This window comes from Achromobacter sp. 77 (assembly GCF_020541125.1).
Lineage (GTDB): Bacteria > Pseudomonadota > Gammaproteobacteria > Burkholderiales > Burkholderiaceae_B > Achromobacter > Achromobacter mucicolens.
Genome location: NZ_CP059848.1, coordinates 1,192,974 through 1,306,571 on the forward strand (window position 1 = coordinate 1,192,974; position 113,598 = coordinate 1,306,571).

Sequence of the window (113,598 nt, forward strand, 5' to 3'; positions counted from 1 at the left end):
CGTAAACGCTGCTACGTGTCACAGATGGTTGTAGGTGGCGCCGGCTGGCAAGTGGGCGGCGCACCGCTGCTGCGGATCAAAGCGGCGGGCGCGCCGCGCATTTCAGGTTGGCAACGGCGGTGGGCCCAGCGCCGATTATCGTCGCAAACTTGCGCGCAAGGCGCATTTTGCCGCGCATTTTCACGCGGCAAATGCCGCGTTGATGCGGCGATACCGGGCTAATTCAACCGTCTTGCGCAAACGCGCCCATGCCGTGCCGTCTAGCATTCCAGCAGCCGCATCAGCCGCGCCTTGTGCGGGCCGTCGGCCTTGCGCGCCAACGCGGCAAGTTTCTTGTCCGACCCGAAGAGCCGCTCGCGCACCGGGGCCCTGTCGTGCTCGGGCAGCCCGGCAAGCGCAGCGGCCAGCTGGTCCAGCGTCGCCGCGTCTTCCAGCGCAAATTTCGCGGGCAACTTGAAGGCATCGGTGCAGACGCGCAGGCAGGCGATGGCGGTGGCCAGGGTGTCCGGCGTCAGGCCATGCTGCTCGAGAAACACGGTGGTGTAGCGGTCCTGCACGGACTGGTGCTCGTCATCCACCAGGTCCATGTAGTGACGCAGCAGCGCAAAATGGCGGTGGCCAGCCAGGCCCAGGGCAAACGCCGCATACGTGCCGGACAGACACGCCTTTTCGGCCTCCGCGTCGGCGTACCACTCGTAGGGTTGGATGGCGGCGTGCGCATAGGCCGCCAACGCGTCGTGCGCCGCGGGGTGCTGCGCGGCGTTGGCAAAGAAGCGATGCGTATCTGACTTGGCCAGCCCCTTGACGGGCAGATAGTGACGCGCTTGACTCTTTAACGCGACACGGTAGCCGGCCGGGAAACCCGCGCGCAGCAGGGCCGCCAGGAAGTCCAGCGCCTGCACATAGGCGGCCGGCGATTCCTGCCGGATGGTGATGGTCACCGTGGCCAGCACGTCGTTGGCGGCGCCGTCCGCCAGGTCGGTCGACAGGCGCGTGAGCTCGGGCGCCAATGCGCCGCTGCCGCTGGCCAGCATCGCGCCGGCGCGCGCGCTGCCCAGGCCGCGGGCAAGTTCCAGAAACGTCAGGCCCGTGGGACGCGCATAGCCCGGCTCGTGACGCAGGATCAGCGTGGCGGCGTAGAGCAGCAGGTCGATGCCGCGGTCGCCGGGATCCAGCGCGGCGCCGGGTTTGGGCGAGTAGGTGTTCTGGCGGAAGACGTCTTGCGAAACGTCGAAGTAGCGCGGCAGATACTGCGCCTCGGCCCAGCCGCGCAGCGCGTGAATGATCGAGCCGCGTTGTTCTGCCAGCGATTCCTGGCCTGCGTTCAGCGCCAGCACGCGCGTGAAGACGGCGATCAGCCAGGAATGGTCCGGGTGCGGGAAAAGGCGCTCATCCAGCAGGTGGCGGCACAGCAGGCTGATGTGCAGGCGGTCGGTGGGATGGCTGCCGTTCAGCACCGCCTGGTCCACGTATTGCGTCGCGCGATCGCGCAGCGTCTGTTGCTTGACCGCGTCGGTGTGATCCACCAGCGTCAGGCGCAGCCGGCCCTCGGTGGTCGGGAACTGCGCGCGAAAACGGAAGTGGTGGTCAAGATGGGGCGTGCCGGCCAGCCGGGCGATGCGTTCGCGCATCGCCTCGCGCAGCACGGGCGCCAGCGACGTGTGCACTGCGTCGGGGCTGAGCGGCCCGTTGCGCCCTTCGGCATGCAGGCCGTCCTGGTCGTCGGGCTCCCAACTGGGCATGACGTCGAACACGATGCGCGAGGGCTCGTATTCCAGCAGGATCTCGCTGTGGATGCCGACCTGCAGCGGCGTGCGGGCCACGATGGCATCGATGTCGTCGCGCGCTTGCAGCGTGTCGAACCAGCGGTGGATGGCGGCCAGCGTTTCGTCCTGGATCGCTTGGGCGGTCTTGTGATGCAGGCCAATGGGGCGGGATACGTCGGACATCCTGAGGCGTGAAGATTGCGGCGATTGCGCCGAATGCTACACGATGCGGCGCCGCGCCCGTCTCAATGCCGGGACGCGAAATCTCCGATGGCGGCCGCGGGCGACAGCGCGAACGAGGCCTTCATGTCGCGCACTTCCTCGATGGGCGTGCGGCCGAAAAAGCGCTTGAATTCGCGGCTGAACTGCGAGGCGCTCTCATAACCCACGCGCGCCGAAGCGGACGCCGCCGTCAGCCCGTCGCGAATCATCATGAGTCGTGCGTGATGCAGGCGCGTAGACTTGATGTATTGGATCGGCGAGGTCTGCGTGACCGCCTTGAAATTGACGTGAAAGGCCGGCACGCTCATGCCGGCTTCCTGCGCCAGGTGCGTCACGTCCAGCGGCTGGGAAAAGTCCGTATGAATGCGCCGCAGCGCCCGGGCGACGCGGCCGAAGCGGCCCGGGTGCGCCAGCGCGGCGCGCAAGGCGCCGCCTTGTTCGCCGGTGAGGACGCGAAAGCAGATCTCGCGCACGAGGGCCGGGCCCAGGATCTCGGCATCGAGCGGGTTGCACAGCGCACGCAGCAGGCGCACGGTGGCGTCCGCCAGTTCCATCGACAACGGGGTGGAAGCAATGCCTAGCGGCGCGTCGCCGGACAGGGCATCGCCCGAGCGCGCGCCGGCAAGCGCGTCGATCGCCACCGCCAGGTCCGCCACGGTGGTCAGGTCCATCCGGATGGACACGGCCAGCAAGGGTTCTTCGCGGCTGGCTTGCGTTTCGGTGGAAAAGGGCAGCGGAACGGACAGCACCAGATAGTGCTGCGCGTCGTACACGTAGACCTCATCGCCCAGGAAGCCGAGCTTGCGGCCCTGGCAGACGATGACGATGCCGGGCTCGTACAGGACCGGCGTGCGGCCGAGCGGACGGTCCGATCGCATGAAGCGCACCCCGTCCAGCGCGGACAGGCTGTAGCCCTCGTTGGGCGCCAGGCGTTCGATGAGGGCAATCATTTCGCGCCACTGCGGACTGGACGGCAGCGTCATGGGGGGGGCATCCCGTGTTTCGGTTCCGGTGCGGCACATTCTACCGGCGTCTTCCCGGCGGGAACATGGCGGGCGATAGAAATAGGCAAAGGTGCGATAGACGCGGGTATTCGCGCGCGGCAGCCCGGTCCGTAGCATTTCAGTCACGGAAAACAACCTGGAGAACGACCATGACTTCGATGCAAGAACGGCAATCCAAAGTAGTGCTGATCACCGGCGCCAGCAGCGGGATCGGCGAGGCGGCAGCGCGGTTGCTGGCCGCCCAAGGCCACCGCGTATATGTGGGCGCGCGGCGCACGGACCGGCTGGAAACGCTGGTGCAAGAGATTCGGGCAAAGGGCGGCACGGCGGCGTTTCGCGCGCTGGACGTCACATCCGCCGAAGACATGCAGGCCTTCGTACGCGGTGCAGAGGCAGCTTTCGGGCCAGTGGACGTGATCGTCAACAACGCGGGGGTCATGCCGCTATCGCCCTTGTCCTCGTTGAAAGTGGACGAGTGGGACCGCATGATCGACGTGAACATCCGCGGCGTGCTGCACGGCATCGCCGCGGTGCTGCCGGGCATGGAACGCCAGGGGCACGGCCAGGTGATCAACGTGTCTTCCATCGGCGGCCTGAGCGTGTCGCCGACGGCGGCTGTGTACTGCGCGACCAAATTCGCGGTGCGCGCGATTTCGGACGGCCTGCGCCAGGAGACCAGCAAGATCCGCGTGACGGTGGTCTGCCCCGGCGTCGTCGAATCCGAACTGGCCGACACCATCACCGACGACACCGCGCGCGTGGCGATGCAGTCGTTCCGCCGCGTCGCGCTGCATCCGGACGCCATCGCCCGCGCCATTGCCTACGCCATCGAACAACCGGATGACGTGGACGTCAGCGAAGTGGTGGTGCGCCCGACGGCCAGCCCGCATTGAACCTGCGGCCGCCGCACCCCATCGAGCCCGGCATCAGCGCGGCGGGAAGATCGCCGCGCGCCACAGGTCAAGGAAGTGGCGTTTCTTGAGCGGGTCCAGGTACACCAGCAGGCCGACGCCCAACGCCACCGGCCGGACGCCGGCCGCGGGCACGACCGAGGCGCTGACCGGGCGCATGCCGGATTCCCTGGCCAGCGCGTCCTGGCCGCGCGCAGACAGCAGGTAGTCCAGGAACAGCGCGCCCAGGTCTGCGCGCGGCGCCTGCCGCGGAATGATGGCCGAGCGCGACAGCATCAGCGTGTAGTCCTGCGGGTAGATGATCGCAAGCGGCGCGCCGTTGTCGATGCGGTGCCGCGTATAGGATTCCAGCAGGTTGTAGGCCAGCGTGACCTCGCCGCTTTCCAGCTTGTCCAGCGCATGTTCGGTGGACTCGTGGATGGACACGCCATTGCGGCCAAAGGCGGCAAGCAGGGCGCCGGCCATGCTGTCGAGCCGCGTGTCCTGCGTGGCCGCCAGATAGCCGATGCCGCTGCCCTGCACGTCGTAGGTGGAGATGCGGCCGGCCAGCGGCTGGTCGGGCGCCTGCAGCAGCGACAGCAGTTCGCGGCGGGTGTGCGGCACGCGTGCGGCGTCAAGCTTTTGCGTGTTGTAGACCATGACGATGGGGTCGGTGCCGATGCTGAAGACCTCGTCGCGCCAGTTGGCCCAGCCGGGCAGGGCGCGCGTCTGCGGCGATAGGTGCACGCGCGCGTAGCCGTCGTTGACCAGCTTGGTCTGCAGGTCCATGGCGCTGCTGATGACGATGTCGGGCCCGGACGGAACGTCGGGCGACCTCGCCGCGCGGTCCACGGTCTCGCGGTAGAGTTCCTGCGTGGACAGCTCGGTGTACTCCAGCCGCACGGAGGGGTTGAGCCGGCTGAAGTCTTCCAGCACGCCGCGAAACACCTGCACGCTGTTGGACGCATGCACGACCAGCACGTTGCTGCTGTCTGCGGGGCCCAGGGTCAGGCCGATGCTGCTGACTTCGGCGGCGTGGCCGATCGCGGCCAGCGTCAGCGCGGCGCTTGCGGCCAGGCCGCGCAGGAAGGTCAGGGCGTCACGCATGGCCGGGGCCTCCAGGCAATGTGATGACGGCGTCCAGCCCGCCGCCCACGCGGTTGCTCAGGCTGAGCGTGCCGCCGTGGATGTCGACGACGCGCTTGATGATCGACAGGCCCAGGCCCGCGCCGGGCGCGCGCGGATTGGGACCGCGCGCAAAGCGTTCGAAGGCGGTGTTGGCCAGCGCCGGCGGGATTCCCGGCCCCTGATCGGACACCGTGATGCGCCAGCCGCCGTCATGCCGTTCCAGGCGAACGTCGATGTAGCCGTCCTCGTTGGCGCCGTGGCGCAAGGCGTTGTCGATCAGATTCTTGAACGCTTCGCGCAGCATCAGGCTGTCGCCCTGCACGCGGGGCGTTTCGTCGCCAGGGGACGGCAGGTGCAGCCGGACGTCGGGCTGGGGATCGGCCTGCGGAACCGTGTCGTAGACGGCCTGGCTCAGCAGCTCGGCCACGTCGACCGGCTGGAACTGCCTGACGTTGCTGCGATGGATGACGCTGGCGTCGCTGAGCAGCTGGTTGACCAGCCGCGACAGTTTTTCGGCGTTGCGCAGCACGGCCGCGAGGCTGCGCCGCTGCTCCATCGGGTCGTCCTCGTCCAGCGCGACTTCCATCTGCGCATGCAGCGCGGCCAGTGGCGTGCGCAGCTGGTGCGCGGCCTCGGCAATGAACAGGCGCAGCGTGTCCAGGTTTTCCGACAGCCGCGCCATGAAGCCGTCCAGCGACTGGACCAGCATGTCCAGCTCTTCGGGCACCGGCGCGGCGATGGGATGCAGATCCGACGCGGTGCGGCCGGCCAGTTCGCGTTCGACCCGCTGGATGGGCGAGAGCGACCGCTGCAATCCCCAATAGGCCAGCGCCAGCGCGGCCGCGGTAAAGCCGATCAGCGCCAGCGTGCCTTGCCACAGGATGCGTTCGGCCAGCGCGTTGCGCGCCTCGCGTGTCTGGGCGACCTGGATGATCGCGGTTTCGGTCTCTTGCGGGCCCGCCACCTTGCGTTCCATCCACGCGACGCGCACCGGTTCGCCTTGGTATTCGGCCGCGTAAAGCTGCGGCGTGCTGGCGTCGGCGTTGCCGCGCGCGGGCGGCGCGGGCAGGTCGCCGTAACCGGAAATCAGCGCGCCGCGCGCCGAGGCCACCCGGTAGAACACGCGATCGCGCGGCGCCTGCTCCAGTAGGGCAAGCGCCGCGTAGGGCATGTCCATCTGCCACTCGCCCTGCACGAGCTGCAGGCTGTCGGACATGGACAGCACGGACGCGCGCAGCAATTGATCGTAGGTGGTGTCGGCGGTCTGGTGCGCGTAGCCGCGCAGCAGCAGGTAGATCGCACCCAGCCCGGCCGCGAACAGCATCCCCAGCACGGTCAGCAGCCGGCGGCGGACGGAAATGCGGCGAGGCTGCTCGGGGCGCGGCCGGATCATGGTGGCGCGGGACCGCTACGGTGACGGCGGGGTAGGGGGCTCGTCCTGCGCGCCGCCGGCGGCCGTCAGCAGGTAGCCGGTGCCGCGCTGCGTTTCGATGCGCAATGGCGAGCCTTCCAGCTTGCGCCGCAGCCGCGCGATGTAGACCTCGATGGCGTTGGGCGCGGCGTCGTCATCGAAGGCGAACAGCTTGTTCGCGATTTCCGATTTGCTGACGGCGCGGTTCATGCCGGCCAGCAGGATTTCCAGCAGGCTGAATTCGCGCTTGGGCAGCTCGATGCGCCGGCCCGCCAGCGTCACCTGCCGCGCGGCGCTGTCGATGACCAGGTCGCCGAATCGCAGGACGCCCGTGGCCTGCGGACTGGGACGGCGCAGCAGCGCGCGGCAGCGCGCTTCCAGTTCGCGGAAATCGAAAGGCTTGGCAAGGTAATCGTCCGCGCCGGTATCCAGCGCATGAACGCGGTCCTCGATGTCGATGCGCGCGGTCAGCGCAAGCACGGGCGTCTTGCTGCCGCGGTCGCGCAGCCGGTGCAGGATGTCAAAGCCCGACATGCGAGGCAGGCCGATGTCCAGGATGACCAGATCGAAGGTCTCGTACTGCAGCACGCCATCGGCGCTCAGGCCGTCATTCTGGCTGTCGACCGCGTGGCCAAGACGGCGCAGCCGGCGCACGAGTGCGTCGGAAAGATCCTCGTCGTCTTCGATTACCAGAATGCGCATGGCGCGATTGTCGCATAGCAAAAAACGACAGGTTCCAGACAGCTTTTCTTCCTAGTCTTGCGATCCTGCTTCCCCAGCCGGAGGCAGCACATAACAACGACTAGCTGGAGATAACCCTCATGCTTCTGACCCTGCTTGGCTTCGGCATGGTGATCACGTTCATGACGCTGATCATGACCAAGCGCCTTTCGCCGCTGGTCGCCCTCATCCTTGTCCCCATTATCTTTGCGCTGCTGGGCGGCTTTGGCGGCGGCATCGACAAGATGATGCTGGACGGCATCCGCAAGATCGCGCCCACCGGCGTGATGCTGATGTTCGCCATCCTGTACTTCGGCGTGATGATCGACGCGGGCCTGTTCGACCCCATCGTCGGCCGCATCCTGCGCGCGGTGAAGGGCGATCCGCTCAAGATCGTGGTGGGCACGACCGTGCTGGCGCTGGTGATCTCTCTGGACGGGGACGGGTCGACCACCTACATGATCGTGGTGGCGTCGATGCTGCCGCTGTACCGGCGCCTGAAGATGAACGCGCTGTCCATGACCTGCCTGGCGATGCTGGCCAGCGGCGTCATGAACCTGACGCCGTGGGGCGGCCCGACGGCGCGGGCGGCCAGCGCCCTGCATGTGGACGCGGGCGACATCTTCGTGCCGCTGGTGCCGGTGATGGGCGTGGCGATCGTGGCGATCCTGATCCTGGCGTTCTTCCTGGGCCTGCGCGAGCGCCGCCGCCTTGGCGTGCTGTCGCTGCCCGCTGGCGCGTCCCTGCATGCCGGGTACGACGAGGACGGCCCCAAGAACCTGCCCGAGATCGAAGTGGATCACGACCTGCGCCGTCCGAAGCTGCTGTGGGTGAACGCGGGCCTGACGCTGGCGCTGATGGTGAGCCTGGTGCTGGGCGTGCTGCCGCTGCCCGTGCTGTTCATGATTGCGTTCGCGGTTGCGCTCATCATCAACTACCCGAACCTGGCCGAGCAGCGCCGCCGCGTGGCGCAGCATGCCGGCAATGTGCTGTCGGTGGTGTCGCTGATCTTCGCGGCGGGCATCTTCACCGGCATTCTGTCGGGCACCGGCATGGTCGAAGCCATGTCGCGCAGCCTGCTCGCCGTGATTCCCGACGCGCTGGGACCGTACCTGGCGGGCATCACCGCGCTGGTCAGCCTGCCGTTCACGTTCTTCATGTCCAACGACGCCTTCTACTTCGGCGTGCTGCCCATCCTGAGCGAAGCGGCGCAGGGCTACGGCATCTCGCCCGTGGAAATGGCGCGCGCCTCCCTGATCGGCCAGCCCGTCCATCTGCTCAGCCCGCTCGTGCCGTCGACCTACCTGCTCGTCGGCCTGGCCGGGGTGGAATTCGGCGATCACCAGCGCTATTCGCTGAAGTGGGCCACGATGGTCTGCCTGGTGATGCTGGCGGCCGCGCTGGCGTTCGGCCTGTTTCCGCTGGTCGGCGCCGCCGCCTGATTCCCGCGGCGCCTGCCGCACGACATTCAAAGGAAGCACCATGGCTTTGCGCATTGCGTACGTCACCAGCGGCATGGGCCATACCGGCACCGCGATCTGCCAGGCGCTGCACCGCGCCGGCCATCGCGTGGTGGCCGGCTGCGGTCCGCGCTCATCCCGCAAGGACCACTGGCTGAAGGAACAGAAGTCGCTGGGTTACGACTTCATCGCCTCGGAAGGCGACGCCACCGACTGGGCCTCGACCGAGGCCGCGTTCGCCAAGGTCCGCCGCGAGGCCGGCGAGATCGATGTGCTGGTCAACAACGCCGGGTCCATGCTGGACATGCGCTTTCGGCAGATGGGCCACGCCGACTGGTCGGCCGTCCTGCGCAGCAATCTGGACACGCTCTTTAACAGCACCAAGCAGGTCGTCGACAGCATGGCGGACCGAGGCTGGGGGCGGATCATCAACATCGGATCGGTGGCGGCCGAAAAAGGCCAGATCGGCCAGATCAACTACGCGACCGCCAAGGGCGCCGTCATCGGCTTCACCCGTTCGCTCGCGCAGGAAGTCGCGGCGCGCGGCGTGACGGTGAACCTGGTGTCGCCGGGTTTCATCGCCGACGACACCGTCCGCGCCTTCCCGCCCGCGCTGCTGGACCGCATCGTCGAAAGCGTGCCGGTCGGCAGGCTGGGCACCGCGCAGGATCTGGCCGGGCTGTGCGCGTGGCTGGCCTCGGACGAGGCGGCGTTCGTCACCGGCGCCAACTACGCCATCAATGGCGGCGTGTACATGAGCTGATGCACAGCCCCGCAGTTCACCAGCCCCTCAGTTCGCCAGTTTCACCGCGCCGCTGTCGATCAGGTCCTTCCACTTGGCGTTGTCCGCCTGGATGAACTTCAGCAGGTCTTCCCGCGAGCCGCCGCCGGCCAGCATGCCGGCGTTGTCGACCGCCGCCTTGAACGTGGGCGTGGCGACCGCGGCGCGCAGCGCGGCGTTGATGGGTTCAAGCTGTTCGCTCGTGATGGCATTGCTGGCCGCCACTGAAAACCATTGCGTCGCGGCGTAGCCCTTGAAGCCCGATTCCTCCACCGTGGGCACGTCGGGCAGGCTGTCCAGGCGGTAGGGCGTCGTCACGGCGTAAGCCTTCAGTGCGCCGGACTTGATCTGCGGCATGACCGGCGCGGATCCCAGGATGGCCAGCGGGATCTGTCCACCGGCAACGTCCGCCACCGCCTGACCGCCGCCCTTGTATGGCACATGCACGATGCGGGTGCCGGCGTATTGGTTCAGCAATTCGCCCGCCAGATTCTGCGAGGTGCCGTTGCCCGAGCTTCCATAGCTCCAGGCATCGGGCTGACGGCGGGCGTCGGCCAGCACGTCCTGCAGGCTGTTCTTGGCGTTGCGGGCGGGGCCGACGATGACCATGGGGCCTTGCGCCATCAGCATCACGGGGGCCAGCTCGTGGCCGATGTCGGGTTGTGGCGTCGGGTAGATGAGCGGGCCCGGCACGGTGATCAGATAGCCGTCGGCGGCCTTGCTGCGCGCAACCAGCTGAAGCGCGATCGCCCCCGAGGCGCCGGGACGGTTTTCCACGATGACATTCAGGCCGGTCTGGCGCGCCAGTTCCTGCGCCGCGATCCGGGTCAGCACGTCCGCCGTGCCGCCGGGCACGAAGCCCACCACCCACGTGATCTGTTTGGCAGGCCATTGAGAATTGCTGTCGGCCGCCGTGGCGGCCGCGGCGGGCAGGGCGATGCTCAGGAGCATCGCGCAGCATTGGATAGCGAATTTCATGTTTTCCCCTTGATTTCTGCTATCGGTGATTCGTCTTGCGCTCAGCCGGGATCCCGCTTGCCGGGCGGCGTGTTCGGATGTTCAGCGCACGACTGGTTGAACGCCTGCACCATTTTCAGGATGGGGCCGAGCACCCACGTATTGAAGATGAGAATGTCGCTTTCCTCCTTCGGGTCCTGAATCAGATTGAATAGATACGGGGATTCCAGCTTTCCCTTGCCCTCATTGACCTCGGGCTCCCAGTAGAAGTGCAGCTTCCAGTCGCGCCATTTCACGGCGCGCAGGTCGCCCTTGATGTAGAACAGGAATCCCTCGCGCAGCGATTTCGGGCTGGCGCCGGTAAAGAAGTCGGTCTGGTCGATGCCGTCGATGGGCCGGTCCTGCGGAATGCCGGCGCCGCCGATGCGGGACAGCGTGGTGTACAGATCGGTCACGTGGACCATCTCGTTGGACACCTGGCCCGGCTGCACGCGGCCGGGCCAGCGGATGATGAAGGGCACGCGCAGGCTGCCTTCCATGGCGGTATGGTAGGTGCCGCTCCAGGGCCCTGCGGTGCCGCGATAAGGCTTGCGGTATTCAGGGCCGTTGTCGCTGCAGAAGATGAACACGGTGTCCTCGCGCAGGTTCAGCGCGTCCACGGCCTGCACGATCTGGCCGACGCGGTGGTCCATTTCGACCATCGAGTCCGCAAAGTCGCCCGCGCCCGTGCGCCCGGCAAAGTCGGGGTGTGGCAAGGTAGGAAAGTGCAGATGCACCAGCGGCAGATACAGGAAGAACGGGCGCGCCGCCTCGGCGTGCTTGCGCATGAAACCGATGGACCGGTCCACGAGTTCGGCGTCGATGCCGCGCCGCGTATCCAGATCGTAGACCTTGACGTCCTCCGACGGCCCGCCGGCTTCGCCTTGCATGATGTGCGGAATGTCCGCCACCGAGGGATCGAAGCCGATCGACGACGTGAACTGGCTTTCGTCGGTGGTGCGAGGGATGCCGTACCACTCGTCAAAGCCGCGGTCGCTGGGATAGCGGCCGGGGATGTCGCCCAGATGCCATTTGCCGAAATGCGCGGTGGCGTAGCCCTGGCCCGACAGTTGTTGCGCCAGCGTGATCTCGTCGCGCGTAAGCCCTTGCGGCAGGCCGGGCGGCACGGATTGCAGGCAGCCCGTGCGGATGGGGTGACGGCCGCTCATCAGCGCCGAGCGCGTGGGCACGCAGTCGCTTTCCACGTTGAAGTTCTGCAGCAGCAGGCCCTCGGCGGCCAGGCGGTCGATGTTCGGGGTGGGTGCGCCGCGCAGGGCGCCGCCGCCGTAGCAGCCAAGTTCGCCCCATCCCAGGTTGTCGGCCACGATCAAGACGATGTTCGGCTTGTGTTCCATTGTGCTCTCGCCTCGGTGAATGCTCGGGTTGATCCCAGGATTCTAGGAGGGCAGGGTGGCCGTTATATTCCCGAAAGTACGTAAATGAATGAACTTTGGTTATGAATCTGTCGCTGCGGGATATCGAGTACTTCCTGGCCGCCGTCGAGTACGGCAACCTGGAACGCGCCGCGGCGTCGTTTGGCGTCAGCCAGCCGGCGCTGTCGAAGTCGCTGCAGCGGCTGGAAGCCGATACGGGTCTTGCGTTGCTGGACCGCAGTGGCCGTGGGCTGCGCCTGACGTCGGCCGGACTGGTGTTTCTGGAACATGCCAAGCGGCTCTGGGCCGAATACCTGGACGCCATGCGTCACGCGGCGGAATTGCGCGTGGGGCAGGCGGGATTGCTGCGCGTCGGGGTGACGGGCGCCACCATCGACAGCGTGGCGATGCCCGCGATGCGGCACCTGCTGCCGCGCCGACCGGCGTTGCGGGTGCAATTGACGCAGGGGTTATCCGATGACCTGAACGAGCAGGTCGCCAGCGGCAAGCTGGACCTGGCCGTGACGCCCATCTATGCGGACGTGCCTTCGACCCTGCACCATGAACCGATCATGGAAGACCGGCTGTGCGTGGCGGCCAGCCGCCACCATCCGCTGGCCGCGCGCCGCAAGCTGGCGTTGCGCGATCTGGCGGACCTGCGGTGGATTCTTCCCAAGCCTTCCTCGATTGCACGCAAGGCCCTGGATTCGCGGTACGCGGAAAGCAACTTGCCATTGCCCGCCGCGGCGCTGGAAGTCGAGCACTTTTCCAAGGGCACGCTGGCGTTGCTGGCGCAGACGGACCTGCTGGCGCTGCTGCCGCAAAGCGCGCTGGAGGCTGAGGCGGAGGTCGTCGCGCTGCCGGTGACGCTGGGTCGGCCGCTGCCGCGCGCCATTGCGCTGATTTCGCGGCAGGGGACCGCCTGGTCGCCGTTGATGCATGAATTCCGGCGCGCCATCCTGGATTGCGCAGCGGGCATGGGCTGAGCACGGCGGCTGGGGCGCAATGGCGGGTTTCGGCTATGCCACAATGGTCCGCTTTCAATTCATCAGGAGCGGGGCTCATGGCTGGAACGTCATTGCGGGTCGCGGCGGGCGTGGGGCTGATGTCGTTGGCGGCGCTTGCCGCGTGCGGCAAGAAAGAGGCCTATCCGCCCGAGGTCCAGCGCGAAACCTATAGTTCGTGCGTCGCGGGCTTCAAGTCCCGGGTCCAGGCCTCGCCGGAAGTGGACGCGAAGGCCGCCAGTTATTGCAATTGCATGGTCGACGGTTTGCAGAAATCCGTGCCGTACGAAGAATTCAAGCAGCTGGACCAGCTGCTGGCGACCAAAAGCGCCACGCCGGACAGCGAAAGGCTGAGCAAGAGCGTGACCGAGGTGGTCAATGCCTGCTTGAAGCGCGAGATGCCCAAGGGCTGATGGCCGCGGCGGCGGGCGGGCTCGATCCACCGCGACTGATGGATCCTATGGGCTTTCAGCCCGGTGCGGCATGCGCTCAGCGAAACACCGACCAGGCCAGTGTCGCGGAAAACACGCCCAGCACGATCGAGGCGCCGCGCTGCATTTTTGCCGGATCGATCCACTTCATCCGTTCGCCGCCCAGCGTCGCGCCAAACAGCACCCAGGCCAGGCCGATGGGCACCAGCAACAGCGCAAAGACGCCCATCGCCGTCAGATACGCGGGCAAGTTCTGGAAAGCCAGTGCGGGAAAGATCGCGCTGGCGAACAGAATGCCCTTCGGGTTGAGCAACGTGGCAACGAACAGCGTGCGCATGCCGATCACTTGCTGGGCCGCGCAAGGCACGGCGCTGGCCGCGCGCCACATGCGCCACGCGAGCCAGGCGATGTACAGGCTGCTGGTGGCCCGGACCACGCCCGGCAACCAGGGCAGCACCTGCGCCGCTTCACCGAGAAAGCGGCCCCACACCGTGATTGAAATCAGATAGCCCGCAAGCTCGGCCAGCGTCAGCGGCGCGGACTGGCGAAAGCCCTGGCGCAGGCCGGCGGCGGCAAGCAGCGTATTGGTCGGGCCCGGCATGGCGAGAATGACTGCGACGCCGGCGATAAACAGGCTGGCGGTCGAGGCTGTGAACATGATTCGGGCGAGGGATGACAGGGAAGGGCCGTCTTGTAGCACGGCCCTGTTACCGAATGCAATTTCCTTTCACGCGTCAGCGCGAGGGCGCGTCGAACCCCGTCACGTCGGCCTGCATCAGCGGACTGGCGAGCATGTCCGCCTAGCGTGCGAATTTCATCGACACATCCGTGTGCGTGCCCCGGTCCAGATCGGCGCCCAGCGGCCTGTCCCACGCGGGCAAAACCTGCAGTTCCTGGCTGACTTCCCCGGCCTCGATGCGCCGCGCAATGTCGTCAAGCAATTGCGTGCGCGTGGCGAACCCCCTGCCTTGCAGGTCCCGGGCAAAGAGCCGGTACCGGAGATTGGGTTCGGCGCCTTTCATCACGCCCAGATCCAGGATTTGGCCTTGTTCGTTGCGCAACAGCAGATGACCAGGGCGAGCGTAGATGCGGTAGATCCGCCAGGGCGATGAAATCGCGGCGTGGCGCGGATGCGGATCGCGTCCCAATTCGGCAGGGCCACGGGACGGGGCCGGCGCTGGGGGAAGGCGCTTCACGCACGCTTTGGCGAATCGGGCGATGGACCTGCCGATCAGGCTCACGTGGCGTCAGCGGTCAACGCGGTGACTTGGCCTGGGCGGGGGATGGGCGGGACGTTCTGGCGATGGTTGATCACGGCTTGCTCCTCATGGCGATACGGCGAGGCAACGCGCGTTTCAAGCACCACGCGGCCAGCATACGCGCTTTTCGCGGCCGTCCCGTGGATTGAGTTGATTGGTTACGCAATAAGCACAAAGCGCGTTGACTTCCCCCGGCCCGGCACCCATAGTGGTCCCGAAGCTTTTCGAGCATCGTGATTTTCGTCCGGTCTTGCACCCTTTGCGGGGCGCCTCATTGTTCGCGATCCTTTCCTTGACAGGCCTCGCTACGCGGCCTGTCCGCATTTAAAGGAAAGCGTCAATGGAAACCGGAATTGTGAAGTGGTTCAACGATGCCAAGGGATTTGGCTTCATCATGCCCGAGAACGGCGGCAAGGATTTGTTTGCGCACTTCTCGCAGATCGTCAGCGACGGACACAAAGTGCTCCTGGAAAACCAGCGGGTCAGCTATGTGACCGCGCAAGGCGCCAAGGGCCCTCACGCGACGCAGATCCGCGCGCTGTGAGTGGCGGGCCGCAAGGCCTGCCGCCAAACATTGGAGGTCCCATGTATCAGAACAATATGGTCTACAAGGGCTATCGGCTTACCGCCAGCGTCTCCCGGGTTTCCGTCGGGAACGCGCATCGGCCCGCGTTCACCGCCACCGTGGCAGTGGAACTGGCGGGTGATCAGGACCGGCTTGGCGAGCCCCATGCCGTGCCGCTTTTCGTTGCCGGCGGGTTTGTTGCCACGCCCGGAATGGCGGTCGACGCCGCAATCACCCACGGTCGTCTGGTGGTCGATTCGCACGCCCGGATTGCTTGATTTGCGCCCAACGCGGCGCCACGCTTCAGCCCTTTAACCCCAGCCGCCGCGCCAGCTTGTGCAGGTTGCTGGGGTCCACATCCAGCGCGCGCGCGGCGACGGCCCAATTGCCGTCGTGGGCGTCGAGCGCCCGGCGGATGACCTGCCGCTGACAGGCGTCCACCGCGTCGCGTAGCGACTGTGCCGGCGCATCCGGAGCAGGTGTGTCATCCGCATCGTCTTCCAGCGCGCCCGGCATGTCGCCGTCGGACAGGTCCAGCAGCTTGGCGCCCAGCGTGACGATTTCGTTGCGGCTGGCGCCGTGGCTGACCGCCTTGATGGCCGCCCGGCTGATGACGTGTTCAAGTTCGCGCACGTTGCCGGGCCAGCGGTAGCGGCGCATCATCTCCTCGGCCTCGGGCGACAACCGCAGGCTGCGCAGCCCGAGCCGCGCGCGGTTCAGTTCCAGGTAGCGGCCGGCCAGCAGCAGGATGTCGTTGCCGCGGTCGCGCAGGGGCGGGATGGGAATCGGATAGACCGACAGGCGGTGGTAGAGGTCGGCGCGGAAATCGCCCGCGCGCACCAGGTCGCGCAGGCTGCGGTTGGTGGCCGCCACGATGCGCACGTCCACCGTCCGCGGACGGTCGTCGCCCAGGCGCTGGATCTCGCCGTTCTGCAGGGTGCGCAGCAGCTTGGCCTGCACGAGCAGCGGCAGTTCGCCAACTTCATCCAGGAACAGCGTGCCGCCGTTGGCGGCTTCAAAGCGGCCGGGCCGGTCGGCCACCGCGCCGGAAAACGCGCCCTTTGCGTGGCCGAACAATTCGCTTTCGGCCAGGGACTCGGGCAGCGCGGCGCAGTTCACGTGCACCAGCGGCCGGTCGCGGCGGCGCGACAGCCCGTGCACCCGGCGCGCAAACAATTCCTTGCCCACGCCGGTTTCGCCCAGCAGCAGAATCGGCAATTCCGAATCGGCCACGACTTCGATCTCGTGCAGCAGGCGGGCAATGGACTCGCTCTGGCCCAGGATCTCGCTGGCGGCGGGTGCGGCGCTGTCCGCCGGCGCCTGCCCGCGCGCCACGCGCAGGGCGCGGATCTCGGCTTCCAGGCGGGTGGTGCGCAGCGCGGCTTCGAGCAGCACGATGTAGTCGCGCAGATCGGCCTGCGCCTCCATGTCGAACGTGCCGACCTCCAGCGCGTCCAGCGTCAGCACACCCCAGGTCTTGCCCTCGATGTGCAGGCTGGTGCCCATGCAGTCGTGCACGGGCAGCGGTTCGCCGGCCATGCCGTTGATGAGTCCGTCGTAGGGATCGGGCAGGGTGCTGTCGTGGTGAAAGCAGGTGACGCCGCGCCGCGCCAGGATGGCCGCCAGCCGCGGATGCTGCTGCACGGCGAAGCGGCGGCCCAGGGCGTCCTGTGTCAGACCGTCCACCGCGATGGGGCGCAGGTGATCTTCTTCGAGCTGCAGCAGCGCGACGGCGCCGCAGCGGAAATGCGTTCGAAGGCTGGAGACCAGACGCTGTAGACGAATGGCGGGCGGCAGGTCGGCGACCAGGTCGGCAAGCAGGAGATTTTGCATGGGTGAATTCTACCGTTGCAAGGTGAATTGAACCCTACCGCTAAAGGGTGATATCTACCCTTTAAAACGCAGGTGATTGATAATTCGCAAGTTTTTCCTGGCACGGATTTCGCATCTAGAGAAGCACCGTCATGATCTATGGAGAGACGCGATGAGCATGGTTGAGCAATCCCTGGGCCAGCTGGCCCGCAGCATTCCCGGCGCCACGCAGGTGTTTCACGAATTCGAACTGGACTTCTGCTGTGGCGGCAAGAAAAGCCTGGCTGAGGCGGCAGCCCAGCGTTCGCTGGATCCCGCGCAGATCGAGGCACGCCTGGTCGCCCTGGCGCAGAATCCCTCGCAGGAAACGGACTGGGGGCTGGCTTCGCCGGCCGAGCTGGTCGATCACATCCTGGCGCGTTACCACGAGGTCCACCGCCAGCAACTGCCCGAACTCATCCGCCTGGCCTTGAAAGTGGAACAGGTCCACGCCGACAGCCCGGACTGCCCGGCGGGCCTGGCCGATCACCTGCGCGCCATGCAGCAGGAACTGGAAAGCCACATGCAGAAAGAAGAACAGGTGCTGTTCCCGATGCTGGCGCGCGGCCACGGCGCCCTGGCCACCATGCCGATCATGGTCATGCGCACGGAACACGACGACCACGGCGTGGCGCTCGAACGCCTGATGGCGCTGACCAACAACGTGACCCTGCCGCGAGCCGCCTGCAATACCTGGCGCGCGCTTTACCTGGGCATTCGCCAGTTCAAGGAAGACCTGATGGCGCACATCCACCTGGAAAACAACATCCTCTTCGAGAACGCAGGAGCGCGCGCGCCGGCCTGACGGCGCGCGGCAAGGAAGGGCGGGGCCTGCCGGCCCCGCGGCATCAGCAGGGAAGGCCCGTATGAACATCGACAAATTCAAGCAGCAGCACGTGGATATCCTGGAAGGCATCGCGTCGCTGCGCAAGCTGGCCCTTGCCGGCGTGGCGCGCAACGCGGCCGAGATCGCCCAGGGCATCGTCGCCATGAGCGCCACCATCAAACTGCATCTGGCGGTCGAGGATCGCGCGCTGTATCCCGCAGTGGCGCGCAGCGCGGACGCCGACCTGGCGCGAAAGGGACGCGAATTCCAGGAAGAGATGGACGCCATCGCCGCAGCCTACGAAGGCTTCGCCAAGCGCTGGAACAATGCGCGCAGCCTGGAACTGGACGAGCGGGGTTTTCGCGACGACGCCAACACCGTGCTGCGCCGGGTGCACGAGCGCATGCAGCGCGAAAACCGCGATCTCTATCCCCGCATCGAGGCGATGTAGCGCCAGACCCGCCAGACGCTTCAGACGCGGCGGTGCGCACGGCGCGCAACCCGCCCCGATCCGGACACAAACGGAATGAAAACCGACAGCTCGGTTGCATGAATCCGCCGGCCGCCGCCTGTACACTCGGAGCACCTTATTAGGCGCCTGGGGATCTTGATGGCCGGAAGCAGCTTTTTCGCGTTGTTCGACGATATCGCCACCATCCTGGATGACGTTTCCGTCATGACGAAGGTGGCCGCCAAGAAGACGGCGGGCGTGCTGGGCGACGACCTGGCGCTCAACGCCCAGCAGGTCAGCGGCGTGCCCGTCAACCGCGAGCTTCCCGTCGTCTGGGCGGTGGCCAAGGGTTCCTTCATCAACAAGCTGATCCTGGTGCCTGCGGCGCTGCTCATCAGCGCCTTCGCACCCTGGGCGATCACGCCGCTCCTGATGTTGGGCGGCGCCTTTCTTTGCTACGAAGGCGTCGAGAAGCTGGCGCACAAGTTCCTGTCGCACGGCGAATCGCCCGAGGGACATCACGCCGCGCGCGCCGAGGCGCTGCAGAACCAGTCGGTCGACATGGTGGCGTTCGAGAAGACCAAGATCAAAGGCGCGGTGCGCACCGACTTCATCCTGTCGGCGGAAATCATCGTCATCAGCCTGGGCGCGGTGGCGGGCGCCGACTTCACACGGCAGGTCGCGGTGCTGTCCATCATTGCCATTGCGATGACGGTGGGCGTCTACGGCCTGGTCGCGGGCATCGTCAAGCTCGATGACCTGGGCTTGCACCTGAGCCAGAAATCGTCGCGCGCGGTGGCCTGGCTGGGCGAGCGGATCGTGGGCGCGGCGCCTTACCTGATGAAGACCCTGTCCGTGGTGGGCACGGCCGCCATGTTCATGGTCGGCGGCGCCATCCTGACCCACGGCATCCCGCCCGTGCATGCGGCCATCGAACACGCCGCCGCCGCGGTGGGCGGGGGCGGCGTCGTGCACGCGCTGGTGTCCACGTTGCTCAATGCCCTGTTCGGCATCGTCGCCGGCGCGGTCGTGCTGGGCGCGGTGAGTCTGGTCAAGCGCCTTTTCAAGAAAGGCTGATGCGCCAGCCCGTCCTGGCGCGCCACGAAGACCGGCGCGCGGGATCGCTACCTTTGCGGTGCGGCGGCGACCGGCGACCCCATTGCCTGGAACAGCGCCGCCGTTTCCGTCATGCGGCTGTTGGCGTATTCCAGTTCGCGCAGGCGCGCAGCGACGTAATGCTGTTCGGCGGCGTATTGGGTGTAAGGCGCCAGCGCGCCCAACTTGACCCGGCTGGCCGTGTTCCGATAGGACTGTTCGGCCGCGCGCCGCGAGGCTTCCGCCGACGCCAGCGCCTGTCCGCCCGCATCCAGGCGCGAGAGCGTGTCGGCCACATCACGAAACGCGGTCAGCACGGTCTGCTTGTATTGCAGGACGGCGGCCTCGTACCGTTCTTTCGCGGCGCTGCGTTCGGCCAGCAATTGCCCGCCATGGAAGATCGGCTGCGTCAGCGACGCGCCGATGGCCCAGATCGAACCGCCAGCTGACAAGGCGTCGGCCCAAGAAAACCCGCCCTTGCCCATGGACGCCGACAGCGACAGGCTGGGAAACATCTGCGCGGTGGCCAGGCCCACGTCGGCCGCGGCGGCCTCGAGCGCCGCCTCGGCGACCCGGATGTCCGGCCGCGAGGCCAGCAGTTCCGACGGCACCACCACGGGCACCGCCTCGGGCACGGCCAGCGTGTCGAAGGCCAGGTCGGGGGGCGCCTGGTCCGGACTGCGGCCCAGCAGCACGGCCAGCGCGTGACGCGTGGCATGCCACTGCGCGCGCAGGCCGGGCAACGACGCCTCCAGCGTGGCGGCGTCCTGGTCGGCGGCCAGCGCATCGTTCTGCGAGGCAGAGCCGTATTCATAGCGGCGTTGCGTGTCATGCGCCACCTGCCGCAGCAGCACCGCCTGCTTTTCCGTCAGCGCCACGCGTTCGGCCAGCGCGGCCGAGGTGATCGCACCGGTGACGATGTTGGCCGCGAGCGAGCGCCGGGCAGCTTCAAGCTGATAGGCCTGCTGCGCGACCTGCGCCGCCAGCGAGGTGTTGGCAAAGCGCGCCGCGCCAAAGAGGTCCAGGTTGTAGCTGGCCTGCACCTGTCCCGTGAAGACGTTAAAGAGCGCCGTGGGTTCGGGCAGTTCGGGCATCGTCAGCGCGCGGTTGCGCGTGGCGCTGGCGCCCGCGTCCACCGAAGGCAGCAGCGAGGAATTGACCTGCCCGCGCAATTGCTCGCGCGCGCCGGCCAGGTTGCGTTCGGCGGCGGCCAGGTCGGGGCTGTTGGCCAGGCCTTCCTCGACGAGTGCATTCAGCGCTTCGGAGCCGTAGCGCTTCCACCACTGCGGCACGGGGTGCGCGCCGCGTTCGAAGCGTTGCGCCACGCCCTGCGCGGTGGCGCCCGCGGGGGGCGCGGCCTCGACGCCATATTGCGCGGGTTGCGCCATGGCGGGCGGCTTGCTGTCCGGCGCGAAGGCGCAGCCGCCCAGTGCCAGCATCAGCGGCAGCGCCGCAAACCGAACGCGTTGGAAAGTGAAGGGGATGCGCATGGTCAGGCTCCTCGTTCCACCGTGTCGCCCGCGTTGGCGCCGGGCGGCACGCCTTCCGGCTCGTCGCGTTCGTCGTGCTTCACGCGGAACCACGCCGCATACAGGGCGGGCAGGAAGAACAGCGTCAGCACCGTGGCGATGGTGATGCCGCCCATCAGGGCTGTCGCCATCGGGCCGAAGAAATTGCTGCGCAGCAGCGGGATCAGCGCCAGCACGGCGGCGGCAGCGGTCAGCGTAATCGGCCGGAAACGCCGCACCGTGGCGCCGACAATGGCATCCACGCGCTTGTGGCCCGCGCGGATGTCCTGCTCGATCTGGTCCACCAGGATGACCGAGTTGCGCATGATGATGCCGAACATGGCGATCACGCCCAGCATCGCGACAAAGCCGAAAGGCTTGCCAAACAGCAGCAGGGCGGCCACGACGCCGATCAGTCCCAGCGGCGCGGTCAGCACCACCATCAGCACCCGGGAAAAGCTTTGCAACTGCACCATCAGCAGCGTCAGCACGGCCACCGCCATCAGGGGCATCTGCGCGTTGATGGACGTCTGGCCCTTGGCGCTTTCCTCCACGGGCCCGCCGACTTCGATGCGAAAGCCCACGGGCAGCTCGGCACGCAGGGCGTCCAGCTTCCTGTCGATGGCGTGCGTGACGTCAATGCCTTGCGCATCGCCCGTCACGTCGGCCTGGACAGTGATCGTGGGCTGGCGGTCGCGCTCCCAGATGACGCCGTACTCGAGGTCGTAGCGGACCTGGCCGATACTGCCCAGCGGCACGGGGCCGTTTGCCGTGGGCATGGACAGCGTGGCAAGGCGGGCCGGGTCGACCCGTTCTTCGCGCGGGGCGCGCAGGGTGACGTTGATGAGCTTGTCGCGCTCGCGGTACTGCGTCACGGTGTAGCCCGAGAGCGTCATCGCCAGGAAGCTGGAGATGTCGCTGGAAGTGATGCCCAATTCACGCGCCTTCTGCTGGTTGACCTCGAAGCGCACCGATCTTTCCGAAGGCTCGTCCCAGTCGAACTGGACGTTGGCCGACCGTTTGTCGGCCCGCACCTCGGCCGCCACCTTTTCGGCCACCGCCCGCACCTCGGGGATCTTGTCGCCACTGACGCGGAACTGCACCTGGTAGCCGACCGGCGGCCCGTTCTCAAGGCGCGACAGGCGGCTGCGGATCGCGGGGAATTCGCTGCGCAGCATCGGCGCCATCCACTGCGCGAGCTTTTCGCGGTCTTCCACCGAATGCGTGGTGATGACGAGCTGGGCGAAGTTGGGCGTGGCAAGCTGCTGGTCCAGCGGCAGGTAGAAGCGCGGCGCGCCGGTGCCCACGAAGCTGACCGAATGCGCGATCTCGGGCCGGCCCTCCAGCGCTTTTTCCAGACGCTCGACCTGGCGCAGCGTCGCGGCAAAGGACGCGCCTTCCTGCAAACGCACGTCCACCAGCAGTTCGCTGCGGTCGGAGCTGGGAAAGAACTGCTGCGGCACGAACCTGAAGCCCGCCATCGCCACGGCAAACACCAGTACGGTGCCGGCCAGCACCAGATAGCGCCGGTCCACGCACCACGCCACCCAGCCGCGCAGGCGCTGGTAGAAGCGGGTGTTGTAGATGTCGTGCTCGTGGTCGTGCGGCAGATGCGCTTCGCGCTTGCGCTCGGGCAGGAGGCGGTAGCCCAGCAGCGGAATCAGCACCACGGCCGCGAACCACGAGGTGATGAGCGCAATGGCCGACACCTGGAAGATCGAGCGCGTGTATTCGCCGGTGCTGGACTTGGCCAGCGCTATGGGCAGAAATCCCGCCACGGTGACCAGGGTGCCGGTCAGCATGGGAAAGGCGGTGCTGGTGTAGGCGAACGCGGCGGCGCGTGTCCGGTTCCAGCCTTGTTCCAGCTTCACCGCCATCATCTCGACCGCGATGATGGCGTCGTCCACCAGGAGGCCCAGCGCCAGCACCAGCGTGCCCAGCGACACCTTGTGCAGGCCGATGCCGAACATCTCCATGAACAGCGCCGTGATGGCCAGCACCACAGGGATGGAGATCACCACCACCATGCCCGTGCGCAACCCCAGGGACACCAGGCTCACCGCCAGCACGATCGCCACGGCTTCAGCCACGGAGCGCAGGAATTCGTCGACCGACTCCGACACCGCCGTCGGCATGCTGGACACTTCCGTCAGCGCGAGGCCCGCGGGCAGCTCGGCCTGCAGTTCCTTGAATTTGGCGTCCAGCGATTTGCCCAGGCGCACCACGTCGTGGCCCGGCTGCATGGTGATCCCGATGCCCAGCACGGTTTCGCCCTGGAACCGCACCTGCTGCGCCGGGGGATCGTCATAGCCGCGGTGCAGGGTGGCGATGTCGCCCAGCCGGACGGACTTGCCATTCACGCGGATCAGCGTGTCCGCCAGGGCGCGGCTGTTCGGGAACTGGCCGGTGGGCCGCACGAAGATGCGGTCGTCCGCCGTGGTCAGCGTGCCCGCGCCCAGCACGGCGTTCTGGCTGTTGATTGCCTCGGCGATCTCCTGCGGCGACACGCCCAGCCGGGTGAGCTGCGTGTTCGGGATCTCGAGGTAGATGTGTTCGGGCTGATCCCCGAAATAGTCCACCTTGGCCACGCCCGGCACGCGCAAAAGCACGGTGCGCAGCTTGTCGGCATAGTCGCGCAACTGCGCGGGCGAGAAGCCGTCGCCTTGCAGCGTGTAGATGTTGGTGTAGACGTCGCCGAACTCGTCATTGAAGAACGGACCCTGCACGCCTTGCGGCAGCGTGGCCCGCATGTCGCCCACCTTCTTGCGCACCTGATACCACTGGTCGGCCACGGTGCTGGCCGGCGCCGAATCCTTCATTGTGTAGAAGATCAGGGATTCGCCGGGCCGCGAGTAGCTGCGCAGGAAGTCGGTGTTGGCGGTCTCCTGGAGTTTCTTGGCGATGCGGTCGGTGACCTGCTCCTGGACCTGCTGCGCCGTGGCGCCCGGCCACAGGGTCTGGATGACCATGACGCGGAAGGTGAAGGGTGGGTCTTCGGACTGCGCCAGCCGCGAGTACGACAGCACGCCGAACAGCGTGACGAGCGTGATGATGAAGATCACCAGCGGCTGATGCCGCAGCGCCCAGGCCGACAGGTTGAACCGGCCTTCCTCGTGGCGATGGGCGTCTTGGTCAGCCTGCTGGCCGGGGTCCTGGCCGGGGGCGCTCATGACGCGAAATCCTCGGGATGCAGCGGCGGCACCGGGCGCACCTTTTCGCCGGCCGACACGGTGTGCACGCCTTGCCACACCACGCGCTCGCCCGCCGTCAACCCTTGCGACAGCGTGACGGTGCGCGCGTCGTAGCGCAGCACCTGCACGCGGCGAAGTTCCAGCGTGTCGGCCTCGGGTTTGACGATCCACACCGCCGGCTCGCGGCCGTCATGGAACAGGGCCGTGGCGGGCACCGTATAGGTGGTCCGTCCGTTGGCCTGGCGGTTATCGAAACTGATGTTGGCCGTCATGCCCAGCCGGACCTCGGGGGAGGGCGATTCCAATGTGAGCTTGGCGCGGTAGGTGCGGCTTTTCGGATCGGCGGCCGGCGCGATCTCGCGCAGCACGGCCGTGAACGTCTGGCCGGGCAACGGCCCCAGCGTGACGGTGGCGCGCTGGCCGATTTCCAGGCCCGCCAGCACGCTTTCGGGGACGTCGCATAGCGCATCGATGTCGCCCGCCCAGGCCAACTGATAGACGGGGGCGCCGGCGGCGACGTTCTGTCCCGTGTCGGCCTGTTCGGCGGTGATGACGCCCGCGTGATCGGCGTGCAGTGTCGTGTAGTTGAGCTGGTCGGCAGCCAGCGCCGCCTCCTGCGCGGCCTGGTCCCGCTGCGCAAGGGCCGAGGCATAGGCATTACGGGTCTGCTCGAGCTGGGTGGCGGCGATCAGGTTCTCGCGCGCCTGGGCGCGATCGCGATCCAGTTGCTTGCGGGCGTAGTCCAGCTGGTGTTGGGCTGCCGACAGCGCCGCGCGCGCGGCGGCGGCATTCTTGGTGGCGTCGGCCGGGTCCAGCTTGGCCAGGACCTGGCCGGGGGACACGGTGTCGCCCAGCCGCACCTTGCGTTCCACGATCTTGCCGCCCACGCGGAACGACAGCGGCGTGCTGTAGCGCGCCTGCACCTCACCGGGAAGCGTCCAGGCCGGCAGGGCTTCGTCCGCCTGTGCGGGCATGGCGACGACGGGGCGCGGCGCGGGGGCGGGCGCTTCGTCACCGCCGCAGCCGGCCACGGCGGCGGCCATTGCGATGACAGCGGACAGGGCCAACAGGCGCGTGCCGCGGCGGGGCGAAACGGCGGGAACGAACCGTGCTGCAGCAGCAACGGCATGGCGCGCGATGGGATGCGCGCCCGGGCCAAAACAATTCACGAAACACCTCGCTGCGCGGAAATGGGGCAGGAAAGGGACGAGTCAGACTCGATACGGACTGAATTCTAATACAGTCTTGTATCTGAATACAAAGTTGAATCTGAAATGCGCGCCGGTGCTAAACTCGCGCCATGTCCAAAGTCCGCCTGACCCGAGAGCAAAGCCGAGATCAGACGCGCCAGCGCCTGCTTGACGCCGCGCAGTCGATTTTTCTGTCGAAGGGTTTCGTGGCCGCCAGCGTCGAAGACATTGCCGAGCAGGCGGGCTACACGCGCGGCGCGTTCTATTCCAATTTCAGCAGCAAGTCCGAGCTGTTCCTGCAACTGCTCAAGCGCGACCACGAAAACGTCATGGCCGACATGCGCGCCATTTTCGAAGGCGGCGAGAGCCGGTCGCAAATGGAAGGGCGGGTGCTCGACTATTACAGCAAGCACTTCCGAGAAAACGACTGCTTCCTGCTGTGGATGGAAGGCAAGCTGCAGGCGGCGCGCGATCCGGACTTCCGCGTGGGTTTTGTCGCCTGTCTGCGCGAATTGCGCGCGGCCACCACCGAATACATCCGCCAGTTCTCGGCCCAGGTCGGCACGCCGCTGCCGCTGCCGGCCGAGCAGCTTGCGGTGGGCCTCCTGGCCCTGTCCGACGGCATGCAGTTCAGCGTTGCCTTCGACCCCCAGGCCGTCACGCCGGAGATGACCGAGGCCGTGCTGGCCGGGTTCTTTCGCCGTGTGGTGTTCGGCGACGCCAAGCCGGACTGAGGCCGCGGGACCGTCGCTGAACGGTCCGATTTCAAACTCAGGTGATTGTCAGCTTGGGTGCGCCCGTGATAGTAATACCGGCGGCGCACCGGTCGTGCTGAGGGGGCCAACGCCACGTTCCATCACCCTCGGGCACAAGGAGTGCATCCATGACTTCGGAACCCCGACCAAGCACGACCATCCATCGGCCCGTCTTCTATTCCGCGGCCGTCTTTACGTTGCTGCTGGTGGCCTTCGCCATCATTGCGCCCAAGGCCGCGCAGACCCTCTTCGAATCGATGCAGGCCTGGATCATCGGCAATGCAAGCTGGTTCTACATCCTGGTCGTCGCCATCATCCTGATCTCGGTCGCGTTCCTGGCGATCAGCCGGTATGGCGACATCAAGCTCGGCCCGGATCATAGCGAGCCCGATTACCGCAACTTCACCTGGTTCGCCATGCTGTTTTCCGCCGGCATGGGCATCGGGCTGATGTTCTTCGGCGTGGCCGAACCCGTCATGCACTTCGTGTCGCCGCCCGTGGGCGAGGGCGGCACCGTCGAGGCCGCGCGCGAGTCCATGAAGATCACCTTCTTTCATTGGGGACTGCACGCCTGGGCGATCTACGCGGCGGTGGCGCTCACGCTGGCGTTCTTCAGCTTCCGCCACGGCCTGCCGCTGACCCTGCGCTCGGCGCTGTATCCGCTGATCGGCAATCGCATCCATGGCCCGATCGGCCACGCGGTCGACATCTTCGCCATCATCGGCACCGTGCTGGGGGTGGCAACCTCGCTGGGTCTGGGCGTCGCGCAGATGAACAGCGGTCTGAACCACCTGTTCGGCATTCCCGTCGGCGTCGTGCCCCAGATCGTGCTGATCGTCATCACCTGCGGGCTGGCCACGTTGTCGGTGGCCAGCGGGCTGGACAAGGGCATCCGCTTCCTGTCGGAAGCCAACATGGTGCTGGCGGTGGTCCTGCTGTTGTTCGTGCTGACCGTTGGCCCCACCGTGTTCCTTTTCCAGACGTTCGTGCAGAACACCGGCGCCTATCTGTCCGACATCGTCAACAAGACCTTCAACCTGTACGCCTACGAGCCGACCGACTGGCTGGGCGGCTGGACGTTGTTCTACTGGGGGTGGTGGATCGCCTGGTCGCCGTTCGTGGGCTTGTTCATTGCCCGCATTTCGCGGGGCCGCACCATTCGTGAATTCGTCTGCGGCGTGCTGCTGGTGCCCGCCGGGTTCACGCTGTTCTGGATGACGGTGTTCGGCGACACGGCCATCTATTACATCCTGGTTGGCGGCGACCAGGGGTTGGCGAAGGCCGTGGATGCGGACAGTTCGCTGGCCCTGTTCGCATTCCTTGAGTTATTGCCCTGGAGCAGCGTGATCTCGGTGTTCGCCATTGCGATGGTGGCCGTGTTCTTCGTCACCTCCGCCGACTCGGGGGCGCTGGTGGTGGATCTGCTGGCCTCGGGCGGCGCGGACCGCACGCCCGTATGGCAGCGGATCTTCTGGTCGCTGTCCATGGGCGCGGTGGCCATCGCGCTGCTGCTGGCCGATGGCCTGACCGCGTTGCAGACGGCCACCATCGCCAGCGCGCTGCCGTTCTCGATCATCCTGCTGCTGTCGCTCTGGGGTTTGTTCAAGGCGCTCAAGCTGGACGCCACCAAGCGCGGCATCCGCTATCAATCCCTGACGCTGTCGCGGCCGGCGCGCGGCGGCCAATCCTGGGAGCGGCGTCTGCGCAACATGGTCATGATGCCGCGCCGCGCCCATGTGCTGCGCTTCATCGCGGATGTGGTGCGGCCCGCGCTGGAAGACGTGGCCGACGAATTGCGCAAGCAAGGCTATGCCGTGCAGGTGCGCGAAGACGAGAACGAGGGCGGCGCAATCCTCGAGGTCTCGCATGGCGAACACCTGGACTTTTCCTACGCCGTGCAGCCCCAGGCCTTCGTGCGCCCCAGCCTGACGCCTGACGAGGCCGCCGACGAAGACGAGCGCAAGTACTTCCGCGCCGAAGTCCATCTGCGCGAAGGCGGGCAGGACTACGACATCATGGGTTGGAGCCGCGACGCCGTCATTGGCGACATCCTCGACCAATACGAGCGGCATCGCCACTACCTGCACATGGTTCGCGGTTAGTCGGCGCGCCGGCAGGCGCCCGCTCTTATTCCCTAGCCACGCTGTCCGCGTGGCTTTTTTTTGGCCCATAGGCCGGCGCTATCCCCTTCATTGCTTTCGCTGCTTTGACGAAATCCCGCGATTCGTAGATTATCCAAGCAAATTCTTGTTTAAATAAAAAAGCGAGCGAAACATGAAGGCGAGAAGCAGGGCAGGGGCGGTCGTCGCCCTGGCAGTGGCGGCGGCGTTGGCCGGCGGGGCGATGTACTGGAAATCGAAGGCGGCCGCGCCTGGCGGCGGGTGGTCGATGCCGCCGGCCAAGGTCGCGGTGGCGCCGGCCATGCAGACGGATTTTCCGTTGGCGCTGGCCGGTATCGGGTCGCTGGAAGCCACGCGCCAGGTGATGGTGGCGGCGGAAGTCGACGGACGGGTGGCGCAGATCCTGTTCACGCCGGGCGAGGCGGTCAAGGCCGGGCAGTTGCTGGTGCAGTTGAACGACGCGCCCGAGCAGGGCGAACTGGCACGTCTGCAAGCCCAGGCGCGTAATGCGCGTGCCCTGCTGGATCGCACGCGCCGGCTGGTGCCGCTGCAGGCCGCCACGCGTGAACAGCTCGACCAGGCCATGGCCGACCATGAACAGGCGGCCGCCGACGTGCGGCGCGTGCAGGCGCTGATCGACCAGAAGCGCATCAAGGCGCCGTTCGACGGGGTGCTCGGCGTGCGCCGCGTGAACCTGGGCCAATTTGCCCGCGCGGGCGATCCGCTGGTGTCGCTGACGGATGCGTCCTCCTTGTATGCCAACCTGACGCTGCCCGAGCAGGCGCTGGGTGTGCTGCGGGTGGGACAGCCGGTGGCGGTGACGGTGGACGCGCACGCGGGCCGCGAGTTCCCGGGCAAGGTCACCACCGTGGAGCCGCAGGTCGATCCGGGCACCCGCACGGTCCGCGTGCAGGCCCTGTTGGCCAATCCCGACGGCGCGTTGTCGGCGGGGATGTACGCGCAGGGCCGGATCGGACTGCCCGACCGCCCGGATGTCATCACCGTGCCGGAGACGGCCGTCAGCTACAGCGCCTACGGCGATTCGGTCTACGTCGTGACGCCGCCTGAAGCAGGCGCCGCGGCGCCGACGGTCAGGCAGGCCTATGTGAAAACCGGCGAGCGCCTGCGCGGCCGCGTGGTGGTGACCGAGGGGCTGAAGGCGGGCGACCGGGTCGTGACGTCGGGCCAGTTGCGCCTGCATAACGGGGCTGCCGTCGAGATCCTGCCGGACGACACCGTGGCGCTGGCCGCGCCGGGACACGCCGTGGCGCAGGCCCGGTAAGGTGCGGAGGCCAACATGAAGTTCACCGATCTGTTTGTGCGCCGTCCCGTGCTGGCGCTGGTGGTCAGCACCCTCATCCTGCTGCTGGGCATCAAGGCCCTGAGCGGGTTGCCGGTCAGGCAATACCCGCTGACCGAAAGCACCACCATCACCATCACGACGCAATATCCGGGCGCCTCGCCCGATCTGATGCAGGGTTTCGTCACGCAGCCCATCGCGCAGTCCGTGGCCACCGTCGAGGGCATCGACTACCTGTCGTCGTCGTCGACCCAGGGCCGCAGCGTGATTACCGTGCGGATGAAGCTGAATGCCGATTCCAACAAGGCCATGACCGAGGTGATGGCCAAGGTCAACGAGGTCAAGTACCGACTGCCGCAGGACGTCTACGACCCCGTCCTGGTCAAGTCCGCGGGCGAGGCGACGGCCGTTGCCTACGTGGGCTTTTCCAGCACGAACCTGTCGCTGGCCGCGCTGACGGACTACCTGTCGCGAGTGGTGCAGCCGCAGCTCTCGTCCATCGATGGCGTGGCAAGCGTCGAGCTATATGGCGGGCAGAAGCTGGCGATGCGGGTATGGCTGGACCCGGACCGCATGGCGGCGCGCGGCATCTCGGCTGGCGAGCTGGCCGACGCGCTGCGCCAGAACAACGTGCAGGCGGCGCCCGGCCAGGCCAAGGGGCTGTACGTGGTGTCCAACATCCAGGTGAATACCGACCTCGTCAACGTGGCCGAGTTCCGGGACCTGGTGATCAAGCACGAAGGCGGCGCCGTCGTCCGGCTGGGCGACGTGGCGACCGTGGAACTGGGCGCGGCGTCCACCGATTCGAGCGGCCTGATGGACGGCGAGCCGGCCGTGTACTTCGGCCTGAACGCCACGCCGGTCGGCAATCCGCTGGTCATCGTCAAGCGCCTGAATGAGCTGCTGCCCAACATCAAGCAGAACCTGCCGCCCGGCACCAGCGTGCAGGTGCCGTTCGAACTGGCCCGCTTCATCAGCGCCTCGATCGACGGCGTGACGCAGACGCTGCTCGAAGCCATTGTCATCGTGGTGGCGGTGATCTTCCTGTGCCTGGGCTCGCTGCGGGCGGTGCTGATTCCGGTGGTTACCATTCCGCTGTCCATGCTGGGCGGCGCGGCCATCATGGCCCTCTTTGGCTTCAGCGTGAACCTGCTGACCTTGCTGGCGATGGTGCTGGCCATCGGCCTGGTGGTGGACGACGCCATCGTCGTGGTCGAGAACGTGCACCGCCACATCGAGGAGGGCAAGTCGCCCGTGCGGGCGGCGCTGATCGGCGCGCGGGAGGTGGCCGGTCCGGTGATCGCCATGACCATCACGCTCGCGGCCGTCTATGCGCCGATCGGGCTGATGGGCGGCCTGACCGGGTCGCTCTTCAAGGAATTCGCCTTCACGCTGGCCGGGGCGGTGGTGGTGTCCGGCGTGATCGCGCTGACGCTGTCGCCGGTGATGAGCTCGTTTCTCTTGAATGGCCAGGTCGCCGACGGCTGGATGGCGCGCAAGGCCGAGCACTTCTTCGGCCGCCTGGGCGAGGCCTACGGACGCGTGCTGGACGTGTCGCTGCGTCACCGCTGGGTCACCGGCGTGCTGGCGGTGGCCGTGCTGGCCAGCCTGCCTTTTCTGTACAACGCCGCGCAGCAGGAGCTGGCCCCCGTCGAGGACCAGTCCACGGTGCTCACCGCCATCAAGTCGCCGCAGCAGGCCAACATCGACTACGTCGAAAAGTTCGGCAAGAAGTGGGACGACGTCATGAAGACGCTGCCCGAGCAGAAGGGGCGCTGGCTGATCAACGGGTCAGACGGCGTCTCCAACAGCATCGGGGGCGTGGATTTCGTGGACTGGCAGGACCGCACGCGCTCGGCCGACGAGATCCAGGCCGACATGCAGTCGATGGCGAACCAGGTCGAAGGCAGCAACATCTTTGCCTTCCAGCTGCCGTCGCTGCCCGGCTCCACGGGCGGGCTGCCGGTACAGATGGTGCTGATGAGCGCGTCGGACTATGCCGTGGTCTTTGACGCCATGGAAAGCCTGAAGAAAGCGGCCAGGGAAAGCGGCCTGTTCATGGTGGTGGACAGCGACCTGGACTACAACAACCCCGTCGTGCAGCTGAAGGTGGATCGCAGCAAGGCCAACAGCCTGGGCGTCACCATGAAGGCCATCGGCGACACGCTGGCGGTGCTGGTGGGCGAGAACTACGTAAACCGCTTCGGCATGGACGGGCGTTCCTATGACGTCATTCCGCAAAGCCTGCGCGAGCAGCGCATCTCGCCGCAGGCGCTGGCGCAGTACCACGTCAAGAGTGCCTCGGGGGCGCAGGTGCCGTTGTCCAACCTGGTATCGGTGTCGATGGGCGTGGAGCCCAACAAGCTCACGCAGTTCAACCAGCTGAACGCCGCCACGTTCCAGGCGATTCCCATGCCGGGCGTCACGATGGGTGATGCCGTGCAGTTCCTCACGCGCGAGGCGCAGTCGCTGCCGGCGGGCTTCAGCTACGACTGGCAGTCCGATGCGCGGCAGTTCACGCAGGAAGGCTCGGCGCTGATGATCACCTTCATCTTCGCCATCATCGTCATCTACCTGGTGCTGGCCGCCCAGTACGAAAGCCTGCGCGATCCCTTCATCATCCTGGTAAGCGTGCCCATGTCGATCTGCGGCGCCCTGATTCCGCTGGCGCTGGGCATGGCCACGGTCAACATCTATACGCAGATCGGCCTGGTGACGCTGATTGGCCTGATCAGCAAGCACGGGATCCTCATGGTGGAGTTCGCCAACGAGATGCAGGTCAGCCATGGGCTGGACCGGCGCGCGGCGATGGAAGCGGCCGCGCGCATCCGCCTGCGTCCCATCCTGATGACCACGGCGGCGATGGTCATGGGGCTGATTCCGCTGCTGTTCGCCACCGGCGCCGGCGCGCACAGCCGCTACAGCCTGGGACTGGTCATCGTGGTCGGGCTGCTGGTCGGCACGCTCTTCACGCTGTTCGTGCTGCCCACGGTCTACACCGTGTTTGCCCGGGACCACCGCGCCGCCAACGATACGCCGCGCGCCCGCGAACTGGCGCAGGCCGACGCCGAGGACGCGCGCGCCGCCGTCCAGCACTGAGGAATCGATCATGGATAAACCGCATTTCTTTCCCCGCCTTTTCCGCGGCGCCGCCGTGCTGCTGGCCGCTTTGGCCGCCGCGGGCTGCGCCGTCGGACCCGACTACCGCCGGCCCAGCCCGGCGCCCGTGGTGCTGACCAGCCCCGAGCAGGCGCTGTTTTCCACCGATCAGGTCCAGCGCGACTGGTGGAAGCAACTGCAGGACCCGCAACTGGATCGCCTGATCGGCATGGCGCTCGCCCGCAACCTGGACATCCGCATCGCCCAGGCCCGCCTTGCCGAATCGCGCGCGGTGCTCGACGAAAAGGAACTGGATAAGCTGCCGGCCATAACGCTGGGGGGCGGCTACGAGCGCAGCCTGTCGCAGGCCAATCCCGGCGTCGCAGGCCAGCGCAATCTGGCCGAAAGCTACCGGGCGGGCTTTGACGCGGCCTGGGAATTGGATCTTTTTGGCAGGCTGCGCCGCGCGGCCGAGGGCGCGGCGGCCCGTAGCGAGGCGCAGGCTGCCGACCTGGCGCAGGCGCGCATCGTGGTCGCGGCCGAAGTGGCGCGCAATTATTTCGAACTGCGCGGCGCCGAGCAGCGGCTGGCCGTGGCGCGCGCCAACCTGGCCAGCCAGGAGGACAGCCTGCGCGTGACCCAGGCGCTCGTCTCGGCCGGCCGTGGCGACGAAGGAGACCTCGCCAGCGCGCGGGCCGAACTCGACACCGTGCGGGCCAGCGTTCCGGTCCAGGAGACCGCGCGCCGGCTGGCGCGCTACCGGATCGCGGTGCTGGCGGCGCTGCGTCCGGCGGAGCTGGGTGCGCTGGACGCCGCCCAGCCGCTTGCGCCGCTGACCGCGCGCCTGCCCATCGGCGACGTGGGCGCGTTGCTATCGCGGCGCCCGGATGTGCTGGCCGCCGAACGCAACCTGGCTGCCGCCAACGCAGACGTGGGCGTGGCCACGGCCGAGCTGTACCCGCGCATCGATCTGGGCGGCTTCCTGGGATTCGTCGCGCTGCGCGGCGCGGACTTCGGCTCGGCCGCCAGCCGCGGGTTCGGCGTCGCGGCCAACGCCAACTGGCCCGCGTTCCATCTGCCGTCGGCCCTTGCCCGCAAGCGCGGGGCCGAGGCGCGCCTGGATGGCGAGGCGGCGCGCTACGAGCAAGCGGTCCTGCGCGCGGTCGAGGAAGTGGAGTCGGCGCTGGCCGAATACGGGCAGACGCAGCAGCGCCTGGGCAGCCTGGCGCAGGCCGCGGCCCACAGCGGGCGGGCCGCCGAACTGGCCCGGCTGCGCTACCGCGAGGGCAGCACGCCTTATTTGACCGTGCTGGATGCTCAGCGTACGCTTTTGCGCGCCCAGGACGCCGTGGCCGTGGCGGAAGCCGAGTCCTATACGCGCCTCGTGGCGCTCTATAAGGCGCTGGGCGGCGGCTGGCAGGCTGACGAGGCCGGCCAGACGCGGCTGGCCGTGGCACCATAGGAACCTTCATCCGGAGCATCGATATCCCTCATGTCTGACAGCCTGTCCCAACCGGCCGCCGCGCTGCCGCACCAGCCTGCGGACCGCGTTCTCATGACCCTGAAGACCCGCGGGCCGCAATCCATCGCGGTCATCGCGCGGGCCATGGACGTGACGGCCGAGGCGGTGCGCCAGCAGATGACGCGCCTGCACGCCGACGGGTTGGTCGACGCCGAGAGCCGCAGCGCGGGCCGCGGCCGGCCCACCCAGATCTGGTTCCTGACCGCCGCCGGCCACGGGCGCTTTCCGGACACGCACGCCGAGATGACGGTGCAGATGATCGCGGCAGTGCGCCAGGTGTTTGGCGACGAGGGCATCGACAAGCTGGTGCAGGTGCGCGAAAACGCCATGCTCAACGTCTACCAGCAGGCCATGCAGGACGCGCCGCACCTGAAGGCGCGGCTCGAACGGCTGGTCGACGTGCGCAGCGCAGAGGGCTACATGGCGGAACTGCGCGAGGACGAAGCCGGATTCGTCTTCATCGAGAACCATTGCCCCATCTGTTCGGCCGCCAAGGCCTGTATGGGCTTTTGCCGCAGCGAGCTGGAACTGTTTCGCAAGGTGCTGGGCGAGGGCGTGCAGGTCGACCGCGAAGAACATATCCTGGCGGGCGCGCGGCGCTGCGCCTATCGCGTCAGCAAGCGGCCATGACGCTCAAGCAGCTCGAAGCCTTCTATTGGGCCGCCACCTGCGCCAGTTTCGCCGTGGCGGCCGAGCGGCTTCACCTGTCGGTGTCCTCGCTTTCCAAACGCATCACGGAACTGGAAGAAGCGCTGGGCCAGCCGCTCTTTGACCGCAGCGGCCACAAGGCCGTGCTGACCGACGCCGGCCAGCGCCTGGTGCCGCAGGCGCGCGGCTTGCTCGCCGCCGCGGACCAGATCCGCGCTTCCATGACCGAGACGCCCGGCCTGCGCGGCCGCTGCCGTTTCGGCGTGGGCGAACTCACCGCGCTGACCTGGCTGCCGCAGCTGATACGCGCCGTGCGCACCGCCTACCCTGAGCTGGTGCTGGAGCCCTACGTCGACATCGGCCAGGTGCTGGAGCAACGCGTCGCGGACGGGGAACTGGATTTCGCCGTGATCGCCGGCCGGTCGTCCCGCGCCGGCATTGCGTCCTTGCCCATCGGCGAGGCGCGCTTTTCCTGGGTCGCCGCGCCCGCGGTGCTGCAGCCCGGCGAAACCGGCATGACCATGGCCCTCTTGGCCCGGCTGCCGCTCGTGACCCTGCCCGAGGGCGCGGGCACCACGCGCATCATCGACGACTGGCTGGGCGGGCGCCAGGCCGCGGGCGAGCGCCTGTGCTGCAACAACTGGGGCGCCATCGTGGGATTGCTGATCGAAGGCACCGGGGTGGGGCTGCTGCCCAGGCATTGGGCCGAAAAGCTCCAGGCCGAAGGCAGCCTGCGCGTCCTGCACGGCGATCCCGAACTGGCCGCGTTGCCTTACGCGTTCCAGTACCGGCGCGACGACGCCCGGCCGCTGGTCGCCCTGCTGCGCGACACGGTTGCCGCCTCGGCCGATTTCTCGGCGCCGTGCCGTCTGCCCTGAGGCTTTCGTCCGCAAGGCGGCCGCCACGGGCGTATAGTGGGCGGCGCGCCCCGCGCCGGTCTATACAATCGCCGCGCGCCTGGCGCAGAATCCAGCAACAACGTGCGCACGAGGGGGATGGGCCCGGCGATGCGGCACGACCCGGGGTCTGTTCCTCCCTGCCAGGCGGTGCGCCCGCGCACGAGGCACGGTCCCTCGCGGAATCGACGGAGATCTTTCATGCGTAAACTTTGCCTCGCCATGGCCATGGCGGGAATGCTGGCCACCGGATTGGCGCAAGCCCAGTCCACCTTGCGTATCGGGCTGCAGGACGACCCGGACGTGCTGGATCCGGCGCGCGCCCGCACCTTTGTCGGCCGCATCGTGTTCGCCTCGTTGTGCGACCGGCTGGTCGACATCACGCCCGACCTGAAGTTCGTGCCCCAGCTTGCGCAATCGTGGTCCGTCGGCCCCGACAACAAGACGCTGACCTTCAAGCTGCGCACGGATGCCGTCTTCCATGACGGCACTCCCATCAATGCCGCCGCGGTCAAGGCCAACCTCGACCGCGCCCGCACGCTGCCCGACAGCAACCGCAAGAGCGAACTGGCCACGGTGGCCAGCGTGGACGCCCCGGACGACCAGACCGTGGTGCTGAACCTGTCGGAACCGGACGCCTCGCTGCTGTCGCAGCTGTCCGACCGCGCCGGCATGATGATTTCGCCCGCCAGTTTCGACAAGGATCCCGGCGGCAAGCCCGTGTGCTCGGGTCCCTACCAGTTCAAGGAGCGCGTGCAGAACGACCGCATCGTGCTCGAGAAATTCCCCAAGTACTGGGACGCGGCCAACTACCATTTCGACCGCCTCGTCTTCACGCCGATTCCGGACAACACCGTGCGCCTGAACAACCTGCGCGCCGGCGACCTGGACATCATCGAGCGCGTGGCGCCCAGCGACGCCAAGGCTGTCAAGGACGACCCCAGCCTGCGTCTGGCCCCGGTGACCGGCCTGGGCTTCCAGTCCATCTCCGTGAACCTCGCCAACGGCGCGCGCGCCGATCATCCGCTGGCAAAGGACAAGCGCGTGCGCCAGGCACTGGATCTGGCCATCGACCGCGACGTGCTGAACCAGGTGATCGGCGAAGGCATGTTCCAGCCTGCCCACCAGCCGTTCCCGCCCGCCAGCTTTGCCTACAACAAGTCCTTCGACCGCCCGGGCCGCGATCCCAAGAAGGCGCAGGCCTTGCTGAAGGAAGCCGGCTACGACCGCGTGAAGGTCGAGATCACCTTCGGCAACAACACCACCATGCAGCAGGTCTTCGAACTGGTGCAGGCCATGGGCGCCGAAGCGGGCTTTGACATCACCCTGCGCCCTGTCGAATTCGCCTCGCTGCAGTCCTCGCTCGCGCGCGGCGACTTCCAGGTGGGCCAGAGCGGCTGGTCGGGCCGGGTCGATCCCAGCGGCAACATCCACCAATACCTGAGCTGCAAGGGCAACCTGAACGACGGCAAGTTCTGCGACGCCGCCGTCGACAAACTGCTCAACGACGCCCGCGCCGAGGCCGACACCGCCAAGCGCCGCGCCCTGTACGACCAGGTGCTGGCCGCGATGCAGGACCAGCGTCCCATCATCTACCTGTTCTACCTGCCGTGGACGTTCGGCGTGCAGGCCAAGGTGCAAGGCTTCGTTCCCTATCCGGACGGCTTGATCCGCTTGAAGGGTGTGGAAAAAAAGTAGGCCCCCCTACCTGCTCTCAGGTGTCTGACACCCGAACGCAATGACCGCTGTACATCTCGATGCCCCACGGGTGTCTGACACCGGCCAATAGCCGCGCAGGGGTGTCAGACACCCTTCCCACACCAGGACTCACCATGTTTACGACTCGCCCGGAAATTCTCGGCACCTTCGGTGTCGTGACGTCCACCCATTGGCTGGCCAGCGCGGCTGGCATGTCGCTGCTGGAGCGCGGCGGCAATGCGTTCGATGCCTGCGTCGCCTCGGCGTTCGTGCTGCAGGTGGTCGAGCCCCATCTGGTCGGCCCGGCCGGCGAAGTGCCCGCCGTGTTCTATTCCGCCAAGACCGGCAAGGTCGAGGTGCTGTGCGGGCAGGGCACCACGCCCGCCGCCGCCACGCTCGAACGCTACCGCGCCGAAGGGCTGAAGCTCATCCCCGGCAACGGCCTGCTCGCGACCGTGATTCCGGGCGCGTTCGACGCCTGGATGCTGCTGCTGCGCGACCACGGCACGATGCGGGTGCGCGACGTGCTTGAGCCCGCCATCTATTACGCCGAGCATGGCCATGCGCTGATGCCGCGCATCTCCAACACCATCGCCGGCCTGGAAGACTTCTTCGAGACGCACTGGCCGACGACCGCCCAGGTCTACGTGCCGGGCGGGCAGGTGCCGCAGGCCCGCAAGCTGTTTCGCAATCCGGCGCTGGCCCGCACCTGGACCCGCGTCCTCAAAGCCGCCGAAGGCGCCGGCGCCGACCGCGACCGCCAGATCGAGGCCGCGCGCGACGCGTTCTACCGCGGCTTCATCGCTGAAGAGATCGACCGCTTTGCCCGCAACACCGACGTCATGGACGAAAGCGGCACGACCCACCGCGGCGTCATCACCGCCGACGACCTGGCCGGCTGGTCCGCCAGCTATGACAAGCCGCTGACTTACGACTATCACGGCTACACGGTTGCCAAGGCGGGCGCCTGGAGCCAGGGGCCGGTCTTTCTGCAGACCCTCGCCATCCTGAAGGACATGGACCTGGCAGGCGTCGGTCCCACCAGCGCCGAGTTCATCCATCGCGTCACCGAGGCCATGAAGCTCGCCTTTGCCGACCGCGAAGCGTATTACGGCGACCCCGCCTTCATCGACGTGCCGCTGGCCCATCTGCTGTCCGACGGGTACAACGCCGAACGCCGCCAGCTGATCGGGGAGGGCGCGTCGCGCGACCTGCTGCCCGGCCAGGTGCCCGGCTTCGAGGCGCAGGTGGCTCGGGTCATGGACACCCTGGAACGGCTGTCGCCGGTCACCGCGCCCGGCAGCGCCACGAACGAACCGACGCTTGCCGACATGCGCGCCTCGGCCAAGCGCGGCGACACCACGCACGTGGACGTGATCGACCGCTGGGGCAACATGATCTCGGCCACGCCGTCGGGCGGCTGGTTCCAGTCCTCGCCGGTTATCCCCGAACTGGGCTTCGGCCTGAACACCCGCGCCCAGATGTTCTGGCTGGAAGAAGGCCTGCCCGGCACGCTGGCGCCGGGCAAGCGCCCGCGCACCACGCTGACCCCGTCGCTGGCGCTGCGCGACGGCAAGCCCTACCTGGCGTTCGGCACGCCGGGCGGCGACCAGCAGGAGCAATGGCAGCTCCTGTTCTTCCTGCGTCACGTGCATCACGGCCTGAACCTGCAGGAAGCCATCGACCTGCCCATGTCGCACACCATGCACTTTCCCACCTCGTTCTATCCCCGGGACCGCAAGCCGGGTCATCTCGCGCTGGAGGCCAGTTTTGGCGCCGAGGTCATCGAGGCCCTGCGCCAGCGCGGGCACCAGATCGAGGAAGTGCCCGAATGGTCGGTCGGCCGACTGACCGCGGCCTCGCGCGATCCCGACGGATTGCTGCATGCGGCCGCGACGCCGCGCTTGATGCAGGCCTACGCCATTGGGCGTTGACCGGTCGCACGCACGCTTGCTTACAAAGCGTGCGTGCCCGCGCTTCACCGCGTCTTGCGGCGCTTTGCCCGCTTAGGGTATGTTTGTCGCATGACGCCATCCGAGCAGAGCCCGGCAACAGCGGCTCGACCCCTCACGGGAACAGAACCCTTATTCATCGTCCTCAATAAAGGATCGGGGCGCGGCGACGCGCAGGTCCTGCAGGACACCATCCGGCACATCCTCGACGAGGCCGGGCGGCGCTACGAACTCATGCCGGTCGACGATCCGTCGCGGCTGACGGACGTGGCGCGTCAGGCGGTCAAGCGCGCGCAGGACGAGCAGGGCGTCGTCATTGCCGCGGGCGGCGACGGCACGCTCAATGCCGTCGCGGGCGTGGTGCTGGGACAAGGCGTGCCCTTCGGCATCCTGCCGCAAGGCACCTTCAACTACTTCGGCCGCACCTACGGCATTTCGCAAGAGACAGACGTTGCGCTGCGCGGCTTCCTGCAAGGCACCATCCGGCCGGTGCAGGTCGGCCTGCTGAACGGCCGCCTGTTCCTCGTGAACGCCAGCCTCGGTTTGTATCCGCAACTGCTGGAAGACCGCGAAGCCTACAAGCAGCGCTACGGCCGCCGGCGCTGGGTCGCGCTGTGGTCGGGCCTGGTCACGCTGTGGCGCCAACCGCGCCAGCTTGGCCTGCAACTGGAATTCGAAGGCAAGTCGCGCAGCTTGACCTCGCCGACGCTGGTGGTGGGCAACAACAAACTGCAGCTCGAACATATCGGCATCGAAAACGACGGGCTCGATCGGAACCAACTGGTCGCCATGGCGGCGCGGCCCGTCGGCACGCTGGCGCTCTATGGCCTGCTGGTGCGCGGCCTGCTAAGCCGGCTGGGCGACGCTGAGAACGTGATCAATTTCGCGTTCGACAAGCTCACGGTGGGGGTGCGAGGGCGCCGCCGGGTCAAGGTGGCGATGGACGGCGAAATCTCCTGGATGGACACGCCGCTCGAATTCAAGGTGGCGACTGATCGTCTACCTCTCGTGGTGCCGGCGGATCCCGAGTTCCTGGACCGCTCATGACGCGGATCCTGCATCTGTCCGATACCCATTTCGGCACCGAGCGCAAGGCGGTCATTGAAGCCGTGCTGGATCTGGCGCGGCAACTGTCGCCCGATCTCGTGGTCCTCAGCGGCGACATCACCCAGCGCGCGCGCCGCAGCCAGTTCGCCGCCGCACGCCGTTTCATCGAGCGCCTGGCGCTGCCCGTGCTGGCGGTGCCCGGCAATCACGATATCCCGCTGTTCAACGTGTTTCTGCGGGTGCTCAATCCGTACGGCAACTACAAGCGCGCGCTCGGACCAATCCTCGAACCCGTGTTCGAAAACGACGGCGTGCTGGCGATCGGCGTGAACACCACGCGGCCAAGGCGCCACAAGGACGGCGAGATCTCCGACGCCCAGATCACCCGCGTCGCCCAGCGGCTGAGCCAGGCGCGGCCGGGGCAGTTGCGGATCGTCGTGGCGCACCATCCGGTGCGCGCCAAGGTCGAATCCGACCTGTCCAACCTGCTGATCGGCCGCGAGCGCGCGCTCGCGGCGTGGGCGCAGGCGGGCGTCGACCTGGTGCTGGGCGGTCACATACACTTGCCCTACGTGCTGCCGCTGACTGCGCCGACGGGGCCGGCCGGCTGGATCGTCCAGGCCGGAACGACCTGTTCGCACCGCGTCCGGGGCACTGTGCCCAATTCGCTGGGCGTGATCACCCGCACCGAAGAGGACGGCCAGCAGGTCTGCCACGTCGAGCGCTGGGACTACGCGGCCGGCGCGCACGCGTTCGCCCCCGTCGACAAGACGCTGGTCTCGCTGTAGTAGTGCGCGCGCTCGTTCGCGCGATTTCTTTTTGTTGGTTCAAACATGACCGATGTCTACGCGGCATGGGCCGCGGCCCATGCCTTCTCGTTGTTTATCGCGCTGCCGCTGCTGGCCGGCGGCGCGGCGCTGCTGTTCATGCGGTGCCATGGCCGGTTGTCCCGCAACGGCCGCGCCGCGCTGTTTGCCGGGGTGGCCGGCGTGTCGTTCGTTCTGTTTCTCACGTTGGCCCTGGCTGTCGAAAGCCGCGGCGCCGTGGTGCAGTTCGACGGCGCGCTGGCCGATGCGCTCAGCATGTCCATGTCCACGTCGATGCTGTGGCTGCTGTCCTGGATCACGTATCTGGGCGACCGTAACCTGCTCACCGTCGTCGCCGTGCTGATGACCATTGCGCTGTTATGGCGCGGGCTGTGGCAGCTTGCGCTCTTTTGCGCCATCGCCACCGGCCTGAACGGCGCGCTCAACTGGCTGTTCAAGCACACCTTTGAACGCGTGCGCCCCGATCACGACCACGGCTATGCCATGGCGACCGGCTGGAGTTTTCCCAGCGGTCATGCCTCCGCCGCCATGGCCGTGTACGGCACGGCGTGCTACCTGATGTGGCGGTTTTCCCCGCCCGCGTGGCGCCTGCCGTGCGTGGCGTTCATGGCCGCGCTCATCATGGCCATCGGCCTTAGCCGCATCCTTCTGCAGGTGCATTTCGCGAGCGACGTCGTGGCCGGATTTGCCGTCAGCCTTGGTTGGCTGGTCCTGTGCGTGGCGGCCGTCGAGCGGCTGCACGTGTCAGGCCGGTGGGTTCAGCGCGTCCAGTAAGCGAGCCTCCACGCCAGCCGAATCGCACGCCTGCAACGGCGCGCAGGCATAACGTCCCCCCGCGCTGGCAATGGCGCGGTCCAGCTGCCGCATCCGGTCGGCCGGCGGCGGATCCAGGTCAATGATCAGCTTGCCGGCAATGGGCGCCGTGACCTGCCCGTCGCTGAAGCGTTCCAGCGTGCGGTCGATCTCGCGCTCCCGGGGCAGGGCAAGCACGATGGTGTCGGATTCCGCCAGGGCTTCGCGCGCCGACGTCGCCAGCGTCGCGTTGCCGCGGAAGGCCTCGCAGCGGTCCGCCTCGATGTCATAAAGCGTCAGCGCAATGTCGGGATCGGCGGCCAGCAGCCGCCGTGCAGCCAGCGTGCCGATCCTGCCCATGCCGACGATGCTGACGCGCGAACTCATGGCTTGGGCACCGACCACGTGCTCACGATATGGGCGACCGGCTCGTCCGAGCCTTCTCCCGTCAGCACGACCTCTCCCGCGCTAAGCCGGCCCACCTTCAGCAGGCGGGCATGGGCATGGATGGCGCCCGCCGGGCTCTTGCGCAGGAAATTGATGGTCAGGCTGGCCGTGACCGCATGCGCCTGGCCGGTAGCGCCCACGACCGCCGCATACATGGCCAGGTCGGCAAGCCCCATCAGCATCGGTCCGGCCACGATGCCGCCCAGCCGCTGGTGCGTGTCCCGGGCGGGCAGCACGGCGTGCGCCGTGCCGTGGCCGATGTGCAGCACGTCGATTCCCAGCAGCATCGAGAACGGGTGCTGGTCGGCCAGCAGCACGTGAAAGTCGGCCAGGCTGATCAGCGGCGCGTGGCCGTTGGCGGCTAGGGCGGTTGCAGTCATCGTTGCTCCAGTGCGAGGCAATAGTTGTCCAGCAGCGCGTCGGCCTGCTGGCCCAGGGATTTGAGACGGCGCGTGTGCAGCAGCAGCAACAGCCCCATCAGGTAGGTGAACACGTTCATCTGCTCGGCCTGCACGGCCTCGCCGCGCCAGCCTTTCGTGCGCGACAACGCCTGGCCGATGAGATCGATGGATTGCCGCAACCGGGAGTTGAGCTTCTCGTCCATGTCGCGGCCCAATCCGCGCGGCCCCAGTCCCTGGAACAGGTACAGCCCCAGGGAAAAATCCGTGCGCCGCTCGGCGTAATAACCGAAGAATGCGCGGATCACGCCGCGCGCGGCCGATTCCGGCGCTTCGGCCTGTTCGGCTCGCTCCAGATGCGCGTGCAGCCGCTGCAGCGATTCGTCCAGCAGTTCGCCATAAAGCGCTTCCTTGCCCGCAAACCACGGATAGATGGCGCCCGTCGTGCAGCCGGCTTCCTTCGCAATCGCCCGGATCGTCGTTTTTTCAAGACCGTCGCGCTCGAAGACGCGCTGCGCGGCGTCCAGGATGATCTGCCGGCGCAGGGCGCTGAGTCGTTCGTTTCGGTCGGCGCGCGGGGAGGGGGTGGACATGGGGCTGGGCGTCTGTTCGATGCCACCGATCATATCGACGATTTTTATTAATAACAATGTTATCCAGCCGGGACTTGGCTACGATGATCAGCAGGGCCGGCGTCATCGCGGCCGCCTCCGTTTTTCGCCGGATGGCCGCCGGATCCGTGAAGAAAGTTGCGCGACAAATGGGTTTTGGAATTGCCCGGAAAATTGGGGGCAGGGCCGAAAGTCGCATGGATGCGCGCTCGGGCTTTTCGGTAAGGGAAAGCCCTAGCGTTGCCGGGCAAGCATCAGCGGGATGTTGCAACTTCCCAACAAGCCTGTCGCAAACCTGCACTTTTCTGATGCCGACCATAGCCAGCCCCCCCGATTTTTGATGCAATAGCGTCAACTTCCCTTCGCGGAGTTAGGGGGGCGGCAGGCTGGTTTGCTGGATTGCTGCTCTTGTCACTCAAATCAACGGAGATTTCTTAAATGAAAAAGACTCTGCTCGCTGCCGCCCTGCTCGCCGGTTTCGCCGGTGTCGCCCAGGCAGAAACGTCTGTCACCCTGTACGGCATCATCGACACGGGCCTCGGCTACAACAAGATCAGCGGCGGTACTGATGCCCAAAACGGCAGCCGTTTTGGCATGATCAACGGCGTCCAGAACGGTTCGCGCTGGGGTCTGCGTGGTTCGGAAGATCTGGGTGACGGCCTGCGCGCTGTTTTCCAACTGGAATCGGGCTTCAACTCGGGTAACGGCACCTCCGCTCAAGGTGGTCGTCTGTTCGGCCGTCAAGCCACCGTCGGTCTGGCCAGCGACAGCTGGGGTCAACTGGACTTCGGTCGTCAAACCAACATCGCGTCGAAGTACTTCGGCTCGATCGACCCGTTCGGCGCTGGCTTCGGTCAAGCCAACATCGGCGTTGGCATGAGCGCTGCTAACACGCAACGCTACGACAACATGGTCATGTATCAGACCCCGTCGTTCAGCGGCTTCCAGTTCGGCGTTGGCTACTCGTTCAGCGCTGATGACACCAAGGGTTCGGAAACCGGCTTCAAGACCGCCGACAACACCCGCGCCATCACGACCGGTCTGCGCTACGTCAACGGCCCGCTGAACGTCGCTCTGTCGTACGACCAGCTGAACGCCTCGAACCGTCTGCCGACCGAATCGACCGACGCCACCCCGCGTATGTACGCCATCGGCGGTTCGTACGACTTTGAAGTCGTGAAGCTGGCTCTGGCCTACGCTCGCACGACCGACGGTTGGTTCGCCGGCCAAGGCACCGCCACCAGCACCATCGGTGGTGGCTCGAGCTCCGTGAACTTCGGCAACAACCTGTTTGCTGACGGCTTCAAGGCTAACTCGTACCTGGTTGGTCTGTCGGCCCCGATCGGCGGCGCTTCGAACATCTTCGGTTCGTGGCAGCGTGTTGATCCGTCGAACGACAAGCTGACGGGTGATGATTCCAACATGAACATCTACTCGCTGGGCTACACCTACGACCTGTCCAAGCGCACCAACTTGTACGCTTACGGTTCGTACGCCACGAACTACGCCTTCCTGAACGACCTGAAGTCGACCGCTGTCGGCGTCGGTGTCCGTCACCGCTTCTAATCCAACGCAGGGCGCAAGCCCTGTCTGGATTTAAAGCAAAGTCGAACGGGCCTCGGCCCGTTCGCATAAACCACCCTTTTGGGGGTGGTTTTTTTTTCGTCTGCTGGCTGAATTCGTGCATACTACGGCTTCGTGCTCATCAAGCCGTGTATCCTTCGAAGTACGCCGACGAAAGCTGCGATTGTTCCATTTGAGGAATGCAGTCTTTCGCCTGCTATTCAAGCTACAGAGTTCAGCCGGAAGTAACCGCGCGAATGCTACAATCCTAAGGTTTGCGCATTTGACGGACGCCTGAATGAACCTGCAACAGTATTTTCCCGTCCTGCTGTTTATCGTAGTGGCCACCCTTATCGGGTTCGCGCTTCTAACGGCCGGCTCCCTCCTTGGTCCGCGGCGTCCTTACGCTGAGAAGCTCTCGCCTTACGAGTGCGGCTTCGAAGCGTTTGAAGATGCACGCATGAAGTTTGACGTGCGCTACTACCTTGTGGCGATCCTGTTCATTCTTTTCGACCTGGAAATCGCGTTCCTGTTTCCGTGGGCCATCGCCCAGGGCACCGTCGGACTCGTCGGTTTCTGGACGGTCATGGTTTTCCTCGCCGTGTTGACCGTCGGCTTCATCTACGAATGGAAAAAGGGCGCGCTGGATTGGGAGTGACCTCCGGGTTCATTTCACAGCACGCTATCAGAGACGAATATGGCTATAGACGGCATTCTCAAGCAAGGGTTCATCACCACCAGCGCCGACAAGTTCCTGAACTGGGCGAAGACCGGTTCGATGTGGCCCATGACCTTCGGTCTGGCCTGTTGCGCGGTTGAGATGATGCATGCGGGCGCGGCCCGCTACGACCTGGACCAGTTCGGCATCATCTTCCGGCCCAGTCCCCGCCAGTCCGATCTCATGATCGTGGCCGGCACCTTGTGCAACAAGATGGCGCCGGCGCTGCGCAAGGTCTATGACCAGATGCCCGAGCCGCGCTGGGTGGTTTCCATGGGCTCCTGTGCCAATGGCGGCGGCTACTACCACTACTCGTATTCGGTGGTCCGTGGCTGCGATCGCATCGTACCGGTAGACGTCTACGTGCCGGGCTGCCCGCCCACGGCCGAGGCGCTGGTCTACGGCTTGCTGCAAATGCAGAACAAGATCCGTCTGACCAACACGATTGCGCGCTGACGCTTCGCCCGGTTCGGCGGCAGGCCTTAAGCCGCCGCGAACCTTGCGAAACCAGCGTATCGGTTCACCTAAGCGTACAAGATGATGACCAGGCTCGAATCCCTGAAAAACAATTTGCAGACCACCCTCGGCGCGGACATCGCGCTGACCGAGGCGCTGGGCGAGCTGACGCTCGAAGTGCCCGCGGAGCAGTGGTTCTCCGTCTGCAACAAGCTGCGCACCGAAGCCGGCCTGCGCTTTGAAACCTGTATCGACCTCTGCGGCGTCGACTACCTGACCTGGGGCAACGGCACGCGCCAGCTGCCCGAGGAAACGAACGTCCGCATCCACCGCTCGCGCTACGCTGTCGTGGCGCACCTGCTCTCCATCGAGAACAACTGGCGGCTGCGTGTGCGCACCTGGGCGCCCGACGACGAGTTCCCCATGGTCGCCTCGCTGATCGAGTGCTGGCCCGCGGTCGGCTGGTTCGAGCGCGAAGCCTTCGACCTGTACGGCATCGTCTTCGAAGGCCACCCGGACCTGCGCCGCATCCTGACCGACTACGGCTTCATCGGCCATCCCTTCCGCAAGGACTTCCCGCTGTCGGGCACCGTCGAAATGCGCTACGACCCCGAACAACGGCGCGTCATTTACCAGCCGGTCACGATCGATCCGCGCGAGATCACCCCGCGCGTGGTGCGCGAAGACACCTACGGCATGGGGCGTTGAATCATGGCAGACATCAAGAACTACACCCTGAACTTCGGTCCTCAACACCCGGCCGCGCACGGCGTGCTGCGCCTGGTGCTCGAGCTTGACGGCGAAGTCATCCAGCGCGCCGACCCGCATATCGGCCTGCTGCATCGCGCCACCGAAAAGCTGGCCGAACACAAGACCTACATCCAGGCGCTGCCCTACATGGACCGCCTGGACTACGTGTCCATGATGTGCAACGAGCACGCCTACGTCATGGCCATCGAAAAGCTGCTGGGCGTCGAAGCCCCGCTGCGCGCGCAGTACATCCGCGTGATGTTCGATGAAATCACCCGCCTCTTGAACCACCTGATGTCGCTGGGTTCGCACGCGCTCGACGTGGGCGCCATGGCGGTGTTCCTGTATGCCTTCCGTGAACGCGAAGACCTGATGGACTGCTACGAAGCGGTGTCGGGCGCGCGCATGCACGCGGCCTACTACCGTCCGGGCGGCGTCTACCGCGACCTGCCGGATTCCATGCCGCAGTACGGCGACTCCAGCAAGTACCGTGGCGACAAGGAAATCCGCGCCATGAACGACGCGCGTTCGGGCTCGCTGCTGGATTTCATCGAAGACTTCACCAACCGTTTCCCGGCCTGCGTCGACGAGTACGAAACGCTGCTCACCGACAACCGTATCTGGAAGCAGCGTCTGGTCGGCATCGGCGTGGTCGATCCCGATCGCGCCAAGGCGCTGGGCTTCACCGGCCCGATGCTGCGTGGTTCGGGCGTCGCATGGGACCTGCGCAAGATGCAGCCCTACGAAGTCTACGACCTGCTTGATTTCGACATCCCCGTGGGTGTCAACGGCGATTGCTATGACCGCTACCTGGTCCGCATCGCCGAGATGCGCCAGAGCAATCGCATCATCCGCCAGTGCGTGGAATGGCTGCGCAACAATCCCGGCCCGGTCATGATCGAGAATCACAAGATCGCCCCGCCGTCGCGCACCGCCATGAAGACCAACATGGAAGAGCTGATCCATCACTTCAAGCTCTTCACCGAAGGTTTCCACGTGCCCCCGGGCGAGGCATACGCCTCGGTCGAGCATCCGAAGGGCGAATTCGGCATCTATCTGGTGTCCGACGGCGCCAACAAGCCTTACCGCCTGAAGATTCGGGCGCCCGGCTTTGTCCACCTGCAATCGCTGGATGAAATGTCGCGCGGCCACATGATCGCCGACGCCGTCACCATCATTGGCACGCAGGACATCGTTTTCGGCGAGATCGATCGCTGATCATCCGCCCCAGACAGTCACGAGCACGCCCGCATAACCCGGATTCAAACTATGCTGCTTTCCGAACAGGCCTACCAGAAAATCGACCGTGAACTGGCCAAGTTCCCGGCCGACCAGCGGCAGTCCGCCATCATGGCCTCGCTTGCCATCGCGCAAGAAGAGAAGGGCTGGTTGGCTACCGAAGTCATCGAAGACGTGGCCAACTACATTGGCGTTCCGCCCATCGCGGTCCAGGAAGTCGCCACGTTCTACAACATGTTCGACGTCAAGCCCGTCGGCAAGAACAAGATCGCCGTCTGCACGAACCTACCCTGTGCCTTGCGCGATGGCGACCGTGCCGGCGAATACCTCAAGCGCAAGCTGGGCGTCGACTACCGCCAGACCACCGAAGACGGTCAGTTCACCCTGGTCGAAGGCGAGTGCATGGGCGCCTGCGGCGACTCCCCCGTGCTGATCGTGAACAACAAGCATATGTGCGTGCGCATGACCGACGAGAAGCTGGACGCGCTGGTCGCGGCCCTCAAGCAGCAAGGAGAGTCGGCATGAATGCGCCTGACCTGTACAAGCAGTTCGCGCAGGGGCTGGACCCCAACCCCCTGAACGACCTGTCCAATTCGATGTGCCTGCACGGCCGGCACATGCAGCCGCAGATCATGGCCGACGTCGACGGCGCCAACTGGCGCCTGGCCGACTACGTCAAGCGCGGCGGCTACGAAGCCCTGAAAAAGATCCTCACCACCGGCATGAAGCCGGAAGACGTGATCGCCGAGGTCAAGGCGTCGGGTCTGCGCGGCCGTGGCGGCGCGGGCTTCCCGACCGGTCTGAAGTGGAGCTTCATGCCGCGCGCCTTCCCCGGCCAGAAGTACCTCGTCTGCAACTCCGACGAAGGCGAACCGGGCACGTTCAAGGACCGCGACATCCTGCGCTTCAATCCGCACATCGTGATTGAAGGCATGGCGATCGCGGCCTACGCCATGGGCATCAGCGTCGGCTACAACTACATCCACGGCGAAATCTTCGAAGTCTACGAGCGCTTCGAAGAAGCCCTGGAAGAAGCGCGCGCCGCCGGTTTCCTGGGCGACCGCCTGTTCGGTTCCGACTTCAGCTTCCAGCTGCACGCGTTCCACGGTTACGGCGCCTACATCTGCGGCGAAGAAACCGCGCTGCTGGAATCGCTGGAAGGCAAGAAGGGCCAGCCGCGCTTCAAGCCGCCGTTCCCGGCCAGCTTCGGCCTGTACGGCAAGCCCACCACGATCAACAACACGGAAACGTTCGCGGCGGTGCCGTGGATCATCCGCAACGGCGGCCAGGCCTACCTGGAAGTCGGCAAGCCGAACAACGGCGGCACCAAGCTGTTCTCGATCACCGGCGACGTCGAACGTCCCGGCAACTACGAGATCCCGCTGGGCACCCCGTTCTCGACCCTGCTGGAACTGGCAGGCGGCATGCGCGGCGGCAAGAAGCTGAAGGCGGTCATTCCCGGCGGCTCGAGCGCCCCGGTCCTGCCCGCCGACATCATGATGGAATGCACGATGGACTATGACTCCATCGCCAAGGCCGGCTCGATGCTCGGCTCCGGCGCGGTGATCGTCATGGACGAGACGCGTTGCATGGTCAAGTCGCTGCTGCGTCTGTCGTACTTCTATTTCGAAGAAAGCTGCGGCCAGTGCACGCCGTGCCGCGAAGGCACCGGCTGGCTGTACCGCATGGTGCACCGCATCGAGAACGGTCAAGGCCGTCCGGAAGATCTGGAGCTGCTGGACAACGTGGCCGCCAACATCATGGGCCGCACCATCTGCGCCCTCGGTGACGCCGCCGCCATGCCCGTACGTGGCTTCCTCAAGCATTTTCGCGACGAATTCGCGCACCACATCGAGCACAAGTCTTGTGTGGTCCCGCAATATCTGTAGGTCTCAGGAACAGCAATGGTTGAACTAACCGTCGACGGCAACAAGGTCGAAGTGCCCGAAGGCAGCATGGTCATGCATGCCGCCCAGAAAGTCGGGCTTTACGTGCCGCATTTCTGCTACCACAAGAAACTGTCCATCGCGGCCAACTGCCGGATGTGCCTGGTTGAAGTGGAAAAAGCGCCCAAGGCGCTGCCCGCCTGCGCCACGCCCGTGACCAACGGCATGGTCGTCCACACCTGCTCGGAGAAGGCTCGCGCCGCTCAGAAGTCGGTGATGGAATTCTTGCTCATCAATCACCCCCTCGACTGCCCGATCTGCGATCAGGGCGGCGAATGCCAGCTGCAGGATCTGGCCGTGGGCTACGGCGGTTCTTCCTCGCGTTACCAGGAAGAAAAGCGCGTCGTGTTCCACAAGGACCTGGGCCCGCTGGTGTCGGCCGAGGAAATGTCCCGCTGCATCCACTGCACCCGCTGCGTGCGCTTCGGCCAGGAAATCGCCGGCGTCATGGAACTGGGCATGCTGGGCCGTGGCGAACACTCCGAGATCACGACCTTCGTCGGCCGTTCGATCGAGTCCGAACTGTCGGGCAACATGATCGACATCTGTCCGGTGGGCGCGCTGACCTCCAAGCCCTTCCGCTACAGCGCCCGCACCTGGGAACTGGCTCGCCGCCGTTCGGTCAGCCCGCACGACAGCCTGGGCGCCAACCTGGTCGTCCAGGTCAAGGGCGACCGCGTGATGCGCGTGGTGCCGTTCGAGGACGAAGCCGTCAACGAATGCTGGATCAGCGATCGCGACCGCTTCTCGTACGAAGGCCTGAACAGCGACGACCGCCTGTCAGCCCCGATGATCAAGGGCACCGACGGCAAGTGGCAGGAAGCCTCCTGGGCCGATGCCCTGCAGGCCGTGGCCCAAGGCCTGTCGCGCGTGCGTGACAGCTTCGGCGCCGGTCAGATCGGCGCCCTGGCGTCCGAATACGCCACGACCGAGGAATACGCGCTGCTGGGCCGCCTGGTCCGCGCGCTGGGTTCCGAGAACATCGACTTCCGCCTGCGTCAGACCGACCCGGCCTTCGACGCCGCGCTGACCGGCGCGCCGTGGCTGGGCATGCCCATCGCCGAACTCGACAACCTGGACCGCGTCCTGGTCGTCGGCTCGTTCCTGCGCAAGGACCACCCGCTGATGGCCCAGCGTCTGCGCCAGGCCGCCAAGCGCGGCACGCAGATCCTGATGGTCGACAGCGCCGCCGACGATCCCCTGATGCCCGTGACCGCGCGCATCACCGTGGCCCCGTCGGAACTGGCGCGCGCGCTGGCCGAAGTGGCCGTCGCGCTGGCCCAGGCCAAGGAACAGGCCGTGCCGGCCGAGTTCGCCTCGGTCACGCCGGGCGAAAACGCCAAGCTCATCGCCGCCAGCCTTGCCTCGGGCGCCAACACGGCCGTCCTGATGGGCAACCTGGCCGTCGCCAGCGCTCAGGCCACCACCCTGGCCGCCAACGGCCGCGCCGTGGCTGACCTGTCGGGCGGCAAGTTCGGCTTCCTGACCTCGGGCGGCAACACCGTCGGCGGCTACCTCGCCGGCGCCATCCCGGGCAAGGGCGGCAAGACCGCCGCAGCCATGCTCGCCGAACCGCTCAAGGCCTACATCGTCCTGCACGCCGAGCCGCTGCTGGATGCCGATAACGGCCAGCAAGCCATCGCCGCGCTGCGCGGCGCGCAGTTCGCCGTCGCGCTCACGCCTTACCGTTCGGCCGCCGCCGAATGGGCGGACGTGATGCTGCCGGTGTCGCCGTTCACGGAAACCTCGGGCACGTTCGTCAACGCCCAAGGTCTGGCCCAAAGCTTCAAGGGCACGGTTACGCCGTTCGGCCAGACCCGTCCGGGCTGGAAGGTGCTGCGCGTGCTGGGCAACGTCCTGCATCTGGCCGGCTTCGACGACGAGACCTCCGAGTCCGTGCGCGACGCCGTGTTGGCCAGCGGCGTCGAAGGCCGCCTGTCCAACGACGTCAAGGCCCCGCTGGGTCTGGGCCAGGCCCTCACCGGCCTGGAACGCGTCGCCGATGTGCCGATCTACCGCACCGACGCCATGGTGCGCCGCTCGGAACCGCTGCAGGCCTCGCCGGCTTCGAAGAAGCCCGCCGCCGCCATGAACGGCCGTACCCTCACCAGCCTCGGCCTGACGGCCGGCGTCAAGGTGCGCGTGTCGGCCGGGCAGGGCGTCGTCGAACTGGAAACCGTGCAGGATGATGCCGTGGCCGATCGTGCCGTGCGCATTTCCGCCGCCTTCGAAACTACCGCTGCCCTGGGTGGCGCATTTGGTCAAATCAGCGTGGAGCGTGCCTGATGGAATGGCTCAATGTTCTTGAAAGCCACGGTCAGGCATTGCTGGGCCCGACGGTCTGGATGGTCCTCTGGACCCTCATCAAGATCGTGGTCATCGCCGTGCCCATCATCCTGTGCGTGGCGTACCTGACGTACTGGGAGCGCAAGATGATCGGCGCCATGCACGTGCGCATGGGTCCGAACCGCGTCGGCTTCAAGGGGCTGCTGCAGCCTTTCGCAGACGTCTTCAAGCTGCTCACCAAGGAAGTCGTCGTTCCCAGCCAGGCCAACAAGGTGCTTTTCATCGTGGCCCCGGTGGTCACGCTGATGCCCGCGCTGGCTGCCTGGGCGGTCGTGCCCTTCGGTCCCGACGTCGTGCTGGCCAACGTTAACGCCGGCCTGCTGTACATCATGGCCATCACGTCCATCGGCGTGTACGGCGTGATCGTCGCCGGCTGGGCGTCCAACTCCAAGTACGCGTTCCTGGGCGCGCTGCGCGCCTCGGCCCAGATGCTGTCGTATGAACTGGCCATCGGCTTCGTGCTGGTGACGGTGCTGCTGGTGTCGGGCAGCCTGAACATGTCCGAGATCGTCAACGTGCAGAACCGCGGCTGGTTTGCCGACAAGGGCCTGACGTTCATGTCCTGGAACTGGCTGCCGCTGTTGCCGCTGTTCGTGATCTACGTGATCTCGGCCGTCGCAGAAACCAACCGCCACCCGTTCGACGTGGTGGAAGGCGAATCCGAAATCGTGGCCGGCCACATGGTCGAGTACTCGGGCATGGCCTTCGCGTTGTTCTTCCTGGGCGAATACGCCAACATGATCCTGCTGTCCTGCATGGCGTCGATCATGTTCCTGGGCGGCTGGGCTTCCCCGATCGATATCGCGCCGCTGACCTGGATTCCGGGTTGGATCTGGCTGGGTCTCAAGACGTTCGTCGTGGTCTCGTTGTTCGTGTGGTTCCGGGCCTCGTTCCCGCGCTACCGCTACGACCAGATCATGCGTTTGGGTTGGAAAATCTTCATCCCGCTGACCGGCGTCTGGCTGGTCGTGGTGGCGATCTGGATGCAGACGCCCTGGAACATTTGGCGCTAAGCGCCAAGCAGAGGCAGGATATGGAAGCGATCAAGGATTTCTTCGGCAGCCTGATGCTGACCGAGTTGCTCAAGGGCATGCGCCTGACGGGCAAGTACTTCTTCAAACGCAAGGTCACCTTGCGCTACCCCCAGGAAAAGACCCCTGCGTCGCCGCGTTTCCGCGGCCTGCACGCGCTGCGCCGCTACCCCAACGGGGAAGAGCGCTGCATCGCGTGCAAGCTGTGCGAAGCCGTGTGCCCGGCGCTGGCGATCACGATCGAGTCGGATCAGCGCGACGACGGCACCCGCCGCACGACGCGCTACGACATCGACCTGACCAAGTGCATCTTCTGCGGCTTCTGTGAGGAAAGCTGCCCCGTGGACTCCATCGTGGAAACGCACATCCACGAATACCACGGCGAAAAGCGCGGCGACCTGTATTTCACCAAAGACATGCTGCTCGCCGTGGGCGACCGCTACGAAGCCGACATCGCCCGCCGCCGGGCCGAAGACGCGCCTTACCGCTGAAGCCCAGGGTCTGATCCATGACTTTTACCACTGTCCTTTTCTACATACTGGCCGCCGTGCTGGTGATCGCGGCCTTCCGCGTGATCACCGCGCGCAGCGCGGTCACCGCCGTTCTGCACCTGATCCTGGCGTTTGCCAACGCGGCCATGCTCTGGATGCTGCTGGGCGCCGAGTTCCTCGCGCTGCTGCTGGTGCTGGTGTACGTGGGCGCCGTGATGGTGCTCTTCCTTTTTGTCGTGATGATGCTCGACATCCGCATGGACACCCTGCGCCAGGGCATGAAGACCTACCTGCCGCTCGGCCTGGTCATCGGTCTCGTGCTGGTGCTGGAAGTGTCCTTCGTGCTGGGCACCATCTGGTACGGCTCCGGTCCGCAGGCGCAACTGCCCAGCGACTACAACAACGCCCGCGCGCTGGGCGAGGCGATGTACACGCAGTACGTCTACGCCGTTGAAGTGGGCGCCGCGCTGCTGCTGGTCGGCATGGTTGCCGCAATCGCGCTGACCCTGCGCCGCCGCCGCGACGTGAAGTACAACGACCCGGTCGCCGCTGTCCGCGTGCGTGCGAAGGACCGCTTCCGCATGGTGAGCATGCCCGCCCAGAGCGAGCGCGCCCAGGCCAAGCGTGACGCGTCGAACGGTGCCGCGCCCCAAGGAGAAAAACAATGACGCTGACGCTGGCCCACTATCTGATCCTTGGCGCAATCCTGTTCGCCATCGGGATCTTCGGCATCTTCCTGAACCGCCGCAACCTGATCATTCTCCTGATGTCCATCGAGCTCGTGCTCCTGGCCGTCAATATGAACTTCGTGGCGTTCTCCAGCTGGTTCGGCGACACCGCCGGCCAGGTGTTCGTGTTCTTCATCCTGACCGTGGCCGCCGCCGAAGCGGCGATCGGCCTGGCCATCCTGGTGCTGCTGTTCCGCAACCTGAACACGATCAACGTTGACGAACTCGATCGCCTGAAGGGCTGACGGGGTATTGGAAGAAAATGTCTAGCTCACCCAATCTCTACCTGCTCATCGCGCTGGCGCCGCTGGCCGGAGCAATTCTCGCGGGCCTTTTCGGCACCGGGTTCCTGGGCCGTCCCATCGGCCGCCGCGCCTCGCACGTCATCACCATCGTGGGCGTGCTCATCTCCGCCATCGGTTCGGTGGTGGTGCTGGGCGACGTGCTGAACGGCCTGCGCTTCGATGGCGCGGTCTACACCTGGAGCCTGATCGGCCAGACCAAGCTGGAAATCGGCTTCCTGATCGATCCGCTGTCGGCCATGATGATGGTCGTGGTGACCTCCGTGTCGTTGATGGTGCACATCTACACCATCGGCTACATGGCGGACGATCCCGGCTACCAGCGCTTCTTCTCGTACATCTCGCTGTTCACGTTCTCCATGCTGATGCTGGTGATGTCGAACAACATGGTGCAGCTGTTCTTCGGCTGGGAAGCGGTGGGCCTGGTGTCCTACCTGCTGATCGGTTTCTGGTACACGCGCCCCACGGCGATCTTCGCCAACATGAAGGCGTTCCTGATCAACCGCGTCGGCGACTTCGGTTTCGTGCTGGGCATTGGCCTTCTGTTCGCCTACGCCGGCACCATGCACTACGGTGAAGTCTTCGCGCAGGCCGACAAGCTGGCCGGCATGACGCTGCCGGGCTCCGACTGGATGCTGCTGACGGTGGCATGTATTTGCCTGTTCATCGGCGCCATGGGCAAATCGGCCCAGGTTCCGCTGCACGCCTGGCTGCCCGACTCGATGGAAGGCCCGACCCCGATTTCCGCGCTGATCCACGCCGCCACCATGGTGACGGCCGGCATCTTCATGGTCGCGCGTTTCTCGCCGCTGTTCGAACTGTCGGATACCGCGCTGTCGTTCATCATCGTGATCGGCGCCATCGGCGCGCTGTTCCTGGGCATCCTGGGCATCATCCAGAACGACATCAAGCGGGTCATTGCGTATTCCACGCTGTCGCAGCTGGGCTACATGACCGTCGCCCTGGGCGCGTCGGCCTACTCGGTCGCGATCTTCCACCTGATGACGCACGCGTTCTTCAAGGCGCTGCTGTTCCTGGGTGCGGGTTCGGTCATCATCGGCATGCACCACGACCAGGACATCCGCAACATGGGCGGCCTGCGCAAGTACATGCCCATCACCTGGATCACCTTCCTGCTGGGCACGCTGGCGCTCGTCGGCACGCCGTTCTTCTCGGGTTTCTACTCGAAGGAAAACATCATCGAAGCCGCCGGCCAGGCCAACGTCTGGGGTGCAAGCTTTGCCTACTATGCCGTGCTGATCGGCGTGTTCGTCACGTCGCTGTACTCGTTCCGCGTGTACTTCCTGGTCTTCCATGGCAAGGAACGCTTCGACACCAGCGACCACGGCCACGGCCATGACGCGCACGGTCACGACGATCACGGCCATGACGACCACGGCCACGGCCACCACGGCGGCAAGCCGCACGAGTCGCCCTGGGTCGTCACGCTGCCGCTGATCCTGCTGGCCATTCCGTCGGTGTTCGTCGGCGCCTGGGCGGTCGACCCGATGGTGTTCGGCAAGTTCTTCGACGGCGTCATCAAGGTGCTGCCGCAGCAGCATCCCGCCATGCACGTGCTGAGCGAGGAATGGCACGGCTGGGTCGCCTACGGCCTGCATGCCTTCCAGACCCTGCCGTTCTGGCTGGTCGTCGCGGGCTTCGTCATCTCGTGGTACTGCTACCTGATCAACCCCAAGGTGCCGGCCGCCATCAAGGCCAACCTGTCGGGCGTGAACAAGATCCTCGAGAACAAGTACTACGTCGACTGGTTCAACGAGCAGGTCATCGCGCGTGGTCTGCGCTGCCTGGGCCGCGGCCTGTGGCAGACCGGTGATCGCGGCATCATCGATGGCATCCTGATCAACGGCAGCGCCCGTGTCGTGGGCTGGGTGGCAGCCATCAGCCGCCACCTGCAGTCCGGCTTCATCTATCACTACGCGTTCGCAATGATCATCGGCGTCATGGCGCTGGTGACTTTCTTTGTGCTGATTCCCCAATGATGGCAAGCGAGATGGCATCCAACACTTTTCCCTGGCTCACGCTTGCGATCTTTGTCCCGATCGTATTCGGCCTGCTGGTGCTGGCGGTGGGCCGTGACGACCGTCCCGGCCTGACGCGCGGCCTGTCGCTCGTCGGCGCGATCGCCGGCTTCCTGGTCACGATTCCGCTCTACACCGGGTTCGATTCCTCCACGGCCGCCATGCAGTTCGTGGAGAAGACCTCCTGGATCGAGGCCTTCAACGTCAATTACCACCTGGGCATCGACGGCATTTCGATGTGGTTCGTGCTCCTGACCGCGTTCATCACCATCATCGTGGTGCTGGCCGGCTGGGAAGTCATCACGAGCCGCGTCGCGCAATACATGGCCGCCTTCCTGATCCTGTCGGGTCTGATGGTGGGCGTGTTCTGCGCGCTGGACGGCATGCTGTTCTACGTGTTCTTCGAAGCCACGCTTATCCCGATGTACATCATCATCGGTGTCTGGGGCGGACCGAACCGCGTGTATGCGGCGTTCAAGTTCTTCCTGTACACCCTGATGGGTTCGCTGCTGACGCTGGTCGCGTTCGTCTACCTCTGGAATGTCTCGGGCGGTTCGTTCGACATCCTGACCTGGCAGCAGACCAAGCTGGGCTACACCCCGCAGATCCTGATCTTCGTGGCGCTGCTCGCGGCTTTCGCGGTCAAGGTGCCGATGTGGCCGGTTCACACGTGGTTGCCGGACGCCCACGTGGAAGCGCCCACGGGCGGCTCCATCGTGCTGGCCGCGATCATGCTGAAGCTGGGCGCCTACGGTTTCCTGCGCTTCTCGCTGCCGATCGCGCCTGACGCCTCGCACAGCCTGGCCGGCCTGATGATCACGCTGTCGCTGATTGCCGTGATCTACATCGGTCTGGTCGCGATCGTGCAGGACGACATGAAGAAGCTGGTGGCCTATTCGTCGGTCGCTCACATGGGCTTTGTCACGCTGGGCTTTTTCATCTTCAACACGGCCGGCGTCGAAGGCGCCATCGTGCAGATGATCTCGCACGGCTTCGTGTCGGGCGCCATGTTCATGTGTATTGGCGTGCTCTATGACCGCATGCACTCGCGCCGCATCGCCGACTACGGCGGCGTGGTCAACGTGATGCCGCGCTTTGCCACGTTCTTCATCCTGTTCTCGATGGCCAACAGCGGCCTGCCGGCCACCAGCGGCTTCGTCGGCGAATTCATGGTGATCATGGGCGCGGTCGAGCACAACTTCTGGATCGGCCTGCTGGCAGCCACCGCTCTGATCCTTGGCGCGGCGTATTCGCTGTGGATGGTCAAGCGCGTCGTCCTGGGCGATGTCGCCAACGACCACGTGCGCGAGCTGACCGATATCAACCGCCGCGAATTCGTGATTCTTGGCGTGATGGCGATCGCCGTGTTGTACATGGGGATCTATCCCAAGCCCTTTACCGACGTCATGCACGTGTCGGTCGAGGCCCTGCTGCAACACGTTGCCGTCTCGAAACTGTAAGACAAGACAATGATGCAATCCCAAATCGATTTCGCCTTGGCGACACCGGAAATCCTTCTGCTGATTTTCGGCCTGGCTATCCTGCTCATCGACGCGGTCAGCAATCACCCCGAGCGCAAGCCGACGTTTCTGCTGACCATGCTTGCCCTGGGCGTGCTGACCGTCGTGTCGGCCGTGCAATGGAAGAACGGCGTGGCTGGCTCGACGTTCAACGGCCTGTACGTCACGGACGAGCTGTCGCACTTGCTGAAGATCGCTTCGTACCTTGCCGTCGGCGTCACGCTGATCTACGGCCGCGTGTATGCGCAGGTTCGCGACATGGTGCGCGGCGGCGAACTCTACGTGCTGACGCTGTTTGCCCTGCTGGGCCAGATGGTCATGATCTCCTCCGGGAACCTGATCTCCATCTATCTGGGTCTGGAGCTGATGTCGCTGGCGCTGTACGCGCTGATCGCCCTGCGCCGCGACAACGTCGTGGCCACCGAAGCCGCCATGAAGTACTTCGTGCTGGGCGCGCTGGCCTCGGGCTTCCTGCTGTACGGCATGTCCATGATCTACGGCGCGACGGGTCACCTTGACCTGACCGAAGTGTCCAACGTCATCGCCGCCGGCAAGGCCGAGAAGATGGCGCTGGTGTTCGGCATCGTGTTCCTGGTGTCGGGCCTTGCGTTCAAGCTGGGCGCCGTTCCGTTCCACATGTGGGTGCCGGACGTCTACCAGGGTTCGCCCACCGCCGTCACGCTGATTCTGGGCGGCGCGCCTAAGCTGGCCGCTTTTGCGATCACGCTGCGCCTGCTGGTCGACGGCCTGCACGGCCTGGCTACCGACTGGCAGCCGATGCTGATGATCTTGGCGGTGCTCTCGCTGGCCATCGGCAACCTGACCGCCATTGCCCAGACCAACTTCAAGCGCATGCTGGCTTACTCGACCATCTCGCATATGGGCTTCGTGCTCCTGGGCCTGATGTCGGGATCGGTGGCCGGCAAGCCGGAACTGTCGTCGGCCGCCTACGGCGCCTCGCTGTTCTACATGCTGACCTACGTGCTGACCACGCTCGCCAGCTTCGGCATCGTGCTGCTGCTGTCGCGCCAGGGCTTCGAGTGCGAGCACATCGACGACCTGAAGGGCCTGAACCGCCGCAGCCCCTGGCATGCCGCCATCGTGCTGCTCCTGATGTTCTCGCTGGCCGGCATCCCGCCGCTGGTGGGCTTCTACGCCAAGCTGGCCGTGCTGCAGGCGCTGGTTTCCGCCGGTCACGTGACGCTGGCGGTGGTCGCGGTGCTGTTCTCGCTGATTGGCGCGTTTTATTACCTGCGCGTGGTCAAGGTCGTCTACTTCGACGAACCGGCGGCCGACGCCGCCCCGATGGTGGCCACGGTCGGCCAGCGCGGCGTGCTGTCGATCAACGGCGCCCTGATCCTGGTGCTGGGTCTGTTGCCGGGTGGCCTGATGGCCCTGTGCGTGCAGGCCATCCGCTCGTCGCTGAGCCTCTAAGGAACGGATAACAGCCATGAACCAGACGCTGGCGGTGTGGCTGTTGATCGCGCTGGCGCTTGTCAGCGCGAATCTTCCCTTCCTGACCGAGCGCGTCTTCGCCGTGCTGCCCTGGAAGCAGGGTGGGGCGGTGGCGGTCAAGCCGTTCTGGTTGCGGCTGGTCGAGGTGCTGGTGTTCTACGCCATCGTTGGCGCACTGGGCTTTGCGTTCGAGTCCACGCTGGGCAACCGCTTCGCCCAGACCTGGGAGTTCTACGCCATCACGCTCAGCCTGTATCTGGTGCTGGCCTATCCTGGATTCGTGTACCGGTACCTCTTCAAGCGGCATCCTCGCCTTCGGGTCTGAGTTCTGCCCAGCACAAAATAGCGCCCCGATTTCGGGGCGTTTTTTTTGTCCTGCGCATGCCGGCAGGGGCTTGTGACGCTTCCGGATCCCACCATTGATCTGCCCCCGATTCGAATCTCCGACCGTTTCGCATTTGCGGCAGATCAACTCTGTTGTTTTTTCATCTTTTAGATCATCAACAGCCTGTCATTCAGGTTTCATTCAGCGTCACGGTTCAGAATCGCAAACGACAAAAAAACAAGAATCGTTGCTATTTACATTCTGGAGAAGCTGGATTGAAGCCCCAAGATTCGTATTCGCTGAATACGCTCGCCACGTCGCTGGCTGCTGCGATTGCCGCCCCTGCGTTGTTCGTCAGTCCCTATGCCGCAGCGCAGTCCGCTGACAGCGGCGTGACGCAGTTGTCGCCCGTCCGCGTGGAGGGCGAAAGCTCGTCGTACCAGACGTCGACCGCGCAGTCTCCCAAGATGACGGCGCCGTTGCTGGACACGCCGCGCACGGTGCAGGTTGTGCCGCAGCAGGTGATCCAGGATCAGGCGGCATCCACGCTGCAGGACGTGCTGCGCAACTCGCCGGGGATCACCTTCGGCGCGGGTGAGGGCGGCCGTCCAGGCGGTGACCTGCCCATCATTCGCGGCCAGAATTCGGCCGGCAGCATCTTCCTGGACGGCATCCGCGACAGCAGCACGCAGGTGCGCGATACCTTCAATCTGGAGCAGGTCGAGATCATCAAGGGACCGGATTCGGTGTACTCCGGCCGCGGCGGCGCGGGCGGCAGCATCAACATGGTCAGCAAGACGCCAAAGGCCACGGACTTCACCGAAGCCACGGCGCAGATCGGCACGGACAACAACTACCGCGCCACGATCGACAGCAACTGGCGATTGGGCGAGAAGGCGGCTTTCCGTCTGAACGTGATGGGCAACAAGGGCGACACGCCGGGCCGCGATGACGCCGTGGACTTCGAGCGCTGGGGCGTGGCGCCGTCGCTGATGCTGGGCGTGGGCACGCCGACGCGCATCACGCTGAGCTACTACCACTATCAGGACGACAGCATGCCCGATTACTCCATTCCGTATGACCCGAAGTCGGGTCAGCCGGTGACGGAGACCATGGGCGTGAGCCGCAAGTCGTTCTACGGCCTGACCGGCCGCGACTTCATGAAGACCCGCGATGATGTCGCCACCGTGGACTTCCAGCATGACTTCTCGGACAAGCTGCAACTGCGCAACGTAACGCGCTATGGCCGCGGCACGACGGATTTCGCGGCGACCAATCCCGACGACAGCAAGGGCAACATCCCGAACGGGCTGGTGTATCGCGCGCTCAAGTCCGGCTATTACGTCACCAAGACGTTCGCCAACCAGACGGACCTGACGGGCGAATTCGAGACCGGCAGCCTGAAGCACTCGTTCGACCTGGGCTTCGAGTACAGCAACATCAAGCAGGACAAGGACAGCTACACCCAGACGATCGCGCGAGGCCCGATGAACTGCAAGGTCAGCGCCACGGACCTGTCGAACCCGGCGCTGTGCACGTCGCTGTGGGATCCGAATCCCCACGACGACTACACCGGCAGGCTGACCCGCAACAACAATCCTGCCGTCTACAACACGGACACGCTGGCCCTCTACGGCTTTGACACCATCAAGTTCAACGAACAGTGGCAAGCCAGCGTGGGCGCACGGTGGGACAACTACCGCACCAGCGGCAGCAACATCGCGCGCGGCCGCAACGATCCGTCCAGCACCCCCGCGTTCTACAGCACGAGCCGTGAGGACAATCTCTTTAACTACCAGGTCGGCCTGGCGTACAAGCCCGTGCCCAACGGCACGATCTACGCGACCTACGGCACCTCGTCGACGCCGTCCGCCATTGCTGGCGGAGCGATCAGCGATGCGACCTCGCTGTCGACGTCTTCGCTGGAACCGGAAAAGAGCCGCACGGTGGAGCTGGGCACGAAGTGGCAGGTGTTCGATGACAAGCTGACGCTGTCGGCCGCGGCGTTCCAGGACATCCGCAAGAACACCAGCGTGGCGGTGTCGGCGACCGAAGTGGCGCAAGTGGGCGAAGCCAAGGTGCGCGGCATCGAGCTGGGATTCTCGGGCGCCATCACGCCGAAGTGGAATGTGTTCGGCGGCTACACCTTCATGGACAGCGAAATGACCAAGGGCGCCTACAACAGCGGCGCCGTCGGCCAGGACCTGCCCAACACGCCGCGCAACGCCTTCAGCCTGTGGACGACCTACAAGGTCCTGCCCAAGCTGACGGTCGGCGGCGGCGCGTACTACGTCGACAAGGTGTACGGCAACTCGGACGCCACGAAGAACGCCGACGGCACGCCCAAGGCGCGTTGGGTGCCGTCGTACTGGCGCTTCGACGCGATGGCCGGCTATGAGTTCAACGAGCACTTCTCGGCGCAGTTGAACGTGCTGAACATCTTCGACGAAACGTACTACACCAAGGCCTACGCCGCGCACTACGCGGCGCTGGGCACGGGCCGGGCGGCGCTGCTGTCCCTGCGCGTGCGGTACTGATGGCGGGGCGCCGCGTCAGCGGCGCCTGCTTGCATGAAAAAAGCCACCTCGTTGTGAGGTGGCTTTTGCTTTTGGGCGGTGGCTGCTCGCGTTGCAGCGCGGTGTGAGCACGGTGTCTGACACCCGTTGGGACGCTGCCGCAAGCTGACGGTCATCTCCCCAGGGTGTCAGGCACCTTTGGGGAGACCTTTGAGGCAGGATCAGCTCTCGAACCAGTTCAACACGCCGTCCAATCCCGAGACGTTCAGCGCGTAGCGCGTCTGCTGACGCACCAGCGGTTTGGCGTGGTAGGCCACAGGAAAGCCGGCGTTGGCCAGCATCTTCAGGTCGTTGGCGCCGTCGCCCATTGCGATGATCTGATCCGTCGAGGCGCCGTGCGTGCGCGCGAAGTCGCGCAGGTGGGCGGCCTTGGCGTCGGCGTCCAGGATGTCGCCCAGCACGCGGCCGGTGAGCACGCCGTCTTCGATTTCCAGCGTGTTGGCGTGGGCGCTGTCCAGGTTCAGGCGGGCGCGCAGGCGCTCCGTGAAGAAGGTGAAACCGCCCGACACCAGCAGCACCTTGATGCCGGCGGTCTGGGCCGTGGAGATCAGGCGTTCGGCGCCCGGGTTCAGGCGCAGCTTTTCCTCGTAGACCTGGTCCAGCGCGCCAGCCGGCGCGCCTTTCAGCAGCGCGACCCGCCGGCGCAGGCTTTCGGCGAAATCCTTGATCTCGCCGCGCATGGCGGCCTCGGTGATCTCCGACACCTTGTCTTTCACGCCGACCACGCCCGCGATCTCGTCGATGCATTCGATGTTGATCAGGGTCGAGTCCATGTCCATGGCCAGGACCTTGCAGTGGGCAAGCTTCAGTCCGGCAGGCACGAAGGCGGCGTCCACGCCGCGCGCCTCGGCGAAGGCGCATACCACCGCGCGCGTCTCGTCGTCGTGCTGTACGTCGAGCAGGCGCGCCGCGGTGTTGCTGATGCGCGCCACGCCCTGGGCCTGGGCCAGCGCGGCAAGCTGCTCCGCATGTTCGACGGCGAGGCCGGGGGATTGAACGACGAGATTGTGGGTAGTCATGGCGGATGGGAAGGAGAGTCGGGGTTACTTGAGCGCACGCAGGACGGCGCGCACGGCGTCGGCCCTGGCGGGAATGAGGGGGGCCTTGATCTCGGCGCGCAATTTGTCCTGTCCGGCCAGCTTGATGTGACGCTGCCGCTGGACGAGGTCGATGATTCGGGCCGGATCGACCGAGGTCTTGGGGCCGAACTGGATCAGGGCCTGCGCTTCGCTGGCGTCGATCTTGACGATGCCCAGCGGCTGGGCCGCAAGGCGCAGGCGATGCGTGGCCAGCAGGGTTTGGGCCGCTTCCGGCAGCTTGCCGAATCGGTCGATCAGTTCTTCCTGGATGTGGATCAGGTCGTCTTCGTCGGCGGCGTGCGCCAGCCGCTTGTAGATGGCCAGGCGCGCATGCACGTCGGCGCAATAATCGGATGGCAGCAGCGCCGGGGCGTGCAGGTTGACCTCGCACGCCAGGTTGAAGGGCGCGTCCAGGTCGGGTTCTTCGCCAGCGCGCAGCGCACGCACGGCCTCGTTGAGCATCTCGTTGTACATCGAGAAGCCCACTTCCTGGATGTTGCCCGACTGCGAGTCGCCCAGCACTTCGCCGGTGCCCCGGATTTCGAGGTCGTGCATCGCCAGGTAAAAGCCCGAGCCGAGCTCTTCCATGGCCTGGATGGCTTCCAGCCGCTTCTTGGCGTTGCTGGTGATGGCGTCCTCGCCCGGCGTCAGCAGGTAGGCGTAGGCCTGATGGTGCGAGCGCCCGACGCGTCCGCGCAACTGGTGAAGCTGCGCCAGGCCGAAGCGGTCGGCGCGATGGATCACGATGGTGTTGGCGCTGGGCACGTCGATGCCGGTTTCGATGATGGTGGTGCACAGCAGCACGTTGTAGCGCTGCTGGTAGAAGCCCTTCATCACCTGTTCGAGTTCGCGCTCGGGCATCTGGCCGTGCGCGACGGCGATCCGGGCTTCGGGCACCAGTTCTTCCAGGCGCGCCCGGCGGTTGTGGATGGTCTCGACCTCGTTGTGCAGGAAGTAGCACTGGCCGCCGCGCTTGAGTTCGCGCAGCAGGGCCTCGCGCAGCGTGCTGCCGTCTTCGCGCCGCACGAAGGTCTTGATGGCCAGGCGCTTCTGCGGCGCCGTGGCAATGACGGAGAAGTCGCGGATGCCTTCCAGCGACATGCCGAGCGTGCGGGGAATGGGCGTGGCGGTGAGCGTCAGGACGTCGACCTCGGCCCGCAGCGACTTGAGCGCTTCCTTCTGGCGCACGCCGAAACGGTGCTCCTCGTCGATGATGACCAGACCCAGCCGCTTGAACTTCACATCTTTCGACAGAATCTTGTGCGTGCCGATGACGATGTCGACCCGGCCGTCGTTGATGCCTTCGATGGCGGCCGAGACTTCCTTGGCCGAGCGGAAGCGCGACAGTTCCACCACGCGTACGGGCCAGTCGGCGAATCGGTCGGTAAAGGTCTGGGCGTGCTGCTCGGCGAGCAGGGTGGTGGGGCACAAGAGCGCCACCTGCTTGCCATTGGCGACGGCCAGGAAGGCGGCGCGCAGCGCGACTTCCGTCTTGCCGAAGCCGACGTCGCCGCAGACCAGGCGGTCCATCGGGCGGCCCGAGGTCATGTCGCTGATGACAGCCTGGATCGCGGCCGCCTGGTCGGCCGTCTCTTCGAAGCCGAAGCCCTCGGCGAAGGCCTCGTAGTCGTTCAGCGGCAGGTTGAACGCAAAGCCTTCGCGCGCGGCGCGCTGCGCATACAGCGCCAGCAGTTCCGCGGCGGTGTCGCGCACCTGCTTGGCCGCCTTGCGACGGGCCTTGTCCCATTGCCCCGAGCCCAGCTGGTGCAGCGGCGCGGCTTCCGGATCCGCGCCGCTGTAACGGGCGATCACGTGCAGCTGCGACACCGGCACGTATAGCGTGCTGCCGTTGGCGTATTCAAGATGAAGAAACTCCATCTCGCCTTCGCCCATGTCCATGTTGACCAGGCCGTGGTAGCGCCCGATGCCGTGCTGGGCGTGGACGACGGGATCGCCCTCGCGCAGCTCGGACAGGTCGCGCACCATGGCTTCGACGTTGCTGGCGCGCTCCTGGTCGCGCTTGCCGCGACGTCCCGGCGTTGCCAATCCGGGGTAGAGGTCGTTTTCGGTCAGGAAGGCGAGGTTCGCGTCCGGCAGCTGGAAGCCCACGCCCAGCGGCGAGGCGACGATGCCGAAATGCGCGTCCGACGCCAGGAAGGCCTCGATGGTCTCGGGCTGCGCGTCGGGCGTGACGCCGAACTCGTGCAGCATTTGCACCAGGGTTTCGCGGCGCCCCGCGGAATCGGCGCACAGCAGCACGCGGGTCTGGCCCGCCTGCACCAGCGTGCGCAGCTTGGCGATCGGATCCTCGGCGCGGCGCACCACGCTGACATCGGGCGCGGACCGGAAGTCGGGGTGCGGCTGGCCGGCAGTCAGCGACAGGCGGCGAAAGGCCTTCAGCCGGCCATACAGCGATTCGTTATCCAGGAACAGGGCCGAGGGCGGCAGCACGGGACGCTCGCGATCGCTCTTCAAGAAGCCGTAGCGGCTGGCCGTGTCCTGGTTGAAGCGCTGGATCGCGTCGTCGATGTCGCCGACCGTGACCATGACCGTGCCTTCGGCCACGTAGTCGAACAGCGTGGCGGTCTCTTCGAAGAACAGCGGCAGGTAGTACTCGACGCCGGCAAAGGGGATGCCGTTGCCGATGTCCTTGTAGGGCAGGGCGCGCGAGGGATCGCCTTCGAAAATTTCCCGAAAGCGCGCGCGGAACCGGTTGCGCGCGTCCTCGTCCATCGGGAATTCGCGGCCTGGCAGCAGCTGGACCTCGCGCACGGGGTACAGGCTGCGCTGGGTGTCCACGTCGAAACTGCGGATGGTCTCGATTTCGTCGTCGAACAGGTCCAGGCGGTACGGCACCACCGAGCCCATCGGGAACAGGTCGATCAGGCCGCCGCGCAGGCAGAATTCGCCGGGCGCGGTCACCTGGGTGACGTGGTTGTAATTGGCCAGCGTGAGCTGCGCGCGCAGCGCCGCTTCGTTCAGGCGGTCCTTCTGCTTGAACGAGAACGTGTAAGCGGCCAGGAACGAGGGCGGCGCCAGCCGGTACAGCGCCGTGGTGATGGGCACGGTCAGCACGTCCACCGTCTTCATCATCAGCGAATGCAGCGTGTGCAGGCGCTCCGAAATCAGGTCCTGGTGCGGCGAGAACGCGTCGTAGGGCAGCGTTTCCCAGTCGGGCAGCTGCCGCACGCGCAGACCGGGCGCGAACAGCTGGATTTCCTCGGCCAGGCGCTGCGCTTCCAGGGGCTCGGCCGTCAGGATGACCAGCGGGCCGCCGGCCTGGCGGGCCAGATCCGCCAGCAGCCAGGCGTCGCCGGAACCCGGCGGCCTGGGCTGCGCGTAGCGCGTGCCGGGCTTCAGCGCGGACAGGGTGGGAACCGTGGCGGGGACGGGAGGGGCGGCCGTGGCGGAGGAGGAAGGGGCGGGCATCAGGCTGGAAGCGGACATCAAGCGAACGATTATAAAATCTCCGCACCATGTCTGACGCAATCATCGCAATCGTGCCCGCCGCCGGTGTCGGCGCCCGCGCCAGCCGGCCCGGACACGAGGCCGTTCCGAAGCAATACCGTCCACTGGCCGGACAGCCCATGCTGCGGCATGCGGTCAGCGCGTTGCTGGCCGACGCGCGCGTGTCCGAGGTGCGGGTGGCGGTCAGCCCGGGCGACGGCTGGGTCAATGCCGCGCTTGCTGGCCTGCCGCGCACCGTCTGGCGTGCCTGCGGCGGCGCAACGCGCGCCGATACGGTCGCCGGCGCGCTTGCCGACAGCGAGGTCGCCGACGACACCTGGGTGCTGGTGCACGATGCGGCCCGCCCCGGCTTGCCTGCCGAGGCGCTGGCGCGGCTGATCGATGCCTGCCTGGCCGATCCGGTGGGCGGTTTGCTGGCCCTGCCGGTGGCCGACACGGTCAAGGGCGGGCACCAGCGGGTCGAGCGCACACTGGACCGCAATGGCCTGTGGCTGGCGCAGACCCCGCAGATGTTCCGGGCAGGCGTGCTGCGCGATGCGCTGACCGCGGCCTCCGTGAATGGCGTCATCGTCACCGACGAGGCCTCGGCCATCGAGGCCGCTGGCTACGCGCCGTTGCTGGTCGCGGGGTCGATGCGCAATTTCAAGGTGACATGGCCGGACGATTTTGAACTGATGGAAAAATGGCTATGAGCATTCCTTTTCGCGTCGGGCAGGGCTTTGACGTGCACGCGCTGGTCGAAGGCCGGCCGCTGATCATCGGCGGGGTCACGATTCCCCATACGCATGGCCTTTTGGGGCATTCCGATGCGGACGTGCTGCTGCACGCGATCACCGACGCGCTGCTGGGCGCGGCGGGGCTGGGCGACATCGGCCGGCACTTTCCCGACACCGATCCGGCCTTCAAGGGGGCCGACAGCCGCGTCCTGCTGCGCGAAGCCATGGCGCGCGTGCGCCAGGCGGGCTGGGCGCCGGTCAATATCGACGCCACGCTGCATGCGCAGGCGCCCAAGATCGGCCCGCACGCGCCGGCCATGGTGAAGAACATTGCCGCCGATACGGGGCTGGCAGAGACCGAGGTCAACATCAAGGCCAAGACCAACGAAGGGCTGGGCTACCTGGGCCGCAAGGAAGGCATCGCGGCGACAGTGGTCGCGCTGCTGGCGCGCGTGGATTCCTGACGCGCCACCGGTTCCGTGGCGCGAACGCCACGCCTGCCCCCAAATCGAAAGCCGTCCGTGCCGCCAGCCCGGGCGGCTTTTACGTTGGAATACATCTTTAACAAATGAATAAGCGGACCGGTTTGATCTGACATACGCTGCGCGACTTGAAATCTGACTAATCAGGGACATTCAGATGCGATTCCGTGGCGCGGGGCTATTTTTCGTGCTGGCCGCTTTTGCTACCACCGCGCACGCGGCGTATGAGAAGCAGCTCGGCCCACTGGCAGGCACCGTCAAACAGCAGCTTTTGCAGGGTTGGCACGTCGGCGAGCAGGACGGCTGGTTCACGTTGCGCAATAGCGATGTGCCCGGCGGCGAGCAGACGTTCTACATCAATCCGGGGCCCGCGCCCGAGACGGGCCGCATCACCGATGTCAACGTGATGGTCAACTCGAAGAGTCCCAAGGCGTCCATCGGCATCGCGCTGAACAACAACGCGCGCAAGAGCCTGTGCCTCCTGGAAATCCGGGCGGACCGCAACACGATGCTGTTCTGTCTGGAGGGCCAGACGCGCCGCGACATCGCCTCCGTGCCCAACGTGGCCAAGCTGGACGGCACCGACCGCATCAGAGTGGTGGAAGTGCCCGGCGCCGCGCGTTTCCTGGTCAATGGCCAGAAGATTGCCGATATCGAGAACGAGCCCGCGCTGGGCAGCGAGATCGGCATCATGGCGTACGACGAAGGTACGTTCGGCATTGCCGACTTCATGATCGTGTCGGACGTGGCTGCCAAGCCCGCCGGGTCCGGCGCGCAAGGCGGCGCGGGGGCGGGTGCGCCGCGCGTGCCGTCGGCGGCGCCGCCTCCCGCGCCCGCCAACAACACGGCAGCCAACAACACGCCCGCCACCCGCACGCCCGCCAACAACGCCCCCGGCTTGCCGGGCGAGGGTCCCTATCCGCGCTTTGGCGGCGATACGTTGCGCATCGTCGGGGTCTACGTCGGGATCATGCGCAGCATCTTCCTGCACGAGTTTGGCCACGCACTGATCGGCGAGCTGGAGTTGCCGGCGACGGGCGCCGAGGAAGACGCGGTCGACATGTACTCGGCGTTGCAGATCGTCGAGCCCACGATGTATCCGACCAAGGACGAGGACCTGAACACCATGGCCCGCGAGGCCGCGACGTATGCCGCGCTGCAGTGGTACTACAGCGGCAAGCTGGCGGAAAAGCGCGGCGCTTCGGCAAGTTCGGCCTGGCAGGACGAGCACACGGGCGACTTGAAGCGCTTTCGCAACATGCTGTGCATCATGTACGGCGGCAATCCCGCGGTGTTCGAACCGGTGGCCAAGCACGTTGGCTTCGAGGACCGGACCAAAGCGCGGTGCACGGACGAATTCAACAAGCAGAACCGCGCGTGGCGCCGGCTGCTGGCGCCGCACACGCGGGTCGGCGCCTGGACGCCCGACGGCCTGCAGCCGGCCAACGCGCCCGGCGCGCCGGTCAACGTGGTGTTCGAGCCATCCAAGCGCAAGATCGGCAACTTGTTCGCGAACAACCTGTCCGAGGCCATCACCAACAATATCAAGCTGCTCGGCCAGACCTACGTGCTGCCGCGGCCGGTGAACGTGGTGTTCAAGGATTGCGGCCAGTTGAACGCCTGGTACAACCCGCGCGAGGGTTCGATCACGATGTGCTATGACCTCATCGAGAACATCGCGGTGATGGTTTCGGACATTGAGATGGGCACGGTGGGCGGCGAGGTCGTCGCCAAGGATGGCGGCGCGCCGACGGCGCCGCGGCAACCGCCCGCGGCGGGGCAGGGCATGCCGGCGCTGCCCGCCGGCGCCTTCGACGAGCTGAAGGACTACGGCGTGCCGCCGACGAACCTACTGTTCTCGTCGCCGTATCGGGGGCCAACGCCCAACAAGCACACGCGCGCCGACATCATCACGACGCCGGAGCTGGTGCGGTTGATCAACAACGATAAAAACATTCTCATCATCGATACCAGCGGGCTAAGGGAGACGCTGCCCATCGCGTATCCGCTGTCCGACGCCGGGTCGGACGGCAGCGTCGCGGACCACCTGCAAGGCGCGCTGGACGCCTGGCTGAAGAAGAACACCGGAGACCGGCGCGACACGCCCATCGTGTTCATGGGCGCGGGCATGAACGACCGATCCTCCTACAACGCGGCGCTGCGCGCGGGGACCTTGGGTTGGCGCGCCTACTGGTATCGGGGCGGCATGGAGGCGTGGACCGCCAACGGCCTGCCGACCGCGCCGGTCAAGCCCGCCGCCGGCAAGTAGCGCGCTGCACGGCAACCAAACGGAAAAGCCCGCCTGCATCATGCAGGCGGGCTTTTTTTTGCGAGCGGCGGGTCGCTTACTTGCCTTGAGCGGCCAGCGCCAGCGCGGCGGCGTTGACGACGGCGGCAATCCGGCCGGCATCGCGCAGCTGCTCGGTCGACAGGCCGTCGTTCTTCAGGTTCTCATAGTGCGAGGCCACGCAGAAATGGCACTTGCCGATGATGGAAGCCACCAGGGCGAAGAGCTCGAAGCGCTTCTTTTCCACGCCGCCATGGGTGGCGTAGGCGTTCATGCGCAACTGGGCCGGCAGGCTTTTCAACTGGGCGTCGCCAGTCATCTCCACGTAGGGATACCAGATGTTGTTCATGCCCATGAGGGCGGAGGCGGTCAGCGCGGCATTGGCGTCGCCTTCCGACAGGCCGCTCTTGAAGGCCTCGACCAGCACCGGGCTGCGCGCGGCGTACGCGGCGGACAGGGCGGCGCCCACGGCGTCTTCGGGAGCCAGCGTCGAGCGGGCGATCACGGCGTCCAGATTCAGGCGGATGTCCTTGGCCCAATCCGGCAGCTGTTCCTTAATGGTCGTAAGAAATTCCATAGTTTTTACCTATAATCTAGCGCAATGAATGCCCGGCGCAGGGCCTGCGGACAGGCCCCGGACCGGGCTGGAAATTACAGCGTGGCGCCGCCAACCGTACGGTTGCACGGGCACAGTTCGTCGGTTTGCAGACCGTCGAGCAGACGCAGCACTTCTTCCGGGTTACGGCCGACGTTCAGGTTGTTCACCGAAACGTGCTGGATCGTGTTGTCCGGGTCGACGATGAACGTGGCGCGCAGGGCAACGCCAGCACCCTTTTCACGCACGCCCAGCTGGTCGATCAGGGCGCCGGTGGTGTCGCCGAATTGGTAGTGACCCAGCTTGTTCAGGTCCGGGTGCTCACGGCGCCAGGCCAGCTTGACGAATTCGTTGTCGGTCGAACCGCCCAGCAGGACGGCGTCGCGGTCTTCGAAATCCTTGGCCAGCTTGTTGAAGCCGACGATTTCGGTCGGGCACACAAACGTGAAGTCTTTCGGGTAGAAGTAGATCACCTTCCACTTGCCGGGGAACGAGCTTTCGGTGATGTCTTCGAACGCCGACACGCCGTTTTCTTCGTGTTGGTTGAAGCCGGGCTTGACGCCGGTGACCTTGAAGGGTTCGAGTTTGTCGCCAACAGTTTTCATGTTTACTCCCGTAGTTGTTGGGTGGAGATAAGGCAGCGCCTCAAACCCCAAATTTTACGCTATGGATTATCGTTGTCTAATTGATAATTCCTAAACTTGGCTTTGGGTAGCTCTATCCGCGCGGTGAGTCCGCCGCCCTCGCGCGGCAGCATGCGCAGCGACCCGCCGACGTGCTTGAGCAGGCGTTCGACGATGGCCAGACCCAGGCCCGCGCCGCTGACGCCGGTGCGGGCGGCCTCGCCGCGCGAGAACGGGCGAAGCAGGCGGTCCACGTCTTCGGGCGCGATGCCGGGGCCGCGGTCGGACACTTCGATGACGATCATGCTGCCTTCAGCCTGCAGCGTCATGTTCAGGTGCGCCATCCCGTCGTCGGGCGAGCGGCCATAGCGGCGCGCATTTTCGATCAGGTTGCTGACGATGCGCTTCAAGTCCAGCGCGGTGATGCGGGCGCGCAGGCCAGGTTCGAGCGAGGCTTCCAGTTCGCCGCCGAGCGAGGCGGTATGGCTGCGCTCGCGTTCGTACAGTTCGGCAAGCACGGCGGAAATGTCGGTGGCCAGTTGCGGCAGCGTGCCCGCCGGGCGCGCGTATTCCATGAGCTGGCCGATGCTGTGGTCGATCTGGCCGAGGTCTTCGTCGATGGCCTGGCGGGCGTCCTCGGACACGCCGCTCAGTTCGATTTCCAGCCGCATGCGCGCAAGCGGGGTGCGCAGATCGTGCGAGATCCCGGCCAGCATGAGTTCGCGATCGGCCTCGGCCTGCCGCAAATCCTTGGCCATGCGATTGAACGACGCATTCAGGTCGCGGATCTCGAGCGGGCCCTGCTCGGGCAGCGGCGCGGGTGTTTCGCCGCGTGACAGCACCTGGGCCGCTCGCGCCAGACGGGAGAGCGGCCGGTTGACGAATCCCACACTGACCGCGGCGCCGACAAGGGACAGCAACAGCGCGGTGGCGCCCCATCCCAGCCATTCGATTCCGCCTGTCAGACCGATCTGCTCACGCTCGAACACCAGCCAGTACAGGTCCTTTTCGATCTGGAAGCTGACCCAGAAGCCGGGCACCTGGTTCACGCCCCAGGCGATCTGCGTTTCCGGGCCGAAGCGCGTGCGGATGTGCTGGGCCACGCGCTGCCAGTAGTCGTCGTCGGGGAGGGCTTCGGCGAAGTCGGTGACCTCGCGCGGATAGACCTGGATGCCTTCGTTGGTGGCCAGGTCGAGAAGGAGCTTGCTGCGTTCGCCGTTATGGGAATAGATCAGCGCGGTGCGCGTGATATTGACGGCCGTGATCACCCGCTGCGCCATTTGATTGGCGCGCGGTCCCAGCTCCATGCTGAAAAATACTTGAAGCCACGCGCCCAGGCTGACGAGCATCAGCGCGGCGAGCAAAAGGAACGTGCGGCCGAACAAGCCCAGCCGCAAACGTGATGTCAGGTTCCTGAATGTTCTGCGCAGGCGCGGCACGACGCTGCGCTCCTGCCCGGGGCGGGCCAGCCGATCAGCTACCACCGTCCGGGACGAACACGTATCCTAGACCCCAAACGGTCTGGATGAATACGGGCTTGGACGGGTTTGGCTCGATCAGTTTGCGCAGACGCGAGATCTGGACGTCCAGGCTGCGATCGAAGGCTTCGTATTCGCGGCCGCGAGCCAGTTCCATGAGCTTGTCGCGCGACAGGGGAATCTTCGGATGGCGCGCAAAGACCTTGAGCACCGAGAATTCACCCGTGGTGATGGGCACCTGTTCGCCGTTGCGCGTGAGCGTGCGGGTGGACAGATTCAGCACGTAGGGGCCGAAGGCGATGGATTCGTTTTCCTGGCTGGGGGCGCCGGGATGTTCTTCGGTGCCGCGGCGGCGCAGAATCGCATTGATGCGGGCCAGCAGTTCGCGGGGGTTGAAGGGTTTGGACAGGTAGTCGTCCGCGCCCATCTCCAGGCCGACGATGCGGTCGATTTCTTCCGCCTTGGCCGTCAGCATGATGATGGGGGTGTTGTCGTGACCACCGCGCAGCCGGCGACAGATGGACAGGCCATCCTCGCCGGGCAGCATCAGGTCCAGCACGAGCAGGTCGAAGTGCTCACGTTGCCAGAGTTTGCCCATCTCTTTGGCGTCTTCGGCGACGAAAACGTTGAATCCCTGTTCGGACAAGTACCGGCGCAGCAGATCGCGCAAGCGCGGATCGTCGTCAACGACGAGGATTTTTCGGGTGGGGGTGGTGTTTTGCGTATTCATGGCCGGAAATGTAACAGTGACAAGAACCGGGGGCTAGAGGGCGTTCACAAGATATTACACATTGCGATCCCTGGTTGAAATCCCCCTTACACCCGGGGGTAACAGCGCCTTATTTCGTACAATCTGCATCTATGGAACTAAACCTGCTGGCACTGGAAACTTCGTCGTCACGATGTGGCGTGGCCCTTTTGCGGGCGGTCGACGGCCGCCTGGAGATCAGCGTCCGCGAACACGAAGGTTCCCAGGAACATGCCGAGCGCCTACTGCCTATGGCCGATGCGCTGCTTGCCGAGGCCGGCATCGCCGCATCGGGGCTGCACGCCGTCGCGTTCGGGCAGGGGCCCGGCGGCTTCACCGGCCTGCGCGTGGCCTGCGGCGTCGCCCAGGGAATGGCGCTGGGGCTGGGCATCCCGGTGTTGCCTATTGTTTCGCACCAGGCCGTGGCCGCAGACGTCGATGGCACCCCTGGCGAGGCCGTGGTCGTGGCGCTGGACGCCCGCATGAACGAGGTCTATCTCGCAGTCTACCGCCGCAGCGCTGCGGCGGGGGATGAATCCGTCTGGGAAACCCTGCAGGCGCCGATGCTGATTGCCGCCGCCGAGGTCGTGCCCTGGACGGCGCACCATTTGCCGATCTGGTCGGCGCGGGCCGGGCAGCCGATCGCGCCGCTGCTGGCCGGGGATGCCTGGGATGCTTACGCCGCCGACATGGCGGCGCCCGCCGAATGGCGCCGTGCCGTCGATGCCCAGCGGCCGCAGGCAGCCAGCGTGGCGCGCCTTGCCCGCCAGGGCTGGCTACGGGGCGAAACCCTGGCGCCCGAGCTGGCCGCGCCCCTGTATGTGCGGGACAAGGTGGCGTTCACCACCGCCGAGCGCCTGCGTGGCGAGGGCGGCAATCCCAAAGCCCAGCCATCGCTCGCCACGCCGGTGCCGCAGCCCATGACGCAGGCGGACCTGGAGGAAGTCGTGGCGCTGGAGGCGCAAGTTCAGGCGTTCCCCTGGACGCGCGGCAATTTCGCTGACGCCCTGGCGTCGGGCTACGGCGCCTGGACGTTGCGGCGCGAGGGCAAACTGGCCGGATTCTGCGTGCTGATGTATGCGCCCGACGTGGCGCACCTGCTGGTGATTGCCGTGGCGCGGGACCTGCACCGGCAGGGGCTGGGTGGCGTGCTGCTCAATTGGTGTGAACAGCAGGCGCGCGAGCGGGGGCTTGAAGGCCTGCTGCTGGAAGTGCGGCCGTCCAACGCCTCGGCCATCAGTTTCTATAAGGGCCACGGCTACCTGCAGATCGGTGTGCGCCGTGGTTATTACCCGGCTGACAAGGGCGGCCGCGAGGATGCCATCGTCATGCAAAAGCGCTTTGGCCACGCCGACGGAGCCCAAGCATGAACCCGGTGGACGCCGCGGCGCGCCCTGCGCCGCCCCGCATCAACCCGTTGCAGCGCATCTGGCTGCGCGAGCTCGGCATGGAGCGGCTGTGGCTGCGTACGCCGCCTGCCGCGCCGGCCATCAAGACGCCCGTTGCGCCCGCTGTCGGCGCATCGGCGCCGGCCCCCGTGGCGGCGCCCTCGGCCCTGTCCGGCGGCGCGCCCGCTGCGGCACCCCAATCCGCCGTCGTCGCGCCGGCCCCGGCCGAATCGCCCTCTGCGGTTCCAACGATTGCGCCGCCCGCGCAGGCTGCCCAGGTTTCCGCGCCCGCCGCCACGCCGGCAGAGCCGCCATCCGGGCGCGCATCATCGGCCATTCCCGCCTCGATCCTGAACCGCACCGGCCCGCCGCCGCGGCCGGCGCCGAAGGTCGAAGTCCAGGAGGAAGCGCCACCGCCCATTCCGGTGGCCGAGGCCGTCAAGGACGCCAATCTTGAACAGCTGGCCGCGCAGGTCGTGGCGTGTTCGGCCTGCGGCCTGTGCCAGGGCCGCCGTCATGCGGTGGTCGGCCAGGGCGCTCAGCCGACCCGTTGGCTGGTGGTGGGCGAAGCGCCCGGCGAACAGGAAGACCGCCAGGGCCAGCCCTTCGTGGGCCGGTCGGGCCAGTTGCTGGACGCCATGCTGGCGGCGGTGGGCATGAGCCGCGAGCGGGACGTCTTCATCACCAATGTCATCAAGTGCCGTCCCCCGGGCAACCGCAATCCCAAGCCCGAGGAAATCGCCGCCTGCAGCCCGTATCTGATGCGGCAGATCGCGTTGCTCAAACCCGAGCGCATCCTGGTGCTGGGGCGGTTTGCCGCGCAGACGCTGTTGGGCACGGACGCCACCATCGGCAGCCTGCGGGGCCGCGTCCATCACTTGAAGACGGACGAGGGCGCGCAGATTCCGGTCGTCGTGAGCTACCACCCGGCCTATCTGCTGCGCAGCCCGTCAGAAAAGGCGCGTGCCTGGCAGGACCTGAAGCTGGCCGCCCGCGAACTGTAGCGGACCGGCGGCAAATGAAAAAACCGGGCGAGAGCCCGGTTTTTTGCTGGAAGATCAAGTGGTTGGCGCGCGCGGCCTAGTGGGTGGTATCCAGTGCGCGGCCGTGGCCTTCCTGTCCGATCTGGTCGTGCAGGTCGGGGTTGGCCTGCATGTTGCGCTTGCTCCAGCGCATGAAGACCACCATCAGCACGGCCACGACAGAGCCGAAGATCACGATGATCACGTTGATCGGCAGTTCCAGCCACAGCAGCAGCGTATACATGGCCACCATGAGCAGGATGTTGAGCTGTTCGTTGAAGTTCTGCACGGCGATCGAATGGCCCGCCGACAGCAGCACGTGGCCGCGGTGCTGGAGCAGGGCGTTCATGGGCACCACGAAGAAACCGGCCAGGCCGCCCGTCAGCAACAGCAGCAGATAGACGCTCCAGGGCTGGTAGACCAGCGGCATCAGCAGCACGACCAGGCCCATCATGGCGCCGACCGGCAGCACGGCGAGCGCGCGGCGCAGCGGGATGCGGCCGGCCAGGATCGACCCGACCACCGTGCCCAGCGCGGCCACGCCCATCAGCATCGACGCCTTGTCGAGCTGGTAGCCCAGGTGGCTGCGGCCCCATTCGATGACGATGAGCTGCAGCGTGGCGCCGGCGCCCCAGAACAGGGTGGTGACGGCCAGCGAGATCTGCCCCAGCTTGTCCTTCCACAGCACGCAGACATAGCCCCAGAACGTGCGCACGAGGCGCACGGGGTTCTTCTGCTGCGGCGGATAACGCACGTGGGTGCGGGGAATCATCAGGTTGCACAGCGCCGCCAGCAGGTACACGAAGGCGATGACGAGGATGGCGGCCTCGGCCGGCGTGTGGACCAGCTTGCCGATGAAGGAGTGGCTGAGCAGGGCGGTGGAAACGGACGAGGAGATCAGCAGGCCGCCCAGCACGGTGCCCAGGATGATGGAGAAGACCGTCAGGCCCTCGATCCAGCTGTTGCCCTTGACCAGCATGGTGGGCGGCAGCATTTCCGTCACGATGCCGTACTTGGCGGGGGAATAGGCCGCCGCGCCGATGCCCACCACGCCGTAGGCGGCGCAGACCAGCCAGGTCTGGTACTGGGGGGCGACGCCGATGCTGGCGTACGAGAACATCAGCAGACAGCCGGCCACCTTCAGGGCATTGGTGGAGAACATCACGCGGCCCTTGGGGTAGGAGTCCGCGATGGCGCCGACGAACGCGGCCAGCACGACATAGGCCAGCGCGAACGACCATTTCATCATCGGGGCCAGCCAGTCAGGACCGTGCAGCTCCTGTATCAGCGCGATCGCTGCGATGAACAGCGCGTTGTCCGCCAATGACGAGAAGGCCTGCGCCGCCATGACCAGATAGAAACCACGTTTCAAGAATGTCCCCGATCTTTGGCCAGAGGCTGGCCAGTCCGCGTGAAAATTATGTGTCGTGCCAAAAAGTGTCAGGGAGTATAGCCGGACCCTTGCCCCGAGCCATTGCGCGTTTGCCCGCGGGTTGCCCGGCGCCGAGGTCAGGGTGGAGACCGCCTGCGGTATCATACGACCCATATGAGAGCCGGCCCTTCTTGGGCCGGTTTGCAATCTGTGCGGCAGGTCCGTTAACGCCTTTCGTTCAACCCACCCCGTCGTCATCGTACTGTGCGCCTTACTCAGCTCAAACTCGCCGGCTTCAAGTCCTTCGTCGACCCCACCGTCATCCCCGTGCCCAGCCAGCTGGTCGGCGTGGTGGGACCCAATGGCTGCGGCAAGTCGAACATCATCGACGCCGTGCGCTGGGTGCTGGGCGAAGCCAAGGCATCGGAACTGCGCGGCGAGTCCATGCAGGACGTCATCTTCAATGGCTCGGGCAACCGCAAGCCCGCCGCCCGGGCTTCGGTCGAAATGGTGTTCGACAACAGCGAGGGGCGCGCTGCCGGCCAATGGAGCAGCTACGCCGAGATCGCGGTGCGCCGGGTGCTGACCCGGGACGGCACCAGCAGCTATTTCGTCAACAACCAGCAGGTCCGCCGCCGCGACATCCACGACATCTTCCTGGGCACGGGCCTGGGCGCCCGTGGCTACGCCATCATCGGGCAGGGCATGATCAACCGCCTGATCGAAGCCCGCCCCGAAGAACTGCGGGTCTTTCTGGAAGAAGCGGCCGGCGTGTCGCGCTACAAGGAACGCCGCCGCGAAACCGAAAACCGCCTGTCCGACACGCGCGAGAATCTGACCCGCGTCGAAGACATCCTGCGTGAATTGAACAGCCAGCTCGAAAAGCTGGAAGCCCAGGCCGAAGTGGCCACCCGCTACCGCGAGCTCCAGGCCGACGGCGAAAAGAAGCAGCATTCGCTGTGGCTGCTGAAGGAAACCGGGGCCCGCGAGGAACGCGCCAAGAAGGCGCAGGAAATGGCGCAGGCCCAGAACGAACTGGAAGCCGCCATTGCCGGGCTGCGTGCGGGCGAGGCCGCGCTGGAATCCCGGCGCCAGGCCCACTACGCCGCCAGCGACGCCGTCCATACCGCGCAGGGCGCCCTGTACGAGGCCAACGCCCAGGTCAGCCGCCTGGAAGCCGAGATCCGCCACGTCGTCGATTCCCGCAACCGCCTGCAGGCCCGCCGTGATCAGCTTCAGCAGCAGATCGCCGAATGGACCAGCCAGCGCGAGCACTGCACCGAACAGATCGCCCAGGCCGAAGACGACCTGGCCGCGGCCGCCGCGCGCACCGAAGAGGCGCGCGCCACCGCGGAAGACGCACAGGCGGGCCTGCCCTCGGTCGAGCAGCGCGTGCGCGAAGCCGCCGCCGGCCGCGACGAGATGCGGGCGGCTCTGGCCCGTGTCGAGCAGAACCTTGCGCTGGTCGCGCAGACCCAGCGCGACGCCGACCGCCAGATGCAGACCCTGGACCAGCGGCGCGAGCGCCTGCAACAGGAACTGCGCGAACTGCACAGCCCCGATCCCGAGCGCCTGGAACAACTGGCCGGCGACCGCGCCGCGGGCGAAGACCAGCTCGAAGCCGCCCAGGAAGAACTGGCCGTCCTGGAGGGCCGCGTGCCCGAGGCCGACGCCGAGCGCAGCCGCGCCCAGGCCGCCGCCCAGACCGAAGCCCAGAACCTGGCCCGCCTGGAAGCCCGCCTGTCCGCGCTGGTCAAGCTGCAGGACGACGTGCAGAAGCAGGGCGCGCTCGAACCCTGGCTGGCCAAGCACGAACTCGCCGGACTGTCGCGCCTGTGGCAGAAGCTGCACGTCGAACCGGGCTGGGAAACCGCCCTGGAATCGGCGCTGCGCGAACGCATGGCTTCCATGGAAGTGCGCAATCTGGATTGGGCGCGCGCCTTTGCCGACGACGCGCCGCCCGCCCGGCTGGCGTTCTATCAACTGCCCGCCGCCGCGCCCACGCCGCCGGCGCCGGCCGGTTTCACGCCGCTGGCCAGCCTGCTGCGCATCACCGATCCCGACCTGCGCACGCTGCTGAACGAATGGCTGGCCGGCGTCTATACGGCCAATGACCTGACCCAGGCCCTGGCCCTGCGCGCCACCTTGCCCGCCGGCGCTGCCTGCGTGGTGAAGGCCGGTCACCTGATCGACGCGCACAGCGTGCGTTTCTACGCGCCCGACTCCGAGCAGGCCGGCCTCCTGGCGCGCCAGCAGGAAATCGAAAACCTGCAGCGCGAGATCAAGGCCCAGCAACTGATCGCCGACCAGGCCCGCGCCGCGGTTGCCCGCGCCGAAGCCGCCTGGCAGCAGGTGTCCCAGGCCATCTCGCCGGCGCGCACGCGTGTGGCCGAAGTCACGCGCCGCGTGCACGACATTCAGCTGGAACATTCGCGGCTGCAGCAGCAGGCCGAACAGTCCGGCGAACGCGCCTCGCGCCTGCGTCAGGACCTGGAAGAAATCAAGGCGCACGAAGAAGACCTGCGCGCCACGCGCGAAGAGGCCGAGGCCCGCTTCGAAGCGTTGGACGAAGAACTCGCCGAGCACCAGTCCAAGTTCGCCGATGCCGAGATGGACGGCGAGACGCTGGCGGCGCAAGCCGAGGCGGCCCGCACCCGTCTGCGCGAACTGGAGCGCGCTGCCCAGGAAGCCGAATTCGCCGAACGCGGCATCCAGGTCCGCATCACCGACCTGCAGCGCAACCAGCAACTGGCCGCAGACCAGAGCCAGCGCGGCGCGGTCGAGCTGGAACAGTTGATGGGCGACCTGGCGGAGCTTGACGCGTCCGCGTCGCAGGCCGGCTTGCAGGATGCCCTGGAAATGCGCGCCGAGCGCGAGGAAGCGCTGTCGCGCGCCCGCCAGGAACTCGAAAACCTGGCAGCCCTGCTGCGCGGCGCCGACGAGGACCGCCAGCAACAGGAGCAGACGCTGGAGCCGCGCCGCGCGCGCATCATGGAACTGCAACTGCAGGAGCAGGCTGCGCGCCTGGCTGAAGAACAGTTCACGGAGCAGCTCAACGCGCGCGAAGTCGACCGCGAGGAGCTGGCCCAGTTCCTGGCCAACCAACCCGACGAATGGCGCCGCGCCAGCTGGCTGCAACAGGAAGTCGGCCGCATCTCGCGCCAGATCGAAGCGCTGGGCTCGGTCAACCTGGCCGCGCTCGACGAGCTGAACACCTCGCGCGAACGCAAGGGCTTCCTGGATTCCCAGCACCAGGACCTGATGACCGCCATCGAGACCCTCGAAGACGCCATCCGCAAGATCGACCGCGAGACGCGCGAACTGCTGCAAGAGACGTTCAACATCGTCAACGGCCACTTCGGCGATCTCTTCCCCAAGCTCTTCGGCGGGGGCGAGGCCAAGCTCAGCATGACCGGCGAAGAAATTCTCGACGCGGGCGTGCAGGTGATGGCGCAGCCGCCGGGCAAGCGCAACAGCACGATCCATCTGCTGTCGGGCGGCGAAAAGGCGCTGACCGCGACGGCGCTGGTGTTCGCGTTGTTCAAGCTGAACCCCGCGCCGTTCTGCCTGCTCGACGAGGTGGACGCGCCGCTGGACGACGCCAACACCGAACGCTATGCGAATCTGGTCGCCAACATGAGCGAGCAGACACAGTTCCTCTTCATCTCGCACAACAAGATCGCGATGCAAATGGCAAAGCAATTGATCGGTGTAACCATGCAAGAGCAAGGGGTTTCGCGTATCGTTGCGGTAGACATAGATTCGGCCGTCCAGATGATGGCCTCCGAAGCGGCATAAACCCAATATTGAGAAAGGCGCCGCCTTCCAGGCGCGGGATTTATACATGAGTGATTTGCAGATCGGGCTGATAGCCCTGGGCGTCTTGCTGATACTGCTGGTGTTGGGATTCAACTGGTGGCAGGACCGGCGCGTGCGCCGCAAGATGCAGAGCCACTTCCCCACCTCCGAACAGGATCCGTTGCTGGGCGCGGGGGCGGCGGGCGCCGCCACGGCCAATGTGGCCCGGCGCGAGCCCGGCATGGGCGGTGAGCCCGCGCGCGCGCAGCCCGGCCAACCGGCCCCCGTCGATCCCGGCAGCGATGCCGACGACGCGGAAGAACCCGATCCCGCGTGCGAAGTGGTCATCGAGATCAACTTTGCCGACGCGGTGCGCGGCGCGGATCTGCTGCCTTACATGCAAAGCCTGCGCAGCGTGGGCCGCAAGCCCATGCGGGTGTTCGCCGAAACCGACCAGCGCCGCCACCGCGCGCGCGTCCATCCCGGCGAATCCTATGCCTCCATGCAGCTGGCCGTGCTGCTGGCCAACCGCAGCGGTCCCCTGACCGCCATCGAATGGTCGCAAGCCTGGGCGCGTGCCCAGGACATGGCCGAGCGCTTCGACGCCACGATCGAAGGCCCCGACCAACAGGCCGTGCTGGAGCAGGGCGCCCGACTGGACGACACCTGCGCCGCACTGGATACCCAGGTTGGCCTGACGCTGCTGTTGGGCTCGGCCCAACCGGCAGCCGAAGTCCTGGCCGTGGCGCGCGACGTCGGTTTCGTCGCCGACGGCAACCGCCTTGCGTGGCCCAACGAAAACGGCGTGGCCCGCTTCACGCTGGCCCGCGCAGACGGCGCGGCGTTCGACGCGGGCATGGGCGGCATCGAACGCCTGTACCTGCTGCTGGACGTGCCGTGCAGCCCGGCCGACACCCGAGCCTTTGGCCGCATGGTCGACGTGGGCCGCGACCTGGCGTCGCGCCTGCGCGCCGAGCTGGTCGACGATCAGGGCAAGCCCCTGGCCGATGGCTCTGAAGCCGTCATCGACGAGCGCCTGCAGGTTCTCTTCGGCCAACTCGAACAAGCGGGTCTGCCCGCCGGCAGCGAGCGCGCCCAGCGGGTGTTTGCCTGATGGCAAGCAGGTCCGGCGAGAACCCGGCGCAAGCCGCGGCGCGCCTGCGCGCCGAAATCGAACAGCACAACGTCCGCTACTACGTCTACGACGAGCCTTCCGTCTCGGACGCCGAGTACGACGGGCTGATGCGCGAATTGCAGGCCCTGGAGGCCGAGCATCCCGAACTGGTGACGCCGGAATCGCCCACGCAGCGCGTGGGCGCGGCGCCAGTCTCCGCGTTTGGCAGCGTGCGCCACGTGGTGCCGATGCTGTCGCTGAACAATGCGTTTTCCGAGGAAGAGGTGGCCGCCTTCGACCGCCGCGTCACCGAGACGCTGCGTGGCGCCGGCATGCTGGGACCCGCGCAGCAGCCAGACTATTTCTGTGAACTGAAGCTCGACGGCCTGGCGATCAGCCTGCGCTACGAGGACGGCCGCCTGGTGCAGGCCGCCACCCGCGGCGACGGCCAGACCGGCGAGGACGTCACGTCCAACATCCGCACGATCAAGGCAATTCCCCTGCAGTTGAAGGGCGCGGCCCCGAAGGTGCTGGAGGTGCGCGGCGAGGTGCTGATGAACCGCGCCGACTTCGAAAAGCTGAACGCCGCGCAGGCCAAGCGCGACGAAAAGGTCTTCGTCAACCCGCGCAATGCGGCGGCAGGCAGCCTGCGCCAGCTCGACCCGCGCATCACGGCCAAGCGGCCGCTGCGTTTCTTTGCCTACGGCTGGGGCGAGGTCCAGGGCTTGCCCGGCTCGCAGAGCGGCCTGTTCGACGAAGCCTCCGCGGGCGCGGCGCAGGCGTCGCAACTGCCCGAGAAATCTCACGGCGCCATGCTGGAGTGGCTGTCCTCGCTGGGACTGCCGGTCAATGTGGTGCACAACCATCGCGCAACCGGCGCGCAAGGCCTGATGGACTTCTACGCCAAGGTGGGCGCCTTGCGCGCCACCCTGCCGTACGACATCGACGGCGTGGTCTACAAGGTTGATTCGCTGCCCGCGCAGAAGGTGCTGGGCTTCGTGGCGCGCGCGCCGCGCTTTGCGCTGGCGCACAAGTTCGCGGCCGAAGAAGCCACCACGACGCTGGTGGACATCGAAGTGCAGGTGGGCCGCACCGGCGCCATCACCCCGGTCGCGCGGCTCAAGCCCGTGTTCGTGGGCGGCGTTACCGTCACCAACGCCACGCTGCACAACGAAGACGAGATCCGCCGCAAGGACGTGCGCATTGGCGACACCGTCATCGTGCGGCGCGCGGGCGACGTGATTCCCGAAGTGCTGGGCCCGGTGCTGGAAAAGCGGCCCGACGATGCGCGTGAATTCGTCATGCCCACGCAATGCCCGGTCTGCGAGTCGGCCATCGAGCGCCTGGAAGGCGAGACCATCGCGCGCTGCACCGGGGGCCTTTTCTGTGGCGCCCAGCGCAAGCAGACACTGTGGCACGCCGCCAGCCGCAAGGCCCTGGATATCGAAGGCCTGGGCGAAAAGCTGGTGGACCAATTGGTGGACAGCGGCCGCGTCAAGACGCTGGCGGACCTGTACAGCCTGCGTCCGCTGGAACTCGTGGGCCTGGACCGCATGGGCCAGAAGTCTGCGGACAACCTGGTGGCCGCCATCGAGAAGGCGCGCTCGCCCAACCTGTCCCGGCTGCTTTTCGCGCTGGGCATCCGCCACGTGGGCGAAACCACGGCGCGGGACGTCGCGCGGCATTTCGGCAGCATCGACGCCATCATGGACGCGGACGAAGACGCCTTGTCGTCGGTACCGGACGTGGGGCCCGTGGTGGCCGCGTCGATCCGGCATTTCTTTGCCGAGCAGCACAACCGCGACGTCATCGAGCAACTCAAGTCGCAGGGCGTGAACCCGGTGGCCGAAGCCGCGCCGCAAGACACCACGCTGGCCGGCAAGACCTTCGTGCTGACCGGCACGCTGCCCAACTGGACGCGCGAAGAGGCCTCGATGCACATCCAAGCCGCGGGCGGCAAGGTCAGCGGCTCGGTGTCCAAGAAGACGGCCTATCTGGTTGCGGGCGAAGATTCCGGCAGCAAGCTGACCAAGGCCCAGGAACTGGGCGTGCCGGTGCTGGATGAAGACGGACTGAAGGCGCTGCTGGGCATTTCCTAGCCAGGACGCTGCCGACATCGAATGAAGAAGGGCTGCACGCCACCGGCGTGCAGCCCTTTTTGTTGCTTGCTGGGGGGGGGCGGTGTCAGACACCCCGCAGAGATGGTCTTCAGTTTGAGGCAGCGTTTCAGGGGGTGTCTGACACCTGGGTCGAGATGGTCTTGGGACGGTGTCAGACCCCCTGCAGAGAGGATCGGCAGCTTGCGGCGGCGTCTCATAGGGTGTCTGACACCTGAGCACATTGCCGAGCGCAAAAAAAACTGCCCGCGATCGGCGGGCAGTTTTTTGAGCAGCGCAGACCTTACTGGATCTTGGCCTTGTCGCGCAGTTGCTTCTGGTAGTCGGCCAGGGTTTGCTGGCGCAGCATTTCTTCCAGCTGCGGGCGGACCTGATCCATCGGCGGGAATTCGACCGGACGGGTGTCGTCAACCATGATGATGTGCCAGCCGAACTGGGTCTGGACCGGCTTGTCGACCAGTTGGCCCTTCTTGAGCTGCGTCACGGCTTGCGCGAACGGCTGCACGTAGTTGGTCGGAGGCGCCCAACCCAGATCGCCACCCTTTTCGGCGCTGCCCGGGTCCTTCGAGTTCTTCTTGGCCAGGTCGTCGAACTTGCCCTTGTTCTTCTGCAACTGGGCCAGCAGGTCGTTCGCCTTCTTCTCGTCTTCGACGAGGATGTGGCGGACCTTGTATTCCATCTTGCCGGCCTGTTCCTTTTTGATCTTCTCGTATTCGGCGGTGACCTGGGCGTCCGTGACCGGGTGCTTGGCCAGGTAGTCGGCCATCAGCGCGCGGACCAGGATGCCTTGGCGGGCCAGTTCGATTTCGGTCTGGACGTCGGCCTGCTTGGCGATGCCGCTGGATTCGGCGGCTTGCACGAAGATCTGGCGGTTGATCATTTCCTGCTTGACCTGTTCGCGCAGTTGGGGCGAATCGGTGGCGCCTTGGCCGACCAGGAGCTTGACGAATTGATCCAGGCTCTTTTGCGGGATGGCCTTGCCGTTGACGGTTGCCACGTTTTGCGCAAAAGCCGGCACGGCGATGACGCAGGCCGCAGCCAGCATGACGATGCGTTTCATGAATATCCTTTTACTTTCTATTTGGGAGCCTGGGCGTCAAGCGCAAGCGCATGAATCGGATAGGGGATCAAATCTTGCAAATGATGATACACCAGCCGGTGCCGCGCAACGGCGGAGAGCCCCGTAAAGCAAGGCGCTACGATGATGACGCGGTAATGGCCGGCGCCGTTTTTACTGCCTTCGTGGCCGGCATGCAAATGGGAGTCGTCCAGGATGTCCAGGCTGACGGGTTCCAGGGCGGCAAGGCGCTCCCGGATCAGGGCAATGCGGTCGGTAGTTTCTGGCATGGGAGCTCAGGGCTTGCCGGGCGGCGTGGCGCCCGGGTTGGCCGGCGTGTTTTCCTCGGTCTGGATGTGCTTGCCCAGCCACAGGGACTGGCCAATCACGAAGACGATCATCAGTCCCATGAGGCCGAAGGCCTTGAAACTGACCCATTGGGATTCGGTGAAGTGACCTGAGAACGCGACATACAGATTGAGCGCGCCGGCAATCAGGAAGAAGGCGGCCCAGATCATGTTCAGCTTGTCCCACGCGGCGTCCGGCAGCTGGATCTGCTTTTCCATCAGGCGGCGGATCAGGTTGCGCTTGAACAACAGGCGGGCAAAGACCAGCGCGCCGCCGAACATCCAGTACAGCACCGTGGGCTTCCATTTGATGAAGACGTCGCTGTGCAGCCAGATGGTGGCGCCGCCGAACACCAGGATGACCGTCAGGTTGATCCAGTGCATGGCCTCGGTGGGGCGCCCGGTGGCCTTGAGCCAGACGATCTGCGCCACCGCGGCCGCCATGGCGACGCCCGTGGCGGTGAAGATGTCCGTATACCTGTAGGCGATGAAGAACAGGAGCAGCGGAAAGAGGTCGAACAGGAACTTCTTCATCAGTCTTCTAGGGGCTCAAACGTCATCGACAGGGAATTGATGCAGTAGCGCAGGCCGGTGGGTTCGGGACCGTCGGGAAAGACGTGGCCGAGGTGGGCGTCGCAAACGTTGCACAGCACTTCGGTGCGAACCATGCCGTGGCTGATGTCGCGCTCTTCGCGCACCAGTTCGGGGTCCAGCGCCTGAAAGTAGCTGGGCCAGCCGCAGCCGGCGTCGAATTTGGTGTCGGATGCGAATAGTGCGGTGCCACAGCCGACGCAACGGTAGATGCCAGGGGTGAAAGTATCCCAGTAGCGCCCGGTGAATGCGCGTTCGGTACCCTTTTGGCGGGTGACCACGTATTCTTCGGGGGAAAGCTGGGCGCGCCATTCGGCGTCGGTTTTGCGTACTTTTTCCATATGAGCTCTTGGAGTCGCGATGCCCGAAATGGTTCGGGCATAATCCCGCCCCATGTTAATCGAGTTTGACCAGGCGGTAGTGTCGACGCCCCAGGCGGAAGTGTTGCGCGGGGTGAGCGTCACCCTGGCCGAACGCCGCGTCGGCATCGTCGGTCCCAACGGCGCCGGCAAGAGCACGCTGGCGCGGCTGGTCAATGGCCTGGTGGCGCCCACGTCGGGCAGCGTGCGCGTGGACGGGCTGGATACGCGGCAAGAGCTGAAGGCCGTGCGCGCGCGCGTCGGCTTCGTCTTCCAGAACCCGGAAAACCAGATCGTCTTTCCCATCGTGCGCGAAGACCTGGCGTTCGGCCTGAAGCGCCTGGCGCCCGACCGCCACGAGCGCGAGGCCCGCATCGACAGCCAGTTGAACCGGCTGGGCGTGGGCCATCTGGCCGACCGCAGCAGCCACACGCTGTCCGGCGGCGAACGCCAATTGGTGGCGCTGGCCGCCGTATTGGTCATGGAGCCCGCGCTCATCGTCTTTGACGAACCCACCACGCAACTCGACCTGCGCAACCGCAACCGGGTGCGCGCCGCCATCGACGGGCTGCCCCACGACGCCATCGTCGTGACCCATGACCTGGAGCTGCTTGAGGATTTCGATCGCGTGCTGGTCGTGCGTGACGGCGCGATCGCCGCCGACGACACGCCTGCCGCCGCGCTGCGCTGGTACCGGGAGCACTGCGCATGATGGAGCCGCTGTACGTCACGGGCAACACACCGCTGCACCGGCTGCCGGCATGGGTGAAGCTGCTGGCGCTGATGGCGGCGGGCGCGGGCCTGTTCCTGCTTCGCGATCCGCTCTGGCTGGCGTTTGCCTTCGGCGTCTCGGTGGCGATGGTCTGGTCCACGGGCGTCGCGGCAGCGGTCGTGTGGCGCCAGGTGCGCGGGCTGCTCTGGGTGCTGCTGGCCGTGGCGCTGTTCACCGGCTGGTTCCAGGGGCCGATCGAGGCCCTGGCCGTCGTGCTGCGTGTGGCGGCAATGGTCGGACTGGCCCTTGCCGTGACCCTGTCCACCCGCACGTCCGACCTGATTGCCGTCTGCGAGCGGACCTTGCGGCCGCTGGAACGCACGGGGCTGGTCGATGCCGAGAAGGTCGCGCTGGCCCTTGCGCTGGCGCTGCGCTTCGTGCCGGAGATCTGGCGCAATTTCCAGGAGATCCGCGAGGCGCAGGCCGCGCGCGGTCTGGGCGCAAACCCGGTCGCGCTGATCGTGCCGCTGATCGTGTTGACCTTGAAGCGGGCCCAGGAAGTGTCTGAAGCGATCGACGCGCGCAGCTTCTGACCGCACGCGCCCAACATTCATACCCGAGGGGAACTCCATGAAATCGAACAATACGGTGCTGGTCGCGTTGTTTGCGGCGCTGATCGTCGTCCTGAGCCTGATGCCGCCCATTCCCATGCCCGGCATTCCCGTGCCCATCACCTTGCAGACGCTTGGCGCGATGCTGGCCGGCGCCATGCTCGGCCCCGTGCGTGGCGCGCTGGCGTGCCTGCTGTATCTGGCGCTGGCGGCGGTCGGCCTGCCCGTGCTGCCGGGCGGCCGCGGCGGACTGGGCGCGTTCTTCGGTCCGACGGGCGGGTTCCTGGTCGGCATGGTGGCCGGCGCATTCGTGACGGGCTGGCTGGCGCGCCGCCTGGCCGCGCGTGCAGCGGGCACGTGGATGGGGCTGGCGGGCTACGTGGCCGCCTGCGTCGTCGGCGGCATTGCGGTGGTGTACGCGTTTGGCGTGCCGTGGCTGGCGGCGGTGGCGAAGATGGACATGGCCAAGGCCGCCGGTGCGGTCGCGGTGTTCCTGCCTGGCGATCTGGTCAAGGCCGTGGTGGCCGCCTGGGTTGCGTCGCGCGTCGAACGGGTGTGGCCGATGCTGGGCCGCTGAGCCCCACTTGAAAACCCCCGTCGCCCCAAGGGAATCCCCCAACATGACGCCTGCGACCCTTTCAAGTACAAGTTCGCCATTAACAAATGCGTTTGCCAAATCACGATTTCCGTAGCACATCAGGGAATTACCGTAGTTGCGCTACGTCATCTGATACTGTTTTAACCATATAATATTTTTTTCTGTATAACTTTAAACAGGCTCGCTTCGCCTCGTTCGAGGCACATAAGAGCCAACCACAGGAGACAAAAACATGCGCAAGCACTTCGGCTTGTCCGCGGCCGCCGCCGCTGTAGCCCTGACTCTGCCGCTTCTGGCGAGCGCACAGGTCAAGGTTGGCGTCACGGTTGCCAGCACCGGCCCCGCCGCCTCGCTGGGCATCCCCGAGCGCAACACCGTGGCCCTGCTGCCCAAGGAAGTCGCCGGCCAGAAGATCGAATGGATCGTGCTGGACGACGCCACCGACACCACGCAGGCCGTCAAGAACTCGCGCAAGCTGGCTTCCGACGACAAGGTCGACGTGCTGATCGGCACGTCCATCACCCCGGGCTCGCTCGCGATGGTCGATGTGGCCGCCGAAGCCAAGGTGCCGATGATCAGCGTGGCCGCCAGCGCCAAGATCGTCGAACCCGTGGACGACAAGCGCCGCTGGGTCTTCAAGACCCCGCAGAACGACGCACTGATGGCCGGCGCCCTGGCTGACGCCATGGCCAAGTCCAAGGTCAAGACGCTGGGCTTCATCGGATTTGCCGACGCCTACGGCGACGGCTGGCTGGACGTGATGCAGAAGGCCGCCAAGGCCAAGGGCATCGAGATCGTCGCCATCGAAAAATACGGCCGCACCGACACCAGCGTGACGGGCCAGGTGCTCAAGCTGGTCGGCGCCAAGCCCGACGCCATCCTGATCGCCGGCGCCGGCACCCCGTCGGCGCTGCCGCAAAAGGAATTGAAGGCCCGCAACTACGGCGGCACCATCTACCAGACCCACGGCGCCGCCAACAACGACGTGCTGCGCGTCTGCGGCAAGGACTGCGACGGCATGTACCTGCCGGCCGGCCCGCTGCTGGTCGCCGCGCAACTGCCTGACAGCAACCCGGTCAAGAAGTCGGCCCTGGCCTACGTGGAAACCTACGAAAAGGCCAACGGCGCCGGTTCGACCAACACGTTCGGCGGCCACATGTGGGATGCCGGCCAACTGGTCGTCGCCGCGCTGCCCGTGGCGCTCAAGACGGGCGCCAAGCCCGGCACGCCCGAATTCCGTGCCGCGATGCGCGACGCGCTGGAAGGCGTGAAGGACCTGGCCGTGTCGCAAGGCGTGTTCAACATGTCGCCCACGGACCACGCCGGCTTTGACGAGCGCTCGCGCGTCATGGTCAAGGTGGAAAACGGCAAGTGGGTCTACCAGCCCGGCCTGTAATGCCCCAGGATCGCCCGAGCGCGGGCTGCCCATAGCGGGCGCCCGAGGCGCGGGGGCGGCACACCGCCCGCCGCGCCGCGCCCGGCAGGACTTCGCACCGGCCTTTCCGGCCGGTGTGTCGTATCAGTGTTCCGGGTGGGGCCGGAACACCAAGAAACCACAAGGTAGTTGTTAGATGGATTCATCAATTGCGCTGATCCTGCTGCAAGACGGTGTCGTCAACGGCGCCATCTATGCCCTCCTGGGCATGGCTCTGGTACTGGTTTTCGCCGTCACGCGCGTCATTTTCATTCCCCAGGGCGAGTTCGTGGCGTTTGGCGCCCTGACCCTGGCCATGCTGGTCGACGGCAAGGTGCCGGGCACCGCCTACCTGCTGCCGTTGCTGGGCCTGGTGTGCCTGGCGCTCGAGCTGATGCGCGCCGTGCGCACCCGTAGCGCCGCGGCCCTGCCCAAGACCATTGCGACCTGCGTCGTGCTGCCGCTGGCGCTGTTCTGGCTGACCCGTAGCTATACCGGTCCGGAGAACTCGCTGTGGCTGAACATGCTGCTGACGCTGTTGCTGGTGATTCCGATGGGCCCGATGGTCTACCGCATCGTCTACCAGCCGCTCGCCGAAGCCACCGTGCTGGTGCTGCTGATCGTTTCCGTCGCCGTGCACTTCGCGCTGATGGGCCTGGCGCTCGTGTTCTTTGGCGCCGAAGGCTGGCGCACGCCCGCATTCGTGAGCGGGCAGGTCGACCTGGGCTTCATGACGTGGTCCGCGCAGAGCCTGTTCGTCGTCGCCACGTGCGCGCTGCTCATCCTGGCCTTGTGGATCTTCTTCGGCAAGACGCTGTACGGCCGCGCGCTGCGCGCCACCGCCGTCAACCGCCGCGGCGCGCGCCTGGTCGGCATCAGCACCAACATGTCGGGTTCGCTGACGTTCACGCTGGCCGTGGGCATCGGCGCCATGTCCGGCATGCTGATCGCGCCCATCACCACGGTCTATTACGACACGGGCTTTTTGATCGGCCTGAAGGGCTTCGTCGGCGCCATCATTGGCGGTCTGGCCAGCTATCCCATCGCGGCGGCCGGCTCGCTGCTCGTCGGCGTGCTCGAATCCTTCTCGTCGTTCTGGGCCAGCGCATACAAGGAAGTGATCGTCTTCACCCTGATCATCCCGGTTCTGGTCTGGCGTTCGTTCAGCACCCATCACGCGGACGAAGAGGAATAAGCCATGAACCGCATTCTGCTTGCTGTTTTTCTCGTCGTCCTGGCGGGCCTGCCGATGGTGTCGGCCACGCCCGAATTCTGGGTGACGCAACTGAACTACATCGGTCTGGCCAGCCTGGTCGTGCTGGGCCTGGTGCTGCTGACCGGCGTCGGCGGCCTGACGTCCTTCGGCCAGGCCGCGTTCGTGGGGCTGGGCGCCTACACGACGGCCTACCTGACGACGCAATACGACGTGTCGCCCTGGCTGGCGCTGCCCGCGGGCCTTATCCTGACCGCCGCCGTGGCTTACCTGCTGGGCGCGATCACGCTGCGCCTGTCGGGTCACTACCTGCCGCTGGGCACCATCGCCTGGGGCCTGTCGCTGTATTACCTGTTCGGCAACATCGACTGGCTGGGCAAGCATGACGGCATTGCCGGCATCGAGCCCATCAGCATCTTCGGCATGTCGCTGGCCAGCGGCCGCCACATCTACTACCTGATCTGGGTCTGCGTCCTCTTGGCGCTGTGGGCCACGCGCAACCTGCTCAACTCGCGTCCTGGCCGTGCCATCCGCGCGTTGAAGAGCGGGGCGGGCATGGCCGAGTCCATGGGCGTGAACACCGCCGCGTACAAGATCGTGATCTTCGTCTGGGCGGCGCTGCTGGCTTGCCTGTCGGGCTGGCTCTATGCGCACATGCAGCGCGCGGTCAGCCCCAGCCCCTTCGGCCTGAACTACGGCATCGAATACCTGTTCATGGCGGTGGTCGGGGGCGCGGGCTACGTCTGGGGCGCCCTCTTGGGTTCCAGCGTCATCCTGGTGCTGAAGGACCAGTTGCAGAACCTCCTGCCCAAGCTGCTGGACACCAACGCCAACTTCGAGATGATCGTCTTCGGCGTGTTGCTGATCCTGATGCTGCAGTACGCGCGCAACGGCCTGTGGCCGATCCTGTCGGGCTGGTGGGGCAGCATCACCGGCGCCGATGGCTCGCGCCGCAACCTGGCGCCGCCCGCGGCGGCCCCGGCCCTGCCGACGCGCGAGCGCCCGCAGCCCGGCCAGGTCGTGCTGGAAGTCGATGCCATCCGCAAGGAATTCGGCGGGCTGGTGGCCGTGAACGACATCACCTTCAAGGTGCGTTCTGGCGAGATCATGGGTCTCATTGGCCCGAACGGCGCCGGCAAGAGCACCACCTTCAACCTCATCAGCGGCGTGTTGCCCGTGACGCGGGGCCAGGTCACGTTCATGGACCAGCGCATCGACAGCCGCTCGGCGCGCGAAATCGCCAAGATGGGCGTGGGCCGCACGTTCCAGCACGTGCAGCTGCTGCCGGGCATGACCGTGCTGGAAAACGTGGCGCTGGGCGCGCACCTGCGTTCGGACGTGGGCGTGCTGTCGGGCGCGTTGCATTCGGACCGTGCGCGCGAAGCACAGCTGCTGCATGAGGCGGCCGAGCAGCTCAAGCGCGTGGGCCTGGGTGAATATCTGTACGAACAGGCCGGCAACCTGGCGCTGGGCCAGCAGCGCATCCTGGAAATCGCCCGAGCGCTGGCCTGCGATCCCTTGCTGCTGCTGCTCGATGAGCCTGCCGCCGGCCTGCGCTACAAGGAAAAGCAGGACCTGGCGCGCGTGCTGGAACAGCTGCGCGCGGAAGGCATGAGCATTCTGCTCGTCGAACATGACATGGATTTTGTGATGCGCCTGACCAACCACCTCGTGGTGATGGATTTCGGCACGAAGCTGGCCGAAGGCGTGCCGGCCGACGTGCAAAAGAACCCGGCGGTGCTGGAGGCTTACCTGGGCGGGATCGATGACGACCTGCCCGAGGCCGACCAGGCCAAGGCCGTGCCGGCGGGAGGTGTTTGATGAGCGCAACCAATTCCCCCGTCCTGGAAGTCAGCAACCTGTCGGCCCGCTACGGCAAGGTCGGCGCGCTGGCTGGCGCCTCGCTCAGCGTGCCGGCCGGCAGCATCGTCACGGTGATCGGCGCCAACGGCGCCGGCAAGTCCACGATGCTCAACGCCATCATGGGCTCGCTGCCGCAGACCGGCCACGCCGCCGGCGCCGTGCACTACGCCGGCGCGGACGTGTCGGGCTGGATGGTCGAGCGCCGCGTGGCGGCCGGCATGTCGCTGGTGCCCGAGCGCCGCGAACTCTTCGGCACCATGTCCGTGGAAGACAACCTGCTGCTCGGCGGCTTTCGCCGGTATCGCGCCCGTGAAAGCGGCTGGCGCGACACGCTGAACGAAGTCTTCGACCTGTTTCCGCGGTTGCGCGAGCGCCGCGCCCAGCAGGCCGGCACCTTGTCGGGCGGCGAACGCCAGATGCTGGCCGTGGGCCGCGCGCTCATGGCCAAGCCCACACTCCTGATGCTGGACGAACCCAGCCTGGGCCTCGCGCCGCGCATCGTGCGCGAGATCTTCCACATCATTGCGCGCCTGCGCGAGACTGGCGTGGCGATCCTGCTCGTCGAGCAGAACGCCCGCGCGGCGCTGCAGGTGGCCGACTACGGCTACGTGCTGGAAACCGGCGAGGTCATTCTGCATGGCCCGGCGCGCGAGCTGGCTGGTGACCCCAAGGTTATCGAAAGCTACCTGGGGCTGGGCAAGGGCGCCGAAGCGGCCTGACGCCACGCGCCAGAGCAGAACGCCGGCTGCCGCGAGGGGCCGGCGTTTTCTTTTACGGCGCGGCTTGCCGACGAATGGCGCGGCGGCGCCGTTTTTTCAGCGGGCGGCGTCAAGGCACGGGCGTCCATCGCACGATCAATTCCTCTCCCATCGCGGGATCCGATGTCGAGTCGGCGCCGGTTTCGATGCGCCCCGCAAAGCGGCGCAGAAAGGACGGATCCTGCGCGTCGCGCACGCTGATGTCGTACCAGCCGCCGCTGCGTGACATTTCCCAGGCAAGCTCGCGGGATTCACCGGCAGCCAGCTCGGCTTCGGTGTTGCCGGGGTATCCATAGGCATTGGCGTCGATGCGGTAGACGCGCGGCCGGGTGCCCGGATTATGCAATGACACGCGCAGCCGCGCGCCCGCGCCGTCGCAAGCCGCCACGACCGCCAGCGACGGCTGCCCGATACGCCCGGCGCAGTGCCGGTGAAAGCCGTTGGGGCCCAGCACCCACAGGTCATAGCGCCCGTCTGGCGCGGCGGGCCACGTGCCGTCGAGCGTCTTGCCGGCCTCCACGGTGTACCGGCGCGGTCCGCGCTCCAGGTCCAGCCGGTCGTAGACGTGGAACACCGCGCCCGCCGTGCCCACGTTTTCGAACAGCAGGGTGACGCCATCGTCCTGAACGCGGGCGTGAGCCTGCAGCGCATAGGGAAGCGTGCGCGACGGGCGTGTGCCGGCGTGTTGGCGGGCGGGCGCGGGGTCAAGTGGGGCGGGCGGTTTGACGGTGCCCGTCAGCGCGGCCGCGCGGGCCGCGCGTTCGGCCGTGGCGGGCAGGCCCCGCAGCTGGTTGCCGTCGTCGGGCGCCGCGAAATCGAACGCGCTGGTCAGATCGCCGCAGACCGCCAGCCGCCACGGCGAGATGTTCGGCTCGGCCACGCCGAAGCGCCGCTCGATGAAGCGCAACACCGACGTGTGATCGAACACCTGCGAATTGACCCAGCCGCCCTTGGTCCACGGCGACAACACATACATGGGCACGCGCGGCCCCAGCCCGTAGGCGCCATGCAGATGCGCCGGCGTGTCGTCCTTTTCAACGCCGGATAGATGTTCGTGATATTCGCCCGCGGTGTCGGCCGTGGAGGCGCCGGCCAGCTCGCCGGAGGGAAGACGCGATGGCGGCGCCGGGGGCGGCATGTGGTCGAAAAAGCCGTCGTTCTCGTCGAACATCAGCAGCAGCACCGTCTTGCTCCACACGGCGGGACTCGCGGTCAGCGCGTCGAGCACGCGCGCCGTGTAGTCGGCGCCCTGCGCGGGACTGGACGGGCTGGGATGTTCGGAGCCCGCCTTGGTGGCGCAAATCCAGGACACCTGGGGCAGCGTGCCGTCCAGCACATCCTGGCGCAGCAGGTCCAGGTCGCGCGTGGCCAGCGCCTTGTGCTTGAGCGCCGCCAGCGCGCCCGGCAGTTCCTGGTACGCATCGCGATAGGCCTTGAAGCCCGCCGTGGGATTGAGCGAATAGTTGTCCGCCATGTTCTGGTAGATGCGCCAGCTCACGCCGGCCCGCTCCAACCGTTCGGGATACGTCGTCCAGGTGTAGGCCCCGGCCGGGTCGCCGCCGGTGAGCTTGTTGTAGACATTCCCCATCGCCGGGCCATTGCCGCGCGCCAGGCCGTCATTGGTGCCGGTCCACAGGAACAGGCGCTTGGTGTTGGTGCCGCCAGTGAACGAGCAATGGTAGGCGTCGCAAACGGTGAAGGCGCGGGCCATGGCGTACTGGAAGGGCAGGTCGCCTTCCGTGTAGTAGGCCATCGAATGGTTCTTCTTGGCGGCGGGCCAGTTGCCCATGCGGCCGGCGTCCCAGGCGTCCTGCGCGTTGGACCAGGTGTGCGGCGTGCTCGCCACGCGCATGGCCTCGTAGGCTTCGCGCGTATCAAGCCGGTACGGCAGGACGGTGCGCGGCGCGCCTTCATCCGGCTTGTCGTTGTACTGGGCCCAGACGGTGCGATGCCGGGCATCGGGGCTGTCCGGCACCGGGATGGGAAAGCGGTCGCCAAAGCCGCGCACGCCCGCCAGCCCGCCGAAATAGTGATCGAACGAACGGTTTTCCTGCATGAAGATCACGATGTGCTCGACATCGCGGATCGTGCCGGTGCGGCGGTCGGCCGGAATGGCCAGCGCGCGGCGGATCGCGGGGGGAAACAGCGACAGGGCGGCGGCGCCGGTCAGGGTGGCGCTGTGGCGCAGGAATTCGCGTCTGCTTTGCATGATCGGGCCTCACGGTCGGAAGCCCACAGCGTACGCCGCCTTGCTGTTATTTGCCTGACGGCCCGCGCGGGTGCGCGCGGGCTTCCGGCTGCGTTGTCAGCGGCGCGTGCTTTCCGCGTACTCCATGTACAGCTGATGCGCACGGCGCGCGATCGGGCCGTATTCCAGCGCACGGTCCTCGACGCGGTTTACGTGCACCACCTTGCCGTAGTTGCCCGACGAAAACACTTCGTCGGCAGCTTCGACGTCGGCGCGCGTCAGGCTGCGTTCCTGGACCTCGATGCCATCGGCCTTCAGCAGCGCCAGCACGCGGCGGCGCGTGATGCCGTTCAGGAACGTGCCGTTGTCCACCGGGGTGGATACGACGCCGTCCTTGGCCAGCCACAGGTTGCTGGTGGCGAACTCGGCCAGGTTGCCCGCGCCGTCCAGCATGATGGCGTTGTCGAAGCCCTTTTCGGCGGCTTCGCGGATGGCGCGCTGGCCGTTGGGGTACAGGCACGAGGCCTTGGCGTCGGTGGGCGCCATGTTGGGCCACGAGCGCGCGAAGCTGGAGAAGCAGGCGGAAAAGCCCTGGTCGCCCGGCATCGGCACCTTGAACACATGCAGCACGAACTGGGTCTTGTCGGCGTCCGGCAGCAGGAAGCCGTCGGCGCAGAAGAACATGGGCTTGATGTAGAGCTCCGAGCCTTCGGGGAAACGCGCCACGGCCTGCAGGCACAGGTCCTGGATTTCTTTCCAGGCCATCTGCGGCTTCATCAGCATCTTTTCGGCCGAGCGCACGACGCGCTGGCAGTGCAGGTCCAGGTCGGGCGTCAGGCCGCGGAAGGCGCGCGCGCCGTCAAAGACCATGCTGGCCATCCAGAAGGCGTGGTCGGCCGGGCCGAGCAGTTTGGGGTTTTCAGTGGTCCAGTGACCGTTGTGCCAGAACAAGGCATCCATGATTGTCATCCTTAGCTTGAATCGGGTTGGCGATCGGGCGCGAAGCGGGTCCAGAACGCCGAATCGCCAGAATACATGAGCCGGACTGCTATTCCTTGGCCAGCGCCGCCTGCACGCGATCGGCAACGTCCGCGGGCATCCATTGCCGCCAGACGGGCGCGTACTGCTTGAGGAAATAGCGCGCGGCGTCCTCCGGCTCCTTGCCCTCGTTTTCCAGCCATCCCAGCGTCGCGTCGATGGCTTCGTCGGGCACCGTCAGCTTGGACAGGAACTCGGTCACGCGCGGCGCCTGCTTGGCAAAATCGGCGTTCACGCCGGTGACGACCGGATTGGGCTTGAACTGCGTGGGCACGGGGTCCGCGCACTTGGGATCGGTCATGCAGGTGTAGGCCGCCTGGTCGAACGCGGGCAGTTCCAGCTTGACCAGGTCCAGCGCGCCAACCAGCGACGTGGGCGTCCAGTAGTAGAAGACGATGTCGCGTTTGCGCTTGTAGGCCGACACGATGGCGGCCTTCTGCGCGGCGCCGGAGCCGGGCGCGAACAGCGAATAGTCCTTGTCCAGTTTCAGCGCGCGCAGCAGGTTGTCGTTCAGCGTGCCGCAGGCCCAGCCGGCCGGGCATCCGTAGATGCGGCCGCGGCCCGGGTCTTCGGGGTCCGCGAACACCTCCTTGAAGCGCGCCAGGTCGGCGGCGGACTTGAGCTCCGGGTGCCGCTCGACGGTGTAGCGCGGCACGTACCAGCCTTCACCGGCGTCATAGACGTGGCCCACGCCCAGCACCTTGCCGCTGGCCAGCGCCTTCTTCCAGGCGCCTTCGATCTGGCCGGGCCAGACCTCGGGCGTGACATCGACGTCGCCGCGTTGCAGCGCGGCCAGCATGGGCAGGGTTTCGCCGATTTCAACAGACGTCTTGCAGCCGTAGCCGTGTTCCAGCACGAAGCGCTCGATGCCGGCCAGGACAAGATTGGATTCCCAGTTCAGTCCGCTGAAACGGACGGGCCGGTCGACTTCGCAAACGGGGGCGGCGGGCGCGGCCTGGGCCGCGGCGGGGGACAGCAGGGCGGCGGCCAGCGCGAGCGCGCCGAGGCCGGGAACGAGATGCGTGATGCGCATGGTCGGCACCTGTGTAGTAGGGTGCCTGCCATTGTACGGGGCGCTGCCGCGCGCCCCAATGCAACGGGGCCGCTATGCGCGGCCCCGAGGGTCAATCAACCGATAAATCGGATCACGCGCGGGCGGCGCGCCGGCGGTTGAAGAGCGCGCCCAGCTCGCCCACGATGCCGCGCCGGAACGCCAGCACGCAGACCACGAAGATCAGGCCGCTCACGATGGTGACGGACTCGCCCAGGCGCAGGAACCATTCGACGCCGGTCAGGTTGGCCATCATCTGGCCGAAGTCGCCCACCTTGTTCTCCAGCAGCACCACGATGAACGCGCCCAGCACCGGACCGGTCAATGTGCCCAGGCCGCCGATCAGCGTCATCAGGATCACCAGCCCGGACATCTGCCAGGTGGCGTCCGACAGCGTGGCCGAGACGAACACCAGCGTCTTGGTGGCGCCGGCCAGGCCCGCCAGGGCGGCCGACAGCACGAAGGCCACCAGCTTGAAGCGGTCGACGTCGTAACCCAGCGAGATGGCGCGCGGCTCGTTTTCACGCAGCGCCTGCAGCACTTGCCCGAAGGGCGAGTTCACCGTGCGCCAGATGATGAAGTAGCCGATGATGAAGATGGCCATCACCAGGTAGTACAGGTTGATGTCCTTGGACAGGTCGACCAGCCCGAACAGCGTGCCGCGCGGCACGCTTTGCAGGCCGTCCTCGCCACCCGTGAATTTGGCCTGCAGGAAGAAGAAGAACACCATCTGCGACAGCGCCAGCGTGATCATGGCGAAGTAGATGCCGCTGCGGCGGATGGCCAGCGCGCCCATGGCCAGGCCCAGCAGCGCCGCCACGGCCACGCCGAACAGCAGGCCCAGCTCGGTGGGCAGGCCCCAGACCTTCATGCTGTGTCCGGCCGCATAGGCCGCGCTGCCCAAAAAGGCGGCGTGGCCGAAGGACAAGAGCCCCGTGAAGCCCAGCAGCAGGTTGAAGGCGCACGCGAAGAGGGCGTAGCACATGACCTTCATGGCGAAGATCGGATACACGCCTGCGAAGGGAAGCAAGGCCACCACGATGGCCAAGACCGCATAGCCCAGGAATTGACGATTCATTTTTCTTTTCCGAACAGCCCGGCCGGGCGGATCAACAGAACAATGGCCATGATGATGAAGACGACCGTGCTGGACGCTTCGGGCCAGAACACCTTGGTCAGGCCTTCGATCACGCCCAGGCCCAACCCGGTGACGATGGCGCCAAGAATGGAGCCCATGCCGCCGATCACGACCACCGCGAACACGACGATGATGAGGTTCGATCCCATCAGCGGCGAGATCTGCAGCACCGGCGCGGCCAGCACCCCGGCAAAGCCCGCCAACGCCACGCCGAACCCATAGGTCAGCGTGATCATGCGGGGCACGTTCACGCCGAAGGATTCCACGAGGCGCGGATTCTCGGTGCCGGCGCGCAGCAGGGCGCCCAGGCGGGTGCGTTCAATGACGTACCACGTGGCAAAGCAGACGATGATCGACGCCGCCACGACCCAGCCACGGTAATTCGGCAGGATCATGAAACCCAGGTTGGTCGCGCCGCGCAGGGCCTCGGGCGTGGGATACGGCTGGCCCGACACGCCGTAGAAGCTGCGGAACAGCCCCTCGATCAGCAGCGTCAGCCCGAAGGTGAGCAGCAGCCCGTACAGGTGGTCGAGCTTGTAAAGGTGTTTGAGCAGCAGCTTTTCGATGATGATGCCGAACAGGCCCACGATCAGCGGCGCCAGGATCAGCATGATCCAGTAATTCAGGCCAAAGTACGACAGCCCCATCCATGCGACGAAGGCGCCCAGCATGTAGAGAGCGCCGTGGGCGAAGTTGATGACGTTGAGCAGCCCGAAGATGACGGCGAGTCCGAGCGACAGCATTGCATAGAAGGAACCGTTGACCAGGCCCAGTAACAGCTGGCCGAACAAGGCCTGTATGGGGATGCCGAAAATGTCAGTCATCGTGTGAAAGTCCTGCGCGGTACGGAAGGAAGCGAGCTAGTCAGGAAGGATGCGGCCGGGCTGTCGGCCCGGACCGCATCCGGGATCACATGCGCCGGTTTATTTCTTGACCAGCTTGCAGGTGGACTCGGACAACTTGGTGTAGACCTCGTCGCCAGGCAGCGTCGCCACCACCTTGTAGTAGTCCCACGGGCCCTTGGATTCGGCCGGGGTCTTCACTTGCATCAGGTACATGTCGTGGACCATGCGGCCGTCCTCGCGCACGACGCCGCCCTGGGCGAAGAAGTCGTTCACCTTGTTCGACTTCATCCACTTCATCACGTCGTCGCCGTTATCCGAGCCGGTGGCCTTGACGGCGTTCAGGTAGAACATCGCCGACGAGTAATCGCCCGCCTGCAGCATGGACGGCTTGCGGCCGACCTTGGACTCGAACTTCTTGGACCAGGCGCGCGAGGCGTCGGATTGATCCCAGTACCAGCCGTCGGTCAGGTACATGCCCTTGGTGGCGTCCAGGCCGAGCGAGTGCACGTCGTTGATGAACACCAGCAGGCCGGCCAGCTTCATCGTCTTGGTGACGCCGAATTCGTTGGCGGCCTTGACCGTGTTGATCGTGTCGCCGCCGGCGTTGGCCATGCCCAGGATCTGCGCCTTGGAGGCTTGTGCCTGCAGCAGGAACGACGAGAAGTCCGAAGCGCCCAGCGGTGCGCGCACCTGGCCCTTCACTTCGCCGCCCGCGGCCTTGACGACCGCCATCGTGTCACGCTCCAGCGCGTGGCCGAACGCGTAGTCCGCAGTCAGGAAGAACCAGCTCTTGCCGCCGTCCTTCACCACTGCCGAGCCGGTGCCGCGCGCCAGCGCCACGGTGTCGTAGGCGTAGTGCACGGTGTACGGCGAACATTGGGCGTTGGTCAAGTCGGACGAACCGGCGCCCACTGCGATGAAGGGCTTCTTCTTTTCAGCGGCCACCGCCGCCATGGCCAGGCTGGTGGCCGAGTTGGTGCCGGCGATGATGACGTCGACCTTCTGCTGGTCGAACCATTCGCGGGCGCGGGCGGAAGCGACGTCGGCCTTGTTCTGGTGGTCGGCGGAGACGATTTCGATCTTCTTGCCGTTGACCGTGCCGCCGAAGTCCTCGACCGCCATGCGCACGGCTTCCAGGCCCGCCTTGCCGTCGATGTCGGAGTAAACGCCCGACATGTCGGTGATGAATCCGATGCGGATGACATCGTCGGAGATACCTTGAGCGTGGGCGGTTGCCCCCGCGAATCCCAGGCCCGCCATGGCCAGTGCAGCAGTGATGGTGTGCAGCTTCATGGGATGACTCCTCTTCCCTACGGTGTGGTGTTTGCCGGGGTTCCGGCGGATGACACAGGTTGCTTTAGACGCCCAACAGTTCGTTGAGCGTGTCCTGTTTTTCTGAAAGTTCGGCAGCTTCGAAGTGCTCGACGATCTGGCCGTGCTCCATGACGTAGAAGCGGTCGGCCAGCGGCGCGGCGAAGCGGAAATTCTGTTCCACCATGACGATGGTGTAGCCCCGCTGCTTGAGCGCCGTGATCATGCGGGCCAGCGCCTGCACGATGACGGGCGCGAGGCCTTCGGAGATTTCATCGAGCAGCAGCAGGTTTGCGCCGGTGCGCAGGATGCGCGCCACGGCCAGCATCTGCTGTTCGCCGCCCGACAGGCGCGTGCCCGGCGAATTGCGGCGTTCCTGCAGATTGGGGAACATGTCGTAGATCTCGGCCAGCGACATGCCGCCGCCAAGCGAGCCCACGACCGGCGGAAGCAGCAGGTTCTCTTCGCAAGACAGGCTGGCGAAGATGCCGCGTTCCTCGGGGCAATAGCCGACGCCCAGGTGGGCAATCTTGTAAGTGGGCAGGTCGATGGCCTCGGTGCCATGGATGCGGACCGAGCCCTTGCGCGAACCGGTCAGGCCCAGGATGGCGCGCAGCGTCGTGGTGCGGCCGGCGCCATTGCGGCCCAGCAGCGTGACGACCTCGCCTTGTCCAACGCGCATGTCCACGCCGTGCAGGATATGCGATTCCCCGTACCAGGCGTTCAAGCCCGAGATTTCGAGTGCGGGGGTGCTCATGCGTGCGCTCCTTGAAGTTCGCCGTCGGTCGTGCCCATGTAAGCCTGCATCACGGCCGGATGGCGGGAGACTTCGGCGTAGGAACCTTCGGCCAGCACCGATCCGCGCGCCAGCACGGTGATGGTGTTGGCGATGGAGGACACGACGTTCATGTTGTGTTCCACCATGAGGATGGTGCGCCCGGCGCTCACGCGCTTGATCAATTGCGTGACGCGGTCCACGTCTTCGTGGCCCATGCCCTGGGTGGGTTCGTCCAGCAGCATCAGCTCGGGCTCCATCGCCAGCGTGGTGGCGATCTCGAGCGCGCGCTTGCGGCCGTACGGCAGGTTGACTGTGGTTTCATCGGCAAAGTCGCCCAGGTCCACCTGTTCAAGCAGCGCGCGCGCCGGCTCGTTCAAGGAGGCGAGCCGCTTGTCGCTTTGCCAGAAGTGATAGGACAGGCCGGTCTTGCGCTGCAGGCCGATCCGCACGTTCTCGAGCACGGTCAGGTGCGGGAACACCGCCGAGATCTGGAACGACCGGATGATGCCGCGCCGCGCGATCTGCGCGGGCCGCTCGCCGGTGATGTCGATGCCATTGAACCTGATGCTGCCCGACGTGGGAGCGAGGAATTTGGTCAGCAGGTTGAAGCATGTGGTCTTGCCCGCGCCGTTAGGCCCGATCAAGGCATGAATCTCGCCCCGCTTGATACGCAAATCGACCCCGTTGACCGCGACAAAGCCGCGGAACTCCTTGGTGAGGCCTTTTGTCTCCAGGATTGTGTCATCCATGTTCGCTGCACCAGCGTTGTATTTATATGGTCTCCGCCCGGCGTCATTGCGACAGGCCCCCGCAGGGTTGGAAAACTGTTTGCGTGCTCAGTTTTCTTATGAGTTGCCGGCGAGTATGCGGACGTCGCAATCAAAATTCCATGAGGGTTTGTCATAGGTTTTGCACTGCGGAAAGGCCAATTGTCGGCATGCCGACAATGCAGTGTGCTTATGGGGAGAATGGGCTCCCGATATGCAAATGCATTGCAGCAATTACGCGTTGATCGTCATCAAGATGTCACGCGGCAATAGGCGAGGGAAAACCCGGTTTTCCGCTCGCATAATCGCTGGTGAATACCCGCGCGGTGATGTCAGGCAGGCGTTTTCTACTTGAATTCGCAGAGGTCGGAAATGCCGCATTGCGGGCACTTCGGCTTGCGCGCCACGCAAACGTAGCGGCCGTGCAGGATAAGCCAGTGATGCGCGTCCAGCAGATATTCACTGGGCACGAACTTCATGAGTTTTTGCTCGACTTCCAGCACGTTTTTTCCGGGCGCGATGCCGGTGCGATTCGAGACGCGGAATATATGCGTGTCCACCGCCATGGCTGCCTGTCCGAACGCGGTGTTGAGCACCACGTTGGCCGTCTTGCGGCCGACGCCGGGCAGGGCCTCCAGGGCCTCGCGTGTTTGCGGCACCTGGCCGCCGTGCTGCTCGATCAGGATCTTGCAGGTGGCGATCGCGTTCTTGGCCTTTGTGCGAAACAGGCCGATGGTCTTGATGTAGTCGGCAAGCCCTTCCTCGCCCAGCGCCAAGAGGGCCTCGGGCGTGCCGTATTGCGGGAAGAACTTGCGCGTGGCGATGTTGACCGACTTGTCCGTCGCCTGTGCCGACAGCAGCACGGCAATCAGCAGCTGGAACGGCGTGGCGTATTCCAGTTCGGTGGTGGGGGTGGGGTTGGCCGCCTTCAGGCGGGCGAAGATCTCTCGACGTTTGGCGGCGTTCATGACTGCGTGGGATTGCGGCGGGCCCGGGCGCGGGCCAGCGCGGATTCGATGGCGGAGCGCTTGCGGTCTTCCTTTTGCGCATCCTCGGCGGCGGGCGCCACGGGCGCGGGCGCTTCGGGCATCTCTGGTGCCATCAGGCGCGCGTTGTCGGCGGCCAGGCGCTCGGCGCGCGCTTGATGACGGCGATGACGCTCGCGGCTGACGGCGGCGTCCTCGCTGGTCCATGCGCGCCCGGCCGGCACCATCTCGATGCAGTCGACGGGACAGGGCGCCACGCACAGGTCGCAGCCGGTGCACCAGTCGTCCAGCACGGTGTGCATGTGCTTGTTGGCCCCGACGATGGCGTCGACCGGACAGGCCTGGATGCACAGCGTACAGCCGATGCAATGCGATTCGTCGATGCGCGCGACGAGCAGCGGGCCGGGTTCCCCGCGTGACAGATCGAGCGGCAGCAGGGGCGTGCCGAGCAGCGCGGACAAGGCGGCGACGCCGTCCTCGCCGCCGGGCGGGCAGCGGTTGATTGGGGCGGCGCCCTCGGCGATGGCCTCGGCATAGGGCCGGCAGCCGTCGTAACCGCATTTGGTGCATTGCGTCTGAGGCAGCAAGGCATCAACGCGGTCGGCTAATGAGCGACAGGACATGTAAAGCCAGTAATGAAAAGGGGCCGCTTGGGCCCCGGGGATACGGATCAGGCTGCTGGCGGCGCCGGGCTTACGCCCGTGCCCCGCGGGAAGGACGGCGCGGCGCCGTCCTCAAGCCGATTGCCGGATGAACTCGGCAATTTTAGGACAGATCATTTCGCGCCACCGGCGGCCCGAGAAAATGCCGTAATGGCCGCAGTTCGGCGCGGTGTAGTGCGCCTTGCGGTCGGCCGGAATGTTCTTGCACAGCGTGATGGCCGCGCGCGTCTGGCCCTGGCCGGAAATGTCGTCCAGTTCGCCTTCGATGGTGAACAGGGCCACGTCCTTGATGTCGGCCGGGCGCACCAGCTTGCCGTCCACTTCCCAGGTGCCGCCGGGCAGCGCGAACTCCTGGAACACCATGCGGATCGTGTCCAGGTAGAACTCGGCCGGCATGTCCAGCACCGCGTTGTATTCGTCGTAGAACCGGCGGTGCGCTTCGGCATCGCTGTCGTCGCCGCGCAGCAGGTCCAGGTAGAAGTCGTAATGCGACTTCATGTGGCGGTCCGGATTCATGGCCATGAATCCCGCATGTTGCAGGAAGCCCGGATAAACCCGGCGGGCGGCCCCCGGATAGCGGGGCGGAACGGGGTGGATCACCTGGTTCTCGAACCAGGCGTAGGGCTTGGTCGTGGCCAGGCGGTTGACCTGCGTGGGCGACTGGCGCGGGTCGATGGGACCGCCCATCATCACCATGCTGCGCGGCTGGCAGGGATCGTTGGCAGAGGCCATCAGGGACACGGCGGCCAGCACCGGCACCGTGGGCTGGCACACGGAAATGACGTGCACGTCCGGGCCCAGGTGGCGGATGAAGTCCTGCACGTAGCGCACGTAGTCGTTCAGATGGAACGGCCCGGCCGACAGCGGCACCATGCGCGCGTCGACCCAGTCGGTCACATAGAGATCGTGGTTGGGCAGCAGGGCGCGCACGGTATCGCGCAGCAGGGTGGCGTGGTGCCCGGAAAGCGGGGCCACCAGCAGCACCTTGGGATCGTTCTTGCCAGCCAGGCGCACGTCGCGCTGGAAGTGCACCAGTCGGCAGAACGGCTTGTCCATGGCCACGGCTTCGATCACGCGCACGGACTTGCCGCCGATCTGGGTGGTGGGAAGATTCCAGGCGGGCTTCTGGTATTCCTTGCCGATACGGGTCATCAGCTCATACCCGGCGGCCATCTGGCGCGAGATCGGGGTATAGGCGAGCGGGCTGTAGGGGCTGGAGAACAGCTGAGAACCGGCGTCCGTGAATGCAGCGAACGGAGTCAGGAAGGCGCGCTGCATTTCGTGCAATTGGTACAGCATTTCGGGGAAGTCCTTCTGGGTCGAGCGTGTGCCCCGATTATTGCTCCGAGGCGTAACGATATTTCCAATCAGACTGAAGAATGTCAGGCAAAGTGCCTGATTTTGTTGCTAAAAAGCGACCCGTCATGTGTTTCGCACCAGTTTAGGGCCGCGTTCATGCCTTGCGGTGACGCCAAAAGGTGGATTTATGCACTACGCCATGCAGTGCGGGATCACCAGTAATTTTCTACTGCCAGGTTGCCCGGAATGCCGCGGCGTCCCGGCTTGAATCCCCGATCACCCAGCAATTTTCGTGCCTCCGCCAGCATGGCGGGGTTGCCGCACAGCATGACCTTGGCGGTCTCGGGATCCAGCGGCTGGCCGGCCAGCTGCTCCAGGCGGCCATCGGCGATCAGCGTGGTGATGCGCGCTTGCGGCATGCCGGGCATGGCTTCGCGCGTGGCGATGGGCAGGTAGACGAGCTTGCCGGGGTCGGCGGCAAACATCTCGGCCAGGGCCGGATCGCGGCGCCAGGACTCGATTTCGTCGCGATAGGCCAGTTCGGCCGCGGTGCGCACGCCGTGCACCAGGACGATGCGGCGGTAAGCGCGCCAGACGGCCGGGTCGCGCAGGATGGACAGGTAGGCCGACAGACCGGTGCCCGAGGCCAGCAGCCACAGGTCGCCGCCGGGCGCAAAGCGCTCCAACGTCAGAAAGCCGTAGGGGGCCTTTTCGACGTAAAGCGCATCGCCGGGCTGCAGACGCGCCATGCGCGGACTGAAGAGCCCGTCCGGGACAACGATGGAATAGAACTCCAGCCAGGGCTCATGCGGGGCCGAGACCATGGAATAGGCGCGCCAGATCGTGGGCGCGCCGTCAGGGTCTTCAGCGCCGGGCAGACCCACCCGGGCGAACTGGCCTGGCACGAACGTGAAGGCCTCGTCCCGCGTCACGCGCACGGAGAACAGTTTGTCCGGCACCCAGGTGTGGACGCTGGTGATGGTCTGGCGCGTGTATTTGGAGTCGTCGGTCATCGGGACATCGCACGGCAAGCGCCAGTCCGGCTTGCGGCCGGCGCCCGTGGATTACTTTTCCAGATATTGCAGCTTGTCCTGCTTGCCGTTCCATTCGTCGGCGTCGGGCAGGGGCTTCTTGGCGCGGCTGATGCTGGCGAATTCCGGGGAGAGTTCGGCGTTCAGCGCGATGAAATTGAGTTGGTCCTGCGGCACGTCTTCTTCGGCGTAGATCGCGTTGGCCGGGCATTCGGGGATGCAGACCGCGCAATCGATGCATTCGTCGGGGTCGATCACGAGGAAGTTCGGACCCTCACGAAAACAGTCCACCGGGCACACGTCGACGCAATCGGTGTACTTGCACTTGATACAGTTTTCGGTGACTACGTGGGTCATTCAGGAACTCCGGGGATCGGCGGCAGATGTGTCTTAATGGGCGGATTTTACCCAATGCCGCGCCGATGTGCCGGCAATACCCGTATTGACAGCGTGGCCCATCGTGTCGAAGGCCCGCTGCTTCATGCTATGGTGTCGCGAAACGAAACGCGCAATCATGATTATTACTTCGCTGCTCGACACCGACCTGTATAAATTCAGCATGATGCAAGTGGTGCTGCATCACTTCCCGGCTGCCCAGGTCGAGTACCGGTACAAATGCCGGACGCAAGGCGTGGATTTGCGCCCCTATCTGGACGAAATCCGCGACGAAGTGCATCAGCTATGTCAGTTGCGCTTCACGGAAGACGAGCTTAAATATCTCGGCAGCTTGCGCTTTATCAAAAGCGACTTCGTTGATTTCCTGGGTTTGTTCCACATGCCGGAGCGCTGCATTCACATCAGCGAAGGCGAAGGCCCCGGCGAAATCAGCATCGAGGTCAAGGGGCCGTGGCTGCACACGATCCTGTTCGAGATCCCCGTGCTGGCCATCGTCAACGAGGTCTATTTCCGAAACACCCGCAAGCATCCGGACTGGGAAGAGGGCCGCAAGCGCCTGCAGTCCAAGATGCATCTGGTGCTGGACGATCCCGCGCTGGCGGATTTCCGCGTGGCCGAATACGGCACGCGGCGCCGCTTCTCCAAGGCCTGGCACGAAGAAATCGTCTCCACCATGAAAGCCGAGATGGGTCCGCATTTCGCGGGCACCAGCAACGTGCTGCTTGCCAAGGAACACGACGTGCTGCCGCTGGGCACCATGGGCCACGAATATCTGCAGGCCTGCCAGGCGCTCGGTCCGCGGCTGCGCGATTCACAGGTGTTCGCGCTGGAAGTGTGGGCCAAGGAATACCGCGGCGACCTCGGCATCGCGCTGTCGGACGTCTACGGCATGGATGCGTTCCTGCGCGACTTCGACATGTATTTCTGCAAGCTCTTTGACGGCGCGCGCCACGATTCCGGCGATCCCTTCATCTGGGGCGAGCGTCTGCTCGAGCACTACCGCAAGAACCGCGTCGATCCGCGCGCCAAGACGCTGGTGTTCTCGGATGCGCTGACCTTCCCGCGCGCCATCGAGCTGGCGCGCCAGTTCTCGGGCCGCTGCAAGGTGTCGTTCGGCATCGGCACCAATCTCACCAACGATCTGGGCCACGAGCCGCTGCAGATCGTCATGAAGATGGTCCGTTGCAATGGCCAGCCGGTGGCCAAGGTGTCGGATGCGCCCGAAAAGACGATGTGCGACGATCCCGCCTACCTGGCCTATCTGCGCCAGGTTTTCCAGTTGCCGCCTGCCTGATGACGCCCGGGCGTCGCGCGCGGGCAGCCTTACCCAGTTCCAACCAAACCACTCGACTCTAGGGGAATTCTCATGAGCAGCATCAAGCGCTTTCACGTGACCAAGCGCCTGTCGGACATGGCCGTGTACAACGGCGTTGCCTACCTGGCGGGCCAGGTGCCGGACGATGCCACGCTGGACATCACGGGCCAGACCGAGCAAGTGCTCGCCACGATCGACCGTCTGCTGGCCGAAGCCGGCACCGACAAGACCAAGATCCTGATGGCCCAGATCTACGTGGCCAACATGAAGGAATTCGACGGCATGAACAAGGCCTGGGACGCATGGGTCGCCGACGGCAACTCGCCCCCCCGCGCCACCGTCGAGGCCCGCCTCGCCAACCCCGACTACAAGGTCGAGATCGTGGTGACGGCCGCCTTGTGAGGCACGCACGCTGAATGCCGGCTTCGTCCGGCACCCAGAAAAGCCCTCTGGCCAACGCCGAGGGCTTTTTCTTTGCTTGGACGTCAGACCAGGCGTCAGACACCCCGCCCCGCCGCGTTACGCGCCCATCAGCATGATGCCCGCCAGCAGACCGCCCAGTTCCTCGCAACGCGCCAGATCCGCCGCCGGCACGGTTTTGGGCGCCAGGATCTGCGCGGCGGTCTGGGCGCCCAGGTTCACGATGACGGCGGGCGCGACCGGGGCCAGCCGCCAGCCGGTGCAGATGCGTTCGACCTGCCGGGCGGCGCCCGCGCCGTCGCTGCCCGCGCTGATCATGGCCGCGTAGGGCAGTCCCTGCAGGCGGTCCAGCACCGCGTAGTAGTTGCGATCAAAGAACTCCTTCATCTCGCCGCTCAGGCTGGCGAGGTTTTCGGGGGCGCAGAAAAGGAAGCCGTGGCTGGCCAGCAAAGCGTCGTCGCCGGCATCCTGCGCGCGCATCAACGTAACGCGCAGATCGTCCGGCTGCTCCAGCGCGCCCGCGGCTTCGGCGGCCCCGCGCGCGGCGGCGCGCGCCATCTGCTGTGCCGCGCCCGTGCGCGAATGCCAGACGATCAGCAATTCCTTCATGCGTACCGCTCCGCTGGGTCCTGCCGGTAATACGCCCGCAGCATCGCATACCACTCGGGCAGGGCCTGCTGCATGGGGTGGGGATCCACGAAGAAGTGCTCCGAACTGACGGCAAAGAACTCGCCTTCGTCCGTGGCCGCGTAGGGATCCATCGGCAGCTGCCCGTACCAGGCGTCCGCTTCCTCGCTCTCGGGATCCACGTCGTGCGGAATCGCTGCCTCCACGGCGTCGACCGCCGCAATGAAGCGGTCCAGGCTGTCGTCCAGCACCTGGCGCCACGCGCGCGGCTGGATCTCGGGATGCGCCGACAGCGACGGCATGCCGTCCGCAAAGCCCGAGCGCAGGTCCAGCTTGTGGGCAAATTCGTGGATGACCACGTTAAAGCCGCCTTCGGACAATTGCGTGTCCTCCCAGGACAGGACCAGCGGCCCGCCTTCCCAGGCTTCGCCCGCGGCGTCCTCGATGTACTCGTGGACCACGCCGTCCTCGTCCTGACGCGAGCGCGGAATGCGGAAGCTGGCGGGATACACGATGATCTCGTCCCAACCTTCGTACAGCTCGGGCGTGAGGTTCAGGATGGGCAGGCAGGCCTGCGCGGCGATGGACAGCCGCATGAAGTCCGAGACCTCCAGCCCCTGCGCGCCGTTGATGGTCTTGCTGGCGAGCAGCCACGCGGCGCGCGACTGCAGCTGGGCGGCTTCGTCCTGCGTCAGCACGGCCAGAAACGGATAGGTGTCCAGCACCTGCCGCCACAGTTCGGGCGGGATGCGGGCCTGCATTTCGGCGACCTCGGACGGGCGGGCGCCGCGCCCCTTCAGCCAGCGCAACATAAGCTTTGGTTCCTTCCATATGCCGGGATGCGGCAGGGTGTTCAGGGTGATTGAACGCTAGTGTAGAGTGTCGGGATATTCAACCAGATACCTGTGCAACGCCCGTCATGTCCGCCCCGCCTGTTCCCGATGCGCCTTCGCCATTCGACGCTACCTGGCGGCAGGAAGCCGGGGCGGGCCTGGATGCCGATGGCCTGACGTTGCTGGACCGGGCCGCCGCCTGGGCCGAGCCGCGTTTCCACGGCCAGAATGCGCTCACGGGCGAGCCCCTGGCCGGCCACGGCGCCGGCGTGGTCCGTATCCTGGCCGCCATGCACACCGACGCGGCCACGCGCACCGCCGCGCTCCTGGCCGCGCTGCCCACCGACCTGATGGCCCCCGCGCCGTCCCTGCGAAACGACCCCCTCGCCGCTGCCTTTGGCACGGAGGTCGCGCGGTTGGTGCAGGGCGCCTATGCCCTGCTGCGCCTGGGCGTGGTCGCCCGCCAGGCCAGCGACGCCGCCGCGGTTAGCGGCTCGCAAAAGGAAATGCAGCGCAAGATGCTGCTGGCCATGGCCGCCGATCTGCGCATCGTACTGATGCGGTTGGCCTCGCGGTTGCGCACGCTGCGCTGGCACGCCGAAAGCAAGGCCCCGTGCTCGCCCGACTTTGCCCGCGAGACCCTGGACCTGTACGCGCCGCTGGCCAACCGGCTGGGCATCTGGCAGATCAAATGGGAAATGGAAGACCTGTCCTTCCGGTTTCTTGAGCCCGAAAAGTACAAGCACATCGCCCGCCTGCTGGAAGAAAAGCGGGTCGAGCGCGAGGCCTTCATCGCCGGCGCCATCGCTCGCCTGCAACAAGCCCTGGCCAAAAGCGGCATCCAGGCCGAGGTCAGCGGCCGGCCCAAACACATCTACAGCATCTGGAACAAGATGCGCGTCAAGCGCCTGGATTTCTCGCAGATGTACGACCTGCGGGCGCTGCGCGTCATCGTCGACGACGTGCGCGCGTGCTACACGGCGCTGGGCATGGTGCACGAGATGTGGACGCCGCTGTCCGAGGAATTCGACGACTACATCTCGCGGCCCAAGCCCAACGGCTACCGGTCCCTGCACACGGTGGTCACCGATGACGATGGCCGCCCCTTCGAAGTGCAGATCCGCACGCGCGAGATGCATCAGTTCGCCGAATACGGGATGGCCGCGCACTGGCGCTACAAGGAAGCGGGCGCCAAGGGCGGCCAGGTGGCCGCCTCCAGCGAATACGACCGGCAGCTTGCCTGGATGCGCCAGTTGCTGGCCTGGAACAGCGAAGTCGAGGGCGGCGCGGACACGCCGCCCGAACCGGCCAAGCCTGCCTCGGGCAGGGCCGCCGCGGGCAAGAGCCGCGGCGCGGTGGCGGCGCCCGCGCACACCGACGAGCGCATCTATGTGCTGACGCCCCAGGCGCGCGTGATCGAGCTGCCCGCCGGCGCCACGCCGGTGGATTTTGCCTACCACCTGCATACCGACCTGGGTCACCGCTGCCGGGGCGCGCGCGTCGATGGACAGATGGTGCCGCTGCAGACGCATCTGTCCACCGGGCAGACCGTGGAGATCATCTCCGCCAAGTCCGGCGGCCCGTCGCGCGACTGGCTCAATCCGCAGCTGGGATTTCTGGCCAGCCCCCGCGCACGCGCCAAGGTGCGCATGTGGTTCAACGCCATTGAACTGCAGCAGCGCATCACGCAGGGCCAGGCGCTCGTCGAAAAGGAACTGCAGCGTCTGGGCAAGACGGCCATCAACCTGGAACAGCTGGCGCAGAACCTGGGTTTTGCCCGCGCCGACGACCTGTACGTTGCCGCGGCCAAGGAAGAATTCAGCCTGCGCCAGATCGATGCGGTGTTCCAGCAGCCGGCGCCCGCGGCCGAGCCCACGCCGGCCGCGCTGCGCCACGCCAGCGCGGGCAGCGCCGAGAAAAGCGGCAAGAGCGGTGTGCTGGTGGTCGGGGTGGGGTCGCTATTGACGCAGCTTGCCCGCTGCTGCCGTCCCGCGCCGCCGGATGCGATCTCCGGGTTCGTGACGCGCGGCCGTGGCGTGTCCATCCACCGCCGCGACTGCCACAGCTACCTGGCGCTTGCGGCGCGCGAGCCCGAACGCGTCATCGAGGTGGCGTGGGGCGAAACCGCCGATACCTTCTATCCGGTCGACATCAGCGTGCGCGCGCACGACCGGTCGGGCCTCTTGCGCGACCTGTCGGAAGTGTTTGCGCGCCTGCGTCTGAACGTGGTGGGCGTGAACACGCAGAGCAAGCAGTCGCTGGCTCACATGGTGTTCACGGTGGAAGTGCGCGGCGGCGAATCGCTGTCGCGCGCGCTCGATGCGCTGGCCGAAGTGCCAGGCGTGTCGTCGGCGACGCGCCGCTAGCGGGGTGTCCGGCAGCGG

General features: G+C 66.1%; 99 protein-coding genes. 57 read left to right on the forward strand and 42 right to left on the reverse strand.

Annotated elements, in window-relative coordinates; translation table 11 throughout:
• Positions 1–260 precede the first annotated feature (260 nt).
• Positions 261–1,949 (reverse strand): DUF6138 family protein, encoded by a 1,689-nt coding sequence (locus H4P35_RS05405; protein ID WP_226848365.1) that lies wholly within the window; start codon positions 1,947–1,949, stop codon positions 261–263.
• A gap of 62 nt (positions 1,950–2,011) precedes the next feature.
• On the reverse strand, positions 2,012–2,971 hold the full coding sequence (locus tag H4P35_RS05410; RefSeq protein WP_226848366.1) for an AraC family transcriptional regulator: 960 nt from the start codon (positions 2,969–2,971) through the stop codon (positions 2,012–2,014).
• Between the two features lie 179 nt (positions 2,972–3,150).
• Between H4P35_RS05410 and H4P35_RS05415 the strand changes: the two genes are divergently transcribed.
• The gene (locus H4P35_RS05415) at positions 3,151–3,885 is read left to right on the forward strand and encodes an SDR family oxidoreductase (protein ID WP_056322721.1); all 735 of its coding nucleotides are present in this window, start codon (positions 3,151–3,153) and stop codon (positions 3,883–3,885) included.
• A 33-nt stretch (positions 3,886–3,918) separates the two neighbouring features.
• Here the strand turns inward: H4P35_RS05415 and H4P35_RS05420 are convergent, their stop codons facing one another.
• Genes H4P35_RS05420 through H4P35_RS05430 form a run of 3 tightly spaced genes read right to left on the reverse strand, consistent with a single transcriptional unit; the run spans position 3,919 to position 7,123 of the window.
• Positions 3,919–4,989 (reverse strand): ABC transporter substrate-binding protein, encoded by a 1,071-nt coding sequence (locus H4P35_RS05420; protein WP_226848367.1) that lies wholly within the window; start codon positions 4,987–4,989, stop codon positions 3,919–3,921.
• Positions 4,982–6,403, reverse strand: coding sequence for a sensor histidine kinase (locus tag H4P35_RS05425; RefSeq protein ID WP_226848368.1), 1,422 nt, complete (start codon positions 6,401–6,403; stop codon positions 4,982–4,984). Before H4P35_RS05425 ends, H4P35_RS05420 begins: the two co-directional genes overlap by 8 nt.
• A 15-nt stretch (positions 6,404–6,418) precedes the next feature.
• Positions 6,419–7,123 carry a response regulator transcription factor gene (locus tag H4P35_RS05430; RefSeq protein WP_056321624.1) on the reverse strand — a complete coding sequence of 235 codons (705 nt, stop codon included), beginning with the start codon at positions 7,121–7,123 and terminating at the stop codon, positions 6,419–6,421.
• A 119-nt stretch (positions 7,124–7,242) separates the two neighbouring features.
• Here H4P35_RS05430 and H4P35_RS05435 point away from each other — a divergent pair, with 119 nt between their 5' ends.
• Entirely contained in the window at positions 7,243–8,583 is a 1,341-nt protein-coding gene (locus H4P35_RS05435) for a CitMHS family transporter (protein ID WP_108005373.1), read from the forward strand.
• Between the two features lie 40 nt (positions 8,584–8,623).
• A complete protein-coding gene (locus tag H4P35_RS05440; RefSeq protein ID WP_226848369.1) occupies positions 8,624–9,364 on the forward strand; it encodes an SDR family oxidoreductase in 741 nt (246 codons plus the stop codon).
• A gap of 27 nt (positions 9,365–9,391) precedes the next feature.
• Here the strand turns inward: H4P35_RS05440 and H4P35_RS05445 are convergent, their stop codons facing one another.
• Both H4P35_RS05445 and H4P35_RS05450 read right to left on the reverse strand, forming a co-directional pair.
• Entirely contained in the window at positions 9,392–10,360 is a 969-nt protein-coding gene (locus tag H4P35_RS05445; RefSeq protein ID WP_226848370.1) for a tripartite tricarboxylate transporter substrate binding protein, read from the reverse strand.
• Between the two features lie 41 nt (positions 10,361–10,401).
• Positions 10,402–11,733 (reverse strand): arylsulfatase, encoded by a 1,332-nt coding sequence (locus tag H4P35_RS05450; protein ID WP_226848371.1) that lies wholly within the window; start codon positions 11,731–11,733, stop codon positions 10,402–10,404.
• A gap of 101 nt (positions 11,734–11,834) precedes the next feature.
• Here H4P35_RS05450 and H4P35_RS05455 point away from each other — a divergent pair, with 101 nt between their 5' ends.
• Both H4P35_RS05455 and H4P35_RS05460 read left to right on the forward strand, forming a co-directional pair.
• Positions 11,835–12,737 (forward strand): LysR family transcriptional regulator, encoded by a 903-nt coding sequence (locus H4P35_RS05455; RefSeq protein WP_226848372.1) that lies wholly within the window; start codon positions 11,835–11,837, stop codon positions 12,735–12,737.
• A gap of 77 nt (positions 12,738–12,814) precedes the next feature.
• Positions 12,815–13,168 (forward strand): hypothetical protein, encoded by a 354-nt coding sequence (locus H4P35_RS05460; RefSeq protein ID WP_226848373.1) that lies wholly within the window; start codon positions 12,815–12,817, stop codon positions 13,166–13,168.
• Between the two features lie 76 nt (positions 13,169–13,244).
• Here H4P35_RS05460 and H4P35_RS05465 read toward each other — a convergent pair whose 3' ends face one another.
• Entirely contained in the window at positions 13,245–13,844 is a 600-nt protein-coding gene (locus tag H4P35_RS05465; protein WP_226848374.1) for a LysE family translocator, read from the reverse strand.
• 142 nt (positions 13,845–13,986) lie between these two features.
• Complete coding sequence (locus H4P35_RS05470; protein ID WP_226848375.1) at positions 13,987–14,427, reverse strand: hypothetical protein; 441 nt, start codon at positions 14,425–14,427, stop codon at positions 13,987–13,989.
• A 358-nt stretch (positions 14,428–14,785) separates the two neighbouring features.
• On the opposite strand from H4P35_RS05470, the gene H4P35_RS05475 reads away from it, so the two are divergent.
• Positions 14,786–14,989 (forward strand): cold-shock protein, encoded by a 204-nt coding sequence (locus H4P35_RS05475; RefSeq protein WP_108005367.1) that lies wholly within the window; start codon positions 14,786–14,788, stop codon positions 14,987–14,989.
• Between the two features lie 41 nt (positions 14,990–15,030).
• A complete protein-coding gene (locus H4P35_RS05480) occupies positions 15,031–15,288 on the forward strand; it encodes a hypothetical protein (protein WP_056321647.1) in 258 nt (85 codons plus the stop codon).
• Positions 15,289–15,313: 25 nt separating this feature from the next.
• Here H4P35_RS05480 and norR read toward each other — a convergent pair whose 3' ends face one another.
• Positions 15,314–16,843, reverse strand: a complete 1,530-nt coding sequence (norR, locus tag H4P35_RS05485) for a nitric oxide reductase transcriptional regulator NorR (protein ID WP_142050414.1) — start codon at positions 16,841–16,843, stop codon at positions 15,314–15,316.
• A gap of 151 nt (positions 16,844–16,994) precedes the next feature.
• On the opposite strand from norR, the gene ytfE reads away from it, so the two are divergent.
• The 3 genes from ytfE to H4P35_RS05500 all read left to right on the forward strand — a co-directional run bounded on the left by ytfE (position 16,995) and on the right by H4P35_RS05500 (position 19,215).
• The gene (gene ytfE, locus H4P35_RS05490; protein ID WP_226848376.1) at positions 16,995–17,666 is read left to right on the forward strand and encodes an iron-sulfur cluster repair protein YtfE; all 672 of its coding nucleotides are present in this window, start codon (positions 16,995–16,997) and stop codon (positions 17,664–17,666) included.
• Positions 17,667–17,727: 61 nt separating this feature from the next.
• Complete coding sequence (locus H4P35_RS05495; protein WP_128827625.1) at positions 17,728–18,138, forward strand: hemerythrin domain-containing protein; 411 nt, start codon at positions 17,728–17,730, stop codon at positions 18,136–18,138.
• 159 nt (positions 18,139–18,297) lie between these two features.
• Positions 18,298–19,215 (forward strand): DUF808 domain-containing protein, encoded by a 918-nt coding sequence (locus tag H4P35_RS05500; RefSeq protein ID WP_142050411.1) that lies wholly within the window; start codon positions 18,298–18,300, stop codon positions 19,213–19,215.
• 47 nt (positions 19,216–19,262) lie between these two features.
• Here H4P35_RS05500 and H4P35_RS05505 read toward each other — a convergent pair whose 3' ends face one another.
• From H4P35_RS05505 to H4P35_RS05515, 3 genes are read right to left on the reverse strand one after another with little or no spacing between them, the layout of a single operon-like run.
• Positions 19,263–20,723 (reverse strand): efflux transporter outer membrane subunit, encoded by a 1,461-nt coding sequence (locus H4P35_RS05505; protein ID WP_142050408.1) that lies wholly within the window; start codon positions 20,721–20,723, stop codon positions 19,263–19,265.
• A 2-nt stretch (positions 20,724–20,725) separates the two neighbouring features.
• Complete coding sequence (locus tag H4P35_RS05510; RefSeq protein ID WP_226848377.1) at positions 20,726–23,911, reverse strand: efflux RND transporter permease subunit; 3,186 nt, start codon at positions 23,909–23,911, stop codon at positions 20,726–20,728.
• A complete protein-coding gene (locus tag H4P35_RS05515; RefSeq protein WP_370638956.1) occupies positions 23,908–25,101 on the reverse strand; it encodes an efflux RND transporter periplasmic adaptor subunit in 1,194 nt (397 codons plus the stop codon). The genes H4P35_RS05510 and H4P35_RS05515 overlap by 4 nt, the downstream gene beginning before the upstream one ends.
• Before the next feature lie 131 nt (positions 25,102–25,232).
• On the opposite strand from H4P35_RS05515, the gene H4P35_RS05520 reads away from it, so the two are divergent.
• The 12 genes from H4P35_RS05520 to H4P35_RS05575 all read left to right on the forward strand — a co-directional run bounded on the left by H4P35_RS05520 (position 25,233) and on the right by H4P35_RS05575 (position 41,760).
• Positions 25,233–25,856, forward strand: a complete 624-nt coding sequence (locus H4P35_RS05520) for a TetR/AcrR family transcriptional regulator (protein ID WP_226848378.1) — start codon at positions 25,233–25,235, stop codon at positions 25,854–25,856.
• Positions 25,857–26,005: 149 nt separating this feature from the next.
• Positions 26,006–27,979, forward strand: a complete 1,974-nt coding sequence (locus tag H4P35_RS05525; RefSeq protein WP_056321672.1) for a choline BCCT transporter BetT — start codon at positions 26,006–26,008, stop codon at positions 27,977–27,979.
• Between the two features lie 172 nt (positions 27,980–28,151).
• Positions 28,152–29,279 (forward strand): efflux RND transporter periplasmic adaptor subunit, encoded by a 1,128-nt coding sequence (locus H4P35_RS05530; RefSeq protein WP_226848379.1) that lies wholly within the window; start codon positions 28,152–28,154, stop codon positions 29,277–29,279.
• Positions 29,280–29,294: 15 nt separating this feature from the next.
• Positions 29,295–32,396, forward strand: a complete 3,102-nt coding sequence (locus H4P35_RS05535; RefSeq protein WP_226848380.1) for a MexW/MexI family multidrug efflux RND transporter permease subunit — start codon at positions 29,295–29,297, stop codon at positions 32,394–32,396.
• Positions 32,397–32,406: 10 nt separating this feature from the next.
• Positions 32,407–33,858: an efflux transporter outer membrane subunit gene (locus H4P35_RS05540; RefSeq protein WP_226848381.1), complete on the forward strand. Its 1,452-nt coding sequence runs from the start codon at positions 32,407–32,409 to the stop codon at positions 33,856–33,858.
• A gap of 30 nt (positions 33,859–33,888) precedes the next feature.
• A complete protein-coding gene (locus H4P35_RS05545; RefSeq protein WP_226848382.1) occupies positions 33,889–34,548 on the forward strand; it encodes a metalloregulator ArsR/SmtB family transcription factor in 660 nt (219 codons plus the stop codon).
• Complete coding sequence (locus tag H4P35_RS05550) at positions 34,545–35,444, forward strand: LysR family transcriptional regulator (RefSeq protein WP_226848383.1); 900 nt, start codon at positions 34,545–34,547, stop codon at positions 35,442–35,444. Before H4P35_RS05545 ends, H4P35_RS05550 begins: the two co-directional genes overlap by 4 nt.
• Positions 35,445–35,663: 219 nt before the next feature.
• Positions 35,664–37,160: an ABC transporter substrate-binding protein gene (locus H4P35_RS05555; protein WP_062840500.1), complete on the forward strand. Its 1,497-nt coding sequence runs from the start codon at positions 35,664–35,666 to the stop codon at positions 37,158–37,160.
• A gap of 134 nt (positions 37,161–37,294) precedes the next feature.
• A complete protein-coding gene (locus H4P35_RS05560; RefSeq protein WP_226848384.1) occupies positions 37,295–39,094 on the forward strand; it encodes a gamma-glutamyltransferase family protein in 1,800 nt (599 codons plus the stop codon).
• Positions 39,095–39,184: 90 nt separating this feature from the next.
• The gene (locus H4P35_RS05565; RefSeq protein WP_226848385.1) at positions 39,185–40,159 is read left to right on the forward strand and encodes a diacylglycerol kinase family protein; all 975 of its coding nucleotides are present in this window, start codon (positions 39,185–39,187) and stop codon (positions 40,157–40,159) included.
• Positions 40,156–40,947 (forward strand): metallophosphoesterase, encoded by a 792-nt coding sequence (locus tag H4P35_RS05570; protein WP_226848386.1) that lies wholly within the window; start codon positions 40,156–40,158, stop codon positions 40,945–40,947. The genes H4P35_RS05565 and H4P35_RS05570 overlap by 4 nt, the downstream gene beginning before the upstream one ends.
• A gap of 45 nt (positions 40,948–40,992) precedes the next feature.
• Positions 40,993–41,760 carry a phosphatase PAP2 family protein gene (locus H4P35_RS05575; RefSeq protein ID WP_180099011.1) on the forward strand — a complete coding sequence of 256 codons (768 nt, stop codon included), beginning with the start codon at positions 40,993–40,995 and terminating at the stop codon, positions 41,758–41,760.
• Here the strand turns inward: H4P35_RS05575 and H4P35_RS05580 are convergent.
• The 3 genes from H4P35_RS05580 to H4P35_RS05590 are packed head-to-tail and all read right to left on the reverse strand — an operon-like array spanning position 41,731 to position 43,216.
• Positions 41,731–42,165 (reverse strand): NAD(P)-binding domain-containing protein, encoded by a 435-nt coding sequence (locus H4P35_RS05580; protein WP_255616264.1) that lies wholly within the window; start codon positions 42,163–42,165, stop codon positions 41,731–41,733. The two genes, H4P35_RS05575 and H4P35_RS05580, sit on opposite strands and share 30 nt — an antisense overlap.
• The gene (locus tag H4P35_RS05585; RefSeq protein WP_056321704.1) at positions 42,162–42,605 is read right to left on the reverse strand and encodes a PaaI family thioesterase; all 444 of its coding nucleotides are present in this window, start codon (positions 42,603–42,605) and stop codon (positions 42,162–42,164) included. The genes H4P35_RS05580 and H4P35_RS05585 overlap by 4 nt, the downstream gene beginning before the upstream one ends.
• Complete coding sequence (locus tag H4P35_RS05590) at positions 42,602–43,216, reverse strand: TetR/AcrR family transcriptional regulator (protein WP_056321707.1); 615 nt, start codon at positions 43,214–43,216, stop codon at positions 42,602–42,604. Before H4P35_RS05590 ends, H4P35_RS05585 begins: the two co-directional genes overlap by 4 nt.
• A gap of 456 nt (positions 43,217–43,672) precedes the next feature.
• Here H4P35_RS05590 and H4P35_RS05595 point away from each other — a divergent pair, with 456 nt between their 5' ends.
• The 17 genes from H4P35_RS05595 to H4P35_RS05675 all read left to right on the forward strand — a co-directional run bounded on the left by H4P35_RS05595 (position 43,673) and on the right by H4P35_RS05675 (position 62,680).
• Positions 43,673–44,800, forward strand: a complete 1,128-nt coding sequence (locus H4P35_RS05595) for a porin (protein WP_056321709.1) — start codon at positions 43,673–43,675, stop codon at positions 44,798–44,800.
• Positions 44,801–45,095: 295 nt separating this feature from the next.
• A complete protein-coding gene (locus H4P35_RS05600; RefSeq protein WP_006217959.1) occupies positions 45,096–45,455 on the forward strand; it encodes an NADH-quinone oxidoreductase subunit A in 360 nt (119 codons plus the stop codon).
• Positions 45,456–45,494: 39 nt separating this feature from the next.
• Positions 45,495–45,971, forward strand: a complete 477-nt coding sequence (locus tag H4P35_RS05605; RefSeq protein WP_006217960.1) for an NADH-quinone oxidoreductase subunit B family protein — start codon at positions 45,495–45,497, stop codon at positions 45,969–45,971.
• 81 nt (positions 45,972–46,052) lie between these two features.
• Complete coding sequence (locus H4P35_RS05610) at positions 46,053–46,679, forward strand: NADH-quinone oxidoreductase subunit C (protein WP_217617750.1); 627 nt, start codon at positions 46,053–46,055, stop codon at positions 46,677–46,679.
• Between the two features lie 3 nt (positions 46,680–46,682).
• Positions 46,683–47,939 (forward strand): NADH-quinone oxidoreductase subunit D, encoded by a 1,257-nt coding sequence (locus H4P35_RS05615; RefSeq protein ID WP_056321715.1) that lies wholly within the window; start codon positions 46,683–46,685, stop codon positions 47,937–47,939.
• A 51-nt stretch (positions 47,940–47,990) separates the two neighbouring features.
• The gene (gene nuoE / locus H4P35_RS05620) at positions 47,991–48,485 is read left to right on the forward strand and encodes an NADH-quinone oxidoreductase subunit NuoE (protein ID WP_056321718.1); all 495 of its coding nucleotides are present in this window, start codon (positions 47,991–47,993) and stop codon (positions 48,483–48,485) included.
• The gene (gene nuoF / locus H4P35_RS05625) at positions 48,482–49,849 is read left to right on the forward strand and encodes an NADH-quinone oxidoreductase subunit NuoF (RefSeq protein ID WP_056321720.1); all 1,368 of its coding nucleotides are present in this window, start codon (positions 48,482–48,484) and stop codon (positions 49,847–49,849) included. Before nuoE ends, nuoF begins: the two co-directional genes overlap by 4 nt.
• Before the next feature lie 15 nt (positions 49,850–49,864).
• Positions 49,865–52,192 carry an NADH-quinone oxidoreductase subunit NuoG gene (gene nuoG, locus H4P35_RS05630; RefSeq protein WP_180099015.1) on the forward strand — a complete coding sequence of 776 codons (2,328 nt, stop codon included), beginning with the start codon at positions 49,865–49,867 and terminating at the stop codon, positions 52,190–52,192.
• Positions 52,192–53,265 carry an NADH-quinone oxidoreductase subunit NuoH gene (gene nuoH, locus H4P35_RS05635; protein WP_063955430.1) on the forward strand — a complete coding sequence of 358 codons (1,074 nt, stop codon included), beginning with the start codon at positions 52,192–52,194 and terminating at the stop codon, positions 53,263–53,265. Before nuoG ends, nuoH begins: the two co-directional genes overlap by 1 nt.
• 20 nt (positions 53,266–53,285) lie before the next feature.
• Entirely contained in the window at positions 53,286–53,774 is a 489-nt protein-coding gene (nuoI, locus tag H4P35_RS05640; protein ID WP_008161196.1) for an NADH-quinone oxidoreductase subunit NuoI, read from the forward strand.
• Between the two features lie 17 nt (positions 53,775–53,791).
• Complete coding sequence (locus tag H4P35_RS05645) at positions 53,792–54,442, forward strand: NADH-quinone oxidoreductase subunit J (RefSeq protein ID WP_062840512.1); 651 nt, start codon at positions 53,792–53,794, stop codon at positions 54,440–54,442.
• On the forward strand, positions 54,439–54,747 hold the full coding sequence (gene nuoK, locus H4P35_RS05650) for an NADH-quinone oxidoreductase subunit NuoK (RefSeq protein WP_006217969.1): 309 nt from the start codon (positions 54,439–54,441) through the stop codon (positions 54,745–54,747). The genes H4P35_RS05645 and nuoK overlap by 4 nt, the downstream gene beginning before the upstream one ends.
• A 17-nt stretch (positions 54,748–54,764) precedes the next feature.
• Complete coding sequence (gene nuoL, locus H4P35_RS05655; protein WP_226848388.1) at positions 54,765–56,804, forward strand: NADH-quinone oxidoreductase subunit L; 2,040 nt, start codon at positions 54,765–54,767, stop codon at positions 56,802–56,804.
• On the forward strand, positions 56,801–58,303 hold the full coding sequence (locus H4P35_RS05660; protein ID WP_056321733.1) for an NADH-quinone oxidoreductase subunit M: 1,503 nt from the start codon (positions 56,801–56,803) through the stop codon (positions 58,301–58,303). Before nuoL ends, H4P35_RS05660 begins: the two co-directional genes overlap by 4 nt.
• Before the next feature lie 9 nt (positions 58,304–58,312).
• On the forward strand, positions 58,313–59,797 hold the full coding sequence (nuoN, locus tag H4P35_RS05665; RefSeq protein ID WP_226848389.1) for an NADH-quinone oxidoreductase subunit NuoN: 1,485 nt from the start codon (positions 58,313–58,315) through the stop codon (positions 59,795–59,797).
• Positions 59,798–59,813: 16 nt separating this feature from the next.
• A complete protein-coding gene (locus tag H4P35_RS05670; RefSeq protein ID WP_056321739.1) occupies positions 59,814–60,143 on the forward strand; it encodes a DUF2818 family protein in 330 nt (109 codons plus the stop codon).
• A 275-nt stretch (positions 60,144–60,418) separates the two neighbouring features.
• Positions 60,419–62,680 carry a TonB-dependent siderophore receptor gene (locus H4P35_RS05675; protein WP_226848390.1) on the forward strand — a complete coding sequence of 754 codons (2,262 nt, stop codon included), beginning with the start codon at positions 60,419–60,421 and terminating at the stop codon, positions 62,678–62,680.
• A gap of 200 nt (positions 62,681–62,880) precedes the next feature.
• On the opposite strand, the gene serB is transcribed toward H4P35_RS05675, so the two are convergent.
• Positions 62,881–63,738 carry a phosphoserine phosphatase SerB gene (gene serB / locus H4P35_RS05680; protein ID WP_226848391.1) on the reverse strand — a complete coding sequence of 286 codons (858 nt, stop codon included), beginning with the start codon at positions 63,736–63,738 and terminating at the stop codon, positions 62,881–62,883.
• Positions 63,739–63,762: 24 nt separating this feature from the next.
• Positions 63,763–67,245 carry a transcription-repair coupling factor gene (gene mfd / locus H4P35_RS05685; protein ID WP_226848392.1) on the reverse strand — a complete coding sequence of 1,161 codons (3,483 nt, stop codon included), beginning with the start codon at positions 67,243–67,245 and terminating at the stop codon, positions 63,763–63,765.
• A gap of 29 nt (positions 67,246–67,274) precedes the next feature.
• Between mfd and ispD the strand changes: the two genes are divergently transcribed.
• From ispD to H4P35_RS05700, 3 genes are all read left to right on the forward strand, one after another.
• Positions 67,275–67,958 carry a 2-C-methyl-D-erythritol 4-phosphate cytidylyltransferase gene (ispD, locus tag H4P35_RS05690; protein ID WP_226848393.1) on the forward strand — a complete coding sequence of 228 codons (684 nt, stop codon included), beginning with the start codon at positions 67,275–67,277 and terminating at the stop codon, positions 67,956–67,958.
• Positions 67,955–68,446 (forward strand): 2-C-methyl-D-erythritol 2,4-cyclodiphosphate synthase, encoded by a 492-nt coding sequence (gene ispF, locus H4P35_RS05695; protein ID WP_056321752.1) that lies wholly within the window; start codon positions 67,955–67,957, stop codon positions 68,444–68,446. The genes ispD and ispF overlap by 4 nt, the downstream gene beginning before the upstream one ends.
• A gap of 175 nt (positions 68,447–68,621) precedes the next feature.
• Positions 68,622–70,733 (forward strand): DUF4344 domain-containing metallopeptidase, encoded by a 2,112-nt coding sequence (locus H4P35_RS05700; RefSeq protein ID WP_226848394.1) that lies wholly within the window; start codon positions 68,622–68,624, stop codon positions 70,731–70,733.
• Between the two features lie 76 nt (positions 70,734–70,809).
• Here the strand turns inward: H4P35_RS05700 and H4P35_RS05705 are convergent, their stop codons facing one another.
• The 4 genes from H4P35_RS05705 to ompR form a co-directional block, all read right to left on the reverse strand.
• Positions 70,810–71,328, reverse strand: coding sequence for a carboxymuconolactone decarboxylase family protein (locus H4P35_RS05705; protein WP_226848395.1), 519 nt, complete (start codon positions 71,326–71,328; stop codon positions 70,810–70,812).
• A 74-nt stretch (positions 71,329–71,402) separates the two neighbouring features.
• Complete coding sequence (locus H4P35_RS05710; protein WP_006217982.1) at positions 71,403–71,951, reverse strand: peroxiredoxin; 549 nt, start codon at positions 71,949–71,951, stop codon at positions 71,403–71,405.
• 59 nt (positions 71,952–72,010) lie between these two features.
• Positions 72,011–73,438, reverse strand: a complete 1,428-nt coding sequence (locus tag H4P35_RS05715) for an ATP-binding protein (protein WP_108005088.1) — start codon at positions 73,436–73,438, stop codon at positions 72,011–72,013.
• A gap of 4 nt (positions 73,439–73,442) precedes the next feature.
• Positions 73,443–74,177, reverse strand: a complete 735-nt coding sequence (gene ompR / locus H4P35_RS05720; RefSeq protein ID WP_003813882.1) for a two-component system response regulator OmpR — start codon at positions 74,175–74,177, stop codon at positions 73,443–73,445.
• 131 nt (positions 74,178–74,308) lie between these two features.
• Here ompR and tsaB point away from each other — a divergent pair, with 131 nt between their 5' ends.
• The gene (tsaB, locus tag H4P35_RS05725) at positions 74,309–75,565 is read left to right on the forward strand and encodes a tRNA (adenosine(37)-N6)-threonylcarbamoyltransferase complex dimerization subunit type 1 TsaB (protein ID WP_226848396.1); all 1,257 of its coding nucleotides are present in this window, start codon (positions 74,309–74,311) and stop codon (positions 75,563–75,565) included.
• Positions 75,562–76,587: a uracil-DNA glycosylase gene (locus tag H4P35_RS05730; protein ID WP_180099020.1), complete on the forward strand. Its 1,026-nt coding sequence runs from the start codon at positions 75,562–75,564 to the stop codon at positions 76,585–76,587. The genes tsaB and H4P35_RS05730 overlap by 4 nt, the downstream gene beginning before the upstream one ends.
• A gap of 76 nt (positions 76,588–76,663) precedes the next feature.
• On the opposite strand, the gene lplT is transcribed toward H4P35_RS05730, so the two are convergent.
• Positions 76,664–77,977 carry a lysophospholipid transporter LplT gene (gene lplT / locus H4P35_RS05735; protein WP_056321765.1) on the reverse strand — a complete coding sequence of 438 codons (1,314 nt, stop codon included), beginning with the start codon at positions 77,975–77,977 and terminating at the stop codon, positions 76,664–76,666.
• Between the two features lie 264 nt (positions 77,978–78,241).
• On the opposite strand from lplT, the gene smc reads away from it, so the two are divergent.
• The 3 genes from smc to ligA are packed head-to-tail and all read left to right on the forward strand — an operon-like array spanning position 78,242 to position 84,988.
• A complete protein-coding gene (gene smc, locus H4P35_RS05740) occupies positions 78,242–81,775 on the forward strand; it encodes a chromosome segregation protein SMC (RefSeq protein ID WP_056321768.1) in 3,534 nt (1,177 codons plus the stop codon).
• A 46-nt stretch (positions 81,776–81,821) separates the two neighbouring features.
• On the forward strand, positions 81,822–82,889 hold the full coding sequence (locus H4P35_RS05745) for a cell division protein ZipA C-terminal FtsZ-binding domain-containing protein (RefSeq protein ID WP_056321771.1): 1,068 nt from the start codon (positions 81,822–81,824) through the stop codon (positions 82,887–82,889).
• A complete protein-coding gene (ligA, locus tag H4P35_RS05750) occupies positions 82,889–84,988 on the forward strand; it encodes an NAD-dependent DNA ligase LigA (RefSeq protein ID WP_226848397.1) in 2,100 nt (699 codons plus the stop codon). Before H4P35_RS05745 ends, ligA begins: the two co-directional genes overlap by 1 nt.
• Before the next feature lie 301 nt (positions 84,989–85,289).
• Here the strand turns inward: ligA and H4P35_RS05755 are convergent, their stop codons facing one another.
• From H4P35_RS05755 to msrB, 4 genes are read right to left on the reverse strand one after another with little or no spacing between them, the layout of a single operon-like run.
• A complete protein-coding gene (locus H4P35_RS05755) occupies positions 85,290–86,066 on the reverse strand; it encodes a peptidylprolyl isomerase (protein WP_180099022.1) in 777 nt (258 codons plus the stop codon).
• 17 nt (positions 86,067–86,083) lie between these two features.
• Complete coding sequence (locus H4P35_RS05760) at positions 86,084–86,353, reverse strand: BolA family transcriptional regulator (protein ID WP_062840527.1); 270 nt, start codon at positions 86,351–86,353, stop codon at positions 86,084–86,086.
• Between the two features lie 6 nt (positions 86,354–86,359).
• The gene (locus tag H4P35_RS05765) at positions 86,360–86,944 is read right to left on the reverse strand and encodes a septation protein A (protein ID WP_056321782.1); all 585 of its coding nucleotides are present in this window, start codon (positions 86,942–86,944) and stop codon (positions 86,360–86,362) included.
• Positions 86,944–87,342: a peptide-methionine (R)-S-oxide reductase MsrB gene (gene msrB, locus H4P35_RS05770; RefSeq protein WP_056321785.1), complete on the reverse strand. Its 399-nt coding sequence runs from the start codon at positions 87,340–87,342 to the stop codon at positions 86,944–86,946. Before msrB ends, H4P35_RS05765 begins: the two co-directional genes overlap by 1 nt.
• Before the next feature lie 52 nt (positions 87,343–87,394).
• On the opposite strand from msrB, the gene H4P35_RS05775 reads away from it, so the two are divergent.
• The 7 genes from H4P35_RS05775 to H4P35_RS05805 all read left to right on the forward strand — a co-directional run bounded on the left by H4P35_RS05775 (position 87,395) and on the right by H4P35_RS05805 (position 94,490).
• Positions 87,395–88,072, forward strand: a complete 678-nt coding sequence (locus tag H4P35_RS05775) for an energy-coupling factor ABC transporter ATP-binding protein (protein WP_152383679.1) — start codon at positions 87,395–87,397, stop codon at positions 88,070–88,072.
• The gene (locus tag H4P35_RS05780) at positions 88,069–88,665 is read left to right on the forward strand and encodes an energy-coupling factor transporter transmembrane protein EcfT (RefSeq protein ID WP_152383680.1); all 597 of its coding nucleotides are present in this window, start codon (positions 88,069–88,071) and stop codon (positions 88,663–88,665) included. The genes H4P35_RS05775 and H4P35_RS05780 overlap by 4 nt, the downstream gene beginning before the upstream one ends.
• 37 nt (positions 88,666–88,702) lie before the next feature.
• Complete coding sequence (locus tag H4P35_RS05785; protein ID WP_180099025.1) at positions 88,703–89,260, forward strand: biotin transporter BioY; 558 nt, start codon at positions 88,703–88,705, stop codon at positions 89,258–89,260.
• Between the two features lie 253 nt (positions 89,261–89,513).
• On the forward strand, positions 89,514–90,677 hold the full coding sequence (locus H4P35_RS05790; protein ID WP_056321798.1) for an ABC transporter substrate-binding protein: 1,164 nt from the start codon (positions 89,514–89,516) through the stop codon (positions 90,675–90,677).
• A 175-nt stretch (positions 90,678–90,852) separates the two neighbouring features.
• Positions 90,853–91,890, forward strand: coding sequence for a branched-chain amino acid ABC transporter permease (locus tag H4P35_RS05795; RefSeq protein WP_223574568.1), 1,038 nt, complete (start codon positions 90,853–90,855; stop codon positions 91,888–91,890).
• 3 nt (positions 91,891–91,893) lie between these two features.
• Positions 91,894–93,729: an ATP-binding cassette domain-containing protein gene (locus H4P35_RS05800; protein ID WP_175156298.1), complete on the forward strand. Its 1,836-nt coding sequence runs from the start codon at positions 91,894–91,896 to the stop codon at positions 93,727–93,729.
• A complete protein-coding gene (locus H4P35_RS05805; protein WP_056321805.1) occupies positions 93,729–94,490 on the forward strand; it encodes an ABC transporter ATP-binding protein in 762 nt (253 codons plus the stop codon). Before H4P35_RS05800 ends, H4P35_RS05805 begins: the two co-directional genes overlap by 1 nt.
• A 109-nt stretch (positions 94,491–94,599) precedes the next feature.
• Here H4P35_RS05805 and H4P35_RS05810 read toward each other — a convergent pair whose 3' ends face one another.
• The 13 genes from H4P35_RS05810 to fdxA form a co-directional block, all read right to left on the reverse strand.
• Positions 94,600–96,738, reverse strand: a complete 2,139-nt coding sequence (locus tag H4P35_RS05810; protein WP_226848398.1) for a phosphocholine-specific phospholipase C — start codon at positions 96,736–96,738, stop codon at positions 94,600–94,602.
• A gap of 96 nt (positions 96,739–96,834) precedes the next feature.
• The gene (locus H4P35_RS05815; RefSeq protein ID WP_226848399.1) at positions 96,835–97,677 is read right to left on the reverse strand and encodes a branched-chain amino acid aminotransferase; all 843 of its coding nucleotides are present in this window, start codon (positions 97,675–97,677) and stop codon (positions 96,835–96,837) included.
• Between the two features lie 88 nt (positions 97,678–97,765).
• Positions 97,766–98,788, reverse strand: coding sequence for an ABC transporter substrate-binding protein (locus tag H4P35_RS05820; protein ID WP_175156296.1), 1,023 nt, complete (start codon positions 98,786–98,788; stop codon positions 97,766–97,768).
• Positions 98,789–98,900: 112 nt separating this feature from the next.
• Positions 98,901–99,884, reverse strand: a complete 984-nt coding sequence (locus tag H4P35_RS05825) for a branched-chain amino acid ABC transporter permease (RefSeq protein ID WP_056321818.1) — start codon at positions 99,882–99,884, stop codon at positions 98,901–98,903.
• Entirely contained in the window at positions 99,881–100,768 is an 888-nt protein-coding gene (locus H4P35_RS05830) for a branched-chain amino acid ABC transporter permease (protein WP_056321820.1), read from the reverse strand. Before H4P35_RS05830 ends, H4P35_RS05825 begins: the two co-directional genes overlap by 4 nt.
• Before the next feature lie 99 nt (positions 100,769–100,867).
• Positions 100,868–102,082: an ABC transporter substrate-binding protein gene (locus H4P35_RS05835; RefSeq protein ID WP_056321822.1), complete on the reverse strand. Its 1,215-nt coding sequence runs from the start codon at positions 102,080–102,082 to the stop codon at positions 100,868–100,870.
• Between the two features lie 64 nt (positions 102,083–102,146).
• The gene (locus H4P35_RS05840; RefSeq protein ID WP_062840538.1) at positions 102,147–102,857 is read right to left on the reverse strand and encodes an ABC transporter ATP-binding protein; all 711 of its coding nucleotides are present in this window, start codon (positions 102,855–102,857) and stop codon (positions 102,147–102,149) included.
• Positions 102,854–103,627 carry an ABC transporter ATP-binding protein gene (locus H4P35_RS05845; RefSeq protein WP_062840539.1) on the reverse strand — a complete coding sequence of 258 codons (774 nt, stop codon included), beginning with the start codon at positions 103,625–103,627 and terminating at the stop codon, positions 102,854–102,856. Before H4P35_RS05845 ends, H4P35_RS05840 begins: the two co-directional genes overlap by 4 nt.
• Before the next feature lie 365 nt (positions 103,628–103,992).
• Positions 103,993–104,613, reverse strand: coding sequence for an endonuclease III (nth, locus tag H4P35_RS05850; RefSeq protein WP_226848400.1), 621 nt, complete (start codon positions 104,611–104,613; stop codon positions 103,993–103,995).
• On the reverse strand, positions 104,610–105,254 hold the full coding sequence (gene rsxB, locus H4P35_RS05855) for an electron transport complex subunit RsxB (protein ID WP_226848401.1): 645 nt from the start codon (positions 105,252–105,254) through the stop codon (positions 104,610–104,612). Before rsxB ends, nth begins: the two co-directional genes overlap by 4 nt.
• Before the next feature lie 111 nt (positions 105,255–105,365).
• A complete protein-coding gene (locus H4P35_RS05860; protein WP_226848402.1) occupies positions 105,366–106,592 on the reverse strand; it encodes a polyhydroxyalkanoate depolymerase in 1,227 nt (408 codons plus the stop codon).
• A 212-nt stretch (positions 106,593–106,804) separates the two neighbouring features.
• Positions 106,805–107,605 carry a ferredoxin--NADP reductase gene (locus H4P35_RS05865; protein WP_142050327.1) on the reverse strand — a complete coding sequence of 267 codons (801 nt, stop codon included), beginning with the start codon at positions 107,603–107,605 and terminating at the stop codon, positions 106,805–106,807.
• Positions 107,606–107,656: 51 nt separating this feature from the next.
• The gene (gene fdxA / locus H4P35_RS05870; protein WP_006389264.1) at positions 107,657–107,980 is read right to left on the reverse strand and encodes a ferredoxin FdxA; all 324 of its coding nucleotides are present in this window, start codon (positions 107,978–107,980) and stop codon (positions 107,657–107,659) included.
• Positions 107,981–108,137: 157 nt separating this feature from the next.
• Here fdxA and pncB point away from each other — a divergent pair, with 157 nt between their 5' ends.
• Together pncB and H4P35_RS05880 are read left to right on the forward strand one after the other, a co-directional pair.
• Positions 108,138–109,313 carry a nicotinate phosphoribosyltransferase gene (pncB, locus tag H4P35_RS05875; RefSeq protein WP_056321839.1) on the forward strand — a complete coding sequence of 392 codons (1,176 nt, stop codon included), beginning with the start codon at positions 108,138–108,140 and terminating at the stop codon, positions 109,311–109,313.
• A 72-nt stretch (positions 109,314–109,385) separates the two neighbouring features.
• Positions 109,386–109,736 (forward strand): RidA family protein, encoded by a 351-nt coding sequence (locus H4P35_RS05880; protein WP_056321843.1) that lies wholly within the window; start codon positions 109,386–109,388, stop codon positions 109,734–109,736.
• A gap of 117 nt (positions 109,737–109,853) precedes the next feature.
• Here the strand turns inward: H4P35_RS05880 and H4P35_RS05885 are convergent, their stop codons facing one another.
• Together H4P35_RS05885 and H4P35_RS05890 are read right to left on the reverse strand one after the other, a co-directional pair.
• Complete coding sequence (locus H4P35_RS05885; RefSeq protein ID WP_226848403.1) at positions 109,854–110,363, reverse strand: flavodoxin family protein; 510 nt, start codon at positions 110,361–110,363, stop codon at positions 109,854–109,856.
• The gene (locus H4P35_RS05890) at positions 110,360–111,193 is read right to left on the reverse strand and encodes a zinc-dependent peptidase (protein ID WP_226848404.1); all 834 of its coding nucleotides are present in this window, start codon (positions 111,191–111,193) and stop codon (positions 110,360–110,362) included. The genes H4P35_RS05885 and H4P35_RS05890 overlap by 4 nt, the downstream gene beginning before the upstream one ends.
• A gap of 107 nt (positions 111,194–111,300) precedes the next feature.
• On the opposite strand from H4P35_RS05890, the gene H4P35_RS05895 reads away from it, so the two are divergent.
• Positions 111,301–113,580, forward strand: coding sequence for a bifunctional (p)ppGpp synthetase/guanosine-3',5'-bis(diphosphate) 3'-pyrophosphohydrolase (locus tag H4P35_RS05895; RefSeq protein WP_226848405.1), 2,280 nt, complete (start codon positions 111,301–111,303; stop codon positions 113,578–113,580).
• Positions 113,581–113,598: the final 18 nt, after the last annotated feature.

Bases quoted from the DNA above. Each gene is read 5' to 3' on its own strand.
- H4P35_RS05580 (WP_255616264.1), bottom strand. From the start codon at position 42,165: ATGAGTTCGCGCGTCAGCATCGTCGGCATGGGCAGGATCGGCACGCTG.
- H4P35_RS05670 (WP_056321739.1), top strand. From the start codon at position 59,814: ATGAACCAGACGCTGGCGGTGTGGCTGTTGATCGCGCTGGCGCTTGTC.
- H4P35_RS05520 (WP_226848378.1), top strand. From the start codon at position 25,233: ATGTCCAAAGTCCGCCTGACCCGAGAGCAAAGCCGAGATCAGACGCGC.
- H4P35_RS05565 (WP_226848385.1), top strand. From the start codon at position 39,185: ATGACGCCATCCGAGCAGAGCCCGGCAACAGCGGCTCGACCCCTCACG.
- H4P35_RS05795 (WP_223574568.1), top strand. From the start codon at position 90,853: ATGGATTCATCAATTGCGCTGATCCTGCTGCAAGACGGTGTCGTCAAC.
- ompR (WP_003813882.1), bottom strand. From the start codon at position 74,177: ATGAATACGCAAAACACCACCCCCACCCGAAAAATCCTCGTCGTTGAC.
- ytfE (WP_226848376.1), top strand. From the start codon at position 16,995: ATGAGCATGGTTGAGCAATCCCTGGGCCAGCTGGCCCGCAGCATTCCC.
- H4P35_RS05645 (WP_062840512.1), top strand. From the start codon at position 53,792: ATGACTTTTACCACTGTCCTTTTCTACATACTGGCCGCCGTGCTGGTG.
- H4P35_RS05460 (WP_226848373.1), top strand. From the start codon at position 12,815: ATGGCTGGAACGTCATTGCGGGTCGCGGCGGGCGTGGGGCTGATGTCG.
- H4P35_RS05475 (WP_108005367.1), top strand. From the start codon at position 14,786: ATGGAAACCGGAATTGTGAAGTGGTTCAACGATGCCAAGGGATTTGGC.
- H4P35_RS05800 (WP_175156298.1), top strand. From the start codon at position 91,894: ATGAACCGCATTCTGCTTGCTGTTTTTCTCGTCGTCCTGGCGGGCCTG.
- nuoF (WP_056321720.1), top strand. From the start codon at position 48,482: ATGAATGCGCCTGACCTGTACAAGCAGTTCGCGCAGGGGCTGGACCCC.
- fdxA (WP_006389264.1), bottom strand. From the start codon at position 107,980: ATGACCCACGTAGTCACCGAAAACTGTATCAAGTGCAAGTACACCGAT.
- H4P35_RS05440 (WP_226848369.1), top strand. From the start codon at position 8,624: ATGGCTTTGCGCATTGCGTACGTCACCAGCGGCATGGGCCATACCGGC.
- rsxB (WP_226848401.1), bottom strand. From the start codon at position 105,254: ATGTCCTGTCGCTCATTAGCCGACCGCGTTGATGCCTTGCTGCCTCAG.
- nuoK (WP_006217969.1), top strand. From the start codon at position 54,439: ATGACGCTGACGCTGGCCCACTATCTGATCCTTGGCGCAATCCTGTTC.
- H4P35_RS05785 (WP_180099025.1), top strand. From the start codon at position 88,703: ATGAAATCGAACAATACGGTGCTGGTCGCGTTGTTTGCGGCGCTGATC.
- H4P35_RS05455 (WP_226848372.1), top strand. From the start codon at position 11,835: ATGAATCTGTCGCTGCGGGATATCGAGTACTTCCTGGCCGCCGTCGAG.
- nuoL (WP_226848388.1), top strand. From the start codon at position 54,765: ATGTCTAGCTCACCCAATCTCTACCTGCTCATCGCGCTGGCGCCGCTG.
- pncB (WP_056321839.1), top strand. From the start codon at position 108,138: ATGATTATTACTTCGCTGCTCGACACCGACCTGTATAAATTCAGCATG.
- H4P35_RS05445 (WP_226848370.1), bottom strand. From the start codon at position 10,360: ATGAAATTCGCTATCCAATGCTGCGCGATGCTCCTGAGCATCGCCCTG.
- H4P35_RS05705 (WP_226848395.1), bottom strand. From the start codon at position 71,328: ATGGAATTTCTTACGACCATTAAGGAACAGCTGCCGGATTGGGCCAAG.
- H4P35_RS05660 (WP_056321733.1), top strand. From the start codon at position 56,801: ATGATGGCAAGCGAGATGGCATCCAACACTTTTCCCTGGCTCACGCTT.
- H4P35_RS05825 (WP_056321818.1), bottom strand. From the start codon at position 99,884: ATGAATCGTCAATTCCTGGGCTATGCGGTCTTGGCCATCGTGGTGGCC.
- H4P35_RS05615 (WP_056321715.1), top strand. From the start codon at position 46,683: ATGGCAGACATCAAGAACTACACCCTGAACTTCGGTCCTCAACACCCG.
- H4P35_RS05405 (WP_226848365.1), bottom strand. From the start codon at position 1,949: ATGTCCGACGTATCCCGCCCCATTGGCCTGCATCACAAGACCGCCCAA.
- H4P35_RS05595 (WP_056321709.1), top strand. From the start codon at position 43,673: ATGAAAAAGACTCTGCTCGCTGCCGCCCTGCTCGCCGGTTTCGCCGGT.
- msrB (WP_056321785.1), bottom strand. From the start codon at position 87,342: ATGGAAAAAGTACGCAAAACCGACGCCGAATGGCGCGCCCAGCTTTCC.
- mfd (WP_226848392.1), bottom strand. From the start codon at position 67,245: ATGTCCGCTTCCAGCCTGATGCCCGCCCCTTCCTCCTCCGCCACGGCC.
- H4P35_RS05550 (WP_226848383.1), top strand. From the start codon at position 34,545: ATGACGCTCAAGCAGCTCGAAGCCTTCTATTGGGCCGCCACCTGCGCC.
- H4P35_RS05600 (WP_006217959.1), top strand. From the start codon at position 45,096: ATGAACCTGCAACAGTATTTTCCCGTCCTGCTGTTTATCGTAGTGGCC.
- H4P35_RS05430 (WP_056321624.1), bottom strand. From the start codon at position 7,123: ATGCGCATTCTGGTAATCGAAGACGACGAGGATCTTTCCGACGCACTC.
- H4P35_RS05590 (WP_056321707.1), bottom strand. From the start codon at position 43,216: ATGTCCACCCCCTCCCCGCGCGCCGACCGAAACGAACGACTCAGCGCC.
- H4P35_RS05890 (WP_226848404.1), bottom strand. From the start codon at position 111,193: ATGTTGCGCTGGCTGAAGGGGCGCGGCGCCCGCCCGTCCGAGGTCGCC.
- H4P35_RS05710 (WP_006217982.1), bottom strand. From the start codon at position 71,951: ATGAAAACTGTTGGCGACAAACTCGAACCCTTCAAGGTCACCGGCGTC.
- H4P35_RS05830 (WP_056321820.1), bottom strand. From the start codon at position 100,768: ATGACTGACATTTTCGGCATCCCCATACAGGCCTTGTTCGGCCAGCTG.
- H4P35_RS05435 (WP_108005373.1), top strand. From the start codon at position 7,243: ATGCTTCTGACCCTGCTTGGCTTCGGCATGGTGATCACGTTCATGACG.
- H4P35_RS05765 (WP_056321782.1), bottom strand. From the start codon at position 86,944: ATGAAGAAGTTCCTGTTCGACCTCTTTCCGCTGCTCCTGTTCTTCATC.
- tsaB (WP_226848396.1), top strand. From the start codon at position 74,309: ATGGAACTAAACCTGCTGGCACTGGAAACTTCGTCGTCACGATGTGGC.
- H4P35_RS05585 (WP_056321704.1), bottom strand. From the start codon at position 42,605: ATGACTGCAACCGCCCTAGCCGCCAACGGCCACGCGCCGCTGATCAGC.
- H4P35_RS05880 (WP_056321843.1), top strand. From the start codon at position 109,386: ATGAGCAGCATCAAGCGCTTTCACGTGACCAAGCGCCTGTCGGACATG.
- H4P35_RS05505 (WP_142050408.1), bottom strand. From the start codon at position 20,723: ATGCGCATCCCCTTCACTTTCCAACGCGTTCGGTTTGCGGCGCTGCCG.
- nuoN (WP_226848389.1), top strand. From the start codon at position 58,313: ATGATGCAATCCCAAATCGATTTCGCCTTGGCGACACCGGAAATCCTT.
- H4P35_RS05745 (WP_056321771.1), top strand. From the start codon at position 81,822: ATGAGTGATTTGCAGATCGGGCTGATAGCCCTGGGCGTCTTGCTGATA.
- H4P35_RS05480 (WP_056321647.1), top strand. From the start codon at position 15,031: ATGTATCAGAACAATATGGTCTACAAGGGCTATCGGCTTACCGCCAGC.
- ligA (WP_226848397.1), top strand. From the start codon at position 82,889: ATGGCAAGCAGGTCCGGCGAGAACCCGGCGCAAGCCGCGGCGCGCCTG.
- H4P35_RS05760 (WP_062840527.1), bottom strand. From the start codon at position 86,353: ATGCCAGAAACTACCGACCGCATTGCCCTGATCCGGGAGCGCCTTGCC.
- H4P35_RS05810 (WP_226848398.1), bottom strand. From the start codon at position 96,738: ATGCAAAGCAGACGCGAATTCCTGCGCCACAGCGCCACCCTGACCGGC.
- H4P35_RS05510 (WP_226848377.1), bottom strand. From the start codon at position 23,911: ATGAGCGCCCCCGGCCAGGACCCCGGCCAGCAGGCTGACCAAGACGCC.
- H4P35_RS05555 (WP_062840500.1), top strand. From the start codon at position 35,664: ATGCGTAAACTTTGCCTCGCCATGGCCATGGCGGGAATGCTGGCCACC.
- nth (WP_226848400.1), bottom strand. From the start codon at position 104,613: ATGAACGCCGCCAAACGTCGAGAGATCTTCGCCCGCCTGAAGGCGGCC.
- H4P35_RS05885 (WP_226848403.1), bottom strand. From the start codon at position 110,363: ATGAAGGAATTGCTGATCGTCTGGCATTCGCGCACGGGCGCGGCACAG.
- H4P35_RS05410 (WP_226848366.1), bottom strand. From the start codon at position 2,971: ATGACGCTGCCGTCCAGTCCGCAGTGGCGCGAAATGATTGCCCTCATC.
- H4P35_RS05775 (WP_152383679.1), top strand. From the start codon at position 87,395: ATGTTAATCGAGTTTGACCAGGCGGTAGTGTCGACGCCCCAGGCGGAA.
- H4P35_RS05605 (WP_006217960.1), top strand. From the start codon at position 45,495: ATGGCTATAGACGGCATTCTCAAGCAAGGGTTCATCACCACCAGCGCC.
- H4P35_RS05790 (WP_056321798.1), top strand. From the start codon at position 89,514: ATGCGCAAGCACTTCGGCTTGTCCGCGGCCGCCGCCGCTGTAGCCCTG.
- H4P35_RS05845 (WP_062840539.1), bottom strand. From the start codon at position 103,627: ATGGATGACACAATCCTGGAGACAAAAGGCCTCACCAAGGAGTTCCGC.
- H4P35_RS05500 (WP_142050411.1), top strand. From the start codon at position 18,298: ATGGCCGGAAGCAGCTTTTTCGCGTTGTTCGACGATATCGCCACCATC.
- H4P35_RS05730 (WP_180099020.1), top strand. From the start codon at position 75,562: ATGAACCCGGTGGACGCCGCGGCGCGCCCTGCGCCGCCCCGCATCAAC.
- H4P35_RS05450 (WP_226848371.1), bottom strand. From the start codon at position 11,733: ATGGAACACAAGCCGAACATCGTCTTGATCGTGGCCGACAACCTGGGA.
- H4P35_RS05420 (WP_226848367.1), bottom strand. From the start codon at position 4,989: ATGCGTGACGCCCTGACCTTCCTGCGCGGCCTGGCCGCAAGCGCCGCG.
- H4P35_RS05865 (WP_142050327.1), bottom strand. From the start codon at position 107,605: ATGACCGACGACTCCAAATACACGCGCCAGACCATCACCAGCGTCCAC.
- H4P35_RS05575 (WP_180099011.1), top strand. From the start codon at position 40,993: ATGACCGATGTCTACGCGGCATGGGCCGCGGCCCATGCCTTCTCGTTG.
- nuoH (WP_063955430.1), top strand. From the start codon at position 52,192: ATGGAATGGCTCAATGTTCTTGAAAGCCACGGTCAGGCATTGCTGGGC.
- ispD (WP_226848393.1), top strand. From the start codon at position 67,275: ATGTCTGACGCAATCATCGCAATCGTGCCCGCCGCCGGTGTCGGCGCC.
- H4P35_RS05495 (WP_128827625.1), top strand. From the start codon at position 17,728: ATGAACATCGACAAATTCAAGCAGCAGCACGTGGATATCCTGGAAGGC.
- H4P35_RS05530 (WP_226848379.1), top strand. From the start codon at position 28,152: ATGAAGGCGAGAAGCAGGGCAGGGGCGGTCGTCGCCCTGGCAGTGGCG.
- H4P35_RS05545 (WP_226848382.1), top strand. From the start codon at position 33,889: ATGTCTGACAGCCTGTCCCAACCGGCCGCCGCGCTGCCGCACCAGCCT.
- H4P35_RS05895 (WP_226848405.1), top strand. From the start codon at position 111,301: ATGTCCGCCCCGCCTGTTCCCGATGCGCCTTCGCCATTCGACGCTACC.
- H4P35_RS05840 (WP_062840538.1), bottom strand. From the start codon at position 102,857: ATGAGCACCCCCGCACTCGAAATCTCGGGCTTGAACGCCTGGTACGGG.
- H4P35_RS05560 (WP_226848384.1), top strand. From the start codon at position 37,295: ATGTTTACGACTCGCCCGGAAATTCTCGGCACCTTCGGTGTCGTGACG.
- H4P35_RS05860 (WP_226848402.1), bottom strand. From the start codon at position 106,592: ATGCTGTACCAATTGCACGAAATGCAGCGCGCCTTCCTGACTCCGTTC.
- H4P35_RS05780 (WP_152383680.1), top strand. From the start codon at position 88,069: ATGATGGAGCCGCTGTACGTCACGGGCAACACACCGCTGCACCGGCTG.
- serB (WP_226848391.1), bottom strand. From the start codon at position 63,738: ATGACTACCCACAATCTCGTCGTTCAATCCCCCGGCCTCGCCGTCGAA.
- H4P35_RS05525 (WP_056321672.1), top strand. From the start codon at position 26,006: ATGACTTCGGAACCCCGACCAAGCACGACCATCCATCGGCCCGTCTTC.
- nuoG (WP_180099015.1), top strand. From the start codon at position 49,865: ATGGTTGAACTAACCGTCGACGGCAACAAGGTCGAAGTGCCCGAAGGC.
- H4P35_RS05540 (WP_226848381.1), top strand. From the start codon at position 32,407: ATGGATAAACCGCATTTCTTTCCCCGCCTTTTCCGCGGCGCCGCCGTG.
- H4P35_RS05815 (WP_226848399.1), bottom strand. From the start codon at position 97,677: ATGGATGCCTTGTTCTGGCACAACGGTCACTGGACCACTGAAAACCCC.
- H4P35_RS05805 (WP_056321805.1), top strand. From the start codon at position 93,729: ATGAGCGCAACCAATTCCCCCGTCCTGGAAGTCAGCAACCTGTCGGCC.
- nuoI (WP_008161196.1), top strand. From the start codon at position 53,286: ATGGAAGCGATCAAGGATTTCTTCGGCAGCCTGATGCTGACCGAGTTG.
- H4P35_RS05570 (WP_226848386.1), top strand. From the start codon at position 40,156: ATGACGCGGATCCTGCATCTGTCCGATACCCATTTCGGCACCGAGCGC.
- H4P35_RS05425 (WP_226848368.1), bottom strand. From the start codon at position 6,403: ATGATCCGGCCGCGCCCCGAGCAGCCTCGCCGCATTTCCGTCCGCCGC.
- H4P35_RS05700 (WP_226848394.1), top strand. From the start codon at position 68,622: ATGCGATTCCGTGGCGCGGGGCTATTTTTCGTGCTGGCCGCTTTTGCT.
- H4P35_RS05755 (WP_180099022.1), bottom strand. From the start codon at position 86,066: ATGAAACGCATCGTCATGCTGGCTGCGGCCTGCGTCATCGCCGTGCCG.
- H4P35_RS05835 (WP_056321822.1), bottom strand. From the start codon at position 102,082: ATGAAGCTGCACACCATCACTGCTGCACTGGCCATGGCGGGCCTGGGA.
- nuoE (WP_056321718.1), top strand. From the start codon at position 47,991: ATGCTGCTTTCCGAACAGGCCTACCAGAAAATCGACCGTGAACTGGCC.
- H4P35_RS05535 (WP_226848380.1), top strand. From the start codon at position 29,295: ATGAAGTTCACCGATCTGTTTGTGCGCCGTCCCGTGCTGGCGCTGGTG.
- ispF (WP_056321752.1), top strand. From the start codon at position 67,955: ATGAGCATTCCTTTTCGCGTCGGGCAGGGCTTTGACGTGCACGCGCTG.
- H4P35_RS05415 (WP_056322721.1), top strand. From the start codon at position 3,151: ATGCAAGAACGGCAATCCAAAGTAGTGCTGATCACCGGCGCCAGCAGC.
- H4P35_RS05610 (WP_217617750.1), top strand. From the start codon at position 46,053: ATGATGACCAGGCTCGAATCCCTGAAAAACAATTTGCAGACCACCCTC.
- H4P35_RS05465 (WP_226848374.1), bottom strand. From the start codon at position 13,844: ATGTTCACAGCCTCGACCGCCAGCCTGTTTATCGCCGGCGTCGCAGTC.
- norR (WP_142050414.1), bottom strand. From the start codon at position 16,843: ATGCAAAATCTCCTGCTTGCCGACCTGGTCGCCGACCTGCCGCCCGCC.
- H4P35_RS05820 (WP_175156296.1), bottom strand. From the start codon at position 98,788: ATGCGCATCACGCATCTCGTTCCCGGCCTCGGCGCGCTCGCGCTGGCC.